Here is a 115,343-nt window from a genome sequence, read left to right as displayed (position 1 = left end):
GCGCCATCGGAATGAGATGCGGGGTGAAGTTCACTGTCACAGCCGAGCCAGCGGCTGCGCCGATCTCCTGCTCGATCTCCGCCGAGTGTCGATGGCTTCCGATCGAATAGGGCGACAACCCTTCGCCGGCCTCGCTGAACAGCGTGTTCTGCTTCAGTCCGCGTCCGGCGCCGGTGACGCCCGACTTTGCGTCGATGATGATCTCGTCGACGTCAATCAGCTTTGCCTTCGCCAGCGGAACAAGCGCCAGCAGCACCGCCGTCGGATAGCAGCCGGGACAGGCCACCAGCCGCGCGGCCGTGACCTTCTCCCGGTAGAGTTCGGTCAGCCCATAGACGGCCTCGTCCTGCAATTCGAGCGCCCGGTGCTCATGGCCGTACCATTGCGCGTAGCTGTCTTTGTTGCGCAGCCGGAAATCCGCGGACATATCGAGGATCTTGATTCTGGGATTGGCTTTCAGCACCGCGGCGATGATCTCTTGCGTCGTCCCATGCGGCAGTCCGCAGAACGCGGCATCGAGCCGCGTCCAGTCGACTTTTTCCCATTCCACGAGTTTTGGCAGGTCGAGCATGAAGAAGTGAGGAAACACCTCGCTCATCGCCTTGCCGGCATGGGTGTTGGCGGTAAGCGCGGTGATTTCGGCATTCGGGTGCCGCGCCAACAGGCGCACCGCGTCGGCGCCGGTGTAGCCGGACGCGCCCAAAATTCCGATTTTCTTCTTCGTCATTACTCGCTCCTCGGAAGCGTATTCATCTCGGCCTGTATCATCGCGAAAGCCTGCGGGCGCACCTCGCGCATCAAAGCCGCGATGTCCCGGGCACCGGCTTCGGCCTGCAATGCGAGCGTGTTGCCGACCGCCGCGAAATCGGTTTCAGACTTGTGCTGGTTCAGCTTGAAACTGCCCTCCACCTCTTCCACCATCATCTCGAGGCCCACGATGGCCTTCTTCATTGCTTCCAGCCGCGCGGCGGTCATCTTGCCCGACACCCACGGCTTTTTCGGCAGCAGCCGGTCCTCGAACTTGGCGCTCAGCACGTCGATCTGAACGGCAAGCTCCTCATCCGACAACGTCCGCACCGGCCCGGTCAGATGCACGGCCTGATAGAGCCAGGTCGGCACCTGATCGGGCGACACATACCAGTCCGGCGACACATAGGCATCCGCGCCGGTCACGGCCAGCAGCCAAGGGCCCCCATGCACCAGCTTTACCAGCGGATTGTGACGGGCAACATGAAACAGCGCCCGCGGCGTGCCGTCGGCGGCGTAGCTCAAATAGAACGGCAGCGCAGAGGCGATCGGCTTGCCGCCGTCCCACGCGCAGGCGATGCCGAAACCGCGCGCTTCCGCAAAGCCGAGGCTCGCGGCGCGGTCAGGCTTGAAGGGCGGTGGCGTATACATGGTCGAAACTCCTGCGTGACGAAGGAGCCGCCAGATCGAACCGCGTGTCTTTTTTCAGGAGAGCGCCGCGGGATCGGGTCCGGCGGCAGAGGCGATGGTCTTAAACGCGAGCGACCGCCCATACCGCGAGAATGCGGCGGCGGCGGGCGATGATGATGGTCGCGGCGTTGATCATGGGCGCGGCTATAGAGCCGCGCCCGTTTTGCGTCAAGGAAAACCGTTCAGATCGCCGGATTCCACGGCGCCGGCACGACGCGGTAGCCGTTGCCGTCCTTGACCACATTGCCGAGGCCCGGGAACGGATAGTGATAACCCTGCACCTGGAGCCGCTCCGCAACCACCATGTCGTAGATGCGGCGGCGGGTCTTCTCCGCCACGTCGCCGTCCTGGTCGAAGAACGCATGCCAGCCGGGATTGGCCGCGAACAGGTTGGGATTGTTGGTGACGTCGGACTGGATGAAGACCTTGTCCGGGCCCGAAGCCAGCACGTAGGAGGTGTGGCCCGGCGTGTGGCCGATGGTCTCGACCGAGGTCAGGCCCGGCGCGATCTCCTTGCCCCACTCGTAAGGTGTAACCTTCTTCTTCAGGCCGGCCTCGAAGATATTCCGATTGTTCTTGAACAGGCCCTGCATGCGGCCGGCCGGCGCCCGGCTCATCTCGCCGTCGTCCATCCAGAACTTCCATTCGGTCGCCGGCACCAGCACTTCGGCATTCGGGAACGCCGGCGTGCCCTCGGCTGTCAGCAGGCCGTTCACATGGTCGGTATGGAAGTGCGAGATCACGACCATGTCGACATTCTTCGGATCAAAGCCGGCCGCGGCGAAATTGTCGGCGAACTGGCCACTGGCGCCCTTTGTGCTGGCTTTCGCCAGCGCGCCATTGCCGGTGTCGATCACGACCAGCTTGCCGCCGGTGTTGAGCACGAGCGGCGCGTACCAGATCGACACCAAGTCGCGCGGCATGAAGGCCTTCTCCAGGGCCGCGTTGACATCGTCCCGCTTCGCGTTCGGGATGAAGGAATCTTCCAGCTTGAAGACATTCTTGCCGTCGGACACCGCGGTGACGAGGATGTCGCCGACCTTGTAGCGATAGAAGCTCGGCGCCTGCTTGTCGGCGGCGGGCGCTGCGGCTACCGCAGGAACGGCAGGCAACAACGGTGCGGCGGCGATGCCGGCAGCACCTGCGAGAGCGTGACGTCGTGTCAATTCCATGTGTTGTCCTCCAGCGAAACGGTGACGGCGATCATGCTTGTTGGACAAGGTTTTACCAGCGATACAATCGTCGTGCGATGACGGTTGCGCGACTCCGCCATCGTCCGGGCTAACCCCTGCGCCGTGGCCTTATTCCGAGACCGCCGTCGGCAAACGGCGCCCACCACGGTCGGTGTTGTGGGCAGATCAGGAGTTCACAGGCCACCGAAGACGTTGCGCAGGAGGCCTAAAAGGCCGCCGCCCCCCAGCAATCCCTGGAGGCGGGTGCGGGCGAGTGAATTACCGCGATCGGACGCCCTGCTGTACCATTTGATGGCCTCCTTGGTGTCCTGCGGAACGCCCGTGCCGCTTTCATAAGCGTACCCCAGATTGTATTGGGCCTCACTGTCGTTCTGATCGGCTGCAATTCGGAGCAACGCAATCCCCCGCGACAGGTCCAGCGGCAATCCACGGCCCTTGATGTAGAGCAGTGCGAGGTTTCCCTGTGCCCAGGCCGAGCCGTGATCGGCCGCCTTCGAAAACCAGTTGGCCGCCTGCTGATAGTCTTGGGCTAAACCAGCGCCATCCCGATACAGGCGCGCCAAGTGGGACTGACCGAAGACGTCGCCCATTTCAGCGGCCTTGGCGTACCATTGTGCTGCGATCTTCTCGTCGCGCGCCGTGCCAAGCCCGTACTCATATGCGTAGCCCAGCTTCCCCTGGCTGTAGGAATCGCCCTGCTCAGCAGCCATCAGAAACCAGCGGATCGCCTCGGCGTAGTCGCGCTCGACGCTGTAGCCGCTTTCGTACATGTAGCCCACATAGGATTGAGCCCTGGCGTTGCCACGCTCGGCATAAGGCCGGAGAAGAGCCATCGCGCGCACATAGTTTTGCGCCTGATACGCGTTCACACCATCGGTAAAGTCGGCGCTGATTTCAGTGACGAGCGGCACCGGTCTCGGCGTCAATCCAATCGGCCCGTATTTGAACTCCGTGAACTTGTCCAAGCCAGCCTTGATCGCCGAGGCAAATTCCGCCGGACAGACCGCGGCATCGACGCTGAACCGCACCAAGGCGCTGGAGCGGATCGTGTGGCCATCCAGCGAGGCGGTCGCGTTGACATCGATACGCCCCGTCGCGGCGCCGTAAGCCGTGCTGCCGCTGAAACTCTTGCTATAGGTGACCGGCGCTGGCTTTTCGTAGAAGTTTGTTCCCTCAGGCACGGTGAGCGAACTGGTCTCTCGATATTCCAGTGAGCGGCATGGAAAGGCCCGGTCGGTTGACCCGCTGGTGGCAAGCAGCAGCAACGAGGGGCGAGGGTCGGTCAGGGGCAGCATCCTGATCCGCTCGGGATGATTGAGGCCGACGGGCTTGCTGATCTGGAAGGTTGCGGCGATCGCGTAGTTGTCGGAGAGGTCGCGCGGGTTCGGGAAGCTGTAGTCGCCCGTACCGCTCAGCCCCGCCTGCTCGATCAGCTTCCTGGCGCCGTTTTGCCGGTCCGCCGCGTCAAGGCCGAGTGCGACGGATCGTCCGATGGCTGCTCCCAGTCCACTGCCGGACAAGAGTGAGCGCGCCTGACGTGTGCCGTCGCTGTGCAGCGTGTATTCCGTATCCACTGCCAGCACGAAGCGCTGCGGTGCCGTCACCGGGATGCGGGCCATCGTCCCCTTGTCGATATTGAGCGCGGGTTTGCCACCGAGGTTCGGTGGCAGGGAATCGAACGCCACCAGCGACGAGGTCGGGTCGAGATAACGGTCAATTGCCGGAACATAGACGATCGCGTGGTCGAAATTCTGCGTCGCGACCTCCGTCACCGTGTACTGCGGGCCGGCATTCACCACGACAAGATTGGCTTCGATTCCCTGAGCTGCGAGCAACGCCTTGAGGATCGTCGCATGCGCCTTGCAGTCACCGTAGCGCGCCGCGAGGACCGCGGATGCGGGCTGCGACGTCAAACCACCATCCTCGAGCCCGATCCCGACGTACCGGATATTCCGCGCGACCCAGTTGTGAATTCTTTCAACCTTGCTTCGGGCGTCCGAGACGTCGCCGACAATCTCGGCAGATAGCTTTTCCAAACTCTCGTCAGGCCGCGCCATCGGCGCATTGCGGGCGTTCAACATCGCCGCAAAAGCCGCATAGTCCGCGAAGGTACTGACCTCGAACCGTCGGGCATCGTCGAATGCCCCCGCATCGATCTCACGCGGCGTCGGCGTTTCTTGCCTGAAGAAAACATGATGGACGATCCGGTCGCCCCGCCTCTCCTCTTCATGTTCGACATTGCGCAACGCGACATGCAACGGCTTCGACGCAGGCGCATCGAGCGTGAGCTCCATCACCTCGCGAGGTTGATCCGCCATTTGGCTCCAGTAGCCCGCAAATTCGCCGGGAAACACGGCTCTCTTCGCCTTGTAGATCAACCGTCCCTTGACCCTGTCGCCGGGAGCGACGTCCGGATAGGCAACCAACCGCTGCCGCTGCTCGTCAAAATAGGGAGAGGATGCGTCCGTCGAGGCAGGCTGGTCGCGGATTGCTCGTTCTTCGACCGCAATGACCCGGCCATCGGACTTCAACGTTGCAAGCTCGCTGGATGACAACTCATTAAAGTAGCTGTTGTAGCGGAAGGTTCGTTGAGCGAGTGCCTCGGCCCCCTTCTCATTGAGCGCCTGGGCTTCGAAATCGAAAATGGTCGTACTCAGACCCTGCTCGTCGAAGGTAATCTCATAACGGCTGACCGTCCGCCGCCAGCCTGGATCGATCCAGACCCGGTGCTGGTCCGCGGTCGCTGAAGCCGTTGAGTCGGCTGCGGCAAAGCCCGACGGTGTCAGCAGCAGCAAAGCGGAAAGGAGACAGATGCGCGCGATCATGGTGGTGCAAGCCCGTCGACGACCAAAACGTCGGCTGTTGAGCTATCACCGGGAAATTACTGTCGCCTCGCCTGGATAGAAAAACTTTTAGGTTTCCCTTTTCGCGTGTGGGCACCCGCCTGATGTCGCGGACTGACCGCCCTACACCGCCCGCCACATCCACTCGACGACCTGGCCGATGACGTCGCCGAACAACAGCAGCGCCGCCGACCAGACCAGCGCGGAGACGAAATTGGCGATCTGGAATTGCCAGTACGACATCTCGAATATGCCGGCGGCAAGCGGCACCGAGGCGCGCAGCGGGCCGAAGAAGCGGCCGATGAAGATGCTGGGCACGCCCCAGGTCTTCACGAAGGCCTCGCCGCGCGGCAGGATCTCCGGATAGCGCGACAGCGGCCACATCTGCGCGACCTGCTCCTTGTAGCGATAGCCGAACCAGTAGGAGACCCAGTCGCCGAGTGCGGCCCCGATGCCGCCCGCGATCCAGATCGGCCAGAAACTGATCCCGCTGACGCCGATCAGGGCGCCGATCGCAACCAGCGCACCCCAGGCGGGCACCAGCAACGAGATGAAGGCGAGCGATTCAGCGAACGCCAGCAGCATGACGATCGGAGCGGCCCAGGCCTGGTGATGGCGGACGAATTCGGCCAGGGCCCGCGCAAAGTCTTCCATCTCGTCGAGTGCCCTCCGCTGCGTTGAAAACTGAATGAACCTTTGTAGCGGCACACAGCCTAAGAACAGGTAAGCCAGCCCATTGCGTGACATCAAGTCACAAAGGCGGGGATCAAACGTGATTTCCGGTAAGGCCCCTGCGGTCCGGGCTGGCTGGCACCTCCCTCATAAGAAAAAGGAATCACTGGATGATCGGGTCACTGATGATGTGCGTCGGCGTTCTCGTCTTGTTGTTCGGAATGCTCGCGGGCATCGCCATGGGTATCCAGCACGACTTCACGTTGGGGCCGGCGCATGCCCATCTCAATCTCGTCGGCGGCGTGCTGCTGTTCCTGTTCGGCCTGTACTACCGGCTGGTGCCGGCGGCAGGAACCATGTTGCTCGCCAGGATCCAGGGCTGGCTGCATATCGTCGGCGGCATCCTGTTTCCGGCCGGCGTGGCCGCCGTGTTGCTGAAGGGCCCGGCGTTCGAGGCGGCGCCGATCGTGGGATCGCTGATGGTGGTCGCCGCCATGGCCCTGTTCACGGTCGTTGTATTCCGCACCTCGCGGGCGTAATCGCAGGCTCCTATCTACACAGGCGGCCGGGCCCTAACGGCGCGGCCGCCCCCATTTGGCAGCCCATCCGTGGCATAGTCAGAGCAACCGATTCGCCGCGCCCAGACCGGCGCATCACTTGAAGAACAATGTCCAAACCACTGAAATCAAACGCCAAAAGTAAATCCGCCGACGATCTGTTCGGAGCCCCGGAGCCGAAGGGACGCGCTCCGGCGAAGGCTGCTTCGCGGCCCACGGGGAGTGCCGAGGCCGGCTATACGGCGGCCGATATCGAGGTGCTGGAAGGGCTGGAACCGGTCCGCCGGCGGCCCGGCATGTATATCGGCGGCACCGACGAAAAGGCGCTGCACCATTTGTTCGCCGAGGTGATCGACAACTGCATGGACGAGGCCCTCGCCGGCCACGCCACCTTCATCGACGTGGAGTTGACCACCGACGGCTTCCTGACCGTGACCGACAATGGCCGCGGCATCCCGGTCGATCCGCATCCGAAATTCCCGAAGAAGTCGGCGCTCGAAGTCATCATGTGCACGCTGCATTCGGGCGGCAAGTTCGACTCCAAGGTCTACGAGACCTCGGGCGGTCTGCACGGTGTCGGCGTCTCCGTGGTCAATGCCCTCTCCTCACGGCTCGAGGTCGAGGTCGCGCGCAGCGGGCAGCTGCATCGCATGACCTTCGAGCGCGGCCATCCCAAGGGCAAGCTCGAAGACCTCGGCAAGATCAACAACCGCCGCGGCACGCGCATCCGCTTCAAACCGGACACTGATATTTTCGGCGCCAAGGCGGCCTTCAAGCCGCAGCGTCTGTTCAAGATGACGCGCTCGAAAGCGTATCTGTTCGGCGGCGTCGAGATCCGCTGGCGCTGCGATCAGGAACTGTTGAAGGGCGTCGAAGACGTCCCGACGGAAGCCAAATTTCACTTCCCTGGCGGCCTGAAAGACTATCTGGCCGCGGCGATCCATGCCGACACGCTGGTGCATCAGGATATCTTCTCCGGCAAGTCCGGCCGCAGCGGCGCGCATGGCGCCTGCGAATGGGCGGTGGCCTGGACGGCCGATGCCGATGGCTTCCTGTCGTCCTACACCAACACGGTGCCGACGCCCGATGGCGGCACACATGAATCGGGCCTGCGCAGTGCATTGCTGCGCGGCTTGAAGGACCACGCCGAGCGCGCCGGTCAGGGCAAGCGCGCGGCCTCCATCACCTCCGAAGACGTGATGGTGGGCGCGGCCGTGATGCTCTCGGTGTTCGTGCGCGAGCCTGAATTCCAGGGCCAAACCAAGGATCGCCTCGCCACCGCCGAAGCGCAACGCATCGTCGAACAGGCGATGAAGGATCCGTTCGACCACTGGCTTTCAGGCAATCCGAACCAGGCCAACCGGCTGCTCGACTTCGTGATTGATCGCGCCGAGGAACGGCTGCGCCGCCGCCAGGAAAAGGAAACCGCGCGCAAGACCGCCGGCAAGAAGCTGCGTCTTCCCGGCAAGCTCGCGGATTGCTCCGATGCCGGCACCGAAGGCTCTGAACTTTTCATCGTCGAAGGCGACTCGGCCGGCGGCAGCGCCAAGCAGGCACGCGATCGCAAGACGCAGGCCGTGCTGCCGCTGCGCGGCAAGATCCTCAACGTCGCCTCTGCCGGCAAGGACAAGCTGACCGCCAACGCGCAGCTCTCCGATCTCGTGCAGGCGATCGGCAGCGGCACGCTCGCGCACTACCGCGAAGAGGATCTGCGCTATCAGCGCATCATCATCATGACCGACGCCGACGTCGACGGCGCGCACATCGCATCGCTCCTGATCACCTTCTTCTACCGGCAGATGCCACGGCTGATCGACGAGGGACATCTCTATCTGGCGGTGCCGCCGCTCTACAAATTGAAGCACGGCACCAAGTCGGTCTACGCCCGCGACGACGCCCACAAGGAAGAGTTGCTCAAGAGCGAATTCAACGCCAACGCCAAGGTCGAGGTGAATCGCTTCAAAGGCCTCGGCGAGATGATGCCGGCGCAGCTGAAGGAGACCACGATGGATCCGGCCAAGCGCACGCTGCTGCGCGTGGTGCTGCTTGCCGACGATCGTGAGGGCACCGCCGACTCGGTCGAGCGGCTGATGGGCACCAAGGCGGAAGCCCGCTTTGCCTTCATCTCCGACAAGGCCGAATTCGCCAGCGACGATCTGCTCGACGTTTAGGCCCCAACCAGCTGATTTGAAATGATTTTACGGCCGCCCCTCGATCGGGGCGGCCGTTTTCATTCGCGTTTTCGGAGAGTGCCCGCGGTTTCGTTTTCGGGCGGTTGTGTCTCACCCGCAACAGCATTTCCGGCGGAACCACGTATAGTCCTGACATGAGTTTCGGGAATCGGTGCGATCGCGCCCCCGTCAGCGACCCGATCGAACGCTAAAGTCGAGGATTTGGATATGAAGAAGATTTTGCTCGCTCTGACCGCGGTTGCTGCGATGACGGGTTCCGCGTCGGCTGCCGATCTGGCCGCCCGCCCCTACACCAAGGCTCCTGCCCCGATCGCAGTCGCTCCGAGCTGGACCGGCTTCTACATCTTCGGCGGTGGCGGCGGCGGCATCTGGGACGCTGACACCGGTGTCCAGTCGACCACCACGGGCGCGCCGATCCTCGGCTTCAACCAGCGCCAGGGCGGCGATGGCTGGTTCGGCACCGTCGGTGCCGGTTACGACTGGCAGACCGCCAACAGCTGGGTCCTCGGCGTGTTCGCCGACGGTCAGTTCGGCAGCCTGAAGGGCACGATCCAGGATCAGGGTCCGTTCCTCGCCGGCAACATCAAGAACGACTACAGCTGGGCCGCCGGTGCGCGCCTCGGTTATCTGGTCGCTCCGAACGTTCTTTCCTACGTCAACGCCGGTTACTCCAGCTCGCACTGGAAGGGCACCACGCTGTTCAACACTGCGTCCGCTCTCCCGTCGGGCCTGCATACCAACGGCTTCGATCGCAGCGGCTGGTTCGTCGGCGGCGGCGTCGAGAACAACCTGAACATCTTCGGCATCACCGCGCCGGGCTGGTTCATGAAGACCGAGTACCGCGCTGCCTACTACGATAGCAGGAACATCTCGGAACTCGCCGACGTCACCAACATCTCGAACGGCCGCGACATCACCTTCAAGCCGTTCGTCCAGACCATCAGCACCTCGCTGGTCTATCGCTTCAACTGGACCGGTCCGGTTGTTGCCAAGTACTGAGCTGAGTACTGATCCCTGCTGACATAGCAGACGAAAAGCCCCGGCATTGTCCGGGGCTTTTTGTTGCCTGAGCGCTGTCGAGAACGATCTCGCGCGCACGCCGCCTGGCGCAGGGCCGACCGGCCGCGCCCGGATCTGGTCAGCGCTGTGGCGATCGGGCACTCTCGCGACCGGATTCAAACCACAGCGGACAACATCAATGAGAAACGGACAGTTTGATCTCTCCGGCCGGGTCGCGATCGTCACCGGCGGCAATGGCGGCATCGGGCTTGGCATGGCGCGCGGCCTGGCGGATGCCGGCGCGGCGGTTGCCGTGGTCGGCCGCAACGAGGCGAAATCGATGGCTGCCGTCGAGGATCTCGGCCAGCGTGGCGTCAAGGCGATCGCGGTGGCAACCGACGTGACCGACAAGGCCGCCGTCGCGGCGATGGTCGAGCGGGTCATCGGCGAGCTCGGCCGGATCGACATCCTCGTCAACAACGCCGGCATGAGCATCCGCAAGCCGCCGGACGAGCTCGAGCTCGACGAGTGGAGCAAGGTGATCGACACCAACCTCACCAGCGCCTTCCTGTGCTCGAAGGCGGCCTATCCGGCGCTCAAGGCCTCGGGCCACGGCAAGATCATCAACATCGGCTCGATGATGTCGATCTTCGGCGCGAGCTTCGCTGCGGCCTATGCCGCGAGCAAGGGCGGCATCGTGCAGTACACCCGCGCCTGCGCCAACGCTTGGGCCCCCGACAACATCCAGGTCAACGCCATCCTTCCGGGCTGGATCGACACCGATCTGACGAAGGGCGCGCGCGAGCAGGTCGCCGGGCTGCACGAGCGCGTGCTCGCACGCACACCGGCGGCCCGCTGGGGAGCCATCGACGACTTCGCGGGCATCGCCGTGTTCCTGGCCTCGCCGGCGTCGGACTTCGTCACCGGCACCGCGATCCCCGTCGACGGCGGCTATTCGGTGATCGCCTGAAAACACAGGATTCATGAAACACAGGAGCCCCGGCATTTGCCGGGGCTCCTGCATCCTGTTCGCCTCAGTGTCGTTCAGTAGCGCGCGATGACCGGCGCGTCGAACTTGTAGTTCATCCGCATCACCGCCCACTGGATATCGCGCGGCTTGGCATCGAACGTGTAGGTGCCCGCCGCGGTGCCGGCGAGCTGATAGGTCTGACGCTCGAAGGCGGCGTAGTTGTATTCGACGCCGATGGTCCAGTTGCGGGTGATGCCGTATTCCCAGCCGGCGCCGACCGTCCAGCCGCTGGCCCAATGGGTCTGGCTGCCGGAGCCGGTTGCCGGCGGAAGGTTGTCGACGACGGACAGGCGGTTGTTCACGCCGGCATAGCCGCCCTTGAAATAGAGCAGGTTGTTCTGGATCGCGTAGCCGGCACGACCGACGATCGTTGCCATGACGTTCGAGCGCCAGCTGAATTGATCGTCGCGGCCGACGCCGAACACCGTGTTGGTGACGCGGCCGGAATTGTCGAGCCCGGAGATCGTGCCCTCGACGCCGAACACGAAGTTGTTGGCCTGCCAATTGTAGCCGATCTGACCGCCACCCATGAAGCCCGAGCCGCGCTGCCGAAAGCCCTGGCCGGGCGCGAGATCGCCGAACGCCGTCGTGTTCGCGCTGTTGACCCACTGCTCGTTGGTCCAGGCGCCGCCGAGATGGCCGCCAATGTAGAAGCCGGACCAGTTGTAGACCGTTTCCACATAGGCCGGCGCCTTGGTGTACGGACGGGCTGCAAGGTCGGCGGCCGACGCAGCACCGACGCCGAGCGCCGTGGTCACGGTCAGCGCGGCAATGAATTTGGCATAAGACATGGTGGCATCCCCAGATTGTCTGATGGAGACGAGCTTTCCCAGAGAGACCCTTACCAAAAGCAAACCGCGGGAACCGGTCGCGCAGAATCCATGCGCGCCGGTCTCGAATCATGTCTGTCTGTTGCAATCACGCAACTTCTAACGGCTCCTTTAAGGAGCTGTTATCCTTGATAAATTCCTTCCCTGCGCGCGACGCCCGTCAGTGCGCCGCCGGCGAATGGACGTGCTCCGGCCGCACCCCGATCGCGACAAGACGTGCCGTCAGCCCTTGCAGCCACGGCATCGCGGTAATCAACCGCAACGCGAACGGCACCGGTTGATCGCCGCCCTTCAGCGCAGCGCTGATGATGTTGTTCTGCGCAATCACCTGCATGCGTTGGGTCACCCGCACCGGGAATTCGCGGCGACGCCGCACGGCGTCGAGCTCGTCCTCCGGCGGACAGCCTTGCGCGAGCTTGGCCGCCAGGATGTTGGCGGTCGCGACCGCGTCCTGCACCGCGAGGTTGACGCCGACGCCGCCGATCGGCGACATCGCGTGCGCGGCGTCGCCGATACAGAGCAGGCCAGGACGGGTCCAGCGCGTCAGGCGATTGATCGCAACCGTAAGCAGCTTGACGTCGTCAAAACTCTTCACGTCGGCAATGCCGGCCTTGAGGATCGGCGCGAGCCGCAGCACGTCGTCGAGCAGCGCCGGCAATCCCCTCGCCTTCACGGCCTCATATTGTCCCTTGGCAATCACATAGGCGCATTGCCAATAGTCGCCGCGATCAAACGTCACCATCATCTTGCCGTGGTCGATGCGGGCGAACAGATTCTCGGTCTCGTCCCGACGCCGCCCGACGCGAAACCACAGCACGTCCATCGGCGCGCCGATCTCCTCGACGTCGAGGCCGGCATGCTCGCGCACGATCGAATGGCGGCCGTCGCAGCCGATCGTGAGATCAGCCTCGATCTCGATGGGGCCATCGGGCGTTTTCACATGGACGCCTGCAACAGCGTCGCCGCGCCGGATCAGGTCGGTTGCCTCGGCGCTCATCAAAACCTGCAGCGAGGGGAAACGCTTGCCGCTCTCGCGCAGGAAACTGAGGAAGTCCCACTGCGGCATCATGGCGATGAAAGGATATTTGACGCTGAGGCGGCTGAGGTCGGCGATCCGCACCAAGGTGCCGCCGAACATGCCTTCGAGCTTCTGGATGTCCTGGTGCGGTAGCTTCAGGAAGCCGTCGATCAGACCGAGCTCGTCCATCACCTGCAGGGTCGATGGATGCACCGTGTCGCCGCGGAAGTCGCGGAAGAAATCGGCGTGCTTCTCCAGCACCACGACATCAACGCCGGCGCGTCCGAGCAGATAGCCGAGCATCATGCCGGCCGGCCCGCCGCCGACGACGCAGCAGCGCACCTTCATCTGACGCGTCTTCGCCGTTGCCGGATTGCCTGCATCCATGATGCCGTCCTTATCGCTGCCTCGCCGACTGTAACGCAGACCGGATGACAAGGATGCTGTGCTATCGCCTGAACGTCTTGATTTCCGACACGCTGCCGTCGCGGTAGGTCAGCTCCACCGAAACCGACTTGGTCTGCGGCGCGAGCTTCAGATAGGGCTGCGCGTCGGACGGGATTGCGCTCGGATCGCGCGAATTGCAGGCCGGCATCTTCAGGACCTTGTCCGGTACCGCGGTGTCGATGCCGATCCGCACCTCGCGGATCGCGCAGCGGTACGACATCAGGTGCGTGTAGTAGACGAGCAACCCGTTGAACTCGCGGAACGACAGCCAGCTCGTCGCGGTCATGTCGAGGATCTTGCGCTGGTCGCGGATCAGCGCAGCGTCGGGATCGAACTTGATCGGGAACGGCCCTTGCATCTCGCCCTGCGTATCGACATAGCGAAGCTCGATCGTGGCCGCCGGCGCATCGGCCGGCAGCTCGATCGATGGATTGGGCATCCGCTTGCGCGTGCGCGGGTCGAGCGTGTCCATGAAGCCGGTTTCGCGGAAATCGCCGCTATCGCCGATCCGCCAGGAGATGCCGAGCGTCGGATCAGCGATCGAGAACACGACGGTCCAGCCGCCATTGTGCCGCGAGAAGCTCGCGATCGGCGCGTTGATGGAATCGTCCTTCGGCAGCTTCGGCACCGAGACCGGCGGCAGCGCGGCCACCTGCTGCGGCGGAGCCGACGGCTTGGCCGCCTCGGCCTGCCCCTTCGCGATCCCGTTCAGGAAGACGTCGTCGACCATCTGGTCGAAATAGACCGGGATCTGCTTGTGCTTCACGGTCTCGGCCATCTCGCTGACCAGGCGCCGGGTACGCTGGGCGACCTGCACCAGGTTTTCACCGGGCTGCAGCAACTCCCTGGCAAAGGTTCGCGTGAACACCGAATTGGGATTGGCGTCGTCGTTCGAGAGCCGGTCGAGCGCGGTCTGGCGCGGCCCCGCCGAAAACACCGAGAACACGCCTTCGGGCAGCTGCGTCATCGGCGCGAGGCCACCGCCGCCGGCAACGGCGCGCGTGCCGGCGCGCTCGAACGGATTGTTGCGGCAGGCGTCGAACACCAGGATCGAGGTCCGCGCCTTCTTGTTCTGCAACCGCTCGATGATGCGGTCGGCGAGAACCGAAGCGTCGCGCACCAGCTCCTCCTGCCCTTCGGTGGCGGCCGGCACGTCGGTCGGCAGCAGGAAATTCTGGCCCGCGATCTCGAAGCCGTGACCGGCATAGAAGAAGAACGCGGTGTCGCCGGGTTCCACGGCGCGGTCGAAGGCGAGCAGCGTCTCGGAGAACGCCTGCCGGTTCAAATTCTCGGCCACCATGACGTTGAAACCGAGCTGCTTCAGCGTGTCGCCCATGGTGCGGGCGTCGTTGACCGCCTTCTGCAGCTTGGGCACGTTCCTGTAATCATTGTTGCCGATCACCAGCGCGACGCGCTTTTCAGCCTGGGCGGGCGCCGCCGATGCGACAAAGGCGGCCGCCAACAGGGCCGCTGAAAGTCTCGAAAGCCAGCTCTTCATCCCAATTCCCGCCTGCACGACAAGTGCGCCGCTCGTGCGACCGCCGCCTAATAGTCGGATCAGCCGTTTGGCCGGTTCAAGGCCGACGCCGAATGGCCGTCGTGACCGCCCCCTTGGCGTCCCTCTTGGCCCCCATGAGGCGTCCCGTCCGTTCCAGGTCAAGTTTCTTTTTACGGCCCGCGTGATAGATTTCGGCTTCCATCCGGCGCGAGCTCTCCGCACGTCCCAAGGGCATTCCAGGGGCTTTTCCGTGTACACATGGTCCACTGAGCAAGTCGATCCCCGGGATCGCTTCGACTATTGGCGCGAGGTCCGCGCCAAGGGGTTGTTCGGCGTCACCGCAGAACTCGAACCCGAGCACCGCCGCGACTTCTTCGGCGAGTTCTCGCTGCGCCAGCTCGGCGATGCCGGGCTGGTCGAGCTGCGTGCCTCGCCCTACCGCGTCGAGCGGCGCGCCGGCGACATCGCGGACGCGCGCAGCGACAGCCTGTGCATCTACCAGCAGCTCGGCGGTGGCGGTTGGTTCGGCGGCGCGCGGCTCGATGAATTCGCGGTGCGCGACGGCATGTTCGCGACCAGCTATTCGGACCTGCCCTATCGCACCGTTCCGCTGCGCGATGACGGCTTCCATTTGCGCATCATCAAGATCCCGGTGACGAACATCGTCCCGCCGGGTGCCGAGCTCGGCGAACTGGTCCCGAGGCCCATGCAGGATGAGGCCGCGCTGCGGCCACTGCTGGAATCCTGCTTCCGCGACCTCGTCGAAGGCCATGACGCCACCGCGGCGGACGCGGCCCCGATGGTGCAGGCGCTCGCCCATATCGCGCTGATCGAGCGCGGCATCATGCGGCCAAAGAGCCGGCTCGCGCAGCAGGCCCTGCGAAGCGCCCATCTATCGCTGGCCCGCCGCCTGATCCAGCGGCATCTCTCGAGCGCGGCGCTGACGCCAACCCTGATTGCCGGCCTGCTCGGCATCTCGGTCCGTCACCTGCACATCCTGTTCGAGGAAACGGAGCAGACCTTCTCCGAGACGGTCACCGCGCTTCGGCTCGCGCAAAGCCGCCGCCTGCTCCGTGAGCAGTCCGGGCAGACGATCGCCGAGGTCGCGTTTGCCTGCGGCTTCGAGAGTCTCGCGACGTTCTACCGCCTCTTCAATGCATCCGAATCGATGACCCCAGGCGACTACCGGGCACGGGTGGCCTGACCGTCGATCCAGACCGGCCGGGACACCGGGCACTTGCGGGTTGCTAAAGCGCCGTGATGCCCGTAATCGGAATTCCCTGCGTCACGCGCCGTCCCTCGTCCCCGGAATCCTGATGTCGAAGAAGATGATCAAGCCTGGACCTGACCTGCTGGCGCAGGTCAATCAGGCTTTTCTCGACTACGGCTATAGCGGGCTGTCGATGGTCGGGCTGGCCAAGGTCTGCGGTTTCACGCAGCGCGCGCTGTATTACTACTTCAGCAACAAGGAAGAGGCGTTTCGCGCCGTCATCGCCTGGCGCCACGTCGAGGACGTGGCACTCGCGCTGGAGGCCGGCCACACCGTGCGGGCGAAGGGCGGCGGCGCGCTGGATATTTTCGCGACGATTCTCAACGTCCGCTACGGCGAGACGCGGCGCCGCCTCACCCGTTCGCCGCACACCGTCGAGCTCAATGCCGAGGCCTTCAGGCGCGGCCGCGATTTGATGATCAAATCCGCCGTCTCGTTCCAGGCTGATCTGGAAAGACTGGTGATCGACTTGCAGGCCGCACGGCTCCTGAAGCTGAACGGCGAATTCAAACCAGCGCAGATCGCGCAGGCCCTTGCGGACGGCGCACGTGCCGTCAACCAGGCGCTGCCGCCGATCGCCCGTGACGACTTCTCGGCCCGCTACCGCCAGATGTGCGCGATGGTGCTCTACGGCTGCGCCGTGATGCCGAAGCGGAAGTAACCCGCACGACGGCCCGCGCGCGCCGCGGTCACCCTTCAGCAAAACCCTCCCGACCACCGACCATCAGGGACCGGCCGGACTATTTCGCCGGGCCGTGAATAAGTTTTTACGCATAATGTTACCTATTTCATATTTTACATGGTTATGTGAAATATAGGATATTGCATCGCAAGACCTTTGGAGACGTCTCGAATGGCTGACATGGGACAAACCGACGACCCGACCGATCGTGGCGCGATCCCACGTCCTCTGCACCGAAGTGATCAGCCTGCGCGCATTGAGAAGATAATTTCCGGCGATTTCGCCAGAACCACGCTGGCGCTTCGCCCGGGCTCGGCACAGCCAATTTCCTTACCGGCGACGCGCGCTCCGATGCAGAGCGAGGGGTCACGCACGATGCGCAGCAAGCAAGAGGATCACAGCCCGGAAACGCCATCGACCGGCCCGGCTCGCGCTCTCGCCCCCGATGCCGTGGACCTGCGCGTGGATCAGACTGCCGCCCTCGCGCTTGCGCGTCGGAGTTCTCCGGCGACTAGCAATCGCGGCTGGGCGCCGTTACTCGAAGCCTGCCTTGCCGATTTCAAGGAGGCCACCGAGGCCGGTGATACCGCGAGCATTCCTGCGCTGGTCAAGATCGTGGCGGACCTCGCGTTGATCGAGCGCGGCACGATCAGGCCGGGCGGCCGCCGCGCCCAGCAGGCGCTGCGCGCCGGCCGGCTCAGCCTCGCGCGCCGCCTGATCACGCGCCATCTCGCGAAGCCGACGCTGTCGCCAGGGATGGTCGCCGAGATGCTCGGCGTCTCGGTCCGCTACCTGCACGTCCTGTTCGAAGCGACGGGGGCCAGCTTTTCGCAGACCGTCACCGCCCAGCGCCTGAGCGAAAGCCGCAGGCTGCTTTGTGAAAAGCCGCCGCGATCGATCGCCGATATCGCGCTCGCCTGTGGGTTCGGCAGCCTCGCCACCTTCTACCGGATATTCAGCGCATCCGAGGGCCTGACGCCGGGCGAGTACCGGGCTGCGGGGCTCTAGGACGACGGCACCGCGCGGCGGCACTGCGCTCGCGCCGATCCGATGCGGCCCGTGCAGCATCGTGCCGAGCGGCCACACCTGGGCTGCTTTCTGCGGCAGGGGCGCCCTGGATCGAACGGTATGCGCGCACTGAGAAGACAGCGCACGACCGTTGCGCGAGAAACATGCAGATACAATGGGGCGTGGGGCAAGGTTATGATCGGCATCGGCGGCAGGCTGACGATGTGGCGCGGCGCGCTGCTCGGCTCGGCGTCACTGATTGCGATGGCTTCCACGGCCGAGGCGGCGGTCTACTGCTCGGGCGTCGGCACCGCCAACGTGCTCTGCGACGCCGACCATCCGTCGGACGGCGGGCTCAACACGAGTTTCAACGGTGACGTCACCGTGAATATCAACGCCGGCGCCGGGATCACCACAGGCGGCGTGTTCGTGAGCGCCTCCCGCAGCATCACGGTCAATCACAACCAGCCCGCAGGCATCACAGGATCCCAGTACGACGGCATCCAGCTCCTCGGTAGCGGCGCCCCGATCACCTACACGGGCTCGGCCGACGTCACCGCCAATTGGTACGCAATCCATGTCTATGGCAGCGGTCCGGTCTCGATTACGCAGACCTCAGGCACGGTCACGGCCAACACCGGCATCGGTGTCTCGAGCGCAGGACCGGGGGTAGCGTCAACATCAACACGGTTGGCAGCCAGATCGTGGCACCGAACGGCACTGGAATCTTCGTCGACAGCAGCGGCAGCCAATCCGACGTCACGATCGCCACAGGCGCAGTCACCGGCAATACGACCCAAACCGGCGGCGGAATCTACGTCCGGATGGGACAGAGCACCCAAACTGCGCGCAATCTTTCCGTCACGACCAACGGCGCGGTCGTCGGCGGCATCTATCTCCAGAATGCTGGCATCGGCACCGTCGATCTCACCACGAATGCGAACGTCCTTGGGGGTATCAACCTCCAGGCCAGCAATTCAGCCAACACCAATGCGTTCACGGTGAAGCTCAATCAGGATGTCAGTGGCAACGTCAGTCTGCTGAACTACGGCACCGGCACCAACACGGTCCGGACACGCGGCATCACGGGCGGGACGCTGGCGGTGTCCGGCGGCGGCGGCGTCAACAACAGCCTCGTCGTCGACGGCAATATTGCCAAGGGCAACGGCCCCGACCAGAGCTATTACGGCACCCTGGCCTCCGTCGGCTTTTCCGGCGCCGGCACCAACATCGCGACCTTCAATGGCGATATTTCCGGCACCTACGACACCAGGACTTCAACGTTTCATACGCAAGGCGGCACCGTCGCCGGCCTGTCCGCCGGGCTGGGAAGCACATCCAGCGACGGCTCGGCGACGCTGAACGTCAACGGATCGATCTCGATCACCGGCATGTCACGGTCAGGCGACGCCGCAAATGTGATTGGAGCGAGCATGTCAGCTTCTGGCGTAACTCCGGCCGATTTCAATTTGCACGGCGCGGTGACGGCAACGTCGATCAGCGACACCGCGTCGAAGGTCGTCGGCATCAGCGCGGGACAATACAATCTTGGCACGATGCGGTTGACGACCGATGGCGCCGTGACGGCCACCGCGATCGGCCCCGGCAACACCGCGACCGGTATTACGGCCTCAGGCACCAGCTTTGGGCCAACTGTCAACACCGGCACGCTCATCGTTCGCGCCAATGGCGACGTGACCGCGGCCGCGGACGGTGCCGCGACCGGCATCGCGCTGAGCCGCGGCATTTCCAGGTTCTCGACCATCACCGCGGGACTCGGCGGCATCGACCTCGCCACCAAGGGCACTGTGCGCGCCACCTCGACCAGCGCTGCGGCGATCGGCATCAGCGGCATCATTACCCATGGCACCGACAACGCCGCAACGCTGGCGCTACGCGCGGAAGGCAATGTCATTGCGAACGGCCTCGCCGCTGGCAGCTACGGCATCTTCGCCCGGCGCGACGGTCTCGGCGACATCAGGATCGACGCGCTGGCCGGCGTGCAAAGCACGGGCATCGGCATATCCGCCTCGCGCTCGACACCAGGCAACATCTTCATCACCACCGGCACCTTCGTCACCGGCACCACCGGCATCACGACGTCGGGCGGCACCACCACGCTGATCGCCAACGGCACCATCACCGGCACCGGTGGCACCGCGGTGCAGTTCGGCGGCACCAACGACGTGTTGCAGGTCCAGTCCGGCGCCGTGTTCAACGGCAGCATCGTCGGCAGCGGGACCAGTATCGTGCAGTTCGGCGGCACGACCGCGTCAAGTTTCGACCTGTCGAAACTCGGCAGCGGCTTCGCCAATTTCGGGGTTCTTGCAGGCTCGAACTGGAGCTTCACCGGCAACAACTCGAACTTTGCCGGCTCCGTCAATGTGGACAGCGTGTTCATCCTCAACGGCGCGCTGCCGAACGCCAGCGTGACGGTCGGCCCGACCGGGACGCTCGGCGGCAACGGCACCATCGGCAACGCGACCATCAGCGGCACGCTGTCGCCCGGCAATTCGCCGGGGACGATCACGATGGCGAGCCTGACGATGACGTCAGCGGCGACCTATCTGGTGCAGGTCACCAACACGATCAGCGACAAGGCGATCGTGACCGGCGCGGCCAACATCGCCGGCAAGGTTGTCGTCGATCCACTCGAACGGATCACCAGGAAAACCACCTACACGATCGTGAACGCAGGAACGCTGAGCGGCACGTTCGGCTCGGCAAGCCTGCTGCTCGCCAACAACCTCGCCCGCAATCCAGTACTGAGCTATGTCGGCAACGACGTGCTGCTGTCGGTCGATCCCGGCCTGCTCTCCCCGGTCCTGCCGGCCAACGCCGGCATCAACCACAAGAGCGTCGCGGGTGCGATCGACAACGGCCTGCTCGGCGGCGCCAACCTCTCCAACCCGTTCAGCGCGATCTTCAAGCTGTCGGGCGACAACCTCCTCAACGGCCTGACCCAGGTCTCCGGCGAGACCGCCGCCGGATCGCAGCAGACCACCTTCAACGCCATGAACCAGTTCATGGGCACGATGCTCGATCCCTTCATCGACGGCCGCGGCGCGACGGCGATGCCGGCCGGCGCCACGCCCTACGCTGACAACAACTCGCTGGCCTATGCCGCCAGGCGTTCGACCAGCGACGCCTCCGCGGCCATCTACCGCAAGGCGCCGATTGCCGAGAGCTACGATCCACGCTGGAGCGTGTGGGCGGCGGCGTACGGCGGCTCGCAGACCACGGACGGCAACGCCGCCCTCGGCTCGAACAACACCACAAGCCAAGCGTTCGGCACCGCCATCGGCGCCGACTACCGCTTCTCGCCCAACACCATCGCAGGCTTCGCGCTCGCCGGCGGCGGCACCAATTTTGGCGTCACCAACGGTGGCGGTGGCCGATCGGACCTGTTCCAGGCCGGCGCCTTCGTGCGGCACAATGTGGGTGCCGCCTATGTCGCGGCCGCCCTCGCCTATGGCTGGCAGGATATCACCACCGATCGCACCGTGACGGTGGCCGGCATCGATCGGCTGCGCGCCGAGTTCAATGCCAATGCCTGGTCCGGCCGCGTCGAGGGCGGCTACCGCTTCGTCGCCCCCTGGATCGGGGGCATCGGTCTCACGCCCTATGTCGCCGGCCAGTTCATGACATTCCAACTTCCCGGCTACGCCGAACAGGCCATCGTCGGCGCCAACACCTTTGCGCTGGCCTACAACGCCAAGAGCGTCACCGACAGCCGCACCGAGCTCGGCCTGCGCGCCGACAAATCCTTCGCGCTCTCCAATGCGGTTCTGACGCTGCGCGGCCGCGCTGCCTGGGCGCATGATTTCAACCCCGACCGCAGCGTTGCCGCGACCTTCCAGACCCTGCCCGGCGCGAGCTTCGCCGTGAACGGCGCGGCCCAGGCCTCCGACTCTGCCCTGACCACCGCCGCCGCCGAACTGAAATGGGCCGACGGCTGGTCGGCGCTCGCAAGCTTTGAGGGCGAATTCTCCAACGTGACCCGCTCCTACGCCGGCAAAGGCGTGGTCCGATATGCATGGTAGGCCGGCCCGACCCGCGGTGGGGCCGGCGCGGCGGATTTAAGGGGAAAAGCAGCGCCAACACCCTCGCCGAGGCTCCGCCGTCGGATACCGGGCCAGTGATTCATTTGACCGCCAAATGACGGAAACGGCGGTTATTTTGGCGAAAACGTTAAGCTTTTTCCGCTATCGGCTGGTTCCAAGATTGACTTTACCGCTTTCGCCCCTATGTTGCGGGCAACGCGGCCCTCGGATCGAAACGCGATTCGTCAGGTTTGCCGTCCGTCAGCGTTAGCCAGAGCCCCCGAGCTTTATAGAAAAGCGAGCCGTTTCGGGGCCGAACGCGACAGCCTTTTACCTGCGATGCCGAACGGCGGTTTCGACCAGAGGCTCAATGTCTTTTTCCAATCTAGGCCTGTCCGATAAGGTCCTCGCCGCAGTTGCGGCTACCGGTTACACCACCCCCACTCCCATCCAGGAACAGGCAATCCCGCACGTCCTCGCCCGGCGCGACGTCCTCGGCATTGCCCAGACCGGCACCGGCAAGACCGCTGCCTTCGTTCTCCCGATGCTCACCCTGCTCGAGAAGGGCCGCGCGCGGGCACGCATGCCGCGCACCCTGATCCTCGAGCCGACCCGCGAGCTTGCCGCGCAGGTGAAGGAGCAGTTCGACAAATATGGCGCCGGTCAGAAATTGAACGTGGCGCTGCTGATCGGCGGCGTCTCGTTCGGCGACCAGGACTCCAAGCTGATGCGCGGCGTCGACGTCCTGATCGCAACGCCCGGCCGCCTGCTCGACCACACCGAGCGCGGCGGATTGCTGCTCACCGGCGTCGAGCTGCTGGTGATCGACGAAGCCGACCGCATGCTCGACATGGGCTTCATTCCCGACATCGAACGCATCTGCAAGCTCGTCCCGTTCACGCGGCAGACCCTGTTCTTCACCGCGACGATGCCCCCGGAGATCAGCCGCATCACCGAGGCCTTCCTGCACAATCCTGCGCGGATCGAAGTCTCCAAACCCGCAACCACCGCCGTCACCGTCACGCAACTGCAGGTCCCGGCCGGTCGTGAGGCGCATGACAAGCGCGAGATCCTCCGCCGCCTGCTGCGCGACGCCAAGGACCTCAACAACGCGATTATCTTCTGCAATCGCAAGCGCGAAGTCGCCGTCCTTCACAAATCACTCCAGAAGCACGGCTTCAGTGTCGGCGCCCTCCACGGCGATATGGATCAGTCCGCCCGCACCGCGGCGCTGGATCAATTCCGCAAGGGCGATATCCCGCTGCTCGTCGCCTCCGACGTCGCCGCCCGTGGCCTCGACATTCCCGCGGTGAGCCACGTCTTCAATTTCGACGTGCCGCACCACCCCGATGATTACGTCCACCGCATCGGCCGCACCGGCCGCGCCGGACGCACCGGTACCGCGATCTCCATCGTCACCTCGCTCGACAGCAAGTCGATAACTGCGATCGAGAAGCTGATCGGCCAGCCGATCCCGCGCGCCGAGGGCGACTTCACCGTTCGCAGCGAGGCCTCCGACGAGGACGCCGCGCCGCGCCGCTCGCGCAGCCGCGAAGGTTCGCGCGACGGCGCCCGCGGCGGCCGCAAGCCGCGACGTGAACGCGAGCCGCGTCAGGGTGAACGCGAGGCGCGTCACGGTGAGCGCGAGCCGCGTCAGGACCAGGAGCCCCGCCAGGAGCGTGCAGCCAAGCCGGAGCGCGAACCGCGCCACGGCCGCGGCACCTCGCCCCGGGCCACCCCGTCGCACGTGCCGTCGATCGGGCGTGCCGAGCCATCGCGGCCGCAGCGCGAGGTGGACCACGAGCCCGCCGATCATTCGCACCTGCCCGCCTTCCTGCTGCGGCCTGTGCGCGCACGCGCCTAAGGCCGGCTCCGATGCCGCCGCACCAGCGGCGGTTTTCCCCGGTCGCCGCGGGCGACCGACGCACACGGTGATCCCTCGCGTTTGAAGCAAAGCGCGCAGTTTTCGCGGCGCAATGGCGAGCAAGGGAAGCTTGCGAAAGCCGAGCCCGACCTACGCCGGAATCGAGCTCGTATGACGTTAGTCGCGCCGAAATCCCCGTAGTTCCACTATTTACCTTGCCTTCATTCTCGTCCCGTACCTTCGCGCCAATTAATTTAGTCATTGCTGCCGGGCATGACCGGCATTGCGTGCATTGAGGACGTAACAGTGGTCAAGCTGCTGGACGAACACGAACGTACGTTGGCCTTTGCCGAAGTTGCGCTTGGTCAGATCCGCTCGCTCCGCCAGACTGCCGTGCCGCGCAACTACGAAATCTGGTACGTCTACGCGACCGGATACAACGCACCGCTCAACAAGGTCATCAACGAGACGCTGGCGCGAAGCGGCAAGCTCTCTGAATCCGATCTCGAGCAGATCTACGAAACCTACCTTTCGCACATCAAGACATCGGACCGCATCGACAAGGTCGGCGCGCGCGTCATCGGCGAGATCGACGCCGTCATGCGGCTGATCACCGATGCGCTCGGCGTGTCCGCGACCTACGACGCGAGCCTCGTCGGCGCCAGCGACCGGCTCTCGACCGCGACCACCCGCGACCAGATCAAGACCATCGTCGAGGGGCTGGCCAAATCCACGCGCGAGATGCGCGAGACCAATCAGGCATTGGAGAACCGGCTCGCGCTATCAAAGTCGGAGATCAGCGACCTGCAACACAGCCTTGAGGCGATCCGCGCCGAGAGCCTGACCGATCCGCTCACCGGCCTCGGCAACCGGAAATATTTCGACCGCTCGATCGACATGGCGGTGCAGACTGCGCTCGCCAGCGGCGAGCCGCTGTCGCTGCTGATGTTCGACATCGATCACTTCAAGTCGTTCAACGATTCCTACGGCCATCTCACCGGCGATCAGGTCCTGCGGCTGGTGGCGCAAACGCTGAAGCAGACCATAAAGGGCCAGGACATCACCGCCCGCTATGGCGGCGAGGAATTCGCGGTGGTGCTGCCCAACACCGCGCTGCGCCAGGCGCTGACGGTCGCCGACCACATCCGCCGTGCCGTGATGGCCAAGGAGCTGAAGAAGAAGTCGACCGGCGAGATCCTCGGCCGTGTCACGATCTCGGTCGGCGTCTCAATACTGAAGCCGGCCGACGACACGGATTCCCTGATCGAGCGCGCCGACGCCTGCCTCTATGCCGCCAAGCACGCCGGCCGCAACCGCGTGATCTGCGAAGCCGACCCGGAATACAGCGCCGAGACCCAGACCCGGGTGGCGTGACCTCCGAGCGTGCCTTGAGATGCGCGCAATGCGCGTTCGCCCTGGATTATTTCCGCTTCACGCGCTTCTTCGAAACTGAGGACGGATTTGCGCTCGGCTTCCGTGCCGCCATCTTCTTTCCCGCCACCTTCTTTGCCGCAGGCTTCTTCACCGGCGCCTTCGCCGCCCGCTCAGCCGCTCGCTTCCTCGGCCGCTTGCGCAGCGCGGCGCGCTGGGCGGCGCCGAGGGCGGAACGCGCCCAGACCGCAAGCTCCTCGGAATCATCGAACAACCGCGCCGGCAGTTGCCAGTACGAGTTCACCGTCACCGTCTTGGCGCGCGTCTGGTACTGGAACGGCCCGCAGCCTTCGGCCTCGAATTGCGGGATGGTCTCCTCGTCGGCGCGGAAGTAGAGCCCGGCGCGCAGCGCGAGCGCGAAATTGGTGCCGTCAGCGGAGACGCCGTAGCCAGAAAACATCCGGCGCAGCGTGACCGGGCCGAAATCGGCGAACAGGTCGGTCAGGAATTCGCGGTCCATGCTCCCACCATTGTTCCAGCGCGGCCGAACGCGCCAGCCGCAGCCTGTTGGCAACGCAGTATGGTCGACGACGGCGTCAACACGCAACGATGGAGGGTATCGGATCCAAGGCGCGAGCGCGATTGCGCGCTCGTGAGGGCGCAGCAGCGATCAGACCGTCGCCGGCTTGAGCTGCACCGATTCGCCGCAACCGCAGGCGGAGATCTGGTTCGGGTTGTTGAACACGAACTGGGCCTGCATCTTGTCAGCCTTGTAGTCCATCTCGGTGCCGAGCAGGAACAGCACGGCCTTCGGATCGACCAGGATCTTCACGCCCTTGTCCTCGACCACTTCGTCGGTCGGACGGATCTCGTGGGCGTATTCGACGGTGTAGGATTGTCCGGCGCAGCCGCCGTTCTTGATGCCGACCCGCAGGCCGACGATCTCGGAATCGGCGCGCTTGGTCAGCTCGGTGATCCGGTCCGCCGCGGCATCGGTCAGTCTCATGACCTGCGGGCGCGGCCGCTTCGGCTTGGCTGGGGTCGGTGAGGCTTGTGTCATGTCACTCATGTGGTCAGTCCCAGCGGCAAATCAATTGCCAGTCATTCCAAGATTAAGCTCGATCCCCCCAAAGATTGATCCGATTCGGATCAATCTCTTCTCCTGTGTTTGGTCGCGTTTTCTTCGCGCGAACCGGCAGCCACTTCGCTCGAAAACGCTCTGACGCATCACCACATATTAAGGACGAGGCGCGCCTCATCCGACATCCGGTCCGGCGTCCAGGCCGGATCCCACACCAGGTTGACGCTGACGACGCCGACGCCGGGAACGCTGGCAACCGCGTTCTCGACCATCTGCGGCAACTCGCCGGCGGCCGGGCAGTTCGGGGTGGTCAGCGTCATCAGGATGTCGACCGAGCGATCATCCTTGAGGTCGACCTTGTAGATCAGGCCGAGCTCGTAGATGTCGGCCGGGATTTCCGGGTCGAACACCGTCTTCAGCGCCGCGACGATCTCGCCGCTCATGCGCTCGGTCTCCTCCGCCGGCAGCGCCGAGGTGGTTTCCATGGTGGCCGTCTTGACTTCGGCTGTATCGGTCATGCGAACAATTCCCGCGCCTTGATCAGCGCTTGCGCCAGATGGTCGACTTCTTCCGTTGTATTATACATCCCGAAGGATGCGCGGCAGGTGGCCGTGACGTTGAACCGCTCTAAAAGCGGCATCACGCAATGGGTGCCGGCACGCACCGCAATGCCCTGCCGGTCGATCACGGTCGCGACATCGTGGGGATGCGCGCCCTTCATCTCGAAGGAGATCACCGGCCCCTTGTTGCGGGCGGTTCCGATCACGCGCAGCGAGTTGATCTCGCGCAAACGGTCCTGCGCATAGGTCAGCAGCTCGTGCTCATGCGCGGCAATGCGCTCCTTGCCGATCGAATTGACGTAGTCGATCGCAGCACCGAGCCCGATCGCCTCGACGATCGGCGGCGTCCCGGCCTCGAACTTGTGCGGCGGATCGCCATAGGTGACCCAGTCCTTGGCCACTTCACGGATCATCTCGCCGCCGCCGTTGAACGGCCGCATCGCTACCAGATGCTCGTGCTTGGCGTACAGCGCACCGATGCCGGTCGGCCCGTACACCTTGTGGCCGGTGAAGGCGTAGAAATCGCAATCGAGGTCCTGGACGTCAACAGGCAGATGCACCGCGCCTTGCGCGCCGTCGACCAGCACCGGAATGCCGCGGGTATGCGCGAGCCGGACCACTTCCTTGACCGGAACCAGGGTGCCGAGCGCGTTCGACATCTGGGTGATCGCGACGATCTTGGTGCGCGGGCTCAGGAGCTTCTCGAACTCCTCGATCAGGAAGTTGCCTTCGTCGTCGACCGGCGCCCACTTGATCACGGCACCATGGCGTTCCCGGAGGAAGTGCCACGGCACGATGTTGGAGTGGTGCTCCATGATCGAGAGGACGATCTCGTCGCCCTCCTTGATGTTCGCCCCGCCCCAGGACGACGCCACCAGGTTGATCGCCTCGGTGACGTTGCGGGTGAAGACGATCTCTTCAGTGCGGCGGGCGTTGATGAACTGCGCGACCTTGCCGCGGGCGCCCTCATAGGCCTCCGTCGCGGCATTGGCGAGGTAATGCAGGCCGCGATGCACGTTGGCGTATTCGCTCTTGTAGGCCTCGGTCATGCGGTCGAGCACCGCATTCGGCTTCTGCGCCGAAGCCGCGTTGTCGAGATAGACCAGCGGCTTGCCGTAGATCTGCATGGCGAGCGCCGGGAAATCCTGCCGCACCAGAGCGACGTCATAAGAACCGTTGGCGACCGCCTTGTGCATGCTCACGCCCTCGCCTGAAGCCAACGCTGCGCGGTGGCAATTGCGACCTCGCGCAACGCGTCGCTGGCAATCGTCTCGATCGCCTCGCCGACAAAGGCCTGGATCAGAAGCGCCTGCGCTTCCTTCTCCGGCAGTCCGCGGGCGCGCATGTAGAACAGCAGGCTCTCGTCGAGCGCACCGGTGGTCGCACCATGGCCGCAGGTGACGTCGTCGGCGAAGATCTCGAGCTCGGGCTTGTTGTCGGCTTCCGCGTCGTCGGACAGCAGCAGCGCCCGCGTCATCATCTTGGCGTCGGTCTTCTGGGCGTCGGGACGGACGATGATGCGGCCCTGGAACACGGAATGGGCACGGTCGTCGACGACGGCCCGGAAGATCTCACGGCTCGCGCAGTGCGGCACCGCGTGATCCATGAACAGCGTGGTGTCGGCGTGCTGCTTGCCGTTGATCAGATTGACGCCGTTGGTCTCGACATTGGAGCCTTCGCCGGCGCAGGTGACCGTCAACTGATAGCGGCTGACATGACCGCCCGAGGTCAGACCAAACGTGTTGAAATGGGCGTGCGCGCCGAGCGTTACGGTCGCCGAGGAAATGTTGAAGGCATCGACGCTGTCTTCAACCAGACGCACGTGATCGAGCCGCGCATTGTCGCCGATCGCGACGATCAGCCCGTCATGGGTCTGGTAGGCCTTCGCGCCCTCGCCGGCGAGATAGCTCTCCACCAGCGTCACGCCGGTATCGCGGCCGAGCCGCAGCAGCGAGCGCGTGAACATCGCGGCCGGCGTCGCGCCAGAGGCGACGTGGACGATGTGCAGCGACTGGGCCAGCACCGTGCCATTGGCGACGTCGATGACGACGCCATCGGTCGCCATCGCGCCGTTCAGCGCGATCATGGGATTGGACGTGTCTGACGCAAAGGCCTGCGCGGAAAGCGCGTCCTCGCCGGCGTCGAGCACCTCGCGCAGCGGGCGGATGCTCAGACTCTTATCAAGATTACCGAGGTCGGAGAGGTCGGGCGCGAACGCGCCATCGACCAGCACCAGGCGGCGCACACCGTCGATCGCCCGCAGCTTGATGGCAGCAGCAGCGCGACCCAGAGCTGCTGCATCCGGCGCAGGGGCCAGCGGCAGCACCTCGCGCATCAGCGCGCGCAGGTCGGTGTATTTCCAATCCTCGATCCGGCGATGCGGCAGGCCTGAGCGTTCATAGGCCTCGAATGCCTCGCGGCGCTGATCGGCGATCTTGCCCTTGCCCGGCAGACGGTCGCGTACCACGGCGAAAGCATCGCCCAGCGCGCGCCCGGTCTCGGTCTTTGCAACAACGTTCATCTGAGAACCCGCATTTGTCAGGCAGCGTCTTCGAACTGCGCGTAGCCGGACTCTTCCAGCTCCAGCGCCAGTTCCTTGCCGCCGCTCTTCACCACCCGGCCCTTCGACATCACGTGCACGAAATCGGGCACGATGTAGTTGAGCAGCCGCTGATAGTGGGTGATGACGACCATCGCGCGCTCCGGCGAGCGCAGTGCATTGACGCCGTCGGCGGCGATCCGCAGCGCGTCGATGTCGAGGCCGGAATCCATTTCGTCGAGGATGCAGACGGCCGGCTCGAACAGCGCCATCTGCAGGATCTCGTTGCGCTTCTTCTCGCCGCCGGAAAAGCCGACATTGACGCCGCGCTTCAGCATGTCCTGCGGGATGTTCAGCGACTTCGCCACTTCGCGGACCTTCCTGAGGAAGGCCGGCGACGAGATCTCGTCCTCGCCGCGCGCCTTGCGCTGGGCGTTGAGCGCCGCGTGCAGGAAGTTCCAGGTGGTCACGCCGGGGATCTCGACCGGATACTGGAACGCCAGGAACACGCCCTTGGCGGCGCGCTCATTGGGCGCCATCTCTAGGAGGTCCTCGCCCTTGAACAGGATTTGGCCGCCGGTGACTTCATAGCCGGGCTTGCCGGCGATGACGTGGGAGAGCGTCGATTTGCCGGAGCCGTTCGGTCCCATGATCGCGTGCACCTCGCCCGGGTTCACCGTGAGCGACAGCCCGTGGAGGATCTCGCGCTCCTCGACACGGACCTGCAGATCTTTCACTTCAAGCAGAGACATCTGATTTTTCCTGAGCATCATCCGCAAGGCGCGTCGGCCGCGCCGTTAGCGGGATGGATTAGCCAACCGAACCTTCAAGGCTGATCGAGATCAGCTTCTGCGCTTCCACCGCGAACTCCATCGGCAGTTGCTGCAGCACGTCCTTCACGAAACCGTTGACGACGAGGCCGACAGCTTCTTCCTGCGAGAGCCCGCGCTGGATGCAGTAGAACAGCACGTCCTCGGAAATCTTCGACGTCGTCGCCTCATGCTCGAACGTCGCCGAGGAATTCTTGGCCTCGACATAGGGTACGGTGTGCGCGCCGCATTTGTCGCCGATCAGGAGCGAGTCGCAGGCGGTGTAGTTGCGCGCGCCGGTGGCTTTGCGGTGCGCGCTGACGAGGCCGCGATAGGTGTTCTGCGACTTGCCGGCGGCGATGCCCTTGGAGATGATCCGGCTCGACGTGTTCTTGCCGAGGTGGATCATCTTGGTGCCGCTATCGACCTGCTGGAAGCCGTTCGAGATCGCGATCGAGTAGAACTCGCCGCTCGAATTGTCGCCGCGCAGGATGCAGCTCGGATACTTCCAGGTGATCGCCGAACCGGTCTCGACCTGGGTCCAGGAGATCTTGGAATTCCGGCCGCGGCAGTCGCCACGCTTGGTGACGAAATTGTAGATGCCGCCCTTGCCTTCCGAATTGCCGGGGTACCAGTTCTGCACCGTCGAATACTTGATCTCGGCGTCATCGAGCGTGACGAGCTCGACCACGGCGGCGTGCAGCTGGTTCTCGTCGCGCTGCGGCGCGGTGCAGCCTTCGAGATAGGAGACGTAGGAGCCCTTGTCGGCGATGATCAGCGTGCGCTCGAACTGGCCGGTGTTGCGCTCGTTGATGCGGAAATAGGTCGACAGCTCCATCGGGCAGCGCACGCCCGGCGGCACGTAGACGAACGAGCCGTCGGAGAACACCGCCGAATTGAGCGTCGCGAAGTAATTGTCCGAGGTCGGCACCACGGTGCCGAGATATTTCTGCACCAGCTCGGGATGCTCGCGGATCGCCTCCGAGATCGGCATGAAGATCACGCCGGCCGCCTTCAGCTCCTTCTGGAACGTGGTCGCGACCGACACCGAATCGAACACGGCATCGACCGCGATCTTGCGATTGGCCGATGGCGGGCCGCCGGGCGGCGGCTCGACGCCCTCGAGAACGGCGACTTCGCGGAGCGGGATGCCGAGCTTCTCATAGGTCTTGAGAATTTCCGGATCGATCTCGTCGATCGAGGACAGCGTCTTCTTCGGCTTCGGCGCCGAGTAATAATAAAGATCCTGATAGTCGATCTTCGGATAGTTGACGCGCGCCCAGGTCGGCTCGGTCATGGTCAGCCAGCGGCGATACGCCTCCAGACGCCATTCCAGCATCCAGGCCGGTTCATTCTTCTTTGCCGAGATGAAGCGGACGGTGTCTTCCGACAGGCCTTTCGGGGCCTTGTCGGACTCGATCAGCGTCTCAAATCCATAACGATACTGGTCGACGTCGATGCGCCGGACGCGCTCGACCGTCTCTTGTACAGCAGGCATTCAATCCTCCGCTCGCGGTTTCAAGGACCGCGGTGGATCTCAAGTTCCGAAGTCTCTTACGATGCTTTGAAGACGAAATCACCCGCTTAGAACTGTTCAAGCTGTGTTTCGTCGCTCTCCCTTAACTAAGGTATCGGCGAGCTTTCGCCAAGCCTTGAGGGTCAAATCCACGTCTGTCTCCGTGGTAGACCAGCCAAGACTGAGCCGCACCGCTCCCTGGGACACCTCTGGACGGTATCCCATTGCCTCCAGGACGTGGGACGGCTGGACCTTGCCCGACGAGCAGGCGGAACCGGAGGAGACCGCCACCCCCGCCAGGTCGAATCCGATAACCGCCGTTTCGGCCTTCAGGCCGGGCGCAGTGAACAGAACGGTATTCGGTAACCTCTTTACATCGTCGGAGAACACAACCACGTCCGGCGTCTGCCGCAACCCGTGCTCGAGCCGATCGCGCAGTCCCCTGACGCGCGCGGCGTCGGCCTTCAGCGCCACCATCGCGGCCTTCGCGGCCGCACCAAAGCCGGCAATCCCTGCGACGTTCTCGGTCCCTGCCCGTCGTCCGAGCTCCTGCCCGCCGCCGCGCAGGAACGCCTCCAGCCCTTCGACGCCTTCGGCAAGAACCAGTGCGCCAGCGCCCTTCGGTCCACCGATCTTGTGCGCCGACAGCGTCACGAGATCGGCCTGGGTCGAGGCGAGATCGAACGGGATCTTTCCGAACGCCTGGATCGCGTCGACATGCAGCAGGCCACCGGCCGCGTGGACGATCTCGGCGACGTCAGCCACCGGCTGGATGGCGCCGGTCTCGTTGTTCGCCAGCATCACCGAGACCAGCGCGGGCGCACCGTCGGCCAGCAGCGCACGCAGATGATCGAGATCGATCACCCCGGCGCGCGTGACATTGATAGCGAAGGTGGCCTCACGCGCGAACCGCCCGCCCGCGAGCACGGACGCATGCTCGATCGCGGACACCAGGAGCCGGCTGACCGGCGCGCCCGCACCGCGGCGCAGTCCCGGCGTCAATGCGAGCGCATTGGCTTCGGTCCCGCCGGAGAGAAACACGACGTCCTGCGGCCGGCCGCCGACTGCGTTCGCCACGGCATTGCGGGCATCCTCGACCAGCCGGCGCGCGCGGCGTCCCTCGCTGTGCACCGAGGACGGGTTGCCGCCCAATTCCCATGCCGCAGTCATCGCCGCCTTCGCCTCCTGGCGAAGCGGCGTGGTGGCATTCCAGTCGAGATAGACGCGATCGACCATCGAGCTTGTCCGCGGCAACCACCGTGGTTGCGGCCTTCCAATGCGACATAACGACAGTCGGGCAGCGAGACCAGATCAGAGTCACCAATGCCAGCGATTTTTCACGCTCGCCGGGAGTCCCATCGTGTTGCCTGGCAAGACATCCGCCGGCGCGCCGCGCGCAATAGCAATATGACAAACCAAAACTTCAGGTAGCCAACGAGCAATTCGGCGTGTCGATCCGGATCGCCGCCGACGCGCCGGCTACGCGTGCGTCACGGAGCGGATTAGCCTCTGCCAAGCGGCACAATTTCCTTGATTTTTGCCCCTCGCGTCATGCTAGAAGGCCTTCCAGCGTGCCGCCCGGCGGCGCCTGCGCTGATTTCATCATGAGCCGCTCTGCTCGCGCCCGTCGCCGAAGATGGCTCCAACCGGTTGATTGATCGACGTCAATCAAGGGAACGCGTCAATCAAGGGAACACAATGCCTGAAGTCATTTTCACCGGCCCTGCTGGCCGTCTCGAAGGCCGCTATCACCCGGCCAAGCAGAAGAACGCGCCGATTGCGATGATCCTGCATCCGCATCCGCAGTTCCACGGCACGATGAACCACCAGATCGTCTATCAGTGCTATTACGCGTTCGCGCATCGCGGCTTCTCGGTGCTGCGCTTCAACTTCCGTGGCGTCGGCCGCAGCCAGGGCTCGTTCGATCACGGCACCGGCGAACTGTCCGATGCCGCGAGCGCGCTCGATTGGGCGCAGGCGATCAATCCGGAGGCGCGCGCCTGCTGGGTTGCGGGCTTCTCGTTCGGCGCATGGATCGGCATGCAGCTTTTGATGCGCCGGCCGGAGGTCGAGGGCTTCATCTCGATCGCGCCGCCCGCCAATCTCTACGACTTCTCGTTCCTCGCGCCCTGCCCGTCGTCGGGCCTGATCGTGCACGGCGACAAGGATGCTGTGGTGCCGCCCAAGGACGTCAACACGCTGGTCGAGAAGCTGAAGACCCAGAAGGGCATCGTGATCGACCAGCAGGTGATCCCCGGCGCCAACCATTTCTTCGACGGCAAGCTAGAGCCGCTGATGGAGACGGTGACCGGCTATCTCGACATGCGTCTCGCCAACGTGCGCTGAGTAAAGACCGCTGACCTCGTAGCCCGGATGGAGCCAACGGGTCGCTCGAACGCGCGCCCGATGACAGGCTCCGCGAAGTCCGGGACCACTGGCTCCGCGGTTAGACCTGCCCCGGATATCGCTTCGCTCATGCGGGCTACGGTCCCTACCTACTCCGGCGCGAATTTCAGCGCGGCGATGCCGATCAGCACGAGCGCGATCCCGGCGACCTTCATCGGATTCAAGGCCTCGTTGAACAGCAGCACGCCCATGGTCAGCGTGCCGACCGCGCCGATACCGGTCCATACCGTGTAGGCGACGCCGACACCGAGCACCTGCAACGCGCGCCCGAGCAGGAAAACGAACGCGGCGAGCAGCAGCAGCGAGACCAGCGTCCAGCCGAGGCGCGTATAACCTTCGGCATATTTCATCGAGATGGCCCAGCCGACGTCGAGAAGACCGGCGACGACCAGCGCGATCCAGGCAATGGAGCGCGACATGGCTTACGCGGCAAGCTTCAGCATGTGCGCGCGGTGGCCGACCAGGAACGCATGCAGCAGCGCGGGATATTCGGGTGAAACGGCGCTGCGCACGCTCGGCCGCTGCGCCAGCGCACTACGCCACGCGCGAACTTTTGGCGTGTGGGTGAACACGGCAAGATCGGTCAGTTGGTCGAACAGATCGAAATAGCGGAAGACCGGCGCGAACACCGCATCCACCAGGCTGAACCTGTCGCCCGCGAAGAACGGACCCGCGCCGAGCGCAGCCTCGACGCGCGCGAACTTTGCGGCGACCGCCTGCCGCTTGCTCTCGAAGGTCGCGGCATCGGTCGCGGTCTCGAGCCCCCAGAGGTCGCCGAGAATGGCCGAGCCGAACTCCATCCAGGCGCGATGCTCGGCGCGCGTCAGCGCGTTCTCGGGATGCAGCTTCGCGCCGCCTTGCGTCTCCTCGATGTACTCGCAGATCACGTTGCTCTCGAACAGCGCGACCTCCCTGCCGTCGTCACCGGTCACGACCAGCACCGGCACCTTGCCGAGCGGCGAGATCTTCAGGAACCAGTCCGGCTTGTTGGCGAGATCGATGTCGATCCGCTCGAACGGCACGCCCTTCTCGTGCAGCGCGATCACCGCGCGTTGCACATAGGGACAGAGCTTGTGGCTGATCAGCTTCAGGGCGGCCATGACGAACCTCGCGTTCAATGCAACTGCATCGAATTAAATGCTGCGGCATGGAACTGTCAAGGTAGATGCATTTGCATCTAAATCACGGTCGCGCGATGATGCCCCCGGTCATCGGGATCGGAACCCCCGTGGTGGCGGGGTAGCTCAGCGGCAGGCCCTTCATGCCGCGCGCGGCGAGGAAGCCGAAGGCCTGCGCCTCGATCGCGTCCGCCGCCCAGCCGAGCGCCTCGGCGGGCTCGACGAGCGCCGGCGCCAGGCGCTCGCGCAGCATCCGCAGCATCGTGAGGTTGGAGGCGCCGCCGCCACAGATGATCCAGCTCTTTGGCCGTTTCGGCAGCAGCGGCACCACGCGGGCGATCGCGGCCGCCGTGAAAGCGGTCAATGTCGCAGCGCCGTCGGCCGGCGCCACGGCGCCGAGCTTCAGGCCGGCAAAGTCGTTGCGGTCGAGCGATTTCGGCGGCGGCAGCGCGAAGAACGGCAGCTTGAGCGCCTGTGCGATCCAGGCTTCGTCGGGTTTGCCCAGCGCAGCGAACTTGCCGGCGGTGTCGAACGGCTGATGCATCTGGCGGAACATGAAGTCGTCGAGCAGCGCGTTGCCGGGCCCGGTGTCGCAGGCGATCAACGTGTCGGTGCCGTCGATATAGGTGATGTTGGAGACGCCGCCGATATTGACCACGACGGTCGGCCCCTCGCGGTTCAGCGATTGCGTCAGCGCGCGATGGTAGACCGGGACGAGCGGCGCGCCCTGCCCGCCGGCCTCGACGTCGGCGGCACGGAAATCATGCATCACCGGAATGTGGATCGCCCTGGCGAGCGCCAGGGCATCGCCGATCTGCACCGTCAGCTTCCGCTCCGGGCGATGCAGCACGGTCTGGCCATGGAACCCGACGATGTCGATGTCCTGGGCGGAGATCCGGGTCTGCGCCGTGAAGTTGGCGACCGCCTCGGCATGGGCTGACGTGACGGCCTGCTCGGCCTGCCGCAAGATTCCCGGCCGGGCGTCGCGCTGCGACAGATGAACGGCCTCGGTCAGCGCCTGACGCAGCAGGCTGCGCTCGCTGTCGGTATACGGTCGATAGCCCGTTGGTCCGAAGGCCTTGATCTGGCGGCCATCGGTCTCGATCAGTGCCACGTCGACCCCGTCGAGCGAGGTCCCGCTCATCAGACCGAGTGCCGTTAACATCATCTTGGAAGCGCCCCAGCCGGGAACCCCCGGCTTGTCTCAAACAAGTACATCCTATAATGCCACTGCGCGTCCGCCTGCGGCAGCCTCAAGCGTCAAGGTTCCGCAAATAGATGCAAAAACCGTAAAACAAGAATGATCTGGCTCGCCGACAAATGACTGCATTTAAATCGGATTTCCTGAACACTCTACAGGAACGCGGCTTCGTCCACCAGTGCTCCGATTTCGAGGGCCTCGACGCGCTCGCCGCGAAGGGCGAGGCGACGGCCTATGTCGGCTATGACTGCACCGCGCCGTCGCTGCACATCGGCAACTTCCTCACCATGATGATGCTGTACTGGCTGCAACAGAGCGGCAACAAGCCGATAACATTGATGGGCGGCGGCACCACGATGGTCGGCGACCCCTCCGGCAAGGACGAGACGCGCGCGATGCGTACCGTCGGGGAGATTGAATCCAACAAGGCGAGCATCCGCGGCGTGTTCGCCAAGGTGCTGCGCTATGGCGACGGGCCTTCCGACGCCATCATGCTCGACAACGCCGAGTGGCTGACCAAATTGAACTGGATCGAGATGCTGCGCGACATTGGCCGGCACTTCTCGGTCAACCGCATGCTGACCATGGATTCGGTGCGGCTCCGGCTCGAGCGCGAGCAGGAGATGAGCTTCATCGAATTCAACTACATGGTCTGCCAGGCCTACGACTTCGTCGAGCTGTCGCGCCGCGCCGGCTGCCGGCTGCAGATGGGCGGCTCCGACCAGTGGGGCAATATCGTCAACGGCGTCGATCTCGGCCGCCGCATGGGCTCGCCGCAACTGTTCGCGCTGACCACGCCGCTGCTGACCACAGCCTCCGGCGACAAGATGGGCAAGACCGCCAAGGGCGCGGTGTGGCTCAACGCCGACCAGTTCTCGCCGTACGACTTCTGGCAGTACTGGCGCAACGTCGAGGACGCCGACGTCGTCAAATTCCTCAAGCTGTTCACGATCCTGCCGATGAGCGAGATCGGCAAGCTCGCAGCGCTCGGTGGCAGCGAGATCAACGAAGCCAAGAAGGTGCTGGCGACCGAAGCAACCGCCCTGCTCCATGGCCGCGACGCAGCCAATGAGGCCGCCGAGACCGCGCGCCGTACCTTCGAGGAAGGCGCGCTGGCCGAGACCCTGCCGACGGTTGAAATTCCGCGCGGCGAGTTCGAAGCCGGCATCGGCGTCCTGGCCGCCTTCGTCAAGGCCGAGCTCGTCGCGTCCAACGGCGAAGCGCGCCGGCAGATCAAGGGCGGCGGCCTGCGCGTCAACGATGTTGCCGTCACCGATGAAAAGATGCTGCTGACGCCGGCCAATCTGACGCCGGAAGGCGTGGTCAAGTTGTCGCTCGGCAAGAAGCGGCACGTCCTGCTGAAGCCTGCATAGGCGCATTCGCATTTGACGGTTGCAGGGGGTGCCGAAAGCGCGCTCCCTCCTTTTCGATGGACCAGACCACGCCTCCGAACGACACGCTTGCAACGCCGGCGAAACAGTCGCGCGTCGCGCTGAACGTGCTCGCACTCTGCTTCGTGCTGTCGGTGCTCGGGCGCGGTCTCAGCGACAGCTTCACGGTCTTCCTCAAACCGATCTCGGACAATTTCGGCTGGGACCGCGCCTCCGTCGTGTCGGTCTATTCGCTGACCTGGCTCGCCAGCGGCCTGACCGCGCCGCTGGTCGGACGGCTGTTCGACCGCTCGGGTCCGCGCGTGGTCTATGCGCTCGGCCTGTCGTTGCTCGGTTGCGCCTTCCTCATCGCCTCACGCGCCGAGCAGCTTTGGCAATTCCAGCTCAGCGTCGGCCTCTGCGTCGGCTTCGGCACGGCGCTGATCGGCAATGTGTCGAATTCGATCCTGCTCGGCCGCTGGTTCGGGCCGCGGCTGCCGACGGCGATGGCCGTGATGTATTCGGCAACTGGCGCCGGCCTGCTGTTGCTGCTGCCACTATCGCAGGTGCTGATCGACCGGATCGGCTGGCGCGAGGCCTATCAGGTGTTCGGCGCCGGTGCGCTCTGCCTGCTCGTTCCGCTCGTGTTCCTGCCGTGGCGGCTGCTCGCCGGCGGATCGCCGCACATCGTCAGGAAGGCGCAAGCCGGCCTCGCCGAAGAAGGCTGGACGCTGCTTGCCGCGATGCGCCACCACGCTTTCTGGGCATTGTTCTCGACCTTCTTCTTCACAGCGGTTGCGATGTATGCGCTGACGGCGCAGATCGTCGCCTACCTGATCGATGTCGGCTTCCCGCCGCTGCAGGCAGCCACCGCCTGGGGATTCTCCGGCGTCGCGCTGTTCGTCGGCATGCTCGGCGTATCCACGCTCGACGGCATCATCGGCCGCCGTCCCAGCGTGCTGTTCAGCTACGGCGTCTCGATCATCGGCATCATCCTGCTCTGGCTGTTGCAGTGGTATCCGAACTACTGGCTGCTGACCGGCTTTGTGATCTGCTTCGGCAGCATGATCGGCTCGCGCGGCCCGCTGATCACCGCAACCGCGCTTAAAATCTTCCGCGGCGAGCGCGTCGGCACGATCTACGGGACAATCATGATCGGCAGCGGCCTCGGCTCGGCGCTCGGCTCCTGGGGCGGCGGCCTGATCCATGACTGGACCCACAGCTACAATCCGCTGATCGCCTTCGCGCTCGTCAACGTGGTGCTCGGCCTGATCCCGTTCCTGGTGGTGCCGGCGCTGCGGCGCTAGCGCTCCGCTCGGAGCACGTACGGCAAATAGCGCCGGAGCCCGACAAGACCGATATTGTCGCAAGTGTCGGCTCGATCTAGGCTTCCGCCACCGAGGGGCCTCAATGGATATCAAGCGGGCGCTACCCCATCCCCAACTTCGCAGTGTCCTGCGCTCGTTCGAGGAAAGGCGCGTGGAATTGGGGAGCGCCGTGCTGGCCTGGCCCGTCACCGCGCGGCCGCATCAAATCCTCGATATCCATCTGGCCGAGCCATATCGCGTGCGCATTGACGGCGGCAAGGCCAACACGACGCCGGATGTGGGTATAGTCGGACCGCAAACCTATCGTCGCGCGCATGTCTGCCTGTCGGGCTCAGTCCATGTCTTCAACATTCTCTTTCAACCGACCGGCTTGAACCGATTGGTTGGGATCGACATGACCACTTTGGTCAACCAGGACCCTGCCGCCTCCGATGTTCTCGGCAATTCCGCCACGTCGCTCGGCGATGCCGTGCGCATGGCGCCTGAGTTCGATCTGCGCGTCGCTGCGGTCGAGCGCTGGGTCGAGGCGATGCTCGAGAAGCGCGGCCCCGACTGCGCGATCGCCGCCGCGTCGCGCCGGATGATCGCTGTCCGGGGCCGTACGCGGATCGAGGACCTCGTTGCAAATTCCGGCCTCAGCACCAGCCAGTTCCAGCGTCGTTTTGCGACGCAAGTCGGAATGACGCCAAAGCTGTTTGCGCGAACGATCCGGTTCGACAGGGCGCTGGTCGCCCGCCGTGACGCCCCGAACCGGTCCTGGACCGACATTATCCATGAACTCGGCTATTTCGATCAGGCTCATTTCATCCGCGAATGCCACGCTTTCGCCGGCTTACCGCCGAGCAGCCTCATCGGCGACTGGGACAACATCTTTTTCCCCGGCTGATGACCAAAATTTACAAGCGCTCTCGCTAGCGCTTCGCGCAAGATCTGCCCTCGCAGGAGGCCAACATGGCGGAGAGGATGACGCGAAGCGAATTCGGCGTCGTTGCGGCCGGCATCACGGTCACCGGCCCGAGAACCGGAGCAACGGACATGTCGACCAACCTGGAGCGCTTCAAAGCCATCGTCGAGCGCGGCTTTTCTCAGGGAGATTTGACGGTCGCGGACGAAGTCTGCGCCGAGACGCTGATCGAACATGAGTACCTGTCGAAAACCGATATTCCCGGCCCGCAAATCCTGAAAGCGCAGATCGAGGATGCGCGGCGCAGCATCAAGGACCTGAAGCTCACGATCGAAGCGGCCGCGGAAACGCACGATACGGTGTGGGCGCGAAGCAAGGCAACGGGCATCGACCCGCACTCGGGAAAGCCTGTTGCCATCGATGTCATGGACATCTGCCGATTTGCCGACGGCAGGCTCGTCGAACACTGGGGCGTGCCCGACCGGTTTGCGCTGCTTCATCAGATTGGAGCACTGCCGCCTCCGCCGCAAGGTCGGCCCTAGCGGGAAGCCGAGGCGGCGACGAGAACGACGCCGCGCGAGTTTGGCATCACGGCCGGCATCGCGAGCGCCACTGCCGGGCCGACACCGGAGCGATGGACATGCCGACGAATCCGGATCCCCGCAGGAAGGACAACATGGCATCGCCGCAAATACTCGGCCCGCATGATGGTCATCTCGCAATTCTCGGCGGCACCAGCGCACGCTTCATGATCGACGGGGACGATGTCGGCAAGCGCTTCGCCCTTGTCGAACATCCGATGCAACCGCGCGCTTTGGCAGCGCCCATGCACCGGCATCATCGCGAGGACGAGTACAGCTTCGTCCTCGAGGGCCGCATCGGGGTGATGCTCGGCGACACCGTCGTGATCGGCAATCCGGGAGACCTGATCTTCAAGCCGCGCGAGCAGTGGCACACGTTCTGGAATGCCGGGGACACGCCCGCCCGCGTATTGGAGATCATTTCACCGGCCGGCTTCGAGAACTATTTCCGTGAGCTCGGAGCCGAGTTGAGCAACGGTCCCCCTGATCCGCAGCGGCTGGCGACGCTCTGCGCGCGCTATGCGCTCGACATGGATATGAGCAGCGTCCCCGGTCTGATCCAGCGCTTCGGGGTTCGCTTTCCAAGAGAGCCATCGCCCGCGCCGCAATGATTTGGCATGGTCGACGGCCTCTCCCCACGGGCAGACAAGGAGAGGCCGAAGGCTGCGACGTCTCTCGTTCAGTCGGTGTCGCGGCAATCGTCGCTGCGGTGGTCACGGCCGCAGGAGCCGCGGTCATGGGCCTCCTCCCGGCCATCGCCGGTGCCCGGCGTGAATGACACGCCACGCAGCGCCTCGCCGGCATTCGCGGTACGCAGCGTGACAAAGCGTTCGCCGGCCGGCAGCGTGGCCGCGGAAAGCTTGTCGGTGATCATCACGAGCCTGTTCGGATCGGCACCCTGATCGCCGCTGCCGCTCACCGTGGAGGTGATCGCCCAGATCGACACGCTGCCGTCGCGGTTGACGCGGCCGGTGATGTTGCGCAGGCCGTCGGTGGCCGGCGACCACGGCTTGCCGGTCGCGGCGTTGTTGCCGGTTGGATAGCCCTGCACCGTGTAGGGCACACCGAGGTCAAGTCCCGCCTGCAGGGTGTAGGCCTGCTTCCACGCGCCGGCAGTGCTGTCGAACACCCACTTCTGCAATCCGGCTGATGTCTGCGCCTTGGCAGCGGTATAGCTGTTCGATGTCGGGTCGAATGTCGCGGTGCCGTTGCCTTCGTCGGCGACGTAGAGTGTGTTCGCGTCGGCGAACCAGATACCGAACGGGAACGAGCTCGTGCTCTTGAGCGCAGTCGGGAAACCGCTCAGCACGCACATGTTATACGGCGTGACGCCCTGCCCCGCCAACTTCGAGCCATCGTAGAAGATCTGCGTCGTCGGCAGCGACGCAGACGGAGCCGGCAGGCCGACGCCGTTCGGGCACGCCTTCGGGCTGCCGTTGGCGGCGTTGCCGGTGGTGTCGATGAAGTAGACGGTGTTGATTCCGTTCCCGCCGCTGCCCTTGGTCGTGTAGATCACGTTGTTGAACACGGTGAGGCCGCGGAAATTGGTGTCCTTGCCGATCTTGTCGGCCTTCTGGCCGAGTTCGGTGATGTTGAAGCTGCCGAGCGGGAAAGGTCCGCCCGGGTCCGCCTGCCGCGCGAGCGGCGCGTCGGCCTCTCTCGCGATCTGCATGCCGGCGCCCGTGATGACGCCCGCAGGCTGCGGGTTGCCGCCATTGCCCGCGTTGCCGGCGGTGTAGAACACACCGGCACCATGCCGATCGTTGAAGATCGCAGCGCGGCCGTTGTTGCCGCTATAGCCGTTCACCTTGGTGAAGTGGAAGCGACCGTTCTCGTCGACTTCAGCGACCAGACGATAATAGGTGCCGGGCACCGGATTGGTCGGATCGATGACGTCAGGGGTGTTGGAGTTCGACACGTCGATGGCGCCGATCGGAGCGAGATAGCCCATGAAGGTCACGCTGCGATGATCGAGCGACAGATTGAGCGCCAGCTCGGATTTTGACGAGAAGCTGGTGACCATCTGGTCCTTGTTTTGCGAAACGCCGCGCTGGGCGCTGTTCGGAACCTCGAGCGACTGCACATGTCTGCCGTCGAGACGCAGTTCGTCGAGCAATATCTTCGCAGTCAGGCCGAACGAGCCGTCGACACCGTCGTTGTTGAACACCGTCGGATAGGTGCCGTCCGCCGTGGCGGTCACGCAATTGGGCGACACGCAGTTCGGCGGCAGCTGGGTCACGCCGGGCGTGATGGTGACGGCGTTGTTGACGAACACCGCACGGCTCAACAACAGATGACCCGGCCGGAAATGAACGTCGTCGCCGTCGGCGTGCGCAAGACTGCTGGCCAGCGCCGTGGAGGCGAGCAGCGTCAGCGCAAAAACCTGCCGAGACAGCGGAAGCCCCACAGGCGGGCGCAATCCTTTGGCGATCATTGCTTTTCTCCCAATGTAAGATTTTCTCAGAAAACGAGGGGGCGTAGCCGCCCGCCATGTCGGCGGCCCGGCGCGCGCAATCTGCGGGCGGACTGTTACGGGCGTGCGACAATCCACCGCATGTCCACTGCGGCCTCACACTCGCCACGATAGATGATCCGGTCGGTCAGGCCCGGCAATCTCGTCCGGGCCCTCGGCTGCCGCCGAGGGAATCTGCTGACGCGCTAATTGTTCGTCGTCGGCAGATCGTTCGGGCCGTACTGTTTGAACTCGAAGATCTTGCGCGTCAGGCCGGGCGCCAGTGCCGAGATCGGGTTGACGCGCAGCACTGGCTGGCTGGGCGTTCCGACCACCTCATAGGTCACGCCGATCAGGCCTTCATTGCTGCCGGCGCCGAGGAAAATCCCGAAGAACGGGATCTGGCCGAACATGTTGTTCAACCCGTACATCGGAATGAAGGTGCCGTTCATCCGCACCTGGTTGCCGAGATAATCGATGCTGCCTTCGATGGTCGCGCCGATGCTCGGTCCCTTGACCACGCCGTTGCGGATCGAAAGCTGGCCGCTCTGGCGCGTGAACTCGGCGCGCAACGCGTCGAACCCGATGCCGTTCTGGGTGCTGACCGGCCCGCCGGCAACGGCGCGGTCGAGCTGGGTTTCGCCCTTCACCGAGAAGCCGGTGATGTTGATGAGTCCTTCCCTCGGGCTCGGCTCGGGGATCGGCGGCTCCATCGCCAGCGTGAGCTGGCCGCCGACCACCTTCGAATAGGTGTCGATGAAGCGCAGGAACGCGCCGGCGTCGCCGGTCTGCAGGTAGATCACCTCGCGGCCCTGCTGGCGGCCGCGCATATCGACGCTGACGGGAGTATCGCGGCCGACCCTGCCGCTCAGCGTGAACGCCTTGAAGAACCCGTTGCGGCGCGAAATCTTGGCGTCGACGCCGCGCAGCGCCTCGCCGTTGAACCCGGCCACCGCGCCGAGCTTCAGATCGACATCGAAATCGGTGGTCTTGGTCTTGCTTTTGGGATCGCTGTCGCGGCCGGAGATCGCCGATTTCAGGAAGCCGCGGCCATCGAACACGTCGCCGCGCATCGTCACCTTGATCACGCCGTCGGGACCGCGATCGGCCCGCAACGATGTCTTGTCGCCGTCCGACGGCGCATAGGTCGGGAAGTTCGCATTCATCAGGTCGCCATTCTGGTCGACCTCGAGCGCGCCCTTGATCGAGACGCCGCTGCCTTCGATCGAGATATCCTCGAACCGGGTCGACTGCCCCTTCGGCACCACGTTGAAGGTCGCCTTGCCGGCCCTGCCCTGCGCCTTGACCCAGCCCGGCAGGATGTTGTCGAGCTTGAGCTGGGTCAGGTCGGCCTCGACGCCCATCTTGGTCGCAGGATTGTCGCCGCTGCCGATCTTGCCGCTCAGCTTGATCGGGATCGCGCCCGACACTGCGGGGCCGAGATCAAGCCCGAGCCGCGCGCGGCTCGCGTCATCCAGCGTTGCCTGCAGCTTGACGTCGGCATCGCCGTCGGCCGGCTTGCGGTAGTCGAGCGAGGCCGCCTGCCCGTTGATCTTGACGTCGCCCTTGACCTGGAAGCCGGCGTTGCTCGCAATCACCTTCAGCGTGTTGGCCTCGAGCTTCTGGTTCATCACCAGCTTGTCGACGGCAACGCCGGAGATGTCGGCGGTGACGGAATATTGCGTGTCGGCCTTGGTCAGCCCGCCCGTCACCGGCATGCCGAGATTGATCGTGGCCGTGACGTTGCCCTTGCTGGCGTTGGGATCGATCGGCGGACCCGAGAGATCGCTGAGCCGGTCGGATGCGAGGATTTCGGCGGCGGCCGGCACCGGACAGTCGACCCGGAACTTGACCTTCGACGGCGACGGCTTCGGCGCCATGTCCGGCACCTCGAAGGTGAAATCCGACAGCGTGATCTTGCGGCCTGCCGGCGTGTCGGCGATGCCCTGGTTGATGGTCACCGTCGCGGTGCGGCCGGTCACCCTGGCTTTCAGATCCGCGTCATGCACTGCGGGCATCTGATCCACCGGGCGCACCGTGACACCCGAGGCGACGATGTTGACCGAGAGACCGTCATCCGGGATCGGTGGTCCCTTGCGCGACAGATTATGTACCGGCGAATTGACGCCGACATCGATGCGCTGGAGCGTGCCGCGGTCGATCCGCTCGAGCACCCATTCGCGCACCTCGGGCACGATGATGATCGGCCACATCCGCTTCAGCGCGGAGGCCGACATCGGGGTGCCGGCGAAGCCGAGTTGCAACCGCGGCTCGCCGGAATAGTCGATGCTGCCAGTGCCGGCGACGCCGATCTCGCCATTGGAGATGTCGGCCTGGGTCAGCAGCGCCCGCTTCTTCTCGGTGTCGAACCGGAAGCCGACGTTGATGCGATTGAAGATCAGCGGCGGTTCATTCTTATCGGCGCCGGCCAGCACGATGGTGCCCCCCGACAGGCCCGCCTGCCAGTCGGTGACGTTGTCGTTCGGCGGCTCGAGATGGCCGAGCAGCGTGATGCGGTTGGCGCCCGAGACGATCTTGATCGGCGCCAGCAGCACGCGGCGCCCCGAATCCCACTCGACGCTCATCTCGGCCGAATCGACCGGCATCGGGTAGTCGGGCGTGTCGGTGTCGATGATGTTGCCGGCGCCGACATTGATCTTGCCGCGGAAATAGGTCGGCAGGCCGTCGCGGCCGAGCTCGCCCTTCATCTCGCCCGACAGCGGCAGGTCGGCGGTGTAGGTGAGATCCTTGGTCCGCATCGCGAGCAGGATGTTGCGGGTGGAGACCTTGTCGGCCTTGATGTCGACCGAGCGCACGCCGTTCTGCTGCGGTCCAACCAGGACGCGCACCGACCAGGGCTTTGCGCCGTCCTCGCCGAAGCTGAGCGCAACCCCGCCGCCGCTCGGGCGCCGCAGGCTCAGGCTGATATTCTCAAAGCTCCATTTGTTGCCGCGCTGCTGGTCGTCGACGACGAGATTGCCGTTCTTCAGGCCGATCTCGTTGAGGTTCTGACCGTCGAGACCGGTCATGCTGAGGCTGTCGAGCCAGTCGAGGCCGGCGAGCAGCCCGCTCTGGGCCGAATCGGGTGCGGCCGCCGAGGGCCCGGAGGCAACCGGAGGCAACGCAACTGGAGGCGGCGGCGCAGCGGTCGCCGGCCGCGGGAATGTCGGCGGCAGCCCCGCCTCCCGCTTGGATGCAACGCCGGTGGCGAGCGGTTTTGCGGTGTCGCCGGCGGACACGGTGACATTGCCATCGGGCGTGATGCGCACCGACAGTTCCGCATCGACCAGATTGAGACTCTCCGCCCGCAACTGGCCCATCAGCAATGCCGTTCCGGACAGACGCACTTCGGCTTTCGGCGCGCTGGCAACGACCGCGTGGTCGCGGTCGCGGACGATGATGTCACGGATGCGCACCGCAATCCTGATGCGGCCGGCGCGCTCGATCTGCGTTCCGCCGACCTCGACCGTGTTGCCGTGACCGATATTCTCCTCGATCGCCGCGGCAAGCCATGGCGTCGCCAAATCGAGATTGATCGGACCGGCGCCGAGCCGCCACCACAATGCGCCGAAGCAGGTCGCGAACATCACGACCAGCACCACGAGCACGAGCCCGATGCGACGGATCCAGCGTTCGCCGTTCAGCCAGCGCTGCATGCCGGTGCAGAAATCGGTGAAACGGTGCAGGTTGGTGTTGGAACGCGCCAGCAATTGCCGCGCACGGTTGCCCGCCGCCTCATCCTGCTCGTCCCACGCGGCGTCGTCCTCCCGTTGCGAGAAGTCGGTCCCGGCGCGCGGATTTGGACCCTGCGGCGACGTGTTCCTTGCCATTGCCTCTCGGTGCCGACGGCGAAGCTGATCGCCGCCATCGGGGCGCCCGTCGACTGTTATCGAGCGCTCCCTTGCCGGCATCGCCGCCTATCCTCGCCTAATCATGTTACTCGCCGATGGCCCCGGAACGGACCAAACCAACCAATCGAAAGCCAATTCAGCAAGCGGACGCGTAACGCGTCGAATTCCTTGTCACCATACTCCGTGGCCATCAAACTTGCCCAGCGGCCGATGCGAATCCGGCAGCTGCGAATGAGACCCGCAATACCCCAATGGTTGATCTTCCGAAAGCGACGAAAGGAAGGCGTATGTCCAAGAAAACGCGCAAGAAATCCTCCAACACAACCGGAAAGCGGGTCGCAACAAAGGTTGCGCGCGCCGCAAGCGCAAGCACTGGGAAGTCCGCGATGAAAACCCGCACAACGGTTGCGAAGAAGGCCGCGGCCAAGAAAGCAACGAAGGCCAAGGCCAAGACCAAGACCACCGCTAAGACCGCAGCGGGTGTTCCAGACAAAGCCTCGCACAAGGCCGCATCGAAACCATTAAAGGCTGAGCCGGCCGCAACCGTGACCAAGTCGTCCGCCGTCACACTCACTGAGGGCGCCGCGGCGCCTGGATTCGACCTGCCGCGCGACGGCGGAGGCAGCGTTTCACTGAGGGATTTTGCCGGCAAGAAGCTGGTGCTGTTCTTCTATCCCCGCGCCGACACCCCCGGCTGCACCAGGGAGGCGATCGACTTCACGCGGCTCAAGCATGAGTTCGCGGCTTCAGGTGCCGAGGTGGTCGGCATTTCCGCCGATACGGTTAAGGCGCAGGAGTCATTTCGAAGCAAACACCAGCTGTCCGTGCCGCTGGTCTCGGACCCGGCTCATCAGATGCTCGAGGCGTATGGCGCCTGGGGCGAAAAATCCATGTATGGCAGGACCTTCATGGGAATTATTCGCACCACGGTTCTGGTCGATTCCAGTGGAAAAGTCGCCCGGATCTGGCGTCATGTGAAGGTCGACGGCCACGCCGAAGCGGTATTGGAGGCCGCCCGATCGCTCTGACCGGATGGGTTCCGTTTCCTGAAAATTAACCATGGCGGGCTCAAATCGGCCCCGCAAATTAGCCGTACGGAGCTTGGTCCGACCGGCCGCGGGAGTACCGATGTCGAGCCGGTCCGGTCATCACCAGAAACACCATCATCCGCAGGACCATGGCCGGTCGCCGGCACGCCGTCCGGTGGCCCAGCATGCCGCACCGGCGGCTGCCGCGGCGGCCTCCGGCGAGGGCTATACCCTGGTCCATGCCGGCAAGCAGGTCCGGTTCGGACCGGTGGTGTTCTGGATCGCGGTCGGCACCGTCGTCCTGCTCGGCATGTGGTCGGCGGCGACCGCGACGTATTTCGCGTTCCGTGACGACGTCCTGACCCGGCTGATCGCGCGCCAGGCGGAGATGCAATACGCCTATGAGGACCGCATCTCGGAGCTACGCGCCAAGGTCGACCGCACCACCAGCCGCCAGCTGCTCGATCAGGAACAGTTCGACCAGAAGCTCGACCAGATCATGAAGCGGCAGTCGGCGCTGGAATCGCGCGCCACCGCGCTCGGCGCGATGCCTGATGTTGCGACCACCGGATCGATCAAGCCGCAGGGCCGCGCCGACGCCGCGCCGTCATCCGGTACGCCAAAGCCCTCCCCGATCAGCGACACCGTGATCTTCGTGGCGCCGCCGGATCGCGAGGCGCGGCTGGAATCGCGCGCGCCGCTGATCGCCAAGGCGCAGCCGAACCAGTTCGCGAAGGCCCAGGGCGTCGACAACGTCCTGGTCCGCCTGCAGACCTCGCTTGACCAGGTCGAGCGGCGCCAGGTCGCCGCACTGTCCTCGGTCGAGGACGGCATCGAATCGCGGGTGCGCCGGATGCGCGGCGTGATCTCCGATCTCGGCCTCAACATGACGCAGCTCGAAGCCGCGACGCCGCGCTCCGGCATGGGCGGCCCCTATGTGCCGGTGAAGCTCGCGCCCGACGCCGGCGCGTTCGAGCGCCAGCTCTATCGCATCAACATCAACCGCGCGCAGATGCAGCGCCTGAACCAGACGCTGGCGCTGGTGCCTTACCGCAAGCCCGTGGTCGGCGAGGTCGAATTCACCAGCGGCTTCGGCGTTCGCTCCGATCCTTTCCTCGGCCGTCCGGCGATGCACACCGGGCTCGACTTCCGCGCCGCGCAGGGCGATCCGGTGCGCGTCACCGCCAACGGCAAGGTGGTGTCGGCGGGCTGGGCCGGCGGCTACGGCCGCATGGTCGAGGTCGATCACGGCAATGGCCTCTCGACCCGCTACGGCCATCTCTCCGAGATCGGCGTCAAGGTCGGTGAATACGTCAAGATCGGCCAGGTGATCGGCGCCGTCGGTTCGACCGGCCGTTCCACCGGTCCGCATCTGCACTATGAGACCCGCATCGACGGCGAAGCGGTCGATCCGCAGAAATTCCTCCGCGCCGGCGTCCGGCTCAGCGCGGGCTAGGCCGTGAACTCATAAATCGGGAACGACAGAGATTGGTGGGACTGTCGGCTTTTGGGTCACGTAGACCGCAAAGCGGTCATATTTGACTGAATGGTTGAGTTTCATTTTTAGAGTCTGAGATGGCGAAATCTTCGCAGGCATTGAGCGAATCCGATCGGCGACTTGTCGCTGCATGGGCCGCCGACTGTGCTGAACGAGTTCTGCGGATTTTTGAAGCTGAAAGGCCGACTGACGGTCGCCCTCGCGCTGCTATCGCCCGGACCCGAGCGTACTCCCGCGGGGAGTTGGACACCGCCGTGGAAATTCGCCAACGGTTTATGGGCGGCGGCGCTGCTAAAGAGGTGAAGTCTCCCGCAGCCGCTGCCGCCGCCAGAGCTGCCGGTCAAGCCGCAGCCGTTTGCCACATGGGTGCACACGCCTTGGGCGCCGCAGCGTATGCAGTTAAGGCCGCCAGCTTAGCGTCTCCCGACCGGCCAGGAGCCGCCGATGACGAGGTTCGCTGGCAGCTCATGCATATGAAAGCGGAGGTGCGGACTGCACTGCGAGCGCTTCCACGTGTAGGCGAAGACCGTTCGGGTCCCTTAGGGCCAGGGCTCCTCGCCTCAGGCCAACTAGCCATCATAATCCGTGACCTTCAGGCCGGCCTTTCCCCGCTGGACCAAAAGCCAGATTGAGCAAAAGATCTAGCACCAAGCGCCCGTTCGGTCCGCTAAGAAGCGTGGCTCTATTAGTGTTGACCTACGCCGAGCTACCGCTATTGCGCTTCCCGGTTCGGCGGCAAATGCCGGACGTGGGGCGTTTGCCGACTGACCGCTTTCATATCGCGCCGAACTCTGATTCAAGCTCAATATGAGCCGATATGATCTGACCGACTTCGAATGGCGCGTGATCACGCCGCTGCTGCCCAACAAGCCGAGAGGCGTGCCCCGCGTCGATGATCGGCGCGTGCTGAACGGCATTTTTTGGTGCTTCGATCGGGAGCACCATGACGCGACCTACCAGAACGCTATGGACCGCGTACCACCTCGATCACGCGGCGGGCTCACGACCAAGATCCACGTCGTCGTCGACGCTCACGGCCTCCCGATCCGGCTCTCGATCCGCAGAAATTCCTCCGCGCCGGCGTCCGGCTCAGCGCGGGCTAGCTCAATCTCGCAACGATTGATCTGAACATCGGCGCAAGCGGCCTCGCTTGCGCCGATCTCGTTTGTGGCTTGGAGCATCGGTTCTGATTGCATCAGCACCGATGCTCCAGTTTTTTGTCTTGACGCGTTTCCTTCACGCGAACCGGCGTCCACTTCGCTCGAAAACGCTTTAGCGGCGGCCGCCACCGCCCATGCCGCCGGGTGGCCCGCCACCACCGAATCCGCCGCCGGGCCCGAATGGGCCACCGCCGCCTCCGGGGCCGAATGGTCCGCCGGGCGAGCCGAAGCCGCCCGGACCGGGGCCGGTCGTTCCGCCATTCAGGGGATCGGGCGCAGGACCGCCACCACCTGGCGGGCCGCCGCCGGGCGCACCAGACGGCCCAGCAGGGCTGCCACTAGGACCGCCGCCGCCAGGCGCGCCGCGCCCGCCGGGTCCGGATCCATGTCCCGGCCCGGAACCGCCGCCACCCGAGCCGCGGCCCGGCGTGCCCGGGCTCTTCACCGACGAGCCCGGGAATCTGGTGACCGATTGCACCGACTCGACGCGCAGCTCGCGCGTCCCCGACAGCTGCGCGTTGACGACCACGCGCGTATCGGCGGCCGGCGAAAAGCGCGAGTGGTCGCGCGCGACGAAGCCGGAGCCGAGCTGCAGGTCGTTGCCGACCCGCCGAACATAGGCCTCGATCAAGAGCCGCTTCGCGCCGGTGAGATCGGAGAAGTCATCAGCGCGGCTGCGCGAGACCTGCATCACGCCCTGCGCGACATGCCCTTCGACCTGCACGCGCTGACCGGCCAAAGCCGCATCGACGCCGCTGAGCTTGAGCTCGCCGATCCGGAACGCTCCGTCGCGGTCGCGCTCGAGTGGTCCTGCGACGCGCATCGCAGCGTCATGGCGCTCCTGCACCAGGCTTGCGACGACGACGCAGTCGGTGCGGCGCAGCCCGAACACGGCGACATGCGCGCCGACCTTCAGCCAGCTCTCGCGGCCGCTCCAGGCGACCTTCTGGCCGAGCACCGTCAGCTCGCCCGATTTCACCTGCTCGACCGGCCCGGTCACTTCGCTCGCCACGTCGATGCGTTTGGTCGACAGCGTGCCGCCGGCATCGCCCTGTGCGACCACGCGCGCGAGCTGGCCGATCCGCAGCGCTTTCGCGCTCGCCGCCTCGCCGTCGATCCGGACCGGCACGTCGGCCGCATAGGCGACGCGCTCGCCATTGACGTAGATCGAGCCGAACCGCTGGATCACGCCGACAATGCCGGTGCCACCGATGCCCTGGTCGGAGCCGGTGATCCCGGTGCCGCCGATGCCCTGATCGTTGCCGCGCTTCTTGACCTGCGCGCCCGCGAGCGAGGTTCCGGCGAGCCAGAAGCCGATCAGCAGCGCGCGGCGGGAAATGACCGGCGGGCTTTTCATGCCGCACCGCCTTCGTCGGCATCGTCATCGACCGGACCGTCGGGGCCCTCGCGATAGATGTAGATGCCGAAATTCCAGCGGTAGTCGCCGCCCTTGTCCTTGGCCAATGCGCGGTTGGCCTCGCGGTTGGCAACCTTCAGCGCCTCCATCGCGAGCTCGCGCGAGCGGCCCTCGAGCCGTTTTGCCAGTTTGGCCGACAGCCCGTCGTAATGTACCGCGCGTTCAAGGAAGCGCGGCGTCGCCGACGACACGTTCATCTCGGCGGCCGCGACATGGTCGTGCAAATTGCGGCCGAGATAGTGCCATTTGCGATCGTCGTCGCCATGCGGGACGAAGGCCTCCTCGACCAGCATGATCTCGTCGCGATCATTGATCGTGACGAGCTTGCGGTCGAGCCATTCGTCGAGCACCGCGCGCGGCCGCACATCCTTGGTGATCGATTCGACCAGCGTCTCGAACGACGGCGCGCCGCCATCGGCGGTGCGCGGCAACGGCAGCGGATCGCCCTTGGCGTCGGTGAATTCGGGCGCGGCCAACCAACGCGCGATGATTGCGCTGGTGCGCGACAGCGTCGCCGGCACCGCATTGACCGGAGCGCCCGCGCCGCGCAGCCGCGCCACCTCCTTGCGGTGGATACCGGTCAGGAGGCTGACGCGGCTGTCGGTCTGCTCCTTGCCTTCGAGCGCGAAGTCGTGCTCGGCGACGTTGACATAGAGCTCGCGCAACAGCTGGGTCAGCGCCGGAAATGTCATGCCGCCGCGGACGCAAAGCCGCACCAGCGGGCGCAGCATCCGCGCCAGCGGCGCGTGCAGCTTCGCGGCGACGATCGGCGCGGACGATCCCGGCTTCGGCTTCGGGGGCTTGGCATTCATGCCTAACTTTTAGCCGCCCGCTGCGTGGGACACAATCCCACCGTTTTGCCCACCCCGCTTGACGTGTGACATTTTCCCACTTATGGGAAATAAAATCACATCCGGACACGACGCGCGCTTGCCGGCGTGAGTGTCAGGGTGCGGAGGCACTGCCGCCATCGCCACGGACCGCTCCATGACGCCTGCCCGATTCGACCTTGCGATCGCGGAAGCCTGCCGGATCGCCCAGGTTCCCTACGAGGAGTTCGTGTCGACGGTGATGGCAGGCGGCTATCCCTGTCTGCCGGGTGTGGCGCCCGGCTCGCCGCGCCGCTTCGGCGAAACCGATCTGCTGGCGCTGTACATCTATGGCCGCCTGCTCGCCTTCGGTTTCGGCGGCCTGCGCGCCGGCGAATATGCCAGCCGCGCGCATGCCGGCCTCACCGCCGAGCCGCGCGCGAACTCGATCTCGATCGCACTGACATCGGATGGCGGCAAACGCGTCGTCATCGAGCAGGATCTGCAGCGGCCCGCAGCCGCGATGCTGCCCGAGCGGATCCAATTCGACATCCCCGCCATCCGCCGCCAGTTGCAGTCATCCGTGGCCGGCAGCACCGCCGAGCCGGCCTGATATCTCGCTAGCATTCCCGACCAGCTCGCCGCGCGCCGTCACGGCGCGATCGCGCCGCCATGCGCTCCGATGTCTCTTCTCAAAAAAGTTGTCCATCGCCACATGTGGGACATAATCCCACATTTTAGTCCAACGTCATTGACGTGTGAATTTTTCCCACGTATCCAGAATCCATTCAGCAGGGAATCGACGCAATGACTCTTCGTTCGGCCCACGAACCCGGTTCGTCTTACGAACTCGGTTCGTCTTGCGAACCCGGTCGGTTCGCCGCCACCACACTCCGTTTCAAGCCACAGGCGGCCTTCTGCTTCACGCCGCAGGCGCCTTGCGGCCCGATCGAGCCGGTGTTTCCTGCGCTGCTGCGCTCGCTGGTGTTCGCCGCCGCGCTGGCGCTGCCGTTCGTCGTCGCCCTGTTCGTCGCATGATCCGGATCGAGCCGCCCATGATTGGTCTCAACGCGCCGGCCCGGCGTCCGTCGGTGCTCCACATCTTCAAGGTCTACTACCCCGATTTGTTCGGCGGCACGCTGACCGTGATCCGCGACATCTGCGCCTCCCTGAAGGGCACGTTCGACGCCGCCGTGCTGGTCTGCTCGCGCTCCGGAGGCGAGCCGCAGATCGTGGTCAATGACGTTGCCGTCGAGCGCGTGCACTCGTTCGGCGACGTGCTGTCGCTGCCGGCGGCGCCGACCTATCCGTGGCGGCTGTGGCGCCGCATCGCCGAGCACGATCTGCTGGCGCTGCACGCGCCCTTCCCGCTCGCCGACCTCGTGTTCGCATTCGGGTTCGGCCGCGCGCGTCCGCTGGTCGTGCACTGGCACGCCGACATCGTCTCGCACGCCGCGTTGCGCTTCCTGGTCGAGCCGATGATGCGGCAGACCTTGCGGCGTGCCGCCGCGATCATCGTCTCCGATCCGGTGCTGATCGAAACCACGCCGCTGCTGCAGGAATTTTCCGACAAGTGCCACGCCGTTCCGTTCGGCGTCGATGTCGAGAAGTATGACCGGCATGCCGCGCAATCCGACGACGTCAACCCCCGCGGCCGCCTCGTGCTCGCCTGCGGCCGGCTGGTGCGCTACAAGGGTTTCGACGTGCTGGTGCGCGCCGCCCATGCCCGCAATTTCGAGGTCTGGATCGTCGGCGAGGGCCGCGAGCGCGGCAATCTCGAGCAGCTGATCCGCGACTACGGCTTGCAGGACCGCGTCCGCCTGCTCGGCTCGGTGTCCGAGAACGAACGCGTCAAGCTGATGCGCATCGCCGACGTCTTCGTGATGCCGTCGGTGACCAATGCGGAGACCTTCGGGTTGGCCCAGCTCGAGGCGATGGCGGCGAGCCGTCCGATCGTCAACACCGCGCTCGACACCGGCGTTCCGCATGTCGCCCGCGACGGCCTCGAGGCCATCACCGTGCCGCCCGGCGATCCCACAGCCCTCGCCGACGCCATCGAGACGCTGATCAACGATCCCGAGCGTCGCCGCCGCATGGGCCAGGCCGCGCACCATCGCGCGATCACGAAATACTCAACCACAGCCTTCAAGGAGGGAGTAGAGACGGTGTACCGCAAGGTCGTTGCCGCAGAGGCAGCCGCAAAGGACGCAGGGTCGTCAGCCCCAGCCCCGCGCCCCCGAACGGCCGGTCTCGTCGGCGCGATCCAGATCGCGGCAGCGCTGGCCTGGTCAGACGTCCGCCATCGCTACGTCCGCTCCCTCCTTGGACCCTTCTGGATGTCGATCCAGATGGCGATCATGGTGGCCGTGCTCGGCTCGGTCATCGGCCATCTCTCCAACGCCAGCGCGGTGGCGCGGCTGCCGATGCTGGCGGCGAGCCTGACCGCCTGGACCTTCCTCAACAGCGTGGTGCTCGACGCCACCACCGCGCTGCAGGGCTCGGCCAGCCTGATCAAGGATCGCGCGCTGCCACCGGTGATCTTCTTGCTGCAATGTACCTTCCGACAGGCGCTGTTCGCGGCCCACAACGCGGTCGTGCCGCTGATCCTGTGGCTCGTGCTGACGCCGAGGGATGTCGGCGGTGCGATCGCCGCCCTGCCCGGTCTCGTCCTGTTCGTCATCTGCACGCTCGGCGCCAGCCTCGTGCTCGGCGCGCTGGCGACGCGCTACCGTGACATCAAGCCGATCATCGAGTCCTCGCTGACGCTTGCCTTCCTGGCTTCGCCGATCATCTGGACGCCTGAGATGATCGATCGCGGCTCCACGGTGATGCGGCTCAATCCGCTGACGCATCTGTTCGCGGTCTGGCGCGACCCGCTGGCATCGGGCCATGTCGCGATACCGAGCGTGATCTACGTGCTGGCTTGCCTTGCTGCGCTCACGGTCGCCGCGACCGTGACGGTCGCTCAATTGCGCAAAGCGGCATTCTGGATCTAGGACATGGCAAGCATCGACCTCCGCGACGTCTGCCTCGATTATCCGCTGTACGGCGCCTACGACTTTTCGCTGAAGCGCCGCCTGCTCGGCCGCCTGTTCCGCCAGACAAGCGAGATGCGCACCATCCGCGCAATCGACAACATCTCGATCGAGGCGAAGGCCGGCGCCCGCATCGGCCTCGCCGGCCCGAACGGCTCCGGCAAGTCCACCCTGCTGCGGCTGATCGCCGGCGTGTTTCCGGCAACCAGCGGCGAGGTCGAGATATCAGGCAATATCGTGCCGCTGCTTGGCCTCGGCGCCGGCGTCAATCTCGATTTCGTCGCCGCCGACAATATCAACCTGCTGCTGCGGATCTCAGGCCGCAAGCCGACGCCGGCGATCCTGGACGAGATCTGGGCGTTCACGGAGCTGGAGGCGCGCATGCAGCGGCTGCCGCTGCGCATGTTCTCGTCGGGCATGCTGATGCGCGTGCTGTTCGCGACCGCGACCGCCTTTCCCGCCGACATCCTGCTGCTCGACGAATGGCTCAGCGTGGTCGACGAGAACTTCTCGGCCAAGGCCGAGCAGCGGCTGCGCAAGATGGTCGAGGCCGCGGCGATCGTGATCATCGCCTCGCACGACCAGGGGCTGCTGCGCCGGACCTGCAACCGTATCATCAATCTCGATCACGGCCGCATCACCAGCACCGTTGCGCTGGATCCGCCCGTCCCGCATCACCTCGAGCTCAGAGAAATAACCGCATGACAAAGATCCTGGTCGTCAGCGAGGCGCTCGGCGAACCCAACCACAAGCGCGGCATCTTTCATTTCACGCGTGAATTGATCCGCTCGCTGGCCGGCGACGGCCACGAGCTGACCCTGCTGGTCGAGACCACCCGCCGCTATCGCAAGCTGCGCCAGCGCCAGCAGCGCACAAGGCTGCTGCCCGACGGCTCGCGGCTGATCGAGTTGCTCGCGCTCTATCGCTTCCTCGACGAAGCCGACATGAATGCGCCTGTGATGCGCAGCAGCGGCGGCCTGCGCCGCACCGTCGACTGGTTCCGCAGCAAGCTCCGCGCCGCGACCTCGCTGGAATTCGCGGTCAGTTTCCTGCGCGCGGTCCATTTGCTGCCGGCCGGCGTCAGCCTGATCGACAACCATGCCGACGGCCTTGAATACATCCCGACCGACCTGCGCCATCTCAGGCTGTTCGGCGACTTCCTGCTCGAACCCGGCTTCTACAGCTATCAGGACACCTCGGCGCTGCTGCGGCTGCCGCCGCCGCGGGTCGATGCGCGCGGCTATGACGTCATCCTGGTCGACACGCCGACGCGGGTCGCGATCCAGCGCAAGCGCGGCGCCAAGGTGATCTGCGTCGTGCACGACCTGTTGCCGCTGACCGACCTCAAGCTCAGCGACGTCGCAACGCGGCTGTTCCTGTCGCGCCTGTTCACCAGCCTGCAGCAGGCCGACGAGCTCGCCTTCGTCTCGCATTACAGCCTGGGCCGGTTCCGCGCCTTGCTTCCGCAGTTCGCGCATTTGCCGGCGCGGGTGGTCTATCCCCGCACCAGGTTCGATGCACCGGCGCTTTCGGCGGCTGCGCCGAGCGGACGGCCGTACTTCGTCGTGATCGTCTCCGCCGAGCCGCGCAAGAACCTCGCCGCTGTCATCCGCGCCTTCCGCAAGCTGCCCCAGGCCGACCTCGTCGTGATCGGCTACACCGGCGCGCCCAGCCTGACTCGCAATGCACCGCCCAACGTCCGCTTTTCCGGCTATGTCGAGGAGCACGAGAAGGCCGCGCTGATTGCCGATTCCCATGGCCTGATCATGCCGAGCCTCGCCGAAGGCTTCGGCGTGCCGATCATCGAGGCGCTGGCCGCCAACACGCCGGTGCTGTGCTCGGACATCGCCGTGTTCCGCGAGGTCGCGGGTGAGCTCGCCGATTACTTCGACCCGTTCTCGATCGAGGCGATCGGCGCCTCGGTGACGCGGGTTCTGGCAGAGCAGGAGCAATGGCGGAACAAGATCCGGGCGCGCCGGACCGAGCTTGCCGAGCGCTTCGGCCACCACACCCAGGCGCGCGACCTGCTGTCGCATCAGGTCGTCGCGGAAGCCGTGGCCGCCGTGTCGGCGCCGTCTGTTACGATCGCCGCATTCAACGGCGCCACCGTGTAAGCCGATCATGACCACCGGTTCCCACACACCCGACGGCGCCGTCGAGCCCGCAATGCGGTGGCGCGACCGCGTCCGTGCCTGGTCCGGCTCAATCGCCTATGTCCGCACGACCGACATCCTGATGGTGCTGGCCGCCGCTTCGCTGCCATGGTCGACGACCGCGCTTGCCGTCTTCATGCTGTTGTGGCTTGTCGCCGTGATCCCGACCATCGACTGGGAGCAGTTCATCCTTGACCTCGCGAAGCCGGCCTTTGCATTGCCGGTCGCGCTGGTCGCGCTCGCGGTGCTCGGCGTGGCATGGTCGGAGACCGGCTGGACCGAGCGGCTGCAAGGCATCAAGCCCCTCGGCAAGCTGCTGCTGCTGCCGTTCCTGCTCGGCTACTTCCAGCGCTCGCAGCGCGGGCTCTGGGTATTCTCAGCTTTCCTGGTGTCGTGCACACTGCTGATGATCCTGTCCTGGATTGTGCTGGCGCTGCCGCAGCTCAAGCTCGCGCACACCGCCTCCGACGGCGTGCCGGTCAAGAACTACCTCGACCAGAGCCAGGAATTCGCGCTGTGCGCCTTCGCGCTGATCCTGCCGACGTCGACGGCGCTGCGGGCCCGGCAGTGGCGCATCGCAGCCGGCGCCATCGCGCTGATCCTGCTGTTCGTCGTCAACATGCTCTACGTCGTCTCGGCGCGGACCGCGCTGGTCACCATGCCGGTCTTGCTGGTCCTGTTCGCCTCGCTGCATTTGTCCCGCCGCGCCACGCGGCTGCTGTTCGTCGGTGTCGCGCTGGCGAGCCTGCTGGTGTGGACGACGTCACCCTATCTGCGCCAACGCATCGCCGATGTCGGCATCGAGTATCGCGCGCACGATACGTCCGGGATCGCCTCCACCGCGCAGCGCCTGACCTATTGGCGGAAGTCGGTCAAATTCATCACCGAGGCGCCGCTAATCGGACACGGCACCGGCGCGATCAAGCATATGTTCACGCTGGATGCGACAGGACAAACCGGCCTAGACGCCGAGGTGATCAACAACCCGCACAACCAGACCTTCAGTGTCGCGATCCAGTGGGGGCTGATCGGCACCCTGCTGCTGTACGCGATGTGGATCAGCCATGTCAGGCTGTTCGCCGGCCGCGATCTCGTGACCTGGACCGGGCTCGCCGTCGTCGTGCAGAACATCACGAGCTCGCTGCTGAATTCGCACCTGTCCGATTTTCACGAGGGCTGGCTCTACGTGATCGGCGTCGGCGTCGCCGGCGGCATGGCGCTGCGCGCCCGGCGCCCCGGAGAAGCTCCTGGCCGATAGTGGAGCACGCCGTGGATGCGTGACTCACAAGTGGTGCAACAAACTCAGTTGTCGTCCCGGCGCAGGCCGGGACCCATAACCACCGAAGATGATTGTTGCGCGACGCTGGAGCCACAGCCCTCTTCAACAACACGCCGATGTGGTTATGGGTCCCTGCTTTCGCAGGGACGACGATCGGGATGTAGCCCGCGCCACACACTCAGTGTCGTCCTGGCGAAAGCCAGGACCCATCACCCCAAATGGTCATTGCTCCGCGACGCTACGGCCCCAATCCCTCTCGCAATCACATGCGGTGGTTATGGGTCCTGGTTTTCGCCAGGACGACAACAGCGTTTGCTGCACCGGCAACGCCTTCATGACCAGCAACCGCCTACCTCGTCGCGTCGTGCCCGACCTCACCCGTGATGACGTCGCCGAACAGCTCCCAGGCCTCGCCGTTGAACCGCATCAATTGCATCTGCTCGATCGGGTAGTAGTCGTCGGGCGAGGTGTTGACCATGATGCCCGGCAGCATCAGGTCCGAGTGGAAGTTCTTCAAATTGGCGGCCTGCTTCATGACGTTCTCGCGCGTGAGATTGTCGCCGCATTGCTTCAGCACCTGCACCATGGCCTCCGACTGCACATAGCCATAGACGTTGTTGAAATTGGCCTTGTCCCCCTCAGGATAGTATTTGTCCATAAAGCCGCGCCACTTCACGACCGCGGGGTCCTTGTCCCAAGTTGGGTCGGTCGGATCCTTCAGGTATTGGGTCGAGATGATGCCCTTGGCATATTCGAGCCCCGCCGGCTTCAGCACCGAGGCGACCGTGGTCGCGGTGTTGGCGAGGAAGAACTTTGGCTTCCAGCCGAGCTCGCCCACCTTCCGGATCGCCTGCGCCGATCCCTTCGGCGCCGCCCAGGAGAAGAAGATGTCGGCGCCGGAATCGTGCAGCGCGACGATCTGCGAATCGATCGAGGGATCGGAGACCTCGTAGGACTTGTCGGCGATGATCATGCCCGCCTTGTCGCCGAGCCCGTCCTTCAGGCCCTTGAACTGATCCTTGCCGGCGTCGTCATTCTGCCAGAACACCGCGATCTTGCTGTCGGGGAATTTGTCGCGAATGTATTTCGCATAGATGCGCCCCTCGCTCTGGTAGTTGGGCTGAAAGCCCATCGTCCACGGGAAGTTCTTGGGGTCGCCGAATTTCGTGCCGCCGGAGGCGACGAACAATTGCGGCACCTTCTTGGCATTCATGTATTTCATGATTGCCGAATTCGACGGCGTGCCGAGTGCCTGGAAGATCAGCAGCACCTCGTCGCTCTCGACCAGCTTGCGCGCTTGCTCGATCGCCTTCGGCGGCGAATAGGCATCGTCGTAGCTGATGAAGTTGATCTTGCGGCCATTGATGCCGCCCTGCTCGTTGATCATCTTGAAGAACGCGGCCTCGGTCTTGCCGATCACGCCGTAGGACGACGCCGGGCCGCTATACGGCATGATGTTGCCGATCTTGATTTCGCCATCACTTGCGCCGGGATCGTATTTCTTCTGCGCGGTGGCCGACGTCGTGATCAATGCGGCACTTGCGAAGGCCACGATCGCGCCAATATATCCAGAACGAGCCGGCATCGTTTTCTCCCCGATTTTTGTCGTGGTTTTGACGGCAAGTCTCGCAAGAGACGCATGTGCTGGCAAGCGCTGGGTTTTTCCGTTGGGCGAAACGGCATTGTTGCCTGGCGCTAACTATGATTGAAGTCGATCTGGGGATCACGAGTCGAGGCGTTCTGATTGCGCAAACCGGACATTCGTACCGGTCCGCGGCATCCGCGTATTGCGGCCGCGGGCTATGAGATCACGCGCCGCCTCAGCGAACGTGCGTTGGCGAAGCGTGGCCTGCACAAGGCCAACGGCGAGTTCGCGCAGCGCACGATCGCCTCGATCCGCGAAAGGCTGCAGCGCGGCGAGACCGTCTACATCGCCGGCCTCGCCTGCCCCGGCACCCACAACACCGGCGTCGCGCTGGTCGAGGTCACCCAGAAGGACGGACCGCGCCTGATCGTCAACAACGAGGAAGAGCGCTTTTCCGGAAACAAACACACCAACGAGTTTCCGCAACACGCGCTCGACGACATGCGCAAGGTGTTGCAACGGATGGGCCGCGACGTCGGCGACATCGCGGCCTTCGTCACCACCTGGGACTATCCGGCGCTGCTGGCGATGCTGATCCGCACCTCGCTGGAGGAAGCGCCGGCCAGCATCAAATTGCTGCGCGCGCCGATCGCGCCGGCGATCAACCTGCGCCAGATGGACCAGGTGCGGCGCATCGCGCGCAGGCTCGGCAAGATGTACGGGCTTGGCGAACAGCTGCCGCTGATCTGCATGCCGCATCATGACAATCACGCCTGGTACTCGTTCACCGCATCGCCGTTCGCCGATGTGCGCGAGCGTGTCGCGATCGCGGTGCTCGACGGCACCGGCGACGTCGGCTCGATTTCGCTCTATGTCGCCGAGAACGGCGAGATGAAGCGGCTCTATTGCAATGAGAGCCTGTTCGACTCGCTCGGCGCCTTCTACACCGTGATCTCGTCGAGCCAGGGCGGCTGGACCTGGCTCTCCAGCGAGGGCCGCTACATGGGCGCCGCCGCCTGGGGCGACATGAGCCGCGCCACCAATCCCTACTATCAACGCCTGAAGGCGGTGCTACAACTCGGGCGCAATGGCAGCGTGCAGCTCAATCGCGCGATGGCCAATTGGTACGCCGACCCCGCCGATAATCCCTATCATCAACCGCTGATCGATATTCTCGGCCCGCCGCTGCGGCCCGACCAGCTCTGGAATCCCGACGCCGTGCTGCGCGTCGAGGACATCAATCATCGCCCCGACACCAAGGACCGAGTCGACAAGGCGGCCGCCACGCAACTGGTGTTCGAGGACGCGATGATCCATGTCATCGATCATCTCCTGCGCATCACCGGCACCGACCGCCTGGTGCTGACCGGCGGCGTGGCGCTGAACGCGCTCGGCAACATGCGGCTGCTCGAGCATTTTGACGAGGCCTGGTTCGAACGCGTGCAGCAGCGCAAGACGCGGCTGCATATGTGGGTGCCGCCGGTGCCCGGCGATCCCGGCGTGCCGATCGGCGCGGCCTGGCTGTTCGCGCACATGGCGGGCGCCGCGCGCGGTGCGCCGCTGTCGCACGCCTTCTATTGCGGCCTGCCGCCCTCGAACGCCGACATCACCACGGCGCTGCGCGCCGACGACGTCGCCTCGACCGAGATCGGCAATGTCGCGACATCAGAAGGGCGCGATGCGGTTGCCGATCTGATGGCTTCCATGGTGGCGCAAGGCGGCGTGATCGCGATCTATCAGGGCGCGGCCGAGACCGGGCCGCGTGCGCTCGGCCATCGCTCGATCCTCGCCAATCCCTGCGATCCCGAGGTGCGCGAGCGGCTCAACGAGCGCGTCAAATATCGCGAGGCGATCCGGCCGCTGGCGCCGATGGCGACGCTGCAGGCCGCGTGCGACTATTTCGAGCTGGAAGACGGCGCGTCCGACGACGACTACAACGCCTACAATTACATGGTGCTCACGGCGCATTCGAAGCCGGAGGCGCGCGCGAAGATTCCCGCCGTGGTGCATGCCGACGGCACCGGCCGCATCCAGATCGTGCGCGAGGCCGACGATCCCCTCACCTACGCCTATCTGAAGGCGCTCGGCCGCCATATCGGCGTCGAGATGTCGGTCAACACGTCGTTCAATGTCGCGGGCCCGATTGCGCAGACACCGGCGCAGGCGATGGACACGCTGCGCCGCTCCAACGGGCTCGATGCCGTGGTGCTGGTCGCCGACGACGGCACCGCCTATGCCGCCTGGCACGGCGGCGAGCGCGACAGCGGCCGCTTCACCGGCTGGTATGCGGCGTGGAAACAGGCGCGCGGCTGAACCAGGTCAAGACGCGCCCGTCGATCAGGAGCAGCGCGCTGGCGATCACGAGCGCGCCGATCACCTCGCGCGGCGCGACCGGCTCGCCGAGCACGAGATATCCGAGCAGCATCGCGGTGACCGGAAGCAGCAGCGTCACCAGCATCACATTGGTCGCGCCGGAGCGCTGCAGGATCTGAAAGAACACGATATAGGCCAGCGCCGTCGACAGCGCCGCGAGCCCGAGCACGGCGAGCCACGTGGTCGGATGCGGCATCGGCAACAGCCAGGGTCGCTCGGCCGCACCGGCGACGACAGCCATCATCACGCTGGAGGCCATCATCTGGAACGTCGCCGTGCCCAAAGGCGGCACGCGCTGTGGCAGCCGCCGCCCGACCAGCGCCGCGATGCCGTAGCTGAAGGCGCCGGCGAGGCACAGCAGGATGCCGATGCCCTGCCTGCTCTCGAAGCCGAGCGCATCACCATGCAGGATCGCGACCCCGATCAGCCCTACCACCACGCCCGCCACGCGGCGCGCCTGCAGCCGCTCCTCACCGGCTACCGCCATCACGACCACCGCAAACAGCGGCGTCGTTGCATTGAGAATCGAGGCCAGCCCGCTCGGGATATAGGTCTGGCCGAACACGATCAGCGAGAACGGCAGCGCGTTGTTGAACAGCCCCATCGCGGCAAACGGCGCCCAGCCGGCCAGGCCACGCGGGAATTCGATCTTCCGCGCGCGCAGCAACGGCAGCAGGATGAGCGCGCCGAGCACGACGCGCAGCAGCACCAGCGTCAGCGGCGGCAATTCGCGCAGGATGACGCCATTGAAGAAGAACGAGCCGCCCCACAGCACCGACAGAAAGCCAAGCAGCCCCCAGTCGCGGCGATCGATCCTGTTGTCGGCGGAAGGCATGGCGGGCACTCATCTGCGCTGGCGCAGATGCCTAGCCGGGCGCGGCGGCGCTGGCCACCCGATTTCCGTGAATGGCGGCTCTGCCTATTTCGGCCGCGACACGATCTCGATCATCTGGCCTTCGTCGCCGTCGGGCGCGTGGGCCTTGGCCTTGTCGTAGGCGGTGAGCGCGGCGCGGCTCACGGGCACGCCGGGCAGCAGCGTCTCGGCAAGCCGCATGGCGTAGTCGGCATCCTTGTGGCGCAGCGCCGCCGTGAAGGACGCGCCGGTGAAGTTGCGATCGATCATCCGCTTGCTGTGGCGGATGATCTGCGGGCTCGCGATCGCGCCGGTCGCCAGCGCCTCGGCCACCAATTGCATGTCGAGGCCGGCCTGCTCGGCGATCGCAACACCCTCGGCGAGGCTTGCGATCTGCACCGCGCCGATCAGATTGTTGATCAGCTTGAACACCGTGCCGGTACCGACCGCACCGAAATGGCGGATCGTGCTGCCGATCGGCGCGAGGAACGGCCGTGCCTTCTCGAGATCAGCGGCATCGGCGCCCACCAGCAGCGTCAGCTTGCCCGCGGCCGCCGCCTCGGGGAGCCCGGTGACCGGACAATCGATGTAGATCAGGCCGCGGCTGTCGAGCTCGCGCGCCATATCCAGCGTGTGCTGATACGAAACCGTGGAGCATTCGATCGCGAGCGTGCCGGCCTTCATGGTGGCGGCGGCGCCGTCCCGGGTCAGCCAGACCGCGCGCGACGCTTCGTCGTCAGCGACCATGGTCACGACGGCATCGGCATCGATTGCGGCGTCCTCCGGCGAGGTCGCCCACAGCGCGCCGCGCGCGATCAAATCCTCGGCCTTGGCCTTGCTCCGGTTCCACACCGCGACGGTGAAGCCGGCATCGAGGTAACGGCCGGCCATGCCGTGGCCCATGCGTCCCAGTCCGATGAAAGCGACGCGCGGCATGGGCTAATCCACATCCTCGACGGAGCCGGGCCCGGTGCCGAAGGCACGCTGCGCCAAGGTCGCCGCCATGAACTCATCGAGGTCACCGTCGAGCACCCCCGAGGTGTCGGAGGTCTGCACACCAGTGCGCAAATCCTTCACCATCTGGTAGGGCTGCAGCACATAGGAGCGGATCTGGTGACCCCAGCCGATCTCGGTCTTGGCGGCCTGATCGGCGGCGGCCTGCTCCTCGCGCTTCTTCAGCTCCATCTCGTAAAGCCGCGCGCGCAGCATGTCCCAGGCCTGCGCCCGGTTCTTGTGCTGGGAGCGGCCGGCCTGGCAGACCACCGCGATGCCCGTCGGGATATGCGTCAGGCGCACCGCCGACTCGGTCTTGTTGACGTGCTGACCGCCGGCGCCGCCCGATCGCATCGTGTCGGTGCGGACATCCGCCTCCTTGATCTCGATCTTGATGCTATCGTCGATCACCGGGAAAATTTGCACCGACGAAAACGAAGTGTGCCGCCGCGCGTTGGAATCGAATGGCGAGATGCGCACCAGGCGATGCACGCCGGCCTCGGTCTTCAGCCAGCCATAGGCATTGTGGCCGGAGATCTGGATGGTGGCGGACTTGATACCAGCCTCTTCGCCCTGGGACTCCTCGAGGAACTCGATCTTGAAGCCGTGCTTCTCCGCCCAGCGCGTGTACATGCGCAGCAGCATCTGCGCCCAGTCCTGGCTCTCGGTGCCGCCGGCGCCGGCATGGACTTCGAGATAGGAATCGAACTTGTCGGCCTCGCCCGAGAGCAGCGCTTCCAGTTCGCGCCGGGCGACTTCCTTCTTGAGGTCCTTGAGCGCTTTCTCGGCCTCGGCGACCACGGCCGCATCGTTCTCGGCCTCGCCGAGCTCGATCATGCCGATATTGTCCTCGAGCTCGCGCTCGACCTTGCCGATGCCCGAGAGCGCGTCCTCCAGCGAGGTGCGCTCCTGCATCAGCCGCTGGGCCTTCTGGGGATCGTTCCAGAGATTGGGGTCTTCAGCGAGCTTGTTCAGCTCAGCGAGGCGTGCCGTCGATTGTTCGACGTCAAAGATGCCTCCTCAGCAGCCCGACTGACTGCTTGATCTCTTCAACAAGGCGTTCGATTTCCGCGCGCATGGTCTTTCAGGTGTTGGTGAAAAAGCTTGCCGGGGATGTAGCGACCGGCGCGGCAAAGCGCAATCGGCTTGGCCACGCTATCCCGGCGATTTGGATCGGCCAACCGCTAGTACAGCCCCCCGGTTCCCGGCCGCATGAAGAAGCCGCCGTCCGACTGGCCGCCACTCTGCGACGGCTGCGGGCCGGGCGCAGGACCGCGGCCATCGGCGTCGGCGACACCGATGACCGAATAGTTGTCCGGCGGCGCGGTGCCCGGCTTGAAGGCTTCGAGGATGGTGTTGCCGCTATCGCCCGGGCCGGCGCGCATGCCGGTCTTGGCGTCGACGCGGATCAGCTTGATGCCGGCCGGGACCTTGAACGGGGTCGGCGGCTTGTCGGCGAGCGCAAGCTTGAGGAAGTCGCGGGCGATCGGCGCGGCCACGTGACCGCCGGTGGCGGTACGGCCGAGATTGCGCGGCTTGTCGTAACCCATATAGACGCCGACCGCGAGATCCGGCGAGAAACCGACGAACCAGACGTCCTTCTCGTCGTTGGTGGTGCCGGTCTTGCCGGCGATCGGCTTGCCGACCTCCTTGACGACGGTCGCGGTGCCGCGCTGGACCACGCCTTCCATCATCTCGGTGATCTGGTAGGCGGTCATCGGATCGAGCACCTGCTCGCGGCGGTCGACGAGCTGCGGCTCCGACTGGCTCTTCCAGCCGCCGGGCGCGTCGCAGCCGCGGCATTCGCGGGTGTCGTGCTTGAAGATGGTATGGCCGTAGCGGTCCTGGATGCGATCGATCAGCGTCGGCTTCACACGACGGCCGCCATTGGCGAACATCGAATAGGCCGTTACCATGCGCATGACGGTCGTTTCGCCGGCACCCAGCGCATACGACAGATAGTTCGGCAATTCGTCATAGACGCCGAAGCGTTTTGCATATTCGCCGACCAAGGGCATGCCGATGTCCTGCGCGAGCCGCACCGTCACGGTGTTGAGCGAGCGCTGCAGCGCGTTGCGCAGCGTGGTCGGGCCGTAATACTTGCCGGTCGAATAGTTCTCCGGACGCCACACGCCGGCGCCCTGCCCCTGATCGATCTCGATCGGCGCGTCGATCACCGTGGTCGACGGCGTATAGCCGTTGTCCAGCGCCGACGAGTACACGATCGGCTTGAACGACGATCCGGGCTGCCGATAGGCCTGCGTCGCGCGGTTGAACTGGCTCTGGTCGAACGAGAAGCCACCGACCATCGCGAGCACGCGGCCGGTCCACGGATCCATCGCCACCATGGCGCCGGAGACCTCAGGCAACTGCCGCAGGCGATACTGGCCTTCGACGGCGCTGCCGTCCTTGGTCACCAGCGGGTCGGCATAGATCACGTCGCCGGGCTGCAGCACCTGCGAGACCGCCGTCGGCGCCTTGCCCTTGGTCCTGGCCCAGCGCACGCCGTCCATCGTGATGATGCCGGTCTGCCGCTCCTTGCTGACCGCGCCGCCGAGCTCGCGGCCGGGCTGGAAGCCGATCCGCGCCGACTGATCACCGGTCTCCAGCACCACCGCCATCCGCCACGGCGAGATGTCGGAGAGCGATTTGACGTCGGCAAGCTTGACGCCCCAGTCGCCGGAGACGTCGAGCTTGTGCAGCGCCCCGCGCCAGCCCTGCGCCTCATCGTAATTGACGAGGCCGGCGACCATGGTCTTGCGCGCCATCACCTGGATCTTGGGATCCAGCGTGGTGCGCACCGACAGGCCGCCCTCATAGAGCTTCTTTTCGCCATAGCGCTCGAAGATGTCGCGGCGGACTTCCTCGGCAAAATATTCGCCGGCGAAGATGTGCGCGCCGTTCGAGCGGCTGGTGACGTTGAGCGGGTCCTTGCGCGCCTTGTCGGCGTCGGCCTGCTTGATCCAGCCGTTCTCCAGCAGGCGGTCGATCACATAGTTGCGGCGCTCGATCGCGCGGTCACGGTTGCGGACCGGATGCAGCGCGGCCGGCGCCTTTGGCAGCGAGGCGAGATAGGACGCTTCCGCGATCGTCAGCTCGTTGACCGACTTGTCGAAATAAACCAGCGACGCCGCCGCGATGCCGTAGGCGCCGAGCCCGAGATAGATTTCGTTGAGGTAGAGCCCGAGGATGCGGTCCTTGGAATAGGCGCGCTCGATGCGCATCGCCAGCAAGGCTTCCTTGATCTTGCGCGCGAACGAGACCTCGTTCGTCAGCAGGAAGTTCTTGGCGACCTGCTGGGTGATGGTCGAGGCACCCTGCGGGCGGCGGTTGGAGCCGTAGTTCTGCGCGTAGACGATCGCAGCACGCGCCATGCCCTGATAGTCGATGCCGCCGTGCTCGTAGAAGTTCTTGTCTTCGGCGGCGAGGAACGCGTTGATCACGAGCTTCGGCACGGCCTGGATCGGCAGATAAAGCCGGCGCTCCTTGGAGTATTCGCCGAGCAGCGCGCCGTCGGCAGCATGCACGCGGGTCATCACCGGCGGCTCGTAGTCCTGGAGCTGCGAGTAGTCGGGCAGATCCTTGGAGAAATGCCAGATGGCGCCAGCGACGGCGGCGACACCGACCAGGAACACGACGGTTCCGGCGGCGAACAAGAAACCCATGAACCGCACGAGCAGGCGCATTCTCGACGTTCCGTTCCTACCCTCCGGCGCTCAATCGTCAGAAGCGCCTGTCCAAAAGTGCGAAGCCTCACACAACGAAGGCTCACATAGCGAGGCCTTTGCATCGAGGCCTTTACATCAAAGCCTTGGCCCAGCGAGAAAGCCTTGGCCCAGCGAGCCGCCTTGCGCACGCGAATATACAAGAGCCGCCGGACAATATGGTCGATTCTGCGGACCCGCGGTCCTTTGTCTATAACGTCGCCGCTGTGGCCAAACTAGGGCTTCCGGGCAACGGCCCCGGCTTTTCAGGCGGCCAATTTCACTTTGCCGGTCCGGCGGTTGCCAGCCGTTTGGAGAAGAACGTGTCGATCGCCTGGACCATCGATCCGACCGCCTTGTTGCGCCAGTTCTCGGAGACCAGATGCTCGAGGTCGCCCTTGTTGGAGACATAGCCGATCTCCACCAGAACGGACGGCACGTCGGGCGCCTTCAGCACCCGGAAGCCGGCCGATTTCAGCGGATGCTTGTGCATCCGCACCGTGGACTTCATCTCGTCCATCAGCAGACGGGCGAAACGGTTGGAGAAGGTCTTGGTCTCGCGCTGCGCGAGGTCGATCAGGATGTCGGCGACCTCGGTCGGCTCGTCGGTCAGGTTCACGCCGGCGATCGCGTCGGCCTTGTTCTCCGCTTCCGCCAACCGTTCGGCCTCGGCGTCGGACGCCTTGTCCGACACCGTGTAGATCGTGGCGCCCTGGGCGTCGCCCTCGCGGCGCGGCAAGGCATCGGCGTGGATCGAGACAAACAGCGCCGCGGATTGCGAGCGAGCGACCTTCACCCGGTCGTTGAGCGGGATGAACGTGTCGTCGGACCGGGTCATGACCACCCGGTATTTGCCCGACTTCTCGATCCGGTCGCGCAAAGCGAGGCCAAAGCCCAGCACTAGGTTCTTCTCGGTCTGGTCGCCGGACTGGGTGCCGTTGTCGATGCCGCCGTGCCCCGGATCGATCACGATCAGCGGGCGCGAGTCGGTGGTCGCGACCGGTGGCAATGCCGCCGTGGTGACGGCAGGGATGCTTGCCGTGTTGCCTTCGGAGATCGCGGGCTTCAATTCGGGCCGGCTCTCCGGCGCGAGCGACTGCACGAAGCTGGTGCGATCGACCTGCTCGAAATCCAGCACCAGCCGCGGCGGCTGGCCGTTGGCGGCATCGAGCACATAGGAATTGGCGATCTTCACCGGGCCGGTCATGTCGAACACGATTCGGGAGCCGCCGGGCATCACCAGGCCATAGCGGAACGCCTTCACCAATCCCCGCGCCGCCGAGCCGGTGCCGGCAGCGAGCTGGAAATTGACCTGCGGGATATCGACCACGACACGGTAGGGATCGGCCAATGGGAAGGCGCGAAACTCGATCTTGCGGTCGAGGTCGAGGATGAAACGGGTCTGCTTGTCGTCGCCGGCAAGCCTGGCGCCGGATGCGACCGGGAAATTCGGCGCACTGGCGGCGGAGGCGCTTGCGGCCGGCGCCGGCTGACCGTCCGGTGGTCCTTCGGCCGCGCTCGGGGCGCTGGCCACGCCAAGCGTCAATGCTGCAGCGCACAACAGCCCGCATCCCAAGAAAACAAGGTGTTTTGCGCGGTTCTCCACTCGATTCGGAGCCTCCCAGCTGCTTCTTACCGCATTAGAACCACACGGTTAATCGCACCCTAATGACGCGCGGGCGAAAAGAGCCGAGTGTTGCGGCGGCGTGACGCTTCCCTTGCACGCGGCGGGCAATCCACGTATGTACGGAGTGCTGACGGCTAGTACTCCCGGTTGTGTCGCGTTCAGCCTCTCGGTGCAACGGTGGAACCTTCCAAGTCGAAGATCCCGCCGTGTTTTTCCGGTCCCTCCCCAGCCAGCGCCGCGCGCGGCTGACACGGAGAGGCGGATTCAAGCCCGAGCGGCGTCCGGTCCCAGACACACTCCCTCGCCAGAGGGACGGTTTGAGACACGGCGTAACCGATTATCCGGCCCCTTGGGGCCTCGATATGCGATGGCCGGCAGGCGCTTCGGCGCCAGGCGGGGCCTTCAGCAAAAGATACGGCGGTAATTTTCGCCGCCAACATGTTTAGACGGGCCGACGCTTAATGCGCCAGACTGCATTGCCGACCAGGATCCCCCGAATGATCGCGCTGACGCGAGGTGAAAACTTCGCCCGTCGCATCATCCCGGTGGGTTCCCGTCCGGCGCTGCGCCGCGAGACGCGTTTTGGCCTTCCCCTCACCCCCGAATCAGGTGGACCGTCGCGTCACCGGGCGGCGCAGTTTGCGCGCGCCATGATCCGCGCCCGCCGCCGTCAAGAGCTCCAAAATGCCCAACAAGATGTTGATCGATGCCACCCACCCGGAAGAAACCCGGGTCGTCGTGGTCCGCGGCAATCGCGTCGAAGAGTTTGATTTCGAGACCGCCCAGCGCAAACAACTGCGCGGCAACATTTACCTCGCCAAGGTCACGCGCGTAGAGCCGTCGCTGCAGGCTGCCTTCATCGAGTATGGCGGCAACCGGCACGGCTTCCTCGCCTTCAGCGAAATCCATCCCGACTACTACCAGATCCCGGTCGCCGATCGTCAGGCTCTGATCGAAGCCGACGAGCGCGCCCATCGCGAGGCCGAGGAAGAGCACGAGAACCGCGGCCATCGCCGCCGGTCGCGCCATCGCAATGCCCGCCGCCGCGGCCATGGCGACCGCGTCCAGAGCGAGGTGATCGAGGGTACGGGCGACGCGCAGGCGCTGCCGGCAGCCGAGGCTCACGAACTTCCCGTCGATGCCGGACACCATGAACATGATGCCGGGCATCACGAGCACGGCGTGGTCGCCTATGAGGGTCACGAGCATGAGGCGCATGATCATGCGCATCACGACGACCATGAGCATCACCATGATCACGATCATGAGCATCACCATGACCATGGTCACGACGATCATGGCCACGATGATCACGATCGTGACCACCATGATCACGATCACGACCACGCGCCCGTAACGAGCGAGGCGCCGGCCGCCGACGCTCCGTCCGACCCCGTCGTCGCGGTGGTCGAAGCCTCCGTTGCGTCAGCCGCGCCGGAATTCGTCGAGACCGTCGAGGTCAATCATGAGCCCGAGCGGGCCCATGAGGAACAGGTCGCGGAAAACGCCGCGCATGCCGACGACGCGCCGCACGTGGCTGCCGACGAAGTCCACGCCGCGGCCGATGAGCACGGCGTCGCCGACTACGCAACGCTTTCGGACGGAGCCGCGCCCGAGGCTCGGCATGGCGACGATGCCGGCGAAGACGATGACGAGGATGACGGCGAGGAAGGCGAGGAAGAGGATGTCGTCGAGTCCGTCGGCGGCGACGACGTGCTCGAGGAGGTTCCGGAGCGCGCGTTCCGTCCCCGTCGCCAGTACAAGATCCAGGAAGTGATCAAGCGTCGGCAGGTGATGCTGGTGCAGGTCGTCAAGGAAGAGCGCGGCAACAAAGGCGCCGCGCTCACCACCTATCTGTCGCTCGCCGGCCGTTATGCCGTGCTGATGCCCAACACCGCGCGTGGCGGCGGCATCAGCCGCAAGATCACCTCCGCCCAGGACCGCTCGCGGCTGAAGGAAGTGGTGCAGGACCTCGACGTGCCCGAGGGCATGGGGATCATCCTGCGCACCGCCGGCGCCTCCCGCAGCAAGCCGGAGATCAAGCGCGACTTCGAGTACCTGATCCGGATGTGGGAGACGGTGCGCGACCTGACGCTGAAGTCGCAGGCGCCGACCCTGGTCTACGAGGAAGGTTCGCTGATCAAGCGTTCGCTGCGCGACCTCTACAACAAGGAAATCGACGAGATTCAGGTGGCGGGCGAAGCCGGCTACCGCGAAGCGCGCGACTTCATGAAGATGCTGATGCCGGCCAATGTGCGCGCGGTGAAGCAATATCGCGACGGCCAGCCGCTGTTCTCGCGCATGGGCGTCGAAAGCCAGCTCGACGCGATGTTCTCGCCGACCGTGCAGTTGCGCTCCGGCGGCTACATCGTGATCAACCAGACCGAGGCGCTGGTCTCGATCGACGTCAACTCCGGCCGCGCCACGCGTGAGCACCATATCGAGGACACCGCGCTCAAGACCAATCTGGAAGCCGCGGAAGAGGTTGCGCGTCAATTGCGTTTGCGCGACCTCGCGGGCCTGATCGTCATCGACTTCATCGACATGGACGAGAAGCGCAACAACCGCGCGGTCGAGCGCAAGCTGTCCGACTGCCTGCGCCAGGACCGTGCCCGGATCCAGGTCGGCCGCATCTCGCATTTCGGCCTCCTGGAAATGTCGCGCCAGCGCATCCGCGCCAGCATGCTGGAGAACTCGACCGAGCCCTGCCCGCAATGCGGCGGAAGCGGTCACGTCCGTTCGGTCTCGTCGGTGGCGCTGCAGCTCCTGCGCGGCATCGAGGAAATCCTGATGAAGGGCGCGACCCACAATCTGGTGGTCCGCACCCGCACCGACGTCGCGCTCTACGTGCTCAACCACAAGCGCGGCCATCTGCGCGACCTCGAGGAATCCTTCCGAGTCTCGCTGTCGGTCGTCGCCGACGCCACGGTGCACGGCCAGCAATCCTACATCATCGATCGCGGCGAGCAGGTGCATACGCTCGAAGCCGCCAAGGCGCTGCTTGCCGCGCAAGCTGCCGCTGCGCCGGCGCAGGTCGATGAGCCGGATGACGAGGAAGAACTGTTCGAATACGAGGCCGAGATCGAGACCGACGAGACCGAAGGGCTCGTCGACGACCGGGCGGCCGGCGAGGAAGCGGGCGCTGCTGATGGCGAAGGCGACGGCCAGCGTCGCAAGCGCCGCCGCCGGCGCCGCGGCCGTGGTGGCGCCAACGAAGCGCGTGACGGTGTTCAGCCGCCGCGCGAGGACGGCGATCTGATGCATGTCCTGCCCGATGGCACCGAGGTGGTTGCCGCGGGCGAAGCCGAAGGCGACGAGGACGAAGGCGACGAAGCCCAGGGCGCTGCCCGCGACGACCAGGCCGGCAACGGCGATCGCCGCCCGCGGCGCCGCGGACGCCGTGGCGGCCGCCGGCGGCGCGGCACTGGCGGACCGGATGACGGTCTTGCCGGATCGATCTCCGACGAGCTGAGCCCGGTGGCAGCACCTGAAGCCACGGACGCGGTCGCCGATTTCGACAGCCACGACGCGGAGCCGGCCCCCTCGCTCGCCCAGCCCGAGCTGTTTGCCCAGCCGGCGGAATGGCAGCCGATCGAGGCCGCGCCGGTCGAGGCGATCGCGGCACCCGAGCCCGAAACCGTTGCAGCACCTGCCGTCGAGGACACGGCCGAAAGCGACCGCGCGCAGCGGCGCCGCTCGACGGTGCGCGAAAAGGTCAGCTTCGCGTCGAGCCCGCAGCCTGAGACAACACCGGCGCTGGCTCAGAGCCCGGCGGAGCAACCTGAACCCGCAGCCTCTGCCCCGCAGTCCGCACCCGACGCCGCCACGGCCGAGGCTCCGGCCCGCAAGGGCTGGTGGTCGCGCCGCTTCGGCGGCGGCAACTAGCGCCACCTGAAAGTCAAAACGCCCGGTTCACGCCGGGCGTTTTTATTGGACAGGCCATCCGTTCGTCAGACGCCGGCGTGACGGAGCCTGACGGAGACGGATCCCAATGCAAAGCGCGATCGTTCTTGGCGGCGGCATGGTGGGCGTCAGCACGGCGCTGCACCTGCAACGCCGCGGCTGGTCGGTGACGCTCGTCGACCGCAAGGAACCGGGCCGCGAAACCAGCTACGGCAATGCCGGCATCATTCAGAGCGAGGCGGTGCGGCCCTATCCGATGCCGCGCGATCCGGCCACGCTCGCCAGGATCGCGATGGGACGCACCAACGACGTGCGCTATCGCCTGGCCTCGTTGCCCCGGCACGCCGGTCCGCTGCTGCGCTATTGGTGGAACTCGACGCCCGAGCGGCACCGCGAAGCCACCATCGCCTGGGCGCGCCTGATCGCCTACGCCACGGCGGAGCACGACACGCTGATCCGCGATGCGCATGCCGACAATCTGATCCGCCGCGCCGGCTACCGCCTGCTGCATCGCGACCCGGCGGCCCTCGAGCAAGCGATCGCAGTCGCCGAAGAGAACCAGCGTGACTTCGGCGTGACGTTTCGCGTGCTTGATGGCAGCGAGCTCGCCAAGGCCGAGCCATTGCTGCGCGACGACCTCCCCGGCGCCATTCACTGGCTCGGGCCGTGGACCGTGTCGGACCCCGGCGGTCTGGTCTCGGCCTATGCCGGATTGTTCGAGCGTCTCGGCGGGACGCTGCTGCGCGGCGACGCGCAGACGCTGACGGAGACCGCAACCGGCTGGTCGGTCGACACCACCGGCGGCCGGATCGATGCCGCCCACGTCGTGGTCACGCTCGGGCCGTGGTCACCGCAATTGTTGCGCAAGTTCGGCTACCGCATCCCGCTGGTGCGCAAGCGCGGCTACCATATGCACTATCAGGGCGGCCGTTCGCTCGACCTGCCGCTGGTCGACACCGCGAATGGGTATGCGATGGCGCCGATGGCCAAGGGAATTCGCATCACGACCGGCGCGGAGCTGACCAGCCCCGATGCGCCGGCGACGCCGATCCAGCTTGGCCATGCCGAAGCGGCCGCACGCGAGCTGATCGAGATCGGCAGCCGCGTCGAGCCCGAGCCGTGGTTCGGCACCCGCCCCTGCACCACCGACATGCTGCCGGTGCTCGGGCCTGCGCCGCGCCATCGCGGGCTGTGGGTGAATTTCGGTCACGGCCATCAGGGCTTCACACTCGGCCCGGCGACGGCACGGGTGCTGGCCGAAACGATGAACGGCGAGGCATCCTCGGTGGACACCTCGCCGTATCGGATGGACCGGTTCTGACGACGGAGATCAATCCGTCGTCAGCGCGGTCTCCATGTCGGTCGGGTCGATCTGCCGGGCGAGATTGGCATTGAGCTTGTCGCGATCGAGCTCGCCCTCCCACCAGGCGACGATCACGCAGGCGACGCCGTTGCCGCACAGATTGGTCAGCGCGCGGCACTCGCTCATGAACTTGTCGATGCCGAGCACGATCGCCATGCCCGGCACCAGCCGCGGATCGACCACCGCAAGCGTTGCCGCCAGCGTGATGAAGCCCGCGCCGGTGATGCCGGAGGCGCCCTTCGAGGTCAGCATAGCCACCACCAGGATCGTGAGCTGCTGGCTGAACGAGAGGTCGTAGCCCAGCGCCTGCGCGATGAACAACGTCGCCAGCGTCATGTAGATGTTGGTGCCGTCGAGGTTGAACGAATAACCCGTCGGCACCACGAGGCCGACCACCGACTTCGAGCAGCCGAGACGTTCGAGCTTCTCCATCAATGACGGCAGCGCGCTCTCGGAGGACGAGGTGCCGAGCACGATCAACAGCTCGTCCTTGATATAGGCCAGGAACCTGAAGATCGAGAACCCGGCGATCCGCGCGATGATGCCGAGCACCACGAGGACGAACAGCGCGGCGGTGAGATAGAACGTCGCGATCAGCCCCATCAGATTGAGGATCGCGCCGGTGCCGAACTTGCCGATGGTGAAGGCCATCGCGCCGAACGCACCGATCGGCGCCGCCCGCATCACGATCGAGATCACGCCGAACACCGCATGCGCGGCGTCGTCGATGAACGAGCGGATGGTGTGGCCGCGCTCGCCGAGGCCCATGATCGCAAAGCCGAACAGCACCGAGAACAGCAGCACCTGCAGGATCTCGCCCTGCGCGAAGGCGCCGACGACGGTGTCCGGAATGATGTGCAGCACGAAGTCGACGCTCTTTTGCGCCTCCGCCTGCTTGGCATAGCCGGCAACCGCCTGCGCGTTCGCCGCCGCATTGCCGAAGCCCGCGCCCGGCTTCACGATGTTGCCGATGAGCAATCCGATCACCAGCGCGAAGGTCGAGACGACCTCGAAATAGACCAGCGCCTTGACGCCGATGCGGCCGACCTTCTTGGCATCCTGGATATGCGCGATGCCGGACACCACGGTGCAGAAGATGATCGGCGCGATCACCATCTTGATCAGCTTGATGAAGCCGTCGCCGAGCGCCTTGATCCACTCGTTGGTGGCAATGCCGGGCCACAACCAGCCGACCAGCGCGCCGAGCACGATCGCGATCAGAACCTGGACATAGAGAATCTTGTACCACGGCTTGCTGCCGGCAGACGCCGGTGAAGCCGTGGCAACGGTTGCCGTTGCCATGTGTCACTCCCCCTCAGAAATGGCGGAAATAGCCAAGATCAACTTGGCCGTTCAAGTCAAATGGAACTGTGTCGGCCCTCCCGTTTATCTGCGGCGATCTGTCGCGTGCTGATCCGCCGAAACCGGGGCCAGCGCTTGCGAGACCGATCTCACCGACAAGACCGAGGGCTCTTGAAGATTGCGGGCTATTTAAGCCAATGCGCGATCCGCGCAACTGCTTCCTGCATCTCCGCCGCGGAACGCGCATAGGAAAATCGGATGAAGGCGCGGCCGTGGATCGGATCGAAATCGACGCCCGGGGTCGCTGCGACATGCGCCTTCTCGAGCATTTCGCTGGCGAAGGCGAAGCTGTCGGCGGTGAAGTCGGAGACGTCGGCATAGAGATAGAACGCGCCGTCGGCGGGCAGGAACTTGGTCAGCCCGGCCTTGGGCAGGCCTTCGATCAGGATGCGGCGATTCTCCTGATAGCCGCGCTTGATCGCCTCCATCTCCTCGCGGCCCTCGAAGGCCGCTTCGGCGGCGATCTGCGACAAGGTCGGCACCGAGATCGACAGGTTCTGCTGCAGCCGCTCGATCGGCCGCACCAGCACGTCGGGCACCACCATCCAGCCGACGCGCCAGCCGGTCATGCAGAAGTACTTCGAGAACGAGTTGATCACGAGCGCGTTCGGCGACAGCTCCGCCGCCGTCACCGCAGGAAATGCGTAGTCGAGGCCGTGATAGATCTCGTCGGAGATGAAGCGGATGCCCGCGCTGTCGGCGGCGGCCATCAGGCTCGACAGCGCCTCGCGCGACATCATCGTGCCGGTCGGATTCGCAGGGCTGCCGACCAGCACGCCCTTCAGCGGCGCCTTGCGATGGGCGGCCAGCAGCGCCTCCCCGGTCAGCGCGTGGCGGGTGTCGCCGGAGGTCTCGATCAGCACGGGCTCGCAGCCGAGCGCGGTCAGGATGTGCCGGTACGGCGGATAGCCCGGCACGGTGACGGCGACCCGGTCGCCCGGCTCGAACATCGCAAGAAACGCCAGGATGAACCCGCCCGACGAGCCCGTGGTGACGATGATGCGCTCGGCATCGACCGCGCAGCCATACGTGTCGCGGTAATGCCGGGCGATGCGCGCGCGCAATGAGGGGATGCCGAGCGCCGAGGTGTAGTCGATCCGCCCGCCGGCAAGCGCGGCCTGCGCGGCGGCGATCGCCGGCTTCGGCGCACCCTCGGCGGGCTGCCCCACCTCCATGTGGATGACATGGCCGCCCGCGGCCTCGATTCGCGCCGCCGCAGCCATCACGTCCATCACCATGAACGGCGGAACATCGCTCCGGCCGGACGCTGTCAAAAGGCTGCTCACACGGTCTCTCGCTGTCGCTTCACGCATGGATTTCTGCTATTGCACGGCCGTTGCCGAATTCGGGTTCCGATACCGGCGACCGCCCCAGACTGGCCGCATTCGGTGGCTCCTTATAACGCTTTCAGGCCAAGTGCATACCCGGTTCGCGTGAAGAAGAACTGCAAAAACAACAGACTGTGCCACGCGCCTGATCCTTCCGGGTCGGGAACCGGACCTTGCCGCGGCGCGGCCAGACATCGCCGATAGATCGCCCATGCTGTTCCGCCTCGCGCTTCGCACCAGGACCCTCAAGCCGACTGCGTTCAAGCTCACCGCATTGCTGACCGCGGTTGCACTCGCCGTTGGCCCCGTCGTCCCTGCGCGGGCCCAGCAGAAGGGCCCGCCGGTGCTGCGCGACACTGAGTCCGAGCAGCTGCTGCGCGAATATACCAGGCCGATCCTGCGCGCCGCAGGTCTCGAGAAGCAGAACATCCAGATCGTGATCATCAACGACGGCTCGTTCAACGCCTTCGTCGCCGACGGCCGCCGCATCTTCGTCAATTACGGCGCGCTGCTGCAATCGGAGACCCCGAACCAGATCATCGGCGTGCTGGCGCATGAAACCGGCCATCTGGCCGGCGGTCATCTTGCCAAGATGCGCGAGCAGCTGGCGCAGGCGCAGACCCAGATGATCATCGCGATGCTGCTCGGCGTCGGTGCGCTGGCGGCAGGCGCTGCGGGCGGCGGCGTTGGAAACGGCCTCTCCAGCGCCGGTGCCGCCGCGATCTCGGCGCCGCAGTCGGTCATTCAGCGCACGCTGCTCTCCTACCAGCGCCAGCAGGAGGAAAACGCCGACCGCGCCGGCGTCAAATTCCTGAACGCGACCGGCCAGTCCGCCAAGGGCATGTACGAGACGTTCAAGCGCTTCACCGACGAGAGCCTGTTCGCCGCGCGCGGCGCCGATCCCTATCTGCAGTCGCACCCGATGCCGGTCGATCGCGTCTCGGCGCTGCAGGACTTGGCGCGCTCGAGCCCCTATTGGGACAAGAAGGACGATCCGGCGCTGCAGCTGCGTCACGACATGATGCGTGCCAAGATCTCGGGCTTCATGGAACGGCAGGACACGGTCTACCGCCGCTATCCGCTGTCCAACACCAGCCTGCCGGCGCGCTATGCGCGCGCGATCACCACCTATCTGCACGGCGATCTGCGTTCGGCGATCGCGCAGATCGACGGACTGATCCAGGTCCAGCCCAACAATCCCTATTTCTACGAATTGCGCGGCCAGGCGCTGCTCGAAGGCGGCCGGCCGGCCGAGGCCATCGCGCCGCTGCGCCGCGCGGTGCAGCTCTCCGGCAGCTCGCCGCTGATCGAGATGCTGCTCGGCCAGGCCCTGGTCGCCTCCGACAACAAGGCCTACACCGACGATGCGATCAACATGCTGCGCGCCGCCGTGGCGCGCGAGCCCGAGGCGCCGCTCGGCTATACCCAGCTCGCGATGGCCTATGGCCGCAAGGGCGACTATGCCCAGGCCGACCTTGCCTCGGCGCAGGCCGCCTATCTCCGCGGCGACAACAAGACCGCCCGCGAACTGGCATCGCGCGCCAAGACGCGGTTTGCGATCGGCACGCCCGGCTGGGTCAAAGCTGACGACATTGTGAGCGCCAAGCCGATGCCGGGTCAGAAAAACAACTAGAAATAAACCGTAGTTCCATACAACGATCACCGAAACCAGCCCGCGGCCCTGCCGTATTTCGGGCCACCCCGAACAAGGATTTTGCCATGCCAGCGCTTCGTTTTCTCGCCCCTGCCCTGCTCGCGCTCGGCATTTGCGCCGCGCCGCTGACGGCGTCCGCACAGAGCTTCAACGATACCCAGCGCGGCGACATCGAGACCATCGTGCGCAACTACCTGATCGCGCACCCCGAGGTGCTCGAAGAGGCGATGAACGAGCTCAGCAAGCGGCAGGCCGCCGCCGAAGCCGAGAAGCATGAGCAGAGCGTCGCCAAGAACGCCGACACGATCTTCAACTCGCCGCGTGGCGTCATGCTCGGCAACAAGGACGGCGACGTCACCTTCGTCGAGTTCTTCGATTACAATTGCGGCTACTGCAAGCGCGCGATGTCCGACATGCTCGACCTCATGAAGTCGGATCCGAAGCTGAAGGTCGTGCTGAAGGAATTCCCGGTGCTGAGCCAGGGCTCGGTCGAGGCCGCGCAGGTCGCGGTCGCCGTGCGCATGCAGGATCCGACCGGCAAGAAGTATCTCGAGTTTCACCAGAAGCTCCTCGGCGGCCGCGGCGCCGCCGACAAGGCGCGCGCGCTGGCGGTCGCCAAGGAGGTCGGTCTCGACATGACCAAGCTCGAGAAGGACATGGCAAGCCCCGAGGTCAAGGCCACCATCGAGGAGAACTTCCGCCTCGCCGAATCCATGGGCATGAACGGCACGCCGAGCTACGTGATCGGCAAGCAGGTCGTGATCGGCGCGGTCGGCGTCGAGGGTCTCAAGGAGAAGATCGGCCTTGCCCGCTGCGGCAAGGCGACCTGCTGATCGTCGCTTCGACAGCGCTCATCCATCCAGAAAAATCCGGCTGCCTGGCAGCCGGATTTTTTATTTGCGGCACCGAACCGCTTCCGCGCTGGCCGCAACCAAGGGGCATCACCAACAACGGAAGCCGCGCGCCATGCCCCTGGCCCCGCCAACCCTTGCTCCACCAACCCTTGCTCCACCAACCCTTGGCTACGATCTCACGCTCCTGAAGACAGCGCCACAGCGTGGCACCAACCACGATCACGGCTGGTGCTACGGCCTGCCATCGGGCATTCGCACCGAGCAATGGCCGCTCAGTCCGCATGACGGCTTTCCGATGCAGCACTGCTTCACGCTGCGCGTCCCGGCGCAGTATCGCGCCAAGGGTGACGCTTATGTCGCGCTCGCCATGTTCGCCGATCAGCAATATGACGAACCCGTCGAGATCGACGCGGTCGCGCAATATCTCGCGGCGGAGACCATCGCGCGTCCATCCGATCCGAATCTGCTGCCGTACTTCGCCTATCGGCAGAACCGTCATCCGATGGAGTTTCGGATGAAGGACATCATCGACCACAATTTCGCAGCGATCTGGCTCACCGAGACGGAGTTCGCCGGACCGCTCTGCCCGCCGCCGGAGCTTGCCGGCAATCCGTTGCTGGAAACCAATTCGCCTCCGCGCTGGCTCGTGAAGGGCGCGGCGCGCACGGCGTTCGACGTCAATGTCGGCCGCACCCGCATCGAAGGACTGGAGAAGACATACTGGTACCGTGTGTTCGGCGGCATCCCCGAGACCGGGCATCACGCCTACGGCATCGCACTTGCGCCGCGCGAAGATGACCCCAATGTCGGCAAGCCGCCGCGCGATCATCTGCTGCACAAGGGCGAGCTCGGCGACTACATCGCACCCTATGGCGAGCAAGGCAGTGCACGCGGTCTCGAGCGGCTGCACGGCCGCAATCATCTCGGCGGCACGATGTTCCCCAACCAGTGGACGCCGAGATACAGCGCGACCTATCTCGAGATCGAAGAACATTTCGGCGGGTTCAATTTCGGCGGCGGCAACGGCCAGCTCGATCTTGCGAGCATGGAGTTCGACTGGGCCTGCGGTTAGCGCAGATTGTTCATCGCGCATTCACAAAAGAAACAAACCGCAAGGAACCGCAAATCAACAGGAACATCGCACATCCTCTCCCGTTGTCGGCGCGGGCAATGCTGAATAACGAGGAGGAATATGATGTCTAACCGCTTTCTGATTTCGGTTGCTGCGGCGGCCCTGATCGCCGGTACCGGTTTCGCGAATGCACAGGGCGCCGGCGGCGCCAACAAGGAGACCGGGGCCGGCGGCGGCGCGACCGTGCAGCACAGCGCACCGTCCGGTGGCGCATCGTCGGGCACCATGCAGCGCGATACAGGCGGCATGAAGGGTTCCGAACACTCCACGACCGGTGAGTCTTCTTCAGGCATGAAGGATGACTCGCCAGGCATGAAGGGCGCCGAGTCCGAAAAGTCCGGCCCCGCCACCAAGGGTGCACAGGAGAACACGCAGAAGTCGAAGAGCATGAGCTCGGAGAACGATGCGACCAAGGGCGCCAAGGAAGGTTCGAAGGAAGGCCCGAAGGACATGAAGGCCGAAGGCCGCGACAAGACCGGCAACATGAAGGCCGAGGACCATGACAAGAGCGGCAAGATGAACAACGCCGCCGAGAGCCGCGACAAGAGCGGCGCCACGACCAACCAGAACGCTCAGACCAAGAGCCCGACCGACACCAACCGCGCCCAGACCAACGACACCAGCCGCACCCAGACCACGACCGGTAATGCGGCGACGTCGGCCACCGCGGCTCCGCCGGCCGAGAAGCGCACCCAGATCTCGACGGCGATCAGGTCGGAGCACGTCACCGAAGTCACCAACGTGAACTTCAACGTGGCGGTCGGCACCCGCGTCCCGGCTGACGTGCACTTCTATCCGGTGCCGGAGCGCGTGGTGACGATCTACCCGCAGTGGCGCGGTTACGAGTTCATCCTGGTCCACGGCCGCTACATCATCGTGCAGCCGGAGACCCACGAGATCGTCTACATCATCGAGGGCTGACCTCGGCCTCGGCGCGAGGGTGCCTTGACGGGCCCTCGCCTCGATCTCAACCCCGCCCCCTCAGGGGCGGGGTTTTGCATGCGGCTGCAGCCCGCAGTCGCCAGTGGATGGCCGGCCGGAGCACAGCCCGGGCGCGCCTTCCGCCAGATTTGGTTAATCAGCAATTTCCGCAGGTTACGGCAGCTATCTAACAGGGCGGAGGAAGCTGTTGAAGACGTTCCGATTTCACCTAAAGACTTCCCCTGCGGCCGGTTGTTACCTATAACCCGGCCCACTTTCCCCTTCGGAACCCCTGAAAATGGCTGCTGCCGGAACGATCTATGTGCTGAACGGCCCGAACCTCAACCTGTTGGGGACGCGCGAGCCGGAGACGTACGGCCATGCCACCCTCGCCGACGTCGAGAAGCTGTGCGCGGACACCGCGCGGCAGTTCGGGTTGACCGCCGACTGCCGGCAGTCCAACCGCGAGGGCGAACTGATCGACTTCATCCATGAGGCCCACGCCAAAAAGGCGGTCGGCATCATCATCAACGCCGGCGGCTACTCCCATACCTCGATCGCGCTGCATGACGCGCTGGTTGCGGTCAAGATTCCCGCCGTCGAGGTCCATGTCAGCAACATCCACGCCCGCGAGAGCTTCCGGGACCACTCGTTCACTGCTAAAGCCGCCTTCGCGTCACTGTGCGGCTTCGGCATCGACGGCTACCGGCTTGCGATCATCGGCCTCGCCGCCAGGATCGGTGCGAAGGCAAAGACTTAATCGTCAATCCTGACGTTCCCCGTCACCAGACAGAGATTTCGGATCAAACAACATGGCGCGCCAGCCAGACGACAAATCAGCCGCAAAGCCCAAGAACGACTCCAGGAACGACGACAGCGTCCTCATCCGCGAGCTCGCGCTGCTGCTTGCTGAGACCAACCTCACCGAGATCGAGATCGAGCGCGCCGGCCTGCGCGTCCGGGTCGCGCGCAATATCAGCATCGCCGCCTCCGTGCCGTCAGCCGTGCATGCGGTTGCCGCCCCGGTGGCAGTGCCGGCTGCCGCCGCTGCCGCCACCGACATGGCGAAGCACCCGGGTGTCGTGCCCTCGCCGATGGTCGGCACCGCCTATTGGGCTCCGGAACCTGGCGCCAAGCCGTTCATTGAAGTCGGCACCAAGGTCACGGCCGGCCAGACCCTTCTGATCATCGAGGCGATGAAGACGATGAACCAGATTCCGTCGCCGCGCGCGGGCACGGTGACCCAGATCCTCGTCGAGGACGGCCAGCCGGTCGAATTCGGCGAGCCGCTCGTCATCATTGAATAGCTTCCGTCAACGTCAGGCGCTGCGATGTTCGACAAGATCCTCATAGCCAATCGCGGCGAGATCGCGCTTCGCGTGCTCCGGGCGTGCAAGGAGCTTGGCATCTCCACCGTCGCGGTGCATTCCACCGCCGACGCCGACGCCATGCATGTGCGGCTCGCCGACGAGAGCGTCTGCATCGGGCCGCCGCCGTCGAAGGATTCCTACCTCAACATCCCGGCGCTGCTCGCGGCCTGCGAGATCACCGGCGCCGACGCCGTGCATCCCGGCTACGGTTTCCTGTCCGAGAATGCGCGCTTCGCCGAGATCCTCGCCGATCACAATCTGGGCTTCATCGGGCCGAAGGCCGAGCACATCCGCCTGATGGGCGACAAGATCGAGGCCAAGAAGACCGCCAAGCGCCTCGGCATTCCCGTGGTGCCCGGCTCGGACGGCGCAGTGACGGCGGACGACGATGCCATGGCGATCGCCAAGGAGATCGGCTTCCCGGTGCTGGTGAAGGCGGCGGCCGGCGGCGGCGGCCGCGGCATGAAGGTCGCCCACACCGAGGCCGACCTCGCGCTGGCGCTGACGACCGCGGCCAACGAAGCCAAGTCGGCGTTCGGCGACGCCTCGGTCTATCTGGAGAAATACCTGCAGAAGCCGCGCCACATCGAGATCCAGATTCTCGGTGACGGCCGCGGCGGCGCCATCCATCTCGGCGAGCGCGACTGCTCGCTGCAGCGCCGTCACCAGAAGGTCTGGGAGGAAGGCCCCTCGCCCGTGCTTGGGGCGGCGGCGCGCGCCAGGATCGGCGAGACCTGTGCCAAGGCGATGCGGGACATGAAGTATCTCGGCGTCGGCACCATCGAATTCCTCTACGAGGACGGCGAGTTCTATTTCATCGAAATGAACACGCGCATCCAGGTCGAGCATCCCGTCACCGAAAGCATCACGGATATCGATCTGGTGCTGGAGCAGATCCGGATTGCCGCCGGCGGCGAGCTTCCGGCCAAGCAAAGCGAGATCGCGATCATCGGCCACGCCATCGAGTGCCGCATCAATGCGGAGAACCCGCAGACCTTCCGTCCGTCGCCCGGACGGATCACGCAATTCCATGCGCCTGGCGGTCTCGGCGTGCGGATCGATTCCGCCGTCTATCAGGGCTACGTGATTCCGCCCTATTACGACTCGCTGGTCGGCAAGCTGATCGTGCACGGCAAGACCCGCGGCGAATGCCTGATGCGGCTGCGCCGGGCGCTGGACGAGATGGTGGTCGACGGCATCGAGACGACGCTGCCGCTGTTCCGCGCACTGGTGCGCGAGCCCGACATCATCGAGGGCGATTATCACATCCATTGGCTGGAGCAGTACCTCGCCGGCCAGCCATCCGACGCCCCGAAATAGTTTGGAACTTTGTGGAACCCAGCGCCCCGCTCAAACGTACTAAAGGGTTGTTGGCTTTCCACGGGGACGCATTGAATCCCACTCTCGCGAAGAGACCGTCGTGACACCAGTTTCACGACGCCGGTCCACGTTACAGATCCTGCTGCTCTCGGCGGGATTTTTCGTGCTGGTCGCGGTCAGCGTGGCGTCCGTCCTGCTGGTCAACAAGGCGCGCGAGGACAACGCCTGGGTCGTCCATACGGTCGAGGTGGAGAGCCAGGTTGCCAATCTGCTGCTTGACGTCAGGCGCGCCGAAAGCGCGACCAGGGCGTATCTGCTGACATCAGCACCACAATACCTGTCCGAGTACCAGTCGGCCGCGGCAGCGCTCCCGGCCGCGCTCGGCCATCTCCAGATGATGACCGTCGACAATCCGGCGCAGGTCGCCAATGCCGCGAAGCTCAGGGCCGCCGTCGAGCAACGGCTGGCCGAGTTCGCGCTCAGCATCGAGCGCGTCAACAACAACGATGCCGCGACCAGCGTCGACATCCTGCGCAAGGGCACTTCGGCCGATGCATTGGAGGCGATCGCCCGGATCGGCCGCGACATGCGCACCGAGGAGGATCGCCTGCTGGCGACGCGCACCGCGACCGCGGACAGGACCCAGGTGCTGGCGTCCTCCGTCACCATTGCCGGCTCCTGCATGGTGCTGGCGCTCGCCGCCCTCTCGCTCGTGCTGCTGCGGCAATCGTCACGGGCGCGCGACGAAGCCGAGGCCAAGCTGCGCGACAGCAACGTCAATCTCGAAACCATCGTCGACGAACGGACCGCCGACCTGCGCGAGGCCAACGAGGAAATCCAGCGCTTCGCCTATATCGTCAGCCACGACCTGCGTTCGCCGCTGGTCAACATCATGGGCTTCACCAGCGAGCTGGAGGAATTGCGCGGCGACATCTTCAAGCGCATCGCCACGCTCAATCGCACCGCGTCGCTGGCGCCGGCGATGCCGGAAGACGCGACCGATGCGGCCGAGCCCGAGCTCGAAGGCTCCGACAAGCAGCTGTCCGACGATTTCAATGAATCGCTCGGCTTCATCAAATCGTCGATCGCAAAGATGGACCGCCTGATCAGCGCGATCCTCAATCTCACCCGCGAGGGCCGCCGCGAGTTCAAGCCGGAGCGGATCGATCTCCGCGAGCTGATCGACGGCATCGTCAAGACGGTCGCGCATCAGGCGGCCGAGGCCAATGCGACCGTCGAGGTCGGCGCTTTGCCGAATCTCGTCAGCGACCGCCTCGCGCTGGAGCAGATCTTTTCCAACCTGATCGACAATGCACTCAAATACCTCAAGGACGGCGTCCCCGGCGAGATCTCGATCGAGGGCCGCACCAAGCTGGGCTTTGCGATCTTCGAGGTCGCGGACAATGGCCGCGGCATCGATCCGAAGGACCACCAGCGCATCTTCGATCTGTTCCGCCGTGCCGGAACCCAGGACAAGCCCGGTCAGGGCATCGGGCTTGCCCATGTCCGCGCACTTGTGCGCAGACTGGGCGGCACCATGTCGGTAGCATCGGAACTTCACAACGGCAGCACGTTCACGATCACGCTGCCTATCAAATGGTCAGGCAAGAACTCAGGCAAGAACCGGGACAAAGAATCATGAGCGATCCAGTCACCATCATCATGATCGAGGACGACGAGGGCCATGCCCGCCTGATTGAGCGGAATATCCGGCGCTCAGGTGTCAATAATGAGATCATCCCGTTCACCAACGGTACAGAGGCCGTGAACTATCTGTTCGGCAAGGATGGCAGCGCGGTCGAGCGCAAGGGCCAGCCCCTGCTCATCCTGCTTGATCTCAATCTGCCTGACATGACCGGCATCGATATTCTGAAGCGGGTCAAGGAGAACAAGCATCTCAAGTCGACACCGGTGGTCGTGCTGACCACCACCGACGACTCTCATGAGATCAAGCGTTGCTACGAACTCGGTTGCAATGTCTACATCACCAAGCCGGTGAACTACGAAAGCTTTGCCAACGCCATTCGCCAGCTTGGCCTGTTCTTTTCCGTGATTCAGGTGCCGCCAGCTTCCCTATGACCAGCGCAACGCCGACACTGCTCTATATCGACGACGACGCGGCGCTGGCGCGCCTGGTCGAACGCGGGCTGACGCGCGCGGGCTACAAGGTCGTGCACGCCGCAAGCGGCCAGGAAGGCCTCGACCGGCTCGCCCAGGGCGGCATCGACGTCGTCGCGCTCGACCAGTACATGCCCGGCCTCGACGGGCTGGAGACGCTGGAGCAGATCCTCAAGATTGCGGACGCGCCGCCGGTGGTGTTCGTCACCGCCTCGCAGGATTCGGCGATTGCCGTCACCGCGCTGAAGGCCGGCGCGGCGGACTATCTGGTCAAGGATGTCAGGGGCGAATTCATCCCCCTGCTCCAGGTCGCGGTGAACGGCGCGGTCCGGCGCGCCGCGATCCAGAAGGCGCGCGACGAGGCCGAGGCCGAGGTGCACGCCTCGCGCGACCGCTACGCCGCGCTCGCCGCGGAGCGCGAAGTTCTGCTCCGCGAGGTCAATCATCGCGTCGGCAATTCGTTGCAGATCATTGCCTCGCTGTTGCATCTGCAAGCCAATTCCTCGACCCAGCAGGATGTCAAGGCGGCGCTCACCAATGCGATGGGCCGCGTCGCCGCGGTCGCGCAGGTGCATCGCCGCCTCTACACCTCGCACGACTTCAAGACGGTGATGCTCAACCAGTATCTCGAGGCGCTGCTCGAGGATCTCAGGCGATCGGCCGAAGGCAACAAGATGTCGCGGCTGACGCTGAAGGCCGACCCGGTCGAGATCGATCCCGACCGCGCGGTCGCGATCGGCATCATCGTCAACGAGCTGGTGATGAACGCCGTGAAATACGCCTATCCCGACGGCGCCGGCCCGATCCACGTCGAGCTGAAGCCGGACGCGGACGATTTGCAGCTTGCGATCAGCGACGAAGGCGTGGGCTTCTCCGACAAGGCCGATCCACGCGGCACAGGGATGGGCCAGCGCATCGTCGCGGCGATGGCCGTCAAGCTCGACGCCAGCGTCGAGCGCGACCCCAGCCACGAGGGCACCCGCTTCGTGGTGCGGTTCGCCCGCGTTACCCCGGCGCCGGCGAAATCGACAAGCGTTGCCGCCAGTTAGGGCGTGGAATCATTCGGTTTGATGGCGGTCCGTTCGTAGTCGCTGAGTTCGTAACGCATGATTCGAGGCTCCGGTCTTGGAGCTTGAATCACGTCTCGGGCAGCGCCACCAACCCGCAATGGCCGATCGCGGTCCTGCTAATGCTCTGAACTTACTTCCGCTTCCGGCGGCATAACGGACATTGCCGGACTGGCTGCTGGCCCGATCCTGTCGCGAATGCCCCCTCTCGGACATGGCGGCTCGCCCCTCATCCCGGGGTCACCTCGATGTTTGAAGTGTCATGACACTTCATCCCACGATAGGCTGCGAGCCGGAACAGGGAGCGCATCTTGGCCAAACCCATCGACGCTGAGCGCAAGCTGGTCGCGATTTTTGCGGCTGATGTCGAGGGATATAGCCGCCTGATGGGGGCCGACGAAGTCAGCACCCTCAGGGATTTGACAGAGCGGCGCGCCATTCTCGACGAGTTGATTGCTTCCCATCGCGGCCGGATCGCCAACACCGCAGGCGACAGCGTGCTGGCCGAGTTCGGCAGCGCCGTTGATGCCATCCAATGTGCGGTCGAGGCGCAGGCAGCGCTGGCCGGAGCCAATGTCCCTCTGCCACCTGAGCGTCACATCAATTTCCGGATCGGAATCCATGTCGGCGATGTCATGGTCAAAGGAGGTGATCTCTTTGGCGATGGCGTCAACATCGCCGCGCGGCTGCAAGCCATCGCCAGCGCCGGCGGTACCTGCATCTCCAGCGTTGCCTATGATCAGGTCAGAAAAATTCTGCCCCTGGCGTTCACCGACCTTGGCGCCCAACGGGTCAAGAACATCGAGGAAGCGGTCAGGGCTTATGCCGTCACCTCGAAGGGGGCGACGACGGCGGACACAGCGAGATTCGCGACAGCGCTCGGCAGCAACAGCTCACTACCGCTCCCGGACAAACCCTCCATCGCCGTCCTGCCGTTTCAGAACATGAGCGGCGATCCGGAGCAGGAATACTTCGCAGACGGAATCGTCGAGGACATCATCACTGCACTGTCGCGCTTCAAGTCGCTGTTCGTCATCGCGCGCAACTCGAGCTTCACCTTTAAGGGCAAAGCGGTCGACATCAAGAAGGTCGGCCAGGAGCTCGGCGTTCGTTATGTGCTCGAAGGTAGCATCCGCAAGGCGGGAGGAAGGGTCAGGATAACCGGGCAGTTGATCGATGCCGCGAGCGGCGCGCATCTGTGGGCCGACAAGTTCGACGGATCGCTTGAAGATGTGTTCGATCTTCAGGACAGGATTACCATGAGCGTGGTTGCCGCGATTGCACCCAAGGTCGACCAGGCTGAGATCGAACGCTCCAAGCGAAAGCTGACCGAAAAGCTGGATGCCTATGATTACTACCTTCGCGGGCTGGCGGTCGTCGAAGGCGCAACCAAGGACGAGAACGAGGAGGCGCTTCGGCTCTTCTACAAAGCTATTGAGATCGACGCCAATTTTGCACTGGCGCATGCGATGTTGGCGCGGTGCTTTACCTTGCGAAAAGCAAACGGCTGGATGGCCGATGTTGCAATGGAATCGGCCGAGACCGCCAAGCAGGCCCGGCGGGCCGTGGAACTGGGAAGAGACGACGCGGCAGTTCTGTCGCGGGCCGGGTACGCTCTCGCGCGGGTAGTTTTCGAACCGGAGGAAGGCGCTGACCTGATTGAACGGGCGCTTGCGCTCAATCCGCATCTCTCCTCCGCGTGGCAATTCGGCGGCCTGCTCAAGGCATTCCGCGGAGAGCCGGAAACGGCGATCGAGCATTTGGCTCACGCCATGCGGTTGAGCCCGCTCGACCCCAGTCTCTACTCGATGCAGACGGCTACGGCGCTCGCCCATTTTGTCGCCGGCCGATATGACGAGTCGGTCTTGTGGGCTGAGAAAGCCTCGCGGGAAGATCCGAACTTCTTGCCCGCCATTAGAATTATCGCGACCAGCGCCGGAAATTCCGGTCAACTGGAGCGAGCCCAGAAAGCGGCGAAGCGAATGCTGGAAATCGATCCTGCGTTCAGAGTGTCCAGATTGACCGATCACGTACCGCTGCGCCGCCCCGACGATCTTGCCAGATATGCGGAAGGCCTGCGACGCGCCGGATTGCCGGAATAGCCGCCAGCTGCGTTTTGGGTGTCTCGAGATCGTTACGACAACTTCCCGCAATGGCCCATCACGTCATTTCGCCGCGATGCGAAATTTGATCGCTACCGGGACATAGCGGACTCTCGCGAGCCGTCAGCTCGGCCGATTTATGGGTTCACGGCCTGGGCTCCTGCCGGTGGCGGATTGATCGAATTTTCGCGTTGGCATTAACGGCCGCGTCACCCTGTTGTTCGATCGCAGCCGGTGGCCCTGACCGGGTTAAGACAAATCTGGGCATTGCTTGCCATGCTTTTCCCCCAGCTTGGCAGGAACGGCACGATGTTCGAGCGCAGGGTGGTTTTTGGAAAGAAGCAGGCGACGTTGGGCGAGCTCAAGGAGCCCGTGCGTCCGGCACCGGGCGCCGACGGCGCGGCACCCGCCTTTCACAGGAGGCAGTGGGAAGATCCACGGATCGGGCCGATGCTGCGCGATGCGGGGTTCGCGCCCGACGGCGCAGCCAGCATCGTGCCGACGGCGGACAATCGCCTCGCCGTGTTTGCTGCGGCCAATCAACGGCTGCAGGAGCGCACCGAGAGTTTCAACCGTGATATGACGGCGCGCCACGGCTACTGCCATGCGTTGCCGTTCCTGGTCATCGACCACAAGATCTGGGACGGGCCGCATGGCGCGTTTCTCTACACGCAGCTGGATCTGATCGGCTACGACGAGTGGAACGTGATCATGCTGGCGGAAGATCCGCAGACCACGGAAGCATGCGGCCTGGCAGGCCATCCCGGCTTCCTTCCGGCGGTGACGCAGCTCATGACCGAGCATGTGATCGCGTGGGAGGCGCAGCACAACGCCTTGCTCAAGACATTCGGAACCACTGCGAGCGGCGGCCGCGACATCTCGCGCGAGCAATACGAGATGGAAAAGGACACGCTGCGCAGGGAAATTATCGACAAGGCCGGCTGGATGAAGCTGCGCATCATCGACGACCTTCTGCGCAAGAGCTAGAAGCGCCTTCCGCTCCCGAACAATCTCAATCAGGCCGATCGCGGTGCCGCCGTGTGCGATGCGGACGGCAATCCTGGCATGGCGCGCCGAAGATCACCTGCGACGGATAGGGCCGCGCCGAGTGCCACGGCGTCGAGCCGAACAGGCCTGCCGCGCCGAAGCCCGCACTGAAGGGATCGGCGGCGAAGCTGCCCGGAAAGGAGCCGTTGCTGCGAAAATCGCGGTCGTCATTCCTGCCGTCGAAATACGCACCGCCGGTGCTGCCGTAACGCAGCGGCCGTTGCGGCTCCAAGTCATGAGACAAGTTCTGGGCCGAGGCAGCGGCGGTGCCGAGCGCGATGGCGGCGCAGGCGATCAATGCTCTGATGGCGGTCATGCCTAGGGCCCTCATTGCGGAATGGTCCCCCAGTCGCCCTTCCAGGCGATCAGGCGTCCCTTGCCGAATTGCAGATAGAGTCCATCGCTGCGCCTCGACAGCACGCTGCCCCTGACATTGGGCAGCGCGACGAACAATTCATTGCCCGGCGTGCCGCGAACATAGTTCAGGGGCACGCCGAGCGACTGGCTGGCCTGGTCGGCGCTCATGCCGAAGGCGAGCGGAATGCTGTTCGGTGGCCGCTGTTGCGCACGGGCCGCGCCGGCCGGCGCGCCGAGCGCGATGACGAGGGTAACGACGAACAGTGTGACGAACCGCTGCATGACCGACCTCATGGCACTGCCGCCGCGAGCGTGCCTGCCGGCGTCCAGCCGCCGCCGAGCGCCTGGAACAGGCTGCTTGCCGCCAGCAGCTTGTTGAGCCGCACCGTCACAAGGTTGAGTTCGGCCGTGAACAGCGTCTGCTGTGTCTGCAGCACCGTGATGAGATTGACCGTGCCGCCGCGCAGCTGCGTCTCGGAGACCTCGAACGCCTTGCGCGAGCTCGCCACCACGTCGGACTGCAGCCGCTCCTGCAGCGTATACTGCTGCAACGCGATCAGCGCCTTCTCGACGTCGGCGAAGGCCGACAGCACCGCCCTGCGATAGGCCTGCAGGTTTTGCAATTGCTGGCCCTTGGCGAGCTTGAGCTGGCTCTCCAGCAGGAAGCCGTCGAACAGCGGCTGGGTCAGCCCCGCGGCGAGCGTGTAGTACCAGGCGCCCGGCGCAAACAGCGAGGCGAGCGCCGCGCTCTGGAAGCCCGTGGTGCCGGTCAGCTGGATCTGCGGGAAGAACGCCGCCCGCGCCGCGTCGACGCTGAAATTGGAGGCCGCGAGCTGCGCCTCGGCCTGACGGACGTCAGGCCGCTGGTAGAGCAATTCCGACGGCATCCCCGGTGTGATGCGCGGCACCGAGATCTGCGTGGTGCTGCCGCCGCGCACCGAGAAATCAGCCGGTGCGCGCGCCACCAAGAGGGCAAGCGCGGCGGTGTTCTGCCCCAGCGTCACCTCGAGCGGCGGGATCGCCGCGCGCTGCGTGGCGACCAGCGCCTCCTGCTGCGACAGGTCGAGCTGCGAGGCGGTGCCGCCGGCGAATTGCGACTTGATCAAGGCCAGGATGCGCTCGGCCGCCGCCAGATTGCGCCGGGTGGCCTTGATCTGGTCCTGCGCCGCCAGCACCTGGAAATAGGTGTTGGCCACCGCCGCCATCGTGGTCAGCGCGACCACCTCGCGATTGTAGCGGGCGACCGTCGCGCTCTCCTCCGAGGCCGACAGCGTCGCGCGGTTCTTGCCCCAGAAATCGACGATGTAGCTCGCGCTGAGTCCCAGACTGTACTGCGAGAACGTACCGCTGCTCCCGCCGAGCACCGAGCTCGATCCAGTCGCGACCTTCTGACGCTCGGCATTGGCCGATCCCGAGATCGACGGCAGCAGCGCGGCGCCGGACACGCCGGCCTGCGCGTCGGCCTGCACGATCTGGGCGATCGCCACCGCGATATCGAGATTGTAGAGCTGCGCGGATTCCATCAGCCCGGTCAGCTCGGGCGAGCGGAAACCGCGCCACCAGGCCAGCGCAGGAACGGCGGCGTCGGCATCGCCCTTGGCCGCGGCGCGATAGCTCGCCGGCACTTCGAGACTGAGCTCGGGTTTCTCCACCCCGGGAATGCAACCGGTCAGGCCAAGGCTCAGACCAAGGCCGAGGCCGCCGAACGCGGCCACGCGCCGAAACCGGACCGGTTTCCGCAATATTCGAAGACTAAGCAACGCTGCACCTGTCGGCATTTACTCGCCCGGTTGAAGTGAGGAGCCCGGCATCCGCACGGCGCCGCCGCGGCGGACGCGCAGGGCCCACAAGCGGAACCGGTCGAGATAGAGGTAGATGACCGGCGTCGTGTAGAGCGTCAGGACCTGGCTCAGGATCAGACCGCCGACGATGGCGATGCCGAGCGGCTGCCGCAGCTCGCCGCCGTCGCCCATCCCGATCGCGAGCGGCACGGCGCCGAGCAGCGCGGCCATCGTCGTCATCATGATGGGACGGAAGCGCAGCAGGCATGCCTCCTTGATCGCCTCGAGCGGCTCCAGCCCGCGCCTGCGTTCCGCCTCCAGCGCAAAGTCGATCATCATGATGGCGTTCTTCTTCACAATGCCGATCAGCAGGATGACGCCGATCAGCGCCATGATACTGAACTCGGTCTTGAATGCCATCAGCGCCAGCAAGGCACCCACACCTGCCGAAGGCAGTGTGGACAAAATGGTCAGCGGATGGACATAGCTCTCATAGAGCACGCCCAGCACGATGTAGATCGTGACGATCGCGGCCAGGATCAGGAACGGCTGGTTGCTGAGCGAATCCTGGAACGCCTTGGCGGAGCCCTGGAATGTGCCGCGGATCGTGGCCGGGACGCCGATCCGGTTCATGGTCGCCTCGATGCTGCCGACCGCGGTGCTCAACGACACGTTCGGCGGCAGGTTGAACGAGATGGTGTTGGCGACCAGGAGGCCCTGGTGATTGACTGCAAGCGGCGTCGCGCCCTGCTTGAACGCCGCCACCGCCGACAGCGGGATCATGGTCTCGCTGCTGGTCGAGACGGCCGACCCGGTCGAGGCCACGCCCTTCCCGGTCGAGCCGATCGAATTGGTCGCCTGGTTGCGCGCGGCCTGGGCATTGGCTGAACTCGCCGCGCTCGAGGTTCCCGGCGCCACCACGGTGCCGGTCACCGCGTTGGTCGATTGCGAGCCGCCGACCGATCCGCCCGACGTGCTGATGTAGACGTCCTTTAGCGTCTCGGGGTTCTGCCAGTAGCGCGGCGCGACCTCCATGATGACGTGGTACTGGTTGCGCGCGACATATATCGTCGACACCTGACGCTGGCCGAAGGCGTCGTAGAGGGTGTTGTCGATCTGGCTCACGGTGATGCCGAGCCGGGCCGCGGCATCGCGATCGATCACGAGGTCGGATTCAAGGCCCTTGTTCTGCTGGTCGCTGTTGACGTCGGCCAGGTTCGGATCGCGCTGCATGGCCGCGGCGATCTTCGGCGTCCAGTCGTTGAGCTCCTCCAGCGTCGAGCCCTGCAGCGTGTACTGATACTGCGCATTCGACTGCCGCCCGCCGACCCGGATGTCCTGCACCGCCTGCAGGAACAGGCTGGCGCCGGGCACCACCGACATCTCGCGGCGCAGGCGTGAAATCACGCCGTCGGCGCTGATCTTGCGCTGGTCGAGCGGGCGCAGCGAGACGAACACGAAGCCGGAATTGGTCTGGCCGCCGCCGGTGAAGCCGACCACCGTCTCCACCGCCGGATCCTTCTGGATGATGCCGACGAACTGCGCGAGCTTCTGCTGCATCAGCTGGAACGAGACGCTCTGGTCGGCCTGGATCGAGCCGACCAGCCGCCCGGTGTCCTGCTGCGGGAAGAAGCCCTTCGGGATCACGCTGTAGAGATAGAAGTTGAGGCCGAACACCGCCGCCAGGATCAGCATCACCGAGACCGGATGCTGCAACGCGGCCGTCAGCGTCCTGCGGTAGAAATTCAGCATCGCCTCGAAGAAGCGCTCGCTGGCCCAATAGAGCCGGCCGTGGCCGCCGCTGTCGGGCTTGAGCAGCACGGCGCACATCATCGGGGTGGTCGCCAGCGAGACCGCGAGCGAGATCAGGATCGAGATCGAGATCGTCATCGCGAACTCGCGGAACAGCCGCCCGACGATGCCGGCCATCAGCAGGATCGGGATGAACACCGCGATCAGCGAGATGCTCATCGACAGCACGGTGAAGCCGACCTCGTTGGCGCCCTTCAGCGCCGCCTCGAGCGGACTCAGGCCCTCCTCGATGTAGCGGGTGACGTTCTCCAGCACCACGATGGCGTCGTCGACCACGAAGCCGGTTGCCACCGTCAGCGCCATCAGCGACAGATTGTCGAGGCTGTAGCCGATCAGGTACATCGCGCCGAAGGTTGCGACCAGCGACACCGAGACCGCCACCACCGGAATCAAGGTGGCGCGCAAATTGCGCAGGAACGCGAACACCACGATGATGACCAACATCACCGCCAGAACCAGCGTTCGCTCGACGTCGCGGAGCGAGGTGCGGATGGTTGTCGAGCGATCCACCGCAAGGCCGATGTCGATCGCCGGCGAAATCGAGGCCTGCAATTGCGGCATCAGCCCCTTCACCAGGTCGACGGTACTGATGATGTTGGCGTTCGGCTGGCGGTAGAGGATGAGCAGCACCGCCGGCTTGCCGTTGGCGAGCCCGGCATTGCGCAGATTCTCGACGCCGTCGGCCACCTCGCCGACATCGGAGAGGTGAACCGGCGCGCCATTGCGATAGGCCACGATCAGCGATCTGTAGTCATCGGCCTTGTTGGCCTGGTCGTTGGCATAGACCTGGTAGCGCTGGTCGCCGACATCGATGCCGCCCTTGGGGCTGTGGGCGTTGGCGCTCGACAGCGCCGCGCGGACGTCTTCGAGCCCGATGCCGTATTTGTAGAGCGCCTGCGGGATCAGATCGACACGCACGGCGGGCAGCGAGCTGCCGCCGACCACGACCTCGCCGATGCCCTCGACCTGCGACAGCTTCTGCGCCAGCACCGTGGAGGCGGCGTCGTAGAGATCGCCGCGGGTCAGCGTGTCGGACGTCAGCGTCAGGATCAGGATCGGCGCATCTGCCGGGTTGACCTTGCGGTAGGTCGGATTGCTGCGCAGGCTGGTCGGCAGATCGGCCCGTGCCGCATTGATTGCGGCCTGCACGTCCCGCGCCGCGCCGTTGATGTCGCGACTCAACCCGAACTGCAGCGTGATCCGGGTCGAACCGACCGAGCTCGACGACGTCATCTCCGTCACATCGGCGATCTGGCCGAGATGCCGCTCAAGCGGGCTCGCGACCGTGGTCGCGACGTCCTGCGGGCTGGCGCCGGGCAGCGTCGCCTGCACCGAGATGGTTGGAAAATCCACCTGCGGCAGCGGCGACACCGGCAGCTTGAAGAACGCGACAAGGCCGGCCGCCGCGAGCCCGAACGTCAACAACGTGGTTGCGACCGGCCGGCGGATAAAGGGCGTTGACGGATCCATGGCTCAACGCGACCCGCTCGCCTCGCCGACCTCGTCCGCCCGCCCGGCAAACCGCAGCGCCAGGCGATCGAACCAGAGATAGATCACCGGCGTCGTGAACAGGGTCAGCATCTGGCTCACCAGCAGGCCGCCGACGATCGAGATGCCGAGCGGATGCCGGAGCTCGGAGCCGGCACCGCTGCCGAGCATCAGCGGCAGCGCGCCGAGCACAGCGGCCATCGTCGTCATGATGATCGGCCGGAACCGCAACAGGCAGGCCTGGTAGATCGCCTCCCGCGGCGGCTTGCCTTCGTTGCGCTCGGCATCGAGCGCGAAGTCGATCATCATGATCGCGTTCTTCTTCACGATGCCGATCAGGAGGATGATGCCGATGATCGCGATGATGGTGAGGTCCTGGCCTGCCATCATCAGCGCCAGCAACGCGCCGATCCCGGCCGATGGCAGCGTCGACAGGATGGTCAGCGGATGGATGAAGCTCTCATACAGCACGCCCAGCACGATATAGACCGTGATGATCGCGGCCAGGATCAGGAACAACTGGTTGGAGAGCGAGGACTGGAACGCCAGTGCCGCGCCCTGGAAGCTCGTGATCATGCCGAGCGGCTGGTTGATTTCGGCCTGCGCCTGCTTGATCGCGGTCACCGCGCCGCCGAGCGAAGCGCCCGGGGCCAGGTTGAACGAAACGGTTGCCGACGGAAACTGGCCGAGGTGCGAGACCTGCAGCGGCGCGGTCTCCACCCGCATCCTGGCCATCACCGACAGCGGCACCGGCGTCGAGCCCACCGATGACGGCAGATAGATCGACGACAGCGAATCCAGCGAGTTCTGCAGCGACGGATCGGCCTCGAGGATGACGCGGTACTGGTTCGAATTGGTGAAGACGGTGGAGACGATGCGCTGGCCGTAGGAATCGTACAGTGCATTGTCGATCGTTGCCGGCGTGATGCCGAACCGCGCGGCCTGGTCGCGGTCGATGTCCACGAACACCGAAAGCCCCTGCGCGGAAATATCGCTGGTGACGTCGCTGAGCTCGGGCAATTCCCTGAGCTTATCGACCAGCTTCGGCGTCCATTCCGCGAGCTCGTTCGGATCGGCGTCCTGCAGGATGAACTGATACTGCGTCCGGCTCACCGTGCCTTCGATGGTGAGGTCCTGCACCGGCTGCATGTAGAGCGTGATGCCGGTCAGCGCCGCCGTGCTCGCCTTGATCCGGTCCATCACCGTCGAGACGCCGGCCTTGCGCTGCTCATGCGGCTTCAGGTTGATCAGGATGCGGCCGCTGTTGAGCGTGGTGTTGGTGCCGTCGACGCCGATGAAGGACGACAGGCTCTCGACATCAGGGTCCTTCTGGATCGCGCTGGCGAGCCGCTGCTGCCGCTCGGCCATCGCAGCGTAGGACACCGATTGCGGCGCCTCCGAGATCGCCTGGATCACGCCGGTGTCCTGCACCGGAAAGAAGCCCTTGGGGATGACGACGTAGAGCAGCGCCGTGAGACCAAAGGTGGCGAGCGCGATCAACAGAACGAACGTCTGGCGATCCAGCACCCAGTTGAGCATCCGGGCGTAGATCGCGATGACGTGGTCGAAGCCTTCCCGGCTGAGCCGCTGGAAGGTATTCTCGCGCGTCATGCTCTCCGGCTTCAGGAGTTTCGCGCAGGCCATCGGCACCAATGTCAGCGACACCACGGCGGAGATCAGGATCGTGACCGACAGCGTGATGGCGAATTCGCGGAACAGGCGGCCGACGACGTCGCCCATGAACAGCAGCGGGATCAGCACCGCGATCAGCGACACCGTCAGCGAGATGATGGTGAAGCCGATCTGCTCGGAGCCGCGCAGCGCCGCCGCCTCGAGGGGCGACTCGCCCTCCTCGATATAACGCGAGATGTTCTCGATCACGACGATGGCGTCGTCGACCACAAAGCCGGTCGCGATCGTCAGCGCCATCAGCGACAGATTGTTCAGACTGAAGCCGAACAGATACATTGCGCCGAGCGTGCCGACCAGCGACAGCGGCACCGACAGGCTCGGGATCAGCGTGGCGCGGGTCGAGCGCAGGAACACGAAGATGACCAGCACGACCAGCACCACCGCAAGCGCCAGCTCGTATTCGACATCGCGGACCGAGGCCCGGATCGTGACGGTCCGGTCGGTCAGGATGTTGAGGTCGATCGCGGCCGGCAGCGTGGCCTGCAGCTGCGGCAGCAGGTCCTTGATACCCTGGACCACCGAGATCACGTTGGCGCCGGGCTGGCGCTGGATGTTGAGGATGATCGCCTGCGTCTCGTTCATCCAGGCGCCGAGTTTGTCGTTCTGCGCGCCGTCGACGACGTTGCCGACGTCGCTGAGGCGAACCGGCGAGCCGTTCTTGTAGGCGATGATCAGCGAGCGGTAGTCGCTGGCATTGCGGATCTGGTCGTTGGCATTGATGGTGTAGGCGCGCATCGCGCCGTCGAAATTGCCCTTCGGCGTGTTGACGTTGGCGTTGCCGAGCGTGGTGCGGAGATCGTCGATGTTGAGCCCATAGGCCGCGAGCTTGCGGATGTCGGCCTGGATGCGCACCGCGGGCCGCTGGCCGCCGCTGATGCTGACGAGGCCGACGCCGGGTAGCTGCGAGATCTTCTGCGCCAGCCGGGTGTCGACGAAATCCTGCACCTGCGTCAGCGGCATGGTCTTCGAGGTCAGGCCGAGGGTCAGGATCGGCGCGTCAGCCGGATTGACCTTGGCGTAGATCGGCGGCGCCGGCAGGTCCGACGGCAACAGATTGCCGGCGGCGTTGATCGCGGCCTGCACCTCCTGCTCGGCGACGTCGAGCGAGATCGACAGGCCGAACTGCAGCGTGATCACAGACGAGCCGGCCGAACTCACCGAACTCATCTGGTTCAGATTCGGCATCTGGCCGAACTGCACCTCGAGCGGCGCCGTCACCGACGACGTCATCACGTCGGGACTGGCGCCCGGATAGAAGGTCTGCACCTGGATGGTCGGATAGTCGACCTCCGGCAGCGCCGCGACGGGGAGGAATCTGAACGCCAGCATGCCCGACAGCATGATGGCGATCATCATCAGGGTCGTCGCCACCGGCCGCAGGATGAATGGCCGCGACGGGTTCATTTCGTCTGCCCGTCCGCGGCACCCTTGTGGTTGCCGCCTCCCGCCTTCTCGGGATCGGCGCCGCCCTTGCTATCTGCCTTGGTGTCTCCCTTGCCGTCACCCTTGGCGACCCCATTCGCCGCGCCGCTCGCCGTCCCCTTGGCCGCGCCGGCCGGGCTCGCGGCATCGGCGGCGGAGCGCACCACCACCTTGGCGCCCTCGCGCAGCTTGTCGGCGCCGTCGATCACGATGCGATCGCCAGGCACAAGCCCCGACAGCACCTCGACACGGTCGCCGTCGGTGACGCCGATCTTGACCGGCCGCACCGAGACCGTGCTGTCGGCGTTGACGAGATAGACGAAGGTGCCGGGGACGCCGCGCTGGATGCCGGCGGTCGACATCGTCGTGGCATCCTTGTGGGTGTCGAGCAGCAGGCGGATGTTGACGAACTGGTTCGGATACAGCGTGCGCTTGTCGTTCTCGAACTGGGCGCGCAGCTTGATCGTGCCGGTGGTCGCATCGATCTGGCTGTCGAAGGTCTGCAGCGATCCTTCGGCGAGCTTATTGGCGCTGCTGCGGTCATAGGCCGCCGCCGGCAGCACCGCGCCGTCCTTCAACCGCTTCGCGACGGCCTGCAGATTGTCCTCTGGCAGCGTGAACAGCACGCTGATCGGCTCGAGCTGCGTGATCACGACAAGGCCGTTGGTGTCGCCCGGCGTCACGTAATTGCCGAGGTCGACCTGGCGCAGTCCGACACGCCCGTTGATCGGCGAGACGATGTGACAATATTGCAAGTTCACTTCGGCCGACTTCACCGACGCCCGGTCGGCCTCGACCGTGCCCTGATACTGCGCGACCAGCGCAACCTGGGTATCGAGCGTCTGATGCGGCACGGCGTTCTGCGCCGCGAGGTTCTGGTAGCGGGTGAGATCGACCTGGGCGCCCTTCAGCTGCGCCTCGTCGCGCGCGAGCTGTCCCTTGGCCTGCGCCAGCGTCGCCTCATAGGGACGCGAATCGATCTCGGCGATCAGGTCGCCCTTCTTGACCTCATCGCCCTCCTTGAAATCGATCTTCATCAGGTAGCCGCTGATCTGGCTTCTGATCGTCACGGTCGCGAGTGACGTCACGGTGCCGAGCGCATTGAGGCTGACGCCGATATCGCCCTTGCCGACGGCCTCCGGCACGATCGACATCGGCCCGGCATTGCGGCCGCCGCCGGCTTGCGGCGGCGCGGCCTGCTGGCGCGTCCACCAGACGATGCCGGCAAGCACCGCCAGCACGACACACCCTGTCAGAAACCCTCGCCCGCGCGATGGCCGCCTGGTTTGCTCGGGCGCCAAGATAGACGGGTCTTTGATATGCTGGTCCATAACTTGCCCACGAAGAAACACGAATGAGCCGCTGCGGCTCTATGTGTCCCCTGAAATCCGCGCGCGCCACATTCGAGGAAGCATTTTGGACGCTTCCGTCAGACAAAGCGCGTTAAGAATCGGAAAGGAAAGTCCTCCTTCCCGATCGGCCGCTGTTTCTCGCTGGATTGTGGCTATTTTACCCGATCATCTGTAGCCAGGGCAACACGATCAGCAACAATCCGGCAAAGTAGATTACGCCGAAGATCAGCCCGAACTTCCAGAAGTCGCCTTTGCCGATATAGCCGCTGCCGTAATACATCGGCGCCGGTCCGGTGGCGTAGGGCGAGATCACCCCCATCAGCCCGAGCGAATAGACGCACAGCAGCATCAGGGTCTGCACCGACAGGCCGGGAATGCTGGAGCCGACCGCGAGCACCACCGGCAGCACGGCGGCGGTATGCGAGGTGATGCTCGAGAAGAAATAGTGGATCCAGAAGAAGAATGTGACGAGCAGGATCATCCCGACCAGCGGCGACGTGCCGGAGAGCGGCTTCGCATAACCCTCGGCGACCCATTTGATGAAGCCGATCTCGTTGAGACCTGACGACAGCGTGAGCAGCGAGGTGAAATAGAAGAATACCTCCCACGCGCTCTTCTCGGCGACGATGTCCTCGAACACGATCACGCCTGACAGCAGCATCAGCGAGATCACGACGAATACCACCGTGGTCGCGTTGATGAAGTTCGAGCCGAGCAGCGGCACGCTGATATTGGGATTGGAGCCGCAGATCCACAGGAACATCGCGAGCACCACCAGCACCGCCATGATCCATTCGTGCCGCGACGGCGGCCCCATCTTGGCGAGTTCGCCCTCGCTCCAGGTCACGATCTCCGGGCTTTCCTTGATCTCCGGCCGGCAGACGGCGTAGCTCAGCAACGGCACCAGCAGCAGCAAGAGGATGCCGAGCGGCGCGAAACCGATGAACCATTGCGACCAGCCGACCTCGATGTTGACGAGCTTCTTGGCGATCGAGAGCGCGGCGGCGTTCGGCGCCAGCGCGGTCAGAAACAGCGAGCTGGTGACGGCCGTGGTAGCAAACGCGGTCCACATCACGAAGGTGCCGATCTTGCCTGCGGTCGGACCCGGCTCGGAGCCGTAGATGCGCGGGATGTTGCTGACGATCGGATAGATGGTGCCGCCCGAGCGCGCGGTGTTGGACGGCGTCGCCGGCGCCAGCACCAGATCGGAGAACGCCACCGCATAGCCGAGCCCGATGGTGCGGCGGCCGAGCCCGCGCACCAAGAGCAGCGCCAGCCGGCGGCCGAGCCCGCTCTTGCGATAGCCGATCGAGAACACGAAGGCGCCGACGATCAGCCACACCGTGCTCTCGGAAAAGCCGGCGAGCATCCAGCGCAGCGACTTGTTCGGGTCGGGCTCGACATAACCGCCGACGCCGGCGACGGTCAGTCCGATCAGGCCGACCGCGCCGACCGGCATCGATTCGAGGATCAGCCCGGTGATGACGGCGGCGAACACCGCAAAATAGTGCCACTGATTGGCGTTCAGCCCTGATGGCACCGGGATCAGATAGATCATCAGCCAAACCAGCAGCGGCGCAAACGTCCGCCATGACGATTTCATGCAGCGTCCCCCTCACCTGTGTCGATTGTCGGCGCCCAAGCCGCCATGTCCCGGGCGGCGGCGCCATCTTTTTGTGGCAATGTAGCATGGCCGCGCAGTCCGTCTCGGGAAACTGCGGCGGAATGGCGCGCCTTGTGGAGGAACCGGCGCGTTTCGTCAACACGTCGCGACCCCGTGGCAGGCCCCATCGCAAGACCGCCCGCGCTTTGCTATCTTGGCCGGCATGACCTCACGCGACTCCGCCTCCTCCGAGATCACGCCCGAGGTGCTGCTGCGCGCCTATGCCTGCGGCATCTTCCCGATGGCGGAGAGCGCCGACGATCCGACGCTGTTCTGGGTCGAGCCGGAATTGCGCGGCGTGATTCCATTCGACGGCTTCCGTGTCGCCTCCCGCCTGGCGCGCACCGTGCGCTCGGATGTGTTCACCGTCACCGTCGATACCGCGTTCAAGGCCGTGATCGCCGGTTGCGCGGCGCCGCAGCCCGGTCGCGACGACACCTGGATCAACAAGCGCATCCGCGACCTCTATGTCGGGCTGCACGCATCAGGCCATTGCCACAGCGTCGAGGTCTGGCAGGACAACAATCTGGTCGGCGGCCTCTACGGCGTCAGCCTCGGCCGCGCCTTCTTCGGCGAAAGCATGTTTCACACCACGCGTGACGCGTCGAAGGTCGCGCTGGTGCATCTGGTGGCGCGGCTGATCGCGGGCGGGTTCGAACTGCTCGACACGCAATATGTGACCGAGCATCTGAAGACGTTCGGTGCGGTGGAGATTTCGCGCCGCCGCTATCGCGCGCTGCTCGACAAGGCGATCGCAGGTGCGCCGGCGGAATTCCGCAAGCTCGACGCCACGCAGCCCATCAAGGGCGCCGACGCGCTGGCGATCATTGCCGCGCGCAATTGATCATGTAGCCCGGATGCAGCGAAGCGTAATCCGGGACAAGTTCATTCGCGGAGAAGACCCCGGATTTCGCTGCGCTGCATCCGGGCTACACGTACCAATTAGTTTCCGAACAATCCGCCGAACAAACCGCCCGGCCGCTGCTGCTGGGGCGGCGGAGGTGGCGGCTGCTGCTGGTATTGCGGCAGCGGCTGCGGCGGCGGACGCGGCGCGGCCTGCTTCGGCGGCGCGCGCTTCTGGGCCGGCGGCGGAGGCGGCGTCGGCGCCTTCGGCGGATCGGGCGCGGCGGTCACGATGGTCTGGTCCGGCCCTTTGCAGTCGGTCAGCCAGATGTCGTAGATCGGATGCTCGACGCCATGCAGGCCGGGGCTCGCCGCGAACATCCAGCCCGAGAAGATCCGCTTCACCTCGCCCTGCAGCGTGATCTCGTCGACCTCGACAAAGGCGTCGGTGTTGGCGGCTTCCGTCGACGGCCTGGTGTAGCAGGCATCGGTCTTCACCCGCAGCGCGCCGAACTGCACGGTCTCGCCGATGTCCTCGTCGAAATTGATGATGCGTCCGGTGATCTTGTCGAGGCCGGAGAAGCTCGCCTTCTTGTTGGTGATCTTGGTCGACGGCGGCTCCTGCACGACCTCATCGCCCGGCTGCAATGCGGCAGGCGTCTGCGGCGGGGTGCCCTGTGGCGCGCCCTGCGGCGTCCCCTTGGGCTGACGCTGCCCCGGCGGCAGGCCCGGCAGCGGATTGGCACCGGGCGGCGTGTTGGCTACGGCGGGACCGCCGGGCTGCGGCGGCTGCACGGCAACACCGGGCGGAGCGACCGTGCTACCTGGCGGCGGCGCCAAAGGCTGCGACTGCACGCTGCCGGGCGGCGGCACCGCCTGGCCCGGCGGCAACGCCCGCGGCTGCGTCGGCAGCAGACGGCCGCGCGGCAATTCCGGCACTTCCTCGTCGTCGTCGCTGGGAGGCGCCACCTGGCCACGCGGAATCGAGCCGGGCGGACGCGGCGCGGGATCGGAGAAAATCGTTCCGATCTGCGCGCGCGCGGGCGGCGCAAGCGAGATGGTTGAGGCGGCAACCAAGGCCGCAAAGCCAGTCAGGGCAATGGTTCGAAGCATCTCGCGGGCTTTAAAAGGCGAATCGGGCTCGCGACAGTCTACCTTGATATCGGCCGCTCGCAGGCCACCGGTTAACACGCCGAATACGGCGGGGAAAGGGCGCGCGGACGCCCGTCCCCGGCCCTCCGGCCAGGCACTGGTCAACCTCTGGCCACCCTCTAGTCACTCCTGGGAACACGTGTGATAGTCCTCACGCTGACGGCGCGCGGCACCGCGTGAAAACCAGGAAAATCCGGATCGAACCGGACCAGCCAGAGGAAACCCAAACATGCCAGATCGCATCAGGCTCGACGGCCGGGTTGCCGTCGTCACCGGGGCTGCCGGCGTCATCGGAACCGCGACGCTCCAACTGCTCGCCGAACGCGGGGCGCGGATCGTCGCAGTCGACCGCAAGGGGGCCGATCTTGCGGCCGCCATCAAGGACCTGCCCGCCTCGGCCGAGGCTCTCGCGATCACCGCCGACGTCACCGATGAGGACGAGGTCAAGGACTATGTCCGCGCCGCCGTCGACCGCTTCGGCACCATCGACGCCTTCTACAACAACGCCGGCATCGAGGGCGACATCAGGCCGATCCCGGAATATTCGCTGGAGAGCTTTCGCCGGGTGCTCGACGTCAATGTCGTCGGTGTCTTCCTCGGCATGAAATATGTGCTGCCGGTGATGCTGAAGCAGAACAAGGGCAGCATCATCAACACCGCCTCGATCGCCGGCCTGATGGGATCGCCGATGATCGCGGTCTACAGCGCCAGCAAGCATGCGGTGATCGGATTGACCAAGAGCGCGGCCTGGGAATGCACCGGCACCGGCGTGCGGGTCAATTGCGTCTGCCCCGGCATGATCGAGAGCCGGATGCTGAGCACCATCCTGCAGGGACGTTCCGGCGGCAACGCGCCGCCACCGGTCGAGAAGATCGTCGACCGCATCCCGGCGCGCCGGCTCGGGCTCGCGAGCGAGGTCGCGTCGATCGTCGCCTTCCTCGCTTCCGACGAGGCGAGCTACGTCTCCGGCTCCGCCTACACCGTCGACGGCGGCCGCACCGCCGCCTGACGCTTCAGTTCAGCATCACAAGAAGGTTTGTTTGCCTATGCCCGTCGTTCTCGATCCCGATGCCGCCGCCGTTTACAAGGCCTTCCAGGAGGCCGGCCGCCCTGCCTATGAATCGCTGACCGCACCGGAAGCGCGCGAATATTATCGGGCCGCCCGCATCGTCTCCAATCCCGAGCCGCCGGCGCTTGAATCGAGCAAGTTGCTTGCGATCCCGGCGCCGCACGGCGCGATCCCCGCCCGCATCTACACGCCGAAAACACTGCGCAAGAAGGACGGGCTCGCGCCGTGCCTGGTGTTCTTCCATGGCGGCGGCTGGGTGATCGGCGATCTCGATACCCATGAGGTGGTTTGCCAGAAGCTTGCCCATGAGGGCGAATTGATCGTGATCTCGGTCGATTACCGTCTGGCGCCCGAGCACCGCTTCCCTGCCGCGGTAGACGACGCCGTCACCGCGACCAAATGGGTCGCCGCCAACGCTGGGGATCTCGGCATCGACGCCGCGCGCCTGATCGTCGGCGGCGACAGCGCCGGCGGCAATCTGGCAGCCGTGGTTGCCCTCACCGCCCGCGACGGCGGACCGAAGCTCGCCGCCCAACTGCTGGTCTATCCCGCGACCGATTTCTCGCGGAAGCATCCCTCGCATCGCGAGCCCGAGACCAGCATCCTGCTGACGCATTCGGTGATCGGCTGGTTCGGCAACCACTATCTCGGCGACGCCGACGACAGCGACTGGCGCGCCTCGCCCGCGCGCGCGAAAGACTTTGCCGGATTGCCGCCGGCCTATGTGCTGACCGCCGGCGCCGATCCGCTGCGCGACGAAGGCGACGAGTATGCGACATTCCTCAAGAAGGCCGGCGTGCCCGTGACCTACCGGCATTTCCCCGGCCAGTTCCATGGCTTCTTCACCATGGGCAAACTGCTCAACCAGGCCAATGTCGCGGTGACCGAGATCAGCGCCTGGCTGAAGACGCTGGGCTAGCGATCCGATCGGGGGCGCCGCGCTTGCAGCGTCGTCCCCTCGTTCGAGGCTCGAGCGCACGGCGCGCGCAGCTTGCGGCGTTAGCGCGCCTTGAAGTTCCCCGCGCCGCGCGATAGTGCGGCCGGACGCGCTTCACGCCGCCTGGCACTCCAGCCATCGAGATCGTCTTGCTCACGCCCATCCTCGTCTACGGTATCCCGCTCGATTTCATCCTGTTCGCGCTGACGCTGCTCGGCGTTGCGATCTTCCATCACCATACGCTCGCCGTGGCGTTGACCGGCCTTGCCGCGATCGTCGCCTACAAGCTGATATTCACGGGCTTCGCAAGGTTCGGCGCGGGCCTGCCCGGCCTCGTGCACCAGATGGAGCATGAGTGGGTCACGCTCGCGAACCTGTTCCTGCTCCTGATGGGATTTGCGCTGCTGTCGCGGCATTTCGAGGAGAGCCGCATCCCGGACGAGATGCCGGCGCTGCTGCCCGATGACTGGAAGGGCGGGCTGATCCTGCTGGTGATCGTGTTCATGCTGTCGGCCTTCCTCGACAATATCGCGGCCGCCCTGATCGGCGGCACCGTCGCGCGCCACGTGTTCCGCGGCCGCGTCCATATCGGCTACCTCGCGGCCATCGTCGCCGCATCGAATGCCGGCGGCGCCGGCAGCGTCGTCGGCGACACCACAACCACGATGATGTGGATCGACGGCGTCAGCCCGCTCACCGTCGTCGACGCCTATGTCGCGGCCATCGTGGCGATGCTGGTGTTTGCGGTGCCGGCCTCGCTGCAGCAGCACCGCTTTTCCCCGATCGTGAAGAAAGCGCCGTCCGGTCTCGCGATCGACTGGCCGCGGGTTGCGATCGTTGCGGTGATCCTGCTCGCCGCGCTCTCGGCCAATGTCACCGCCAATCTGAAATTCCCGGCGCTACTCGATGCGCTGCCCGTGCTCGGGCTCGCGGTCTGGGCCGCGATCCTCGTCACCTCATTGCTGCGGCGGCCGGACTGGTCGGTGATGCCCGAGACGCTGAAGGGCACCGTGTTCCTGCTCGCGCTGGTGACGGCGGCCTCGATGATGCCGGTGGAGAAGCTGCCGGCGGCATCATGGCAGACCGCGCTCGGGCTCGGCTTCGTCTCGTCGGTGTTCGACAACATCCCCCTGACCGCGCTGGCGCTCAAGCAAGGCGGCTACGATTGGGGCTTTCTCGCCTATGCGGTCGGATTTGGCGGATCGATGGTCTGGTTCGGGTCGTCCGCGGGCGTTGCGGTGTCCAACTTGTATCCGGAGGCCAAGTCGGTGGTCCGCTGGATCACCCAGGGCTGGCCGATCATGGTGGCCTACGTCGTCGGCTTCTTCGTGATGCTGGCCCTGCTCGGCTGGCATCCCGACGCGCCGCACTGACGCAAATGCAGAGTCCGCCATGCTGCGGCGCACAATTTGACTGCTTCAAACTTGTGGAAAAGCGAGACAAATCCGTTGACATTGCTAAACTCCATTCGCCGTAACAACTTATGGAGCGTTCGCATGAGTGTCAGTGCAGAAGTCCTCGCCCGCGCCCCGATGGAAACGACGGAGGGCGAAATCGACACGGTGAGTACGCATCGCCCACGCAGCAACATTCGGCCTCTCTCGCCGATGCCGGACTACGTCGAGCACCGCAACGGCGTCAACGAGGTGGGCAAGCTATCGGCCGAGGCGGTCGTGCGCGAATATGAAGCGGCGGTGAAAGAGATCGAGGCCCTTGGAACGGAACTGCAAGCGGCCGCCAAGAACTGCGAGGTCATGGTGGCGGGTGTCCACGACATGATCGCGGAAATCAAGGAGTTCGCCGCAGGTTACCGCGACCAGGGCAAGCGTTTCTTCCTGCAGATCGAAGCCGTCTCGTTGATGACCACGGAGGTCAGGAACACCTGCGAAGCACTCAAGAAGAAGATCGCGACCGACACATTGAGCAACTGATATTTCGGCTCGGGCACGTTTCGTGCTCAGCCATCCGTGGATTTTGGTCGTGCATAGGTGAAGGCCTGCGCTATTCCGGCGCGGCGGAACCGTTAGTTCTATTCGAGACCAAGTCGTTCGAGATTAAGTCGTTCAACATCAAGTGGTTCAACATCGGGCCCCGCTTCGGCGGGGCCTTTGTGCTGCGGTGAACTCTGCGCGCGGCGTGTCCGCGACTGGGCCGGATCTGCGTCGATGACCGGCTTAACGTACGTCAGGTGCGCGCTCAGCCATGTCCGTCGCCGGAGGCAAGGCTGAAATCGGGGACCAGCGGTCGCTGAAATCCCTGGCCGGGAGCGCGTCGGTGTCGGAGACGACAACGCCCTCGGTCCGGGGCAGGTGCGACCTGATCGTCGCGGCGGTTGCAGTGACAGCCAGCAGGGCGACAGCCACGAACCCGGTAATCGTTCGATGCTTTGTCATGTAGAACCTCCTCGGGTCCCCAACGCCCACCTAACGTGGGTCACAGGAACCGTCGCGCCGGTTCATCAGTGCAACGACAGCATGGATCGTGTGAGATTGGACAACGAGCTTGTCCCAAACTCAAATTGACTCTGCCGGCAGCGCCGGTGAGCTTGGCGGCGGTCGCTCATCGGCAGCTCTGTTCGCTTCGCCGCTGGAATGATCGCCCTTCTTTCCAGCAACGCGCCGGAGTTTCCGCAAGTCGACGACCTACCCCGCGCGCGATGCCCGGCGCAGCGATTGCGGCGGCTGGCCGAAGGCGCGGATGAAGGCGCGGCGCATCCGCTCGGGATCGCGGAAGCCGGTGATCTCGGCGACGCGCTCGATCGCCTCGCCCGACGACTGCACGCGCTGCCGCGCGACTTCGATCCTCAACCGTTCAACCGCCTTCGACGGCGTGGTGCCGGTTTCCGCGATGAAGGCGCGGGTGAAATGCCGCGAGCTCATCCCGGCCTTGTCGGCGAGATCCTCGACCGTCAGCGGTGCGTCGAGATGTTCGCGCGCCCAGGCGAGCAGCGGCCCGAACCGGCCGTTCGGCGCCTTCAACTCCAGCAGCGAGGAAAACTGCGACTGCCCGCCGCTGCGCCGATGATACAGCACGAGCTGCCGCGCGGTGTTCTGCGCGACCTCGTCGCCGTAGTCTTCGGTGATCATGGCGAGTGCGAGATCGATGCCGGCGGTGATGCCGGCCGAGCTCCAGATATTGCCGTCGCGGACGAAGATCTGGTCCGGCTCGAGCTTGACCTTCGGATAGGTCTTCACGAAATGCGGCGTGCGCTGCCAATGCGTGGTGGCGCGGCGACCGTCGAGCAGGCCGGCCTCGGCCAGCACATAGGCGCCCGAGCAGACGCTGGCGACGCGGATGCCGCGGCTCGCCATCCGCCGCACGAATGACAGCGTGGTCTGACACGTTGCCGGGGTGCGCACGCCGTTGCCGCCCGCGATGATCAGCGTCGTGATCGCCGCCGACGGCTTTAAGCCGCGCGCCAGCATCTCGACGCCGGACGAAGAGCGCACCGGCCCGGCCTTCACCGCGATCGTCTTGATATCAGGCGGGCTGTTGGCGAAGCGCGCCGCGATCTCGAACGCCGCGATCGGGCCGGCCGCGTCGAGCAGCTGGAAGTCTGGAAAGATCAGGATGCCGATCATCTGCAAAATCCTCGCAATGCCAGATCCCCGGAGGCGGCGCCGACGTCCGAAAATGAGGGAATTACGCCATTTTGGACAGGAGGCCACCATGGCATCGTGGTTCCGTCAAGCGCTATTTGGAGACCTCCGATGTCCGGACCCCTGCAGATTGGATTGCTCGTCTTCCCGAAGGTGACCCAGCTCGACCTGACCGGCCCGCTGCAGGTGTTCTCCTCGGTCCCCGGCGCCAAGGTGCATCTGATCTGGAAACGGATCGAGCCCGTTCCGACCGACTCCGTCATGGTCCTGACGCCGACCACGACCTTTGCCGACTGCCCGCAGCTCGACGTGATCTGCGTACCCGGCGGGTTCGGCACCGACGACATGGTCGGCGACGAGGAGATGCTCGCCTTCCTGCGCAAGCAGGCGGAGGGAGCGAAATACGTCACGTCGGTCTGCACGGGCTCGCTGGTGCTCGGCGCCGCCGGTCTGCTGCAGGGCTATCGCGCCACCACGCATTGGAGCGCGATCGATTTCCTGGCGGGCTTCGGAGCCATCCCGACCAAGACGCGCGTCTGCGTCGACCGCAATCGTTTCACCGGCGGCGGCGTCACCGCCGGCATCGATTTCGCGCTGACGCTGGTGTCCGAGCTCGTCGATCGCAAGACCGCGGAAGCGATCCAGCTCAGGCTCGAATACAACCCGGCCCCGCCGTTCAATGCCGGCTCGCCCGATACCGCACCGGCCGAGATCCTCGCCTTCATGAAGGAGCGGATGGGACCGGCACACGCGCGCCGGGGCGAATTGATGAGCCGTGCCGCGGCACGGCTGTCCTGACCCGATCGTGAGACAAAGAAAAAGGCCGCCCGGTTTCCCGAGCGGCCCTTCCTGTCTCACGGTAGCCTCACATTTGCGGGCGATTTCAGGATGTCTGCCCGGGGGCCTATCTCCCGGCCGCATCCAACTCGGAGGCCGCTGCTCATCGGGACAGTCGCGATCTGGAGCCCGATCCGACGCGATGGTCTCCCATCTCCGTAAGATGGCTTCATTGAGCCGCGAAGACGTGCGCGGCGCAAGCGGCCAGTATCGGCTGCAGCCTACCTGTCCCCGCTGTTACCGTTGTCCACAGGCGCGGGTGCGCTGCACGCGCGGCGCTACGGACGCACACGTCCGAAACAACAATGCGTGAAGCTCAGCTTCGCGGCGTCCAGGCGTGATAGTCGCCGGTCGCCTTGGGGCGGCGGCCGCTCGCCAGCGTCGAGCCGGACGGACGGTAAGCCTGCGCGGTGCCGGTCATGTTCGGCAGATGCGGCTTTTCCCATTCCCGCGGCGCGTACTTCTCCTCGGTCGGGGGCACATCAACCGTGTGATGCAGCCAGCCGTGCCAGCCGGCCGGAATCCGGGACGCCTCGGCGTAGCCGTTATAGATCACCCAGCGGCGCTCGAAATGCAGCGTCGGATCGATCTCGCCGCCCTTGGTGCGGTAGTAGCGATTGCCCTGTTCGTCCTCGCCGACCAGCTCGCCGTAGCGCGAGGTCCACAATTGCGTGCCAAAGGTCTGGCCGTTCCACCAGGTGAAGAATTTCAGCAGGAATTGTTTCATGCGTGGCCGGTCGGTTCGAGGCAGTCCGGCTCTGATGCCACCTGAATCTCCAAATGTCCAGCCGCCGCCAAGGTAGCCCGGCACTCCCGGAATGGGTCCGGGTTGCGGGCCCTTTGGCGACCAAATGACGCGGTCACGAGGAGTTTTGTTCACCCGCCATACATGCGCCGCCGGTCAAGCAAAGATGACGGACAATCAATGTCGAGCTCAGGAACGTCCGACCGCAGAGATGGTTAGACATTGTCCGATTTAATGGAGTCCAAAATGATCAATGTGAAGGTTCTGAGCACCGCCGCGGCGCTGGCGCTTGCGCTGCCGTTGGCTGTGGCGCCGACCATCTCGTTCGCCCAGTCTGCCGCACAGATGGGCGCGATGGGCGGTGGCGGTGGTGCGCGCGGCGGCGGTGGCGGTGGCGGTGGCCATGTCGGCGGCGGCGGCGGTGGTGGCTTTGGCGGCGGCCGTGGTGCCGCGATGGGCGGTGGCGGCGGCGGTCATTGGGCCGGTGGTGGCGGCGGTGGCGGCGGCCACTGGGCCGGTGGCGGCGGCGGCGGTGGTTGGCGCGGCGGCGGTGGCGGCTGGCACGGTGGCTATCACCGCGGCGGCGGCTTCTGGCCGGGCGCGGTTGCCGGTGCAGTCGTCGGCGGAGCGCTCGCCTCGGGCGCGTATTACGGCGGCTATGGCCCCGGATACGGCTACTATGACGACAGCTACGGCTACTACGACGACAGCGCGCCTGTCGCCGTCGAGGCCGCGCCGGGCGGCGATGCAAGCTACTGCGCGCAGCGCTACAGGTCCTACGATCCGGCCTCGGGCACCTATCTCGGCTTTGACGGCCTGCGGCACCCCTGCCCGTAACGACCTCAATGCTTGAATTAGCGAAGGGCGGCGGCAACGCCGCCCTTTCTCATGTCCGCAACGCCACCGCGACGGCTGCGAACGTCACCACCAGCGCCGCGATGTCGCTCGTGCTGAGCGGCTCGCGCAGCATGGCTGCTGCCGCCAGCACGCCGACGACAGGCACCAGCAGCGTGCCGATCGACGCGGTCGCTGCCGGCAGCCGCTCCAGCGCGGCGAACCAGCAGACGTAGCAAAGGCAGAACTGGATCAGCGTCATGTAGACCATCGACGCCCAGCCGAACTGCGACAGCGCCGCAAGTTGCGGCTGCTCGATCAGGACGCCGGCGATCGCGATCGGCACGCAGCCGATCGCGAGCTGCCAAGCCGCGAGCGACAGCGGCGGCATTGCGAGCTTGAAGGACTTGGTCAGCACCGTGCCAAGGCCAACGCAGAGCGCGCCGGCGAGCGCGAACAGGATGCCCGGCAACTTGCCGACGCTTGCGTCAAGACCGCCACCGCCGATCAGTGCGGCGATGCCGACAAGCGCCACGCCAAGCGCGAGCGCACGGGCCAGCGACACGCGCTCACCGAGCACCGGCCAGGCCACCAGCGCGACCCACACCGGGATCGAGATGCCGAGCACGGCCGCCTCGCTGGCCCGCAGCCAGATCAGCGCCAGACCCATCGACGCGACCCAGCCGCCGATCGAAAGCGTCGACACCAGCGCAAGCCGCAACCACATACCCTCGGGGACGCGCAGCTTCTGTCCGCGTGCAACCGCCACCAGAGCGAGTGCGATCGCGCCGACCACGCCGCAGAGCCCGCGCGACGACAGCGGCGGCCACTCCGTGAGCAGGAACTTCATGATCGGGAAATTGAGACCCCAGCCGGTCGATGCGACCACCAGGAATGCGAGGCCGAGCGGTGACAGCGGGGCGCGGCCGGCGACTGGAACTGCGGTCATGGACCCGTCGTAATGTGGGCGGACAAATACAAGTGATGGTGTCAGGGCTAGCTGGAAATCTGCTTGTCAGCAAACAGCATATGCATTCTATGATACAGACTTTCCGTCTAGGTTCCGCCTTAATCGGCAGACAGGCCAAGCGAGTCGTCGGCACGCGAGGCCGCAGATAGAGGATGCATCGTGCCGAGCGTTCTCGTGGTCGATGACGACCCGATGGTGTGCGTTGCCATCGAGGTGTGTTTGCAACGCCAGGGCTTCGACGTCACCGTCGCGGATGGCGGTGAAGCGGGCATGCGCGCGCTGGACAAGGCGTCGTTCGACGTCATGCTGGTCGACGTCTTCATGCCGCATATGCGCGGTTTCGAGGCGATCCGCGTCTTTCACGAGCGCGCGCCCCATATTCCCGTGATCGCGATGTCCGGCTATGCCTTCGCCAATGCCGACCGTGCGCCGGATTTCCTGCGGATGACGATCGAGCTCGGCGCGTCGGCCTGCCTGCGCAAGCCGTTTACCCCGCAGGCGCTGATTGCCGCCGTTAACGAATGTCTTGCGAAGTCCGCTCCTTCTGCTCGTCTTTCCAAATAATTGCTCGTACTAATCGTCGATGGCTTCCCAGCGTCTCATTCTCGGCAGCGGCCTTGCGATCCTCCTCGTCATCAGCGCGGCGTCTATCGGGCTGGACGTCAAGTCGCGCAGCGAGATTGATTCGGTCGATCACGCACTCGGCATCCTCAAGCGCATTTCGGATGCACGTTCGCTGCCGCGCGGCGTCGAGAGCGCGGCGCGCGGGTTCGCGCTGACGGGCGATGCCTCCTTCGCCGACGAGTTTCGCGAGCAGAGCACCGCCCTCACCGCCGCCTTCGACGACTTGATGGCTGCGGTGAAGTCGGCCCCGGACGAGGCGCAGCTGATCGCGGGCACCAAGGGACAGGTCGAGCGCGCCGTTGCGCTTGGTGCCGAACTGATCAGGTTGCGCACTGCGGGCGACACGGCCGGCGCCGCGGCGCTGATCTCCGCGGGCGAGAGCCGCGCGCTGATGGACAAGGTCGGTGCGGCGCTCGACCGCCTGGTCGCCGAGGAGCGGCG

94 protein-coding genes and 2 pseudogenes (2 of these 96 cut by a window edge) are annotated in these 115,343 nt (G+C 65.2%); 51 read left to right on the top strand and 45 right to left on the bottom strand.

Annotated elements, in window-relative coordinates; all coding sequences use genetic code 11:
* The 5 genes from argC to ACVIGB_RS07005 form a co-directional block, all read right to left on the bottom strand.
* Positions 1–727: the 5' portion of an N-acetyl-gamma-glutamyl-phosphate reductase gene (gene argC / locus ACVIGB_RS07025; RefSeq protein WP_456723254.1), read on the bottom strand. 320 nt of this gene lie to the left of the window's left edge; the window shows 727 of its 1,047 coding nt (coding positions 1–727); its start codon is at positions 725–727; the stop codon falls past the left edge of the window.
* Complete coding sequence (locus tag ACVIGB_RS07020; RefSeq protein ID WP_456723255.1) at positions 727–1,398, bottom strand: FMN-binding negative transcriptional regulator; 672 nt, start codon at positions 1,396–1,398, stop codon at positions 727–729. Before ACVIGB_RS07020 ends, argC begins: the two co-directional genes overlap by 1 nt.
* A 221-nt stretch (positions 1,399–1,619) precedes the next feature.
* The gene (locus tag ACVIGB_RS07015; protein WP_456723256.1) at positions 1,620–2,609 is read right to left on the bottom strand and encodes an MBL fold metallo-hydrolase; all 990 of its coding nucleotides are present in this window, start codon (positions 2,607–2,609) and stop codon (positions 1,620–1,622) included.
* Positions 2,610–2,803: 194 nt separating this feature from the next.
* The gene (locus ACVIGB_RS07010) at positions 2,804–5,455 is read right to left on the bottom strand and encodes a DUF3857 domain-containing protein (RefSeq protein WP_456723257.1); all 2,652 of its coding nucleotides are present in this window, start codon (positions 5,453–5,455) and stop codon (positions 2,804–2,806) included.
* A gap of 141 nt (positions 5,456–5,596) precedes the next feature.
* Positions 5,597–6,127 (bottom strand): DedA family protein, encoded by a 531-nt coding sequence (locus tag ACVIGB_RS07005; RefSeq protein WP_212317468.1) that lies wholly within the window; start codon positions 6,125–6,127, stop codon positions 5,597–5,599.
* Between the two features lie 188 nt (positions 6,128–6,315).
* Here ACVIGB_RS07005 and ACVIGB_RS07000 point away from each other — a divergent pair, with 188 nt between their 5' ends.
* The 4 genes from ACVIGB_RS07000 to ACVIGB_RS06985 all read left to right on the top strand — a co-directional run bounded on the left by ACVIGB_RS07000 (position 6,316) and on the right by ACVIGB_RS06985 (position 10,863).
* Complete coding sequence (locus ACVIGB_RS07000) at positions 6,316–6,684, top strand: hypothetical protein (RefSeq protein WP_092113833.1); 369 nt, start codon at positions 6,316–6,318, stop codon at positions 6,682–6,684.
* A 128-nt stretch (positions 6,685–6,812) separates the two neighbouring features.
* Entirely contained in the window at positions 6,813–8,873 is a 2,061-nt protein-coding gene (parE, locus tag ACVIGB_RS06995) for a DNA topoisomerase IV subunit B (RefSeq protein ID WP_173643374.1), read from the top strand.
* A 228-nt stretch (positions 8,874–9,101) separates the two neighbouring features.
* Entirely contained in the window at positions 9,102–9,893 is a 792-nt protein-coding gene (locus ACVIGB_RS06990; protein ID WP_456723259.1) for an outer membrane protein, read from the top strand.
* A 199-nt stretch (positions 9,894–10,092) separates the two neighbouring features.
* Positions 10,093–10,863 carry a glucose 1-dehydrogenase gene (locus ACVIGB_RS06985; RefSeq protein ID WP_456723260.1) on the top strand — a complete coding sequence of 257 codons (771 nt, stop codon included), beginning with the start codon at positions 10,093–10,095 and terminating at the stop codon, positions 10,861–10,863.
* A gap of 74 nt (positions 10,864–10,937) precedes the next feature.
* On the opposite strand, the gene ACVIGB_RS06980 is transcribed toward ACVIGB_RS06985, so the two are convergent.
* The 3 genes from ACVIGB_RS06980 to ACVIGB_RS06970 all read right to left on the bottom strand — a co-directional run bounded on the left by ACVIGB_RS06980 (position 10,938) and on the right by ACVIGB_RS06970 (position 14,716).
* Positions 10,938–11,714 (bottom strand): outer membrane protein, encoded by a 777-nt coding sequence (locus ACVIGB_RS06980; protein WP_456723261.1) that lies wholly within the window; start codon positions 11,712–11,714, stop codon positions 10,938–10,940.
* A 199-nt stretch (positions 11,715–11,913) separates the two neighbouring features.
* The gene (locus ACVIGB_RS06975; RefSeq protein WP_456723262.1) at positions 11,914–13,158 is read right to left on the bottom strand and encodes an FAD-dependent oxidoreductase; all 1,245 of its coding nucleotides are present in this window, start codon (positions 13,156–13,158) and stop codon (positions 11,914–11,916) included.
* Between the two features lie 61 nt (positions 13,159–13,219).
* Positions 13,220–14,716 (bottom strand): caspase family protein, encoded by a 1,497-nt coding sequence (locus ACVIGB_RS06970; protein ID WP_456723263.1) that lies wholly within the window; start codon positions 14,714–14,716, stop codon positions 13,220–13,222.
* A 250-nt stretch (positions 14,717–14,966) separates the two neighbouring features.
* Here ACVIGB_RS06970 and ACVIGB_RS06965 point away from each other — a divergent pair, with 250 nt between their 5' ends.
* From ACVIGB_RS06965 to ACVIGB_RS06955, 3 genes are all read left to right on the top strand, one after another.
* Complete coding sequence (locus ACVIGB_RS06965; protein ID WP_456723264.1) at positions 14,967–15,920, top strand: helix-turn-helix transcriptional regulator; 954 nt, start codon at positions 14,967–14,969, stop codon at positions 15,918–15,920.
* A gap of 112 nt (positions 15,921–16,032) precedes the next feature.
* Positions 16,033–16,647, top strand: a complete 615-nt coding sequence (locus ACVIGB_RS06960; RefSeq protein WP_456723265.1) for a TetR/AcrR family transcriptional regulator — start codon at positions 16,033–16,035, stop codon at positions 16,645–16,647.
* Between the two features lie 192 nt (positions 16,648–16,839).
* Positions 16,840–17,676 carry a helix-turn-helix transcriptional regulator gene (locus ACVIGB_RS06955; RefSeq protein WP_456749120.1) on the top strand — a complete coding sequence of 279 codons (837 nt, stop codon included), beginning with the start codon at positions 16,840–16,842 and terminating at the stop codon, positions 17,674–17,676.
* A 290-nt stretch (positions 17,677–17,966) separates the two neighbouring features.
* On the opposite strand, the gene ACVIGB_RS06950 is transcribed toward ACVIGB_RS06955, so the two are convergent.
* Positions 17,967–18,134: a hypothetical protein gene (locus tag ACVIGB_RS06950; RefSeq protein ID WP_456723267.1), complete on the bottom strand. Its 168-nt coding sequence runs from the start codon at positions 18,132–18,134 to the stop codon at positions 17,967–17,969.
* Between the two features lie 246 nt (positions 18,135–18,380).
* Here ACVIGB_RS06950 and ACVIGB_RS06945 point away from each other — a divergent pair, with 246 nt between their 5' ends.
* The 3 genes from ACVIGB_RS06945 (at position 18,381) to ACVIGB_RS06935 (ending at position 24,957) form a co-directional block, all read left to right on the top strand.
* The gene (locus ACVIGB_RS06945; RefSeq protein WP_456723268.1) at positions 18,381–21,719 is read left to right on the top strand and encodes an autotransporter outer membrane beta-barrel domain-containing protein; all 3,339 of its coding nucleotides are present in this window, start codon (positions 18,381–18,383) and stop codon (positions 21,717–21,719) included.
* Between the two features lie 370 nt (positions 21,720–22,089).
* Positions 22,090–23,583: a DEAD/DEAH box helicase gene (locus tag ACVIGB_RS06940; RefSeq protein WP_456723269.1), complete on the top strand. Its 1,494-nt coding sequence runs from the start codon at positions 22,090–22,092 to the stop codon at positions 23,581–23,583.
* Positions 23,584–23,889: 306 nt separating this feature from the next.
* The gene (locus ACVIGB_RS06935) at positions 23,890–24,957 is read left to right on the top strand and encodes a GGDEF domain-containing protein (RefSeq protein ID WP_456723270.1); all 1,068 of its coding nucleotides are present in this window, start codon (positions 23,890–23,892) and stop codon (positions 24,955–24,957) included.
* Positions 24,958–25,003: 46 nt separating this feature from the next.
* Here ACVIGB_RS06935 and ACVIGB_RS06930 read toward each other — a convergent pair whose 3' ends face one another.
* The 8 genes from ACVIGB_RS06930 to ACVIGB_RS06895 all read right to left on the bottom strand — a co-directional run bounded on the left by ACVIGB_RS06930 (position 25,004) and on the right by ACVIGB_RS06895 (position 32,695).
* The gene (locus ACVIGB_RS06930; RefSeq protein ID WP_456723271.1) at positions 25,004–25,474 is read right to left on the bottom strand and encodes a TfoX/Sxy family protein; all 471 of its coding nucleotides are present in this window, start codon (positions 25,472–25,474) and stop codon (positions 25,004–25,006) included.
* Positions 25,475–25,624: 150 nt separating this feature from the next.
* The gene (locus ACVIGB_RS06925) at positions 25,625–26,014 is read right to left on the bottom strand and encodes a HesB/IscA family protein (RefSeq protein ID WP_456725225.1); all 390 of its coding nucleotides are present in this window, start codon (positions 26,012–26,014) and stop codon (positions 25,625–25,627) included.
* Between the two features lie 167 nt (positions 26,015–26,181).
* Complete coding sequence (locus ACVIGB_RS06920) at positions 26,182–26,553, bottom strand: SUF system Fe-S cluster assembly protein (protein ID WP_092113809.1); 372 nt, start codon at positions 26,551–26,553, stop codon at positions 26,182–26,184.
* Positions 26,550–27,797: a cysteine desulfurase gene (locus tag ACVIGB_RS06915; RefSeq protein WP_456723272.1), complete on the bottom strand. Its 1,248-nt coding sequence runs from the start codon at positions 27,795–27,797 to the stop codon at positions 26,550–26,552. Before ACVIGB_RS06915 ends, ACVIGB_RS06920 begins: the two co-directional genes overlap by 4 nt.
* Positions 27,794–29,116 carry a Fe-S cluster assembly protein SufD gene (sufD, locus tag ACVIGB_RS06910; RefSeq protein ID WP_456723273.1) on the bottom strand — a complete coding sequence of 441 codons (1,323 nt, stop codon included), beginning with the start codon at positions 29,114–29,116 and terminating at the stop codon, positions 27,794–27,796. The genes ACVIGB_RS06915 and sufD overlap by 4 nt, the downstream gene beginning before the upstream one ends.
* Positions 29,117–29,133: 17 nt before the next feature.
* On the bottom strand, positions 29,134–29,886 hold the full coding sequence (gene sufC, locus ACVIGB_RS06905; RefSeq protein WP_212317492.1) for a Fe-S cluster assembly ATPase SufC: 753 nt from the start codon (positions 29,884–29,886) through the stop codon (positions 29,134–29,136).
* A 58-nt stretch (positions 29,887–29,944) separates the two neighbouring features.
* Positions 29,945–31,441 carry a Fe-S cluster assembly protein SufB gene (gene sufB / locus ACVIGB_RS06900; protein WP_092113801.1) on the bottom strand — a complete coding sequence of 499 codons (1,497 nt, stop codon included), beginning with the start codon at positions 31,439–31,441 and terminating at the stop codon, positions 29,945–29,947.
* A gap of 96 nt (positions 31,442–31,537) precedes the next feature.
* Entirely contained in the window at positions 31,538–32,695 is a 1,158-nt protein-coding gene (locus ACVIGB_RS06895) for a cysteine desulfurase family protein (RefSeq protein ID WP_456723274.1), read from the bottom strand.
* Positions 32,696–33,157: 462 nt separating this feature from the next.
* On the opposite strand from ACVIGB_RS06895, the gene ACVIGB_RS06890 reads away from it, so the two are divergent.
* On the top strand, positions 33,158–33,805 hold the full coding sequence (locus tag ACVIGB_RS06890) for an alpha/beta hydrolase (RefSeq protein WP_016843213.1): 648 nt from the start codon (positions 33,158–33,160) through the stop codon (positions 33,803–33,805).
* Positions 33,806–33,954: 149 nt separating this feature from the next.
* Here the strand turns inward: ACVIGB_RS06890 and ACVIGB_RS06885 are convergent, their stop codons facing one another.
* From ACVIGB_RS06885 to ACVIGB_RS06875, 3 genes are all read right to left on the bottom strand, one after another.
* A complete protein-coding gene (locus tag ACVIGB_RS06885; protein ID WP_456723275.1) occupies positions 33,955–34,284 on the bottom strand; it encodes a DMT family transporter in 330 nt (109 codons plus the stop codon).
* Positions 34,285–34,287: 3 nt separating this feature from the next.
* Positions 34,288–34,965, bottom strand: a complete 678-nt coding sequence (locus ACVIGB_RS06880; RefSeq protein ID WP_456723276.1) for a glutathione S-transferase family protein — start codon at positions 34,963–34,965, stop codon at positions 34,288–34,290.
* A gap of 82 nt (positions 34,966–35,047) precedes the next feature.
* Positions 35,048–36,151 carry an anhydro-N-acetylmuramic acid kinase gene (locus ACVIGB_RS06875; RefSeq protein WP_456723277.1) on the bottom strand — a complete coding sequence of 368 codons (1,104 nt, stop codon included), beginning with the start codon at positions 36,149–36,151 and terminating at the stop codon, positions 35,048–35,050.
* Between the two features lie 152 nt (positions 36,152–36,303).
* Between ACVIGB_RS06875 and tyrS the strand changes: the two genes are divergently transcribed.
* The 5 genes from tyrS (at position 36,304) to ACVIGB_RS06850 (ending at position 40,978) form a co-directional block, all read left to right on the top strand.
* Positions 36,304–37,557 carry a tyrosine--tRNA ligase gene (tyrS, locus tag ACVIGB_RS06870; protein ID WP_456723278.1) on the top strand — a complete coding sequence of 418 codons (1,254 nt, stop codon included), beginning with the start codon at positions 36,304–36,306 and terminating at the stop codon, positions 37,555–37,557.
* 56 nt (positions 37,558–37,613) lie between these two features.
* Positions 37,614–38,861 (top strand): MFS transporter, encoded by a 1,248-nt coding sequence (locus tag ACVIGB_RS06865; protein ID WP_456723279.1) that lies wholly within the window; start codon positions 37,614–37,616, stop codon positions 38,859–38,861.
* A gap of 103 nt (positions 38,862–38,964) precedes the next feature.
* Complete coding sequence (locus ACVIGB_RS06860; protein ID WP_456723280.1) at positions 38,965–39,768, top strand: helix-turn-helix domain-containing protein; 804 nt, start codon at positions 38,965–38,967, stop codon at positions 39,766–39,768.
* 149 nt (positions 39,769–39,917) lie between these two features.
* On the top strand, positions 39,918–40,328 hold the full coding sequence (locus tag ACVIGB_RS06855) for an ester cyclase (protein ID WP_456723281.1): 411 nt from the start codon (positions 39,918–39,920) through the stop codon (positions 40,326–40,328).
* A gap of 98 nt (positions 40,329–40,426) precedes the next feature.
* Positions 40,427–40,978 (top strand): cupin domain-containing protein, encoded by a 552-nt coding sequence (locus ACVIGB_RS06850; protein ID WP_456723282.1) that lies wholly within the window; start codon positions 40,427–40,429, stop codon positions 40,976–40,978.
* Between the two features lie 68 nt (positions 40,979–41,046).
* On the opposite strand, the gene ACVIGB_RS06845 is transcribed toward ACVIGB_RS06850, so the two are convergent.
* Positions 41,047–42,801, bottom strand: coding sequence for a hypothetical protein (locus tag ACVIGB_RS06845; RefSeq protein WP_456723283.1), 1,755 nt, complete (start codon positions 42,799–42,801; stop codon positions 41,047–41,049).
* Positions 42,802–43,025: 224 nt separating this feature from the next.
* Complete coding sequence (locus ACVIGB_RS06840) at positions 43,026–46,730, bottom strand: hypothetical protein (protein WP_456749119.1); 3,705 nt, start codon at positions 46,728–46,730, stop codon at positions 43,026–43,028.
* Between the two features lie 227 nt (positions 46,731–46,957).
* Between ACVIGB_RS06840 and ACVIGB_RS06835 the strand changes: the two genes are divergently transcribed.
* The 5 genes and pseudogenes from ACVIGB_RS06835 to ACVIGB_RS06815 all read left to right on the top strand — a co-directional run.
* A complete protein-coding gene (locus ACVIGB_RS06835) occupies positions 46,958–47,698 on the top strand; it encodes a peroxiredoxin (RefSeq protein WP_456725226.1) in 741 nt (246 codons plus the stop codon).
* A 100-nt stretch (positions 47,699–47,798) separates the two neighbouring features.
* Positions 47,799–49,154, top strand: a complete 1,356-nt coding sequence (locus ACVIGB_RS06830) for a M23 family metallopeptidase (protein ID WP_092113778.1) — start codon at positions 47,799–47,801, stop codon at positions 49,152–49,154.
* A gap of 119 nt (positions 49,155–49,273) precedes the next feature.
* The gene (locus ACVIGB_RS06825; RefSeq protein ID WP_456723284.1) at positions 49,274–49,828 is read left to right on the top strand and encodes a putative immunity protein; all 555 of its coding nucleotides are present in this window, start codon (positions 49,274–49,276) and stop codon (positions 49,826–49,828) included.
* Positions 49,829–50,003: 175 nt separating this feature from the next.
* Positions 50,004–50,140: pseudogene (locus ACVIGB_RS06820) on the top strand (transposase); the annotation flags it as partial.
* A gap of 40 nt (positions 50,141–50,180) precedes the next feature.
* Positions 50,181–50,279, top strand: a pseudogene (locus ACVIGB_RS06815) (IS5/IS1182 family transposase); the annotation flags it as partial.
* Between the two features lie 189 nt (positions 50,280–50,468).
* On the opposite strand, the gene ACVIGB_RS06810 reads toward ACVIGB_RS06815, so the two are convergent.
* Together ACVIGB_RS06810 and ACVIGB_RS06805 are read right to left on the bottom strand one after the other, a co-directional pair.
* Positions 50,469–51,713 carry a DUF5666 domain-containing protein gene (locus ACVIGB_RS06810; RefSeq protein ID WP_456723285.1) on the bottom strand — a complete coding sequence of 415 codons (1,245 nt, stop codon included), beginning with the start codon at positions 51,711–51,713 and terminating at the stop codon, positions 50,469–50,471.
* On the bottom strand, positions 51,710–52,585 hold the full coding sequence (locus tag ACVIGB_RS06805) for a DUF6502 family protein (RefSeq protein ID WP_456723286.1): 876 nt from the start codon (positions 52,583–52,585) through the stop codon (positions 51,710–51,712). The genes ACVIGB_RS06810 and ACVIGB_RS06805 overlap by 4 nt, the downstream gene beginning before the upstream one ends.
* Positions 52,586–52,760: 175 nt before the next feature.
* Between ACVIGB_RS06805 and ACVIGB_RS06800 the strand changes: the two genes are divergently transcribed.
* From ACVIGB_RS06800 to ACVIGB_RS06775, 6 genes are all read left to right on the top strand, one after another.
* Complete coding sequence (locus ACVIGB_RS06800) at positions 52,761–53,195, top strand: hypothetical protein (RefSeq protein ID WP_456723287.1); 435 nt, start codon at positions 52,761–52,763, stop codon at positions 53,193–53,195.
* 194 nt (positions 53,196–53,389) lie between these two features.
* The gene (locus ACVIGB_RS06795; protein WP_456723288.1) at positions 53,390–53,620 is read left to right on the top strand and encodes a hypothetical protein; all 231 of its coding nucleotides are present in this window, start codon (positions 53,390–53,392) and stop codon (positions 53,618–53,620) included.
* Between the two features lie 17 nt (positions 53,621–53,637).
* Positions 53,638–55,578, top strand: a complete 1,941-nt coding sequence (locus ACVIGB_RS06790) for a glycosyltransferase (RefSeq protein ID WP_456723289.1) — start codon at positions 53,638–53,640, stop codon at positions 55,576–55,578.
* Positions 55,579–55,581: 3 nt separating this feature from the next.
* Complete coding sequence (locus ACVIGB_RS06785; RefSeq protein WP_456723290.1) at positions 55,582–56,322, top strand: ABC transporter ATP-binding protein; 741 nt, start codon at positions 55,582–55,584, stop codon at positions 56,320–56,322.
* Positions 56,319–57,731 carry a glycosyltransferase family 4 protein gene (locus ACVIGB_RS06780; RefSeq protein ID WP_456723291.1) on the top strand — a complete coding sequence of 471 codons (1,413 nt, stop codon included), beginning with the start codon at positions 56,319–56,321 and terminating at the stop codon, positions 57,729–57,731. Before ACVIGB_RS06785 ends, ACVIGB_RS06780 begins: the two co-directional genes overlap by 4 nt.
* Positions 57,732–57,738: 7 nt before the next feature.
* Positions 57,739–59,028, top strand: a complete 1,290-nt coding sequence (locus ACVIGB_RS06775; RefSeq protein WP_456723292.1) for an O-antigen ligase family protein — start codon at positions 57,739–57,741, stop codon at positions 59,026–59,028.
* 370 nt (positions 59,029–59,398) lie between these two features.
* Here ACVIGB_RS06775 and ACVIGB_RS06770 read toward each other — a convergent pair whose 3' ends face one another.
* Complete coding sequence (locus tag ACVIGB_RS06770; protein WP_456723293.1) at positions 59,399–60,634, bottom strand: ABC transporter substrate-binding protein; 1,236 nt, start codon at positions 60,632–60,634, stop codon at positions 59,399–59,401.
* Between the two features lie 159 nt (positions 60,635–60,793).
* Here ACVIGB_RS06770 and ACVIGB_RS06765 point away from each other — a divergent pair, with 159 nt between their 5' ends.
* On the top strand, positions 60,794–62,947 hold the full coding sequence (locus tag ACVIGB_RS06765; RefSeq protein ID WP_456723294.1) for a carbamoyltransferase C-terminal domain-containing protein: 2,154 nt from the start codon (positions 60,794–60,796) through the stop codon (positions 62,945–62,947).
* On the opposite strand, the gene ACVIGB_RS06760 is transcribed toward ACVIGB_RS06765, so the two are convergent.
* The 6 genes from ACVIGB_RS06760 to ACVIGB_RS06735 all read right to left on the bottom strand — a co-directional run bounded on the left by ACVIGB_RS06760 (position 62,907) and on the right by ACVIGB_RS06735 (position 71,525).
* Complete coding sequence (locus ACVIGB_RS06760; protein WP_456723295.1) at positions 62,907–63,842, bottom strand: DMT family transporter; 936 nt, start codon at positions 63,840–63,842, stop codon at positions 62,907–62,909. The two genes, ACVIGB_RS06765 and ACVIGB_RS06760, sit on opposite strands and share 41 nt — an antisense overlap.
* 84 nt (positions 63,843–63,926) lie before the next feature.
* Positions 63,927–64,796 carry an NAD(P)-dependent oxidoreductase gene (locus tag ACVIGB_RS06755; RefSeq protein ID WP_456723296.1) on the bottom strand — a complete coding sequence of 290 codons (870 nt, stop codon included), beginning with the start codon at positions 64,794–64,796 and terminating at the stop codon, positions 63,927–63,929.
* A 3-nt stretch (positions 64,797–64,799) separates the two neighbouring features.
* A protein-coding gene (gene prfB / locus ACVIGB_RS06750; RefSeq protein WP_143046567.1) for a peptide chain release factor 2 occupies positions 64,800–65,931 on the bottom strand; the annotation gives its coding sequence in 2 pieces (ribosomal slippage) (positions 64,800–65,861 and positions 65,863–65,931; 1,131 coding nt in all).
* A 106-nt stretch (positions 65,932–66,037) separates the two neighbouring features.
* Entirely contained in the window at positions 66,038–68,539 is a 2,502-nt protein-coding gene (locus tag ACVIGB_RS06745) for a penicillin-binding protein 1A (protein ID WP_456723297.1), read from the bottom strand.
* Positions 68,540–68,837: 298 nt separating this feature from the next.
* A complete protein-coding gene (locus ACVIGB_RS06740; RefSeq protein WP_456723298.1) occupies positions 68,838–70,163 on the bottom strand; it encodes an N-acetylmuramoyl-L-alanine amidase in 1,326 nt (441 codons plus the stop codon).
* A 615-nt stretch (positions 70,164–70,778) separates the two neighbouring features.
* Complete coding sequence (locus ACVIGB_RS06735; RefSeq protein WP_456723299.1) at positions 70,779–71,525, bottom strand: hypothetical protein; 747 nt, start codon at positions 71,523–71,525, stop codon at positions 70,779–70,781.
* Between the two features lie 63 nt (positions 71,526–71,588).
* Between ACVIGB_RS06735 and ACVIGB_RS06730 the strand changes: the two genes are divergently transcribed.
* Together ACVIGB_RS06730 and ACVIGB_RS06725 are read left to right on the top strand one after the other, a co-directional pair.
* Positions 71,589–74,069, top strand: coding sequence for an Rne/Rng family ribonuclease (locus ACVIGB_RS06730; RefSeq protein ID WP_456723300.1), 2,481 nt, complete (start codon positions 71,589–71,591; stop codon positions 74,067–74,069).
* Positions 74,070–74,175: 106 nt separating this feature from the next.
* Positions 74,176–75,408, top strand: a complete 1,233-nt coding sequence (locus ACVIGB_RS06725) for an NAD(P)/FAD-dependent oxidoreductase (RefSeq protein WP_092113743.1) — start codon at positions 74,176–74,178, stop codon at positions 75,406–75,408.
* A gap of 9 nt (positions 75,409–75,417) precedes the next feature.
* Here ACVIGB_RS06725 and ACVIGB_RS06720 read toward each other — a convergent pair whose 3' ends face one another.
* Together ACVIGB_RS06720 and ACVIGB_RS06715 are read right to left on the bottom strand one after the other, a co-directional pair.
* Positions 75,418–76,752, bottom strand: coding sequence for a dicarboxylate/amino acid:cation symporter (locus ACVIGB_RS06720; RefSeq protein WP_456723301.1), 1,335 nt, complete (start codon positions 76,750–76,752; stop codon positions 75,418–75,420).
* Positions 76,753–76,937: 185 nt separating this feature from the next.
* Positions 76,938–78,125: a pyridoxal phosphate-dependent aminotransferase gene (locus tag ACVIGB_RS06715; RefSeq protein WP_456723302.1), complete on the bottom strand. Its 1,188-nt coding sequence runs from the start codon at positions 78,123–78,125 to the stop codon at positions 76,938–76,940.
* 226 nt (positions 78,126–78,351) lie between these two features.
* On the opposite strand from ACVIGB_RS06715, the gene ACVIGB_RS06710 reads away from it, so the two are divergent.
* From ACVIGB_RS06710 to ACVIGB_RS06655, 12 genes are all read left to right on the top strand, one after another.
* Positions 78,352–79,773, top strand: coding sequence for a M48 family metalloprotease (locus ACVIGB_RS06710; protein WP_092113739.1), 1,422 nt, complete (start codon positions 78,352–78,354; stop codon positions 79,771–79,773).
* Positions 79,774–79,859: 86 nt separating this feature from the next.
* The gene (locus ACVIGB_RS06705; RefSeq protein WP_092113737.1) at positions 79,860–80,627 is read left to right on the top strand and encodes a DsbA family protein; all 768 of its coding nucleotides are present in this window, start codon (positions 79,860–79,862) and stop codon (positions 80,625–80,627) included.
* 133 nt (positions 80,628–80,760) lie between these two features.
* Positions 80,761–81,720: a hypothetical protein gene (locus ACVIGB_RS06700; RefSeq protein WP_456723303.1), complete on the top strand. Its 960-nt coding sequence runs from the start codon at positions 80,761–80,763 to the stop codon at positions 81,718–81,720.
* A gap of 123 nt (positions 81,721–81,843) precedes the next feature.
* The gene (locus tag ACVIGB_RS06695; RefSeq protein ID WP_456723304.1) at positions 81,844–82,701 is read left to right on the top strand and encodes a DUF1236 domain-containing protein; all 858 of its coding nucleotides are present in this window, start codon (positions 81,844–81,846) and stop codon (positions 82,699–82,701) included.
* A 298-nt stretch (positions 82,702–82,999) separates the two neighbouring features.
* Positions 83,000–83,461: a type II 3-dehydroquinate dehydratase gene (gene aroQ, locus ACVIGB_RS06690; RefSeq protein ID WP_456723305.1), complete on the top strand. Its 462-nt coding sequence runs from the start codon at positions 83,000–83,002 to the stop codon at positions 83,459–83,461.
* Between the two features lie 52 nt (positions 83,462–83,513).
* The gene (gene accB, locus ACVIGB_RS06685) at positions 83,514–84,008 is read left to right on the top strand and encodes an acetyl-CoA carboxylase biotin carboxyl carrier protein (protein ID WP_456723306.1); all 495 of its coding nucleotides are present in this window, start codon (positions 83,514–83,516) and stop codon (positions 84,006–84,008) included.
* Positions 84,009–84,032: 24 nt separating this feature from the next.
* Positions 84,033–85,391 carry an acetyl-CoA carboxylase biotin carboxylase subunit gene (accC, locus tag ACVIGB_RS06680; RefSeq protein ID WP_092113729.1) on the top strand — a complete coding sequence of 453 codons (1,359 nt, stop codon included), beginning with the start codon at positions 84,033–84,035 and terminating at the stop codon, positions 85,389–85,391.
* 100 nt (positions 85,392–85,491) lie between these two features.
* On the top strand, positions 85,492–87,033 hold the full coding sequence (locus ACVIGB_RS06675; protein ID WP_456723307.1) for a sensor histidine kinase: 1,542 nt from the start codon (positions 85,492–85,494) through the stop codon (positions 87,031–87,033).
* Positions 87,030–87,470, top strand: coding sequence for a response regulator (locus ACVIGB_RS06670; RefSeq protein WP_456723308.1), 441 nt, complete (start codon positions 87,030–87,032; stop codon positions 87,468–87,470). The genes ACVIGB_RS06675 and ACVIGB_RS06670 overlap by 4 nt, the downstream gene beginning before the upstream one ends.
* Positions 87,467–88,558: a sensor histidine kinase gene (locus tag ACVIGB_RS06665; protein WP_456723309.1), complete on the top strand. Its 1,092-nt coding sequence runs from the start codon at positions 87,467–87,469 to the stop codon at positions 88,556–88,558. The genes ACVIGB_RS06670 and ACVIGB_RS06665 overlap by 4 nt, the downstream gene beginning before the upstream one ends.
* A 329-nt stretch (positions 88,559–88,887) precedes the next feature.
* Complete coding sequence (locus tag ACVIGB_RS06660) at positions 88,888–90,678, top strand: adenylate/guanylate cyclase domain-containing protein (protein WP_456723310.1); 1,791 nt, start codon at positions 88,888–88,890, stop codon at positions 90,676–90,678.
* A 234-nt stretch (positions 90,679–90,912) separates the two neighbouring features.
* Positions 90,913–91,665 (top strand): hypothetical protein, encoded by a 753-nt coding sequence (locus tag ACVIGB_RS06655; RefSeq protein ID WP_456723311.1) that lies wholly within the window; start codon positions 90,913–90,915, stop codon positions 91,663–91,665.
* 25 nt (positions 91,666–91,690) lie between these two features.
* Here the strand turns inward: ACVIGB_RS06655 and ACVIGB_RS06650 are convergent, their stop codons facing one another.
* From ACVIGB_RS06650 to ACVIGB_RS06620, 7 genes are all read right to left on the bottom strand, one after another.
* On the bottom strand, positions 91,691–92,041 hold the full coding sequence (locus ACVIGB_RS06650) for a BA14K family protein (protein ID WP_456723312.1): 351 nt from the start codon (positions 92,039–92,041) through the stop codon (positions 91,691–91,693).
* Positions 92,042–92,052: 11 nt separating this feature from the next.
* A complete protein-coding gene (locus ACVIGB_RS06645; RefSeq protein ID WP_223967896.1) occupies positions 92,053–92,364 on the bottom strand; it encodes a hypothetical protein in 312 nt (103 codons plus the stop codon).
* Positions 92,365–92,372: 8 nt separating this feature from the next.
* Positions 92,373–93,860, bottom strand: coding sequence for an efflux transporter outer membrane subunit (locus ACVIGB_RS06640; RefSeq protein WP_456723313.1), 1,488 nt, complete (start codon positions 93,858–93,860; stop codon positions 92,373–92,375).
* On the bottom strand, positions 93,861–97,145 hold the full coding sequence (locus ACVIGB_RS06635) for an efflux RND transporter permease subunit (protein ID WP_456723314.1): 3,285 nt from the start codon (positions 97,143–97,145) through the stop codon (positions 93,861–93,863).
* Positions 97,146–97,148: 3 nt separating this feature from the next.
* The gene (locus tag ACVIGB_RS06630) at positions 97,149–100,259 is read right to left on the bottom strand and encodes an MdtB/MuxB family multidrug efflux RND transporter permease subunit (RefSeq protein WP_456749118.1); all 3,111 of its coding nucleotides are present in this window, start codon (positions 100,257–100,259) and stop codon (positions 97,149–97,151) included.
* On the bottom strand, positions 100,256–101,518 hold the full coding sequence (locus ACVIGB_RS06625; RefSeq protein WP_456723316.1) for an MdtA/MuxA family multidrug efflux RND transporter periplasmic adaptor subunit: 1,263 nt from the start codon (positions 101,516–101,518) through the stop codon (positions 100,256–100,258). The genes ACVIGB_RS06630 and ACVIGB_RS06625 overlap by 4 nt, the downstream gene beginning before the upstream one ends.
* A 268-nt stretch (positions 101,519–101,786) precedes the next feature.
* Positions 101,787–103,232, bottom strand: a complete 1,446-nt coding sequence (locus ACVIGB_RS06620) for a DASS family sodium-coupled anion symporter (protein ID WP_456723317.1) — start codon at positions 103,230–103,232, stop codon at positions 101,787–101,789.
* 223 nt (positions 103,233–103,455) lie between these two features.
* On the opposite strand from ACVIGB_RS06620, the gene aat reads away from it, so the two are divergent.
* Positions 103,456–104,136, top strand: coding sequence for a leucyl/phenylalanyl-tRNA--protein transferase (gene aat, locus ACVIGB_RS06615; RefSeq protein ID WP_456723318.1), 681 nt, complete (start codon positions 103,456–103,458; stop codon positions 104,134–104,136).
* Positions 104,137–104,234: 98 nt separating this feature from the next.
* Here the strand turns inward: aat and ACVIGB_RS06610 are convergent, their stop codons facing one another.
* Positions 104,235–105,248, bottom strand: coding sequence for a DUF2155 domain-containing protein (locus ACVIGB_RS06610; RefSeq protein WP_456723319.1), 1,014 nt, complete (start codon positions 105,246–105,248; stop codon positions 104,235–104,237).
* A 268-nt stretch (positions 105,249–105,516) separates the two neighbouring features.
* Between ACVIGB_RS06610 and ACVIGB_RS06605 the strand changes: the two genes are divergently transcribed.
* The 4 genes from ACVIGB_RS06605 (at position 105,517) to ACVIGB_RS06590 (ending at position 109,224) form a co-directional block, all read left to right on the top strand.
* A complete protein-coding gene (locus tag ACVIGB_RS06605) occupies positions 105,517–106,296 on the top strand; it encodes an SDR family NAD(P)-dependent oxidoreductase (RefSeq protein ID WP_456723320.1) in 780 nt (259 codons plus the stop codon).
* Positions 106,297–106,333: 37 nt separating this feature from the next.
* Positions 106,334–107,275, top strand: a complete 942-nt coding sequence (locus ACVIGB_RS06600) for an alpha/beta hydrolase (protein WP_456723321.1) — start codon at positions 106,334–106,336, stop codon at positions 107,273–107,275.
* A gap of 167 nt (positions 107,276–107,442) precedes the next feature.
* Positions 107,443–108,666: a citrate transporter gene (locus tag ACVIGB_RS06595; protein ID WP_456723322.1), complete on the top strand. Its 1,224-nt coding sequence runs from the start codon at positions 107,443–107,445 to the stop codon at positions 108,664–108,666.
* A 123-nt stretch (positions 108,667–108,789) separates the two neighbouring features.
* Entirely contained in the window at positions 108,790–109,224 is a 435-nt protein-coding gene (locus ACVIGB_RS06590) for a hypothetical protein (RefSeq protein WP_456723323.1), read from the top strand.
* 243 nt (positions 109,225–109,467) lie between these two features.
* On the opposite strand, the gene ACVIGB_RS06585 is transcribed toward ACVIGB_RS06590, so the two are convergent.
* Complete coding sequence (locus tag ACVIGB_RS06585) at positions 109,468–109,686, bottom strand: hypothetical protein (RefSeq protein WP_092113690.1); 219 nt, start codon at positions 109,684–109,686, stop codon at positions 109,468–109,470.
* A gap of 249 nt (positions 109,687–109,935) precedes the next feature.
* Entirely contained in the window at positions 109,936–110,874 is a 939-nt protein-coding gene (locus ACVIGB_RS06580; protein WP_456723324.1) for a GlxA family transcriptional regulator, read from the bottom strand.
* Between the two features lie 129 nt (positions 110,875–111,003).
* Between ACVIGB_RS06580 and ACVIGB_RS06575 the strand changes: the two genes are divergently transcribed.
* Positions 111,004–111,690, top strand: a complete 687-nt coding sequence (locus ACVIGB_RS06575; RefSeq protein ID WP_456723325.1) for a DJ-1/PfpI family protein — start codon at positions 111,004–111,006, stop codon at positions 111,688–111,690.
* Positions 111,691–112,045: 355 nt separating this feature from the next.
* On the opposite strand, the gene ACVIGB_RS06570 is transcribed toward ACVIGB_RS06575, so the two are convergent.
* Positions 112,046–112,456, bottom strand: a complete 411-nt coding sequence (locus ACVIGB_RS06570; RefSeq protein WP_456723326.1) for an NADH:ubiquinone oxidoreductase subunit NDUFA12 — start codon at positions 112,454–112,456, stop codon at positions 112,046–112,048.
* Between the two features lie 264 nt (positions 112,457–112,720).
* On the opposite strand from ACVIGB_RS06570, the gene ACVIGB_RS06565 reads away from it, so the two are divergent.
* Complete coding sequence (locus ACVIGB_RS06565; protein WP_456723327.1) at positions 112,721–113,311, top strand: BA14K family protein; 591 nt, start codon at positions 112,721–112,723, stop codon at positions 113,309–113,311.
* A 49-nt stretch (positions 113,312–113,360) separates the two neighbouring features.
* Here ACVIGB_RS06565 and ACVIGB_RS06560 read toward each other — a convergent pair whose 3' ends face one another.
* Positions 113,361–114,257 (bottom strand): DMT family transporter, encoded by an 897-nt coding sequence (locus ACVIGB_RS06560; protein ID WP_456723328.1) that lies wholly within the window; start codon positions 114,255–114,257, stop codon positions 113,361–113,363.
* Positions 114,258–114,437: 180 nt separating this feature from the next.
* Between ACVIGB_RS06560 and ACVIGB_RS06555 the strand changes: the two genes are divergently transcribed.
* Together ACVIGB_RS06555 and ACVIGB_RS06550 are read left to right on the top strand one after the other, a co-directional pair.
* The gene (locus ACVIGB_RS06555; RefSeq protein WP_092113679.1) at positions 114,438–114,842 is read left to right on the top strand and encodes a response regulator; all 405 of its coding nucleotides are present in this window, start codon (positions 114,438–114,440) and stop codon (positions 114,840–114,842) included.
* 19 nt (positions 114,843–114,861) lie between these two features.
* Positions 114,862–115,343, top strand: partial view of a CHASE3 domain-containing protein gene (locus ACVIGB_RS06550; protein WP_092113675.1) — the 5' portion only. It continues 1,756 nt past the right edge of the window; 482 of the gene's 2,238 nt are visible here — the first part of the coding sequence; its start codon is at positions 114,862–114,864; its stop codon lies beyond the right edge, outside the window.

This window comes from Bradyrhizobium sp. USDA 4341 (genome assembly GCF_054063755.1).
The sequence above is the reverse complement of the archived record's forward strand: the minus strand, read 5'-3'. Positions and strand labels throughout refer to the sequence as shown.

Excerpts from the sequence above, each read along its gene's own strand:
- ACVIGB_RS07020 (WP_456723255.1), bottom strand. The coding sequence starts at position 1,398 with ATGTATACGCCACCGCCCTTCAAGCCTGACCGCGCCGCGAGCCTCGGC.
- ACVIGB_RS07015 (WP_456723256.1), bottom strand. The coding sequence starts at position 2,609 with ATGGAATTGACACGACGTCACGCTCTCGCAGGTGCTGCCGGCATCGCC.
- ACVIGB_RS07010 (WP_456723257.1), bottom strand. The coding sequence starts at position 5,455 with ATGATCGCGCGCATCTGTCTCCTTTCCGCTTTGCTGCTGCTGACACCG.
- ACVIGB_RS07005 (WP_212317468.1), bottom strand. The coding sequence starts at position 6,127 with ATGGAAGACTTTGCGCGGGCCCTGGCCGAATTCGTCCGCCATCACCAG.
- ACVIGB_RS07000 (WP_092113833.1), top strand. The coding sequence starts at position 6,316 with ATGATCGGGTCACTGATGATGTGCGTCGGCGTTCTCGTCTTGTTGTTC.
- parE (WP_173643374.1), top strand. The coding sequence starts at position 6,813 with ATGTCCAAACCACTGAAATCAAACGCCAAAAGTAAATCCGCCGACGAT.
- ACVIGB_RS06990 (WP_456723259.1), top strand. The coding sequence starts at position 9,102 with ATGAAGAAGATTTTGCTCGCTCTGACCGCGGTTGCTGCGATGACGGGT.
- ACVIGB_RS06985 (WP_456723260.1), top strand. The coding sequence starts at position 10,093 with ATGAGAAACGGACAGTTTGATCTCTCCGGCCGGGTCGCGATCGTCACC.
- ACVIGB_RS06980 (WP_456723261.1), bottom strand. The coding sequence starts at position 11,714 with ATGTCTTATGCCAAATTCATTGCCGCGCTGACCGTGACCACGGCGCTC.
- ACVIGB_RS06975 (WP_456723262.1), bottom strand. The coding sequence starts at position 13,158 with ATGGATGCAGGCAATCCGGCAACGGCGAAGACGCGTCAGATGAAGGTG.
- ACVIGB_RS06970 (WP_456723263.1), bottom strand. The coding sequence starts at position 14,716 with ATGAAGAGCTGGCTTTCGAGACTTTCAGCGGCCCTGTTGGCGGCCGCC.
- ACVIGB_RS06960 (WP_456723265.1), top strand. The coding sequence starts at position 16,033 with ATGTCGAAGAAGATGATCAAGCCTGGACCTGACCTGCTGGCGCAGGTC.
- ACVIGB_RS06955 (WP_456749120.1), top strand. The coding sequence starts at position 16,840 with ATGGCTGACATGGGACAAACCGACGACCCGACCGATCGTGGCGCGATC.
- ACVIGB_RS06940 (WP_456723269.1), top strand. The coding sequence starts at position 22,090 with ATGTCTTTTTCCAATCTAGGCCTGTCCGATAAGGTCCTCGCCGCAGTT.
- ACVIGB_RS06930 (WP_456723271.1), bottom strand. The coding sequence starts at position 25,474 with ATGGACCGCGAATTCCTGACCGACCTGTTCGCCGATTTCGGCCCGGTC.
- ACVIGB_RS06925 (WP_456725225.1), bottom strand. The coding sequence starts at position 26,014 with ATGACACAAGCCTCACCGACCCCAGCCAAGCCGAAGCGGCCGCGCCCG.
- ACVIGB_RS06920 (WP_092113809.1), bottom strand. The coding sequence starts at position 26,553 with ATGACCGATACAGCCGAAGTCAAGACGGCCACCATGGAAACCACCTCG.
- sufD (WP_456723273.1), bottom strand. The coding sequence starts at position 29,116 with ATGAACGTTGTTGCAAAGACCGAGACCGGGCGCGCGCTGGGCGATGCT.
- sufC (WP_212317492.1), bottom strand. The coding sequence starts at position 29,886 with ATGTCTCTGCTTGAAGTGAAAGATCTGCAGGTCCGTGTCGAGGAGCGC.
- sufB (WP_092113801.1), bottom strand. The coding sequence starts at position 31,441 with ATGCCTGCTGTACAAGAGACGGTCGAGCGCGTCCGGCGCATCGACGTC.
- ACVIGB_RS06895 (WP_456723274.1), bottom strand. The coding sequence starts at position 32,695 with ATGGTCGATCGCGTCTATCTCGACTGGAATGCCACCACGCCGCTTCGC.
- ACVIGB_RS06890 (WP_016843213.1), top strand. The coding sequence starts at position 33,158 with ATGCCTGAAGTCATTTTCACCGGCCCTGCTGGCCGTCTCGAAGGCCGC.
- ACVIGB_RS06885 (WP_456723275.1), bottom strand. The coding sequence starts at position 34,284 with ATGTCGCGCTCCATTGCCTGGATCGCGCTGGTCGTCGCCGGTCTTCTC.
- ACVIGB_RS06880 (WP_456723276.1), bottom strand. The coding sequence starts at position 34,965 with ATGGCCGCCCTGAAGCTGATCAGCCACAAGCTCTGTCCCTATGTGCAA.
- ACVIGB_RS06875 (WP_456723277.1), bottom strand. The coding sequence starts at position 36,151 with ATGATGTTAACGGCACTCGGTCTGATGAGCGGGACCTCGCTCGACGGG.
- tyrS (WP_456723278.1), top strand. The coding sequence starts at position 36,304 with ATGACTGCATTTAAATCGGATTTCCTGAACACTCTACAGGAACGCGGC.
- ACVIGB_RS06865 (WP_456723279.1), top strand. The coding sequence starts at position 37,614 with ATGGACCAGACCACGCCTCCGAACGACACGCTTGCAACGCCGGCGAAA.
- ACVIGB_RS06860 (WP_456723280.1), top strand. The coding sequence starts at position 38,965 with ATGGATATCAAGCGGGCGCTACCCCATCCCCAACTTCGCAGTGTCCTG.
- ACVIGB_RS06855 (WP_456723281.1), top strand. The coding sequence starts at position 39,918 with ATGTCGACCAACCTGGAGCGCTTCAAAGCCATCGTCGAGCGCGGCTTT.
- ACVIGB_RS06850 (WP_456723282.1), top strand. The coding sequence starts at position 40,427 with ATGCCGACGAATCCGGATCCCCGCAGGAAGGACAACATGGCATCGCCG.
- ACVIGB_RS06845 (WP_456723283.1), bottom strand. The coding sequence starts at position 42,801 with ATGATCGCCAAAGGATTGCGCCCGCCTGTGGGGCTTCCGCTGTCTCGG.
- ACVIGB_RS06840 (WP_456749119.1), bottom strand. The coding sequence starts at position 46,730 with ATGCCGGCAAGGGAGCGCTCGATAACAGTCGACGGGCGCCCCGATGGC.
- ACVIGB_RS06835 (WP_456725226.1), top strand. The coding sequence starts at position 46,958 with ATGTCCAAGAAAACGCGCAAGAAATCCTCCAACACAACCGGAAAGCGG.
- ACVIGB_RS06830 (WP_092113778.1), top strand. The coding sequence starts at position 47,799 with ATGTCGAGCCGGTCCGGTCATCACCAGAAACACCATCATCCGCAGGAC.
- ACVIGB_RS06825 (WP_456723284.1), top strand. The coding sequence starts at position 49,274 with ATGGCGAAATCTTCGCAGGCATTGAGCGAATCCGATCGGCGACTTGTC.
- ACVIGB_RS06810 (WP_456723285.1), bottom strand. The coding sequence starts at position 51,713 with ATGAAAAGCCCGCCGGTCATTTCCCGCCGCGCGCTGCTGATCGGCTTC.
- ACVIGB_RS06805 (WP_456723286.1), bottom strand. The coding sequence starts at position 52,585 with ATGAATGCCAAGCCCCCGAAGCCGAAGCCGGGATCGTCCGCGCCGATC.
- ACVIGB_RS06800 (WP_456723287.1), top strand. The coding sequence starts at position 52,761 with ATGACGCCTGCCCGATTCGACCTTGCGATCGCGGAAGCCTGCCGGATC.
- ACVIGB_RS06795 (WP_456723288.1), top strand. The coding sequence starts at position 53,390 with ATGACTCTTCGTTCGGCCCACGAACCCGGTTCGTCTTACGAACTCGGT.
- ACVIGB_RS06790 (WP_456723289.1), top strand. The coding sequence starts at position 53,638 with ATGATTGGTCTCAACGCGCCGGCCCGGCGTCCGTCGGTGCTCCACATC.
- ACVIGB_RS06785 (WP_456723290.1), top strand. The coding sequence starts at position 55,582 with ATGGCAAGCATCGACCTCCGCGACGTCTGCCTCGATTATCCGCTGTAC.
- ACVIGB_RS06780 (WP_456723291.1), top strand. The coding sequence starts at position 56,319 with ATGACAAAGATCCTGGTCGTCAGCGAGGCGCTCGGCGAACCCAACCAC.
- ACVIGB_RS06775 (WP_456723292.1), top strand. The coding sequence starts at position 57,739 with ATGACCACCGGTTCCCACACACCCGACGGCGCCGTCGAGCCCGCAATG.
- ACVIGB_RS06770 (WP_456723293.1), bottom strand. The coding sequence starts at position 60,634 with ATGCCGGCTCGTTCTGGATATATTGGCGCGATCGTGGCCTTCGCAAGT.
- ACVIGB_RS06760 (WP_456723295.1), bottom strand. The coding sequence starts at position 63,842 with ATGCCTTCCGCCGACAACAGGATCGATCGCCGCGACTGGGGGCTGCTT.
- ACVIGB_RS06755 (WP_456723296.1), bottom strand. The coding sequence starts at position 64,796 with ATGCCGCGCGTCGCTTTCATCGGACTGGGACGCATGGGCCACGGCATG.
- ACVIGB_RS06745 (WP_456723297.1), bottom strand. The coding sequence starts at position 68,539 with ATGCGCCTGCTCGTGCGGTTCATGGGTTTCTTGTTCGCCGCCGGAACC.
- ACVIGB_RS06725 (WP_092113743.1), top strand. The coding sequence starts at position 74,176 with ATGCAAAGCGCGATCGTTCTTGGCGGCGGCATGGTGGGCGTCAGCACG.
- ACVIGB_RS06720 (WP_456723301.1), bottom strand. The coding sequence starts at position 76,752 with ATGGCAACGGCAACCGTTGCCACGGCTTCACCGGCGTCTGCCGGCAGC.
- ACVIGB_RS06715 (WP_456723302.1), bottom strand. The coding sequence starts at position 78,125 with ATGCGTGAAGCGACAGCGAGAGACCGTGTGAGCAGCCTTTTGACAGCG.
- ACVIGB_RS06710 (WP_092113739.1), top strand. The coding sequence starts at position 78,352 with ATGCTGTTCCGCCTCGCGCTTCGCACCAGGACCCTCAAGCCGACTGCG.
- ACVIGB_RS06705 (WP_092113737.1), top strand. The coding sequence starts at position 79,860 with ATGCCAGCGCTTCGTTTTCTCGCCCCTGCCCTGCTCGCGCTCGGCATT.
- ACVIGB_RS06700 (WP_456723303.1), top strand. The coding sequence starts at position 80,761 with ATGCCCCTGGCCCCGCCAACCCTTGCTCCACCAACCCTTGCTCCACCA.
- ACVIGB_RS06695 (WP_456723304.1), top strand. The coding sequence starts at position 81,844 with ATGTCTAACCGCTTTCTGATTTCGGTTGCTGCGGCGGCCCTGATCGCC.
- aroQ (WP_456723305.1), top strand. The coding sequence starts at position 83,000 with ATGGCTGCTGCCGGAACGATCTATGTGCTGAACGGCCCGAACCTCAAC.
- accB (WP_456723306.1), top strand. The coding sequence starts at position 83,514 with ATGGCGCGCCAGCCAGACGACAAATCAGCCGCAAAGCCCAAGAACGAC.
- accC (WP_092113729.1), top strand. The coding sequence starts at position 84,033 with ATGTTCGACAAGATCCTCATAGCCAATCGCGGCGAGATCGCGCTTCGC.
- ACVIGB_RS06670 (WP_456723308.1), top strand. The coding sequence starts at position 87,030 with ATGAGCGATCCAGTCACCATCATCATGATCGAGGACGACGAGGGCCAT.
- ACVIGB_RS06665 (WP_456723309.1), top strand. The coding sequence starts at position 87,467 with ATGACCAGCGCAACGCCGACACTGCTCTATATCGACGACGACGCGGCG.
- ACVIGB_RS06650 (WP_456723312.1), bottom strand. The coding sequence starts at position 92,041 with ATGACCGCCATCAGAGCATTGATCGCCTGCGCCGCCATCGCGCTCGGC.
- ACVIGB_RS06645 (WP_223967896.1), bottom strand. The coding sequence starts at position 92,364 with ATGCAGCGGTTCGTCACACTGTTCGTCGTTACCCTCGTCATCGCGCTC.
- ACVIGB_RS06640 (WP_456723313.1), bottom strand. The coding sequence starts at position 93,860 with ATGCCGACAGGTGCAGCGTTGCTTAGTCTTCGAATATTGCGGAAACCG.
- ACVIGB_RS06635 (WP_456723314.1), bottom strand. The coding sequence starts at position 97,145 with ATGGATCCGTCAACGCCCTTTATCCGCCGGCCGGTCGCAACCACGTTG.
- ACVIGB_RS06630 (WP_456749118.1), bottom strand. The coding sequence starts at position 100,259 with ATGAACCCGTCGCGGCCATTCATCCTGCGGCCGGTGGCGACGACCCTG.
- ACVIGB_RS06620 (WP_456723317.1), bottom strand. The coding sequence starts at position 103,232 with ATGAAATCGTCATGGCGGACGTTTGCGCCGCTGCTGGTTTGGCTGATG.
- aat (WP_456723318.1), top strand. The coding sequence starts at position 103,456 with ATGACCTCACGCGACTCCGCCTCCTCCGAGATCACGCCCGAGGTGCTG.
- ACVIGB_RS06610 (WP_456723319.1), bottom strand. The coding sequence starts at position 105,248 with ATGCTTCGAACCATTGCCCTGACTGGCTTTGCGGCCTTGGTTGCCGCC.
- ACVIGB_RS06605 (WP_456723320.1), top strand. The coding sequence starts at position 105,517 with ATGCCAGATCGCATCAGGCTCGACGGCCGGGTTGCCGTCGTCACCGGG.
- ACVIGB_RS06600 (WP_456723321.1), top strand. The coding sequence starts at position 106,334 with ATGCCCGTCGTTCTCGATCCCGATGCCGCCGCCGTTTACAAGGCCTTC.
- ACVIGB_RS06590 (WP_456723323.1), top strand. The coding sequence starts at position 108,790 with ATGAGTGTCAGTGCAGAAGTCCTCGCCCGCGCCCCGATGGAAACGACG.
- ACVIGB_RS06585 (WP_092113690.1), bottom strand. The coding sequence starts at position 109,686 with ATGACAAAGCATCGAACGATTACCGGGTTCGTGGCTGTCGCCCTGCTG.
- ACVIGB_RS06580 (WP_456723324.1), bottom strand. The coding sequence starts at position 110,874 with ATGATCGGCATCCTGATCTTTCCAGACTTCCAGCTGCTCGACGCGGCC.
- ACVIGB_RS06575 (WP_456723325.1), top strand. The coding sequence starts at position 111,004 with ATGTCCGGACCCCTGCAGATTGGATTGCTCGTCTTCCCGAAGGTGACC.
- ACVIGB_RS06570 (WP_456723326.1), bottom strand. The coding sequence starts at position 112,456 with ATGAAACAATTCCTGCTGAAATTCTTCACCTGGTGGAACGGCCAGACC.
- ACVIGB_RS06565 (WP_456723327.1), top strand. The coding sequence starts at position 112,721 with ATGATCAATGTGAAGGTTCTGAGCACCGCCGCGGCGCTGGCGCTTGCG.
- ACVIGB_RS06560 (WP_456723328.1), bottom strand. The coding sequence starts at position 114,257 with ATGACCGCAGTTCCAGTCGCCGGCCGCGCCCCGCTGTCACCGCTCGGC.